This is a genomic window from Mycobacterium sp. NGS17 (assembly GCF_059813205.1).
Genome location: NZ_JCALED010000007.1, coordinates 1 through 115,343, shown reverse-complemented (window position 1 = coordinate 115,343; position 115,343 = coordinate 1). Strand labels below are relative to the sequence as shown.

The 115,343-nt window shown below is 68.2% G+C and carries 107 protein-coding genes, 1 tRNA gene and 3 pseudogenes (1 of these 111 running past the window's edge); 38 read left to right on the top strand and 73 right to left on the bottom strand.

Annotation, left to right across the window (positions count from 1 at the left end; all coding sequences use genetic code 11):
- The 5 genes in view from cobN to AC5Y7E_RS16725 are tightly spaced (at most 47 nt apart) and all read right to left on the bottom strand, a layout consistent with a single transcriptional unit that may run on beyond the window.
- Positions 1-877: the beginning of a cobaltochelatase subunit CobN gene (gene cobN / locus AC5Y7E_RS16745; protein ID WP_499949878.1), read on the bottom strand. 2,699 nt of this gene lie to the left of the window's left edge; the window shows 877 of its 3,576 coding nt (coding positions 1-877); its start codon is at positions 875-877; the stop codon falls past the left edge of the window.
- A 3-nt stretch (positions 878-880) separates the two neighbouring features.
- Positions 881-1,558 carry an alpha/beta hydrolase family protein gene (locus tag AC5Y7E_RS16740; RefSeq protein ID WP_499949877.1) on the bottom strand — a complete coding sequence of 226 codons (678 nt, stop codon included), beginning with the start codon at positions 1,556-1,558 and terminating at the stop codon, positions 881-883.
- A gap of 47 nt (positions 1,559-1,605) precedes the next feature.
- On the bottom strand, positions 1,606-2,616 hold the full coding sequence (locus tag AC5Y7E_RS16735; RefSeq protein WP_499949875.1) for an ABC transporter substrate-binding protein: 1,011 nt from the start codon (positions 2,614-2,616) through the stop codon (positions 1,606-1,608).
- Positions 2,613-3,368, bottom strand: a complete 756-nt coding sequence (locus AC5Y7E_RS16730; RefSeq protein ID WP_499949874.1) for an ABC transporter ATP-binding protein — start codon at positions 3,366-3,368, stop codon at positions 2,613-2,615. The genes AC5Y7E_RS16735 and AC5Y7E_RS16730 overlap by 4 nt, the downstream gene beginning before the upstream one ends.
- Before the next feature lie 12 nt (positions 3,369-3,380).
- Entirely contained in the window at positions 3,381-4,214 is an 834-nt protein-coding gene (locus tag AC5Y7E_RS16725; protein ID WP_499949873.1) for an ABC transporter permease, read from the bottom strand.
- Between the two features lie 101 nt (positions 4,215-4,315).
- On the opposite strand from AC5Y7E_RS16725, the gene cobG reads away from it, so the two are divergent.
- Genes cobG through AC5Y7E_RS16710 form a run of 3 tightly spaced genes read left to right on the top strand, consistent with a single transcriptional unit; the run spans position 4,316 to position 7,572 of the window.
- The gene (gene cobG / locus AC5Y7E_RS16720) at positions 4,316-5,458 is read left to right on the top strand and encodes a precorrin-3B synthase (RefSeq protein ID WP_499949871.1); all 1,143 of its coding nucleotides are present in this window, start codon (positions 4,316-4,318) and stop codon (positions 5,456-5,458) included.
- A gap of 9 nt (positions 5,459-5,467) precedes the next feature.
- The gene (locus AC5Y7E_RS16715) at positions 5,468-6,094 is read left to right on the top strand and encodes a precorrin-8X methylmutase (RefSeq protein ID WP_499949869.1); all 627 of its coding nucleotides are present in this window, start codon (positions 5,468-5,470) and stop codon (positions 6,092-6,094) included.
- A complete protein-coding gene (locus AC5Y7E_RS16710) occupies positions 6,091-7,572 on the top strand; it encodes a precorrin-2 C(20)-methyltransferase (protein WP_499949867.1) in 1,482 nt (493 codons plus the stop codon). Before AC5Y7E_RS16715 ends, AC5Y7E_RS16710 begins: the two co-directional genes overlap by 4 nt.
- A 1-nt stretch (position 7,573) precedes the next feature.
- On the opposite strand, the gene AC5Y7E_RS16705 is transcribed toward AC5Y7E_RS16710, so the two are convergent.
- Positions 7,574-9,121 (bottom strand): PPE family protein, encoded by a 1,548-nt coding sequence (locus tag AC5Y7E_RS16705; RefSeq protein WP_499949866.1) that lies wholly within the window; start codon positions 9,119-9,121, stop codon positions 7,574-7,576.
- A 158-nt stretch (positions 9,122-9,279) separates the two neighbouring features.
- Between AC5Y7E_RS16705 and AC5Y7E_RS16700 the strand changes: the two are divergent.
- Both AC5Y7E_RS16700 and sigC read left to right on the top strand, forming a co-directional pair.
- Positions 9,280-9,990: pseudogene (locus AC5Y7E_RS16700) on the top strand (DUF2275 domain-containing protein); the annotation flags it as partial.
- A gap of 114 nt (positions 9,991-10,104) precedes the next feature.
- Positions 10,105-10,659 (top strand): RNA polymerase sigma factor SigC, encoded by a 555-nt coding sequence (gene sigC / locus AC5Y7E_RS16695; protein ID WP_499916757.1) that lies wholly within the window; start codon positions 10,105-10,107, stop codon positions 10,657-10,659.
- Here the strand turns inward: sigC and AC5Y7E_RS16690 are convergent.
- The 4 genes from AC5Y7E_RS16690 to dprE2 all read right to left on the bottom strand — a co-directional run bounded on the left by AC5Y7E_RS16690 (position 10,648) and on the right by dprE2 (position 14,117).
- On the bottom strand, positions 10,648-11,376 hold the full coding sequence (locus tag AC5Y7E_RS16690; RefSeq protein ID WP_499949865.1) for a cobalt-precorrin-6A reductase: 729 nt from the start codon (positions 11,374-11,376) through the stop codon (positions 10,648-10,650). The two genes, sigC and AC5Y7E_RS16690, sit on opposite strands and share 12 nt — an antisense overlap.
- On the bottom strand, positions 11,376-12,131 hold the full coding sequence (cobM, locus tag AC5Y7E_RS16685; protein ID WP_499950074.1) for a precorrin-4 C(11)-methyltransferase: 756 nt from the start codon (positions 12,129-12,131) through the stop codon (positions 11,376-11,378). Before cobM ends, AC5Y7E_RS16690 begins: the two co-directional genes overlap by 1 nt.
- Complete coding sequence (gene cbiE / locus AC5Y7E_RS16680) at positions 12,128-13,294, bottom strand: precorrin-6y C5,15-methyltransferase (decarboxylating) subunit CbiE (RefSeq protein WP_499949864.1); 1,167 nt, start codon at positions 13,292-13,294, stop codon at positions 12,128-12,130. The genes cobM and cbiE overlap by 4 nt, the downstream gene beginning before the upstream one ends.
- 73 nt (positions 13,295-13,367) lie before the next feature.
- Positions 13,368-14,117, bottom strand: coding sequence for a decaprenylphospho-beta-D-erythro-pentofuranosid-2-ulose 2-reductase (dprE2, locus tag AC5Y7E_RS16675; RefSeq protein WP_499949862.1), 750 nt, complete (start codon positions 14,115-14,117; stop codon positions 13,368-13,370).
- 35 nt (positions 14,118-14,152) lie between these two features.
- On the opposite strand from dprE2, the gene AC5Y7E_RS16670 reads away from it, so the two are divergent.
- Positions 14,153-14,563 carry a F420-dependent biliverdin reductase gene (locus tag AC5Y7E_RS16670; protein WP_064954310.1) on the top strand — a complete coding sequence of 137 codons (411 nt, stop codon included), beginning with the start codon at positions 14,153-14,155 and terminating at the stop codon, positions 14,561-14,563.
- Between the two features lie 41 nt (positions 14,564-14,604).
- Here the strand turns inward: AC5Y7E_RS16670 and AC5Y7E_RS16665 are convergent, their stop codons facing one another.
- A complete protein-coding gene (locus tag AC5Y7E_RS16665; RefSeq protein WP_499949861.1) occupies positions 14,605-16,908 on the bottom strand; it encodes an alpha/beta hydrolase-fold protein in 2,304 nt (767 codons plus the stop codon).
- Positions 16,909-16,944: 36 nt separating this feature from the next.
- On the bottom strand, positions 16,945-18,072 hold the full coding sequence (locus AC5Y7E_RS16660) for a M24 family metallopeptidase (RefSeq protein WP_499949859.1): 1,128 nt from the start codon (positions 18,070-18,072) through the stop codon (positions 16,945-16,947).
- A gap of 60 nt (positions 18,073-18,132) precedes the next feature.
- Here AC5Y7E_RS16660 and AC5Y7E_RS16655 point away from each other — a divergent pair, with 60 nt between their 5' ends.
- On the top strand, positions 18,133-19,086 hold the full coding sequence (locus AC5Y7E_RS16655) for a 5'-3' exonuclease (protein ID WP_499949858.1): 954 nt from the start codon (positions 18,133-18,135) through the stop codon (positions 19,084-19,086).
- A gap of 12 nt (positions 19,087-19,098) precedes the next feature.
- On the opposite strand, the gene AC5Y7E_RS16650 is transcribed toward AC5Y7E_RS16655, so the two are convergent.
- The 11 genes from AC5Y7E_RS16650 to dop form a co-directional block, all read right to left on the bottom strand.
- Complete coding sequence (locus tag AC5Y7E_RS16650) at positions 19,099-19,842, bottom strand: DUF4333 domain-containing protein (protein WP_499949857.1); 744 nt, start codon at positions 19,840-19,842, stop codon at positions 19,099-19,101.
- A gap of 64 nt (positions 19,843-19,906) precedes the next feature.
- Positions 19,907-22,705, bottom strand: coding sequence for a DEAD/DEAH box helicase (locus AC5Y7E_RS16645; protein ID WP_499949856.1), 2,799 nt, complete (start codon positions 22,703-22,705; stop codon positions 19,907-19,909).
- Positions 22,695-23,651 carry a twin-arginine translocase subunit TatC gene (gene tatC, locus AC5Y7E_RS16640; RefSeq protein WP_499949855.1) on the bottom strand — a complete coding sequence of 319 codons (957 nt, stop codon included), beginning with the start codon at positions 23,649-23,651 and terminating at the stop codon, positions 22,695-22,697. Before tatC ends, AC5Y7E_RS16645 begins: the two co-directional genes overlap by 11 nt.
- 44 nt (positions 23,652-23,695) lie before the next feature.
- Positions 23,696-23,986: a Sec-independent protein translocase subunit TatA gene (gene tatA / locus AC5Y7E_RS16635; protein WP_499949854.1), complete on the bottom strand. Its 291-nt coding sequence runs from the start codon at positions 23,984-23,986 to the stop codon at positions 23,696-23,698.
- A 96-nt stretch (positions 23,987-24,082) separates the two neighbouring features.
- Complete coding sequence (locus AC5Y7E_RS16630; protein ID WP_499949852.1) at positions 24,083-25,051, bottom strand: helix-turn-helix transcriptional regulator; 969 nt, start codon at positions 25,049-25,051, stop codon at positions 24,083-24,085.
- Positions 25,052-25,124: 73 nt separating this feature from the next.
- A complete protein-coding gene (locus tag AC5Y7E_RS16625) occupies positions 25,125-26,165 on the bottom strand; it encodes a helix-turn-helix transcriptional regulator (protein ID WP_499949851.1) in 1,041 nt (346 codons plus the stop codon).
- 112 nt (positions 26,166-26,277) lie between these two features.
- Complete coding sequence (gene pafA, locus AC5Y7E_RS16620; RefSeq protein WP_156656176.1) at positions 26,278-27,636, bottom strand: Pup--protein ligase; 1,359 nt, start codon at positions 27,634-27,636, stop codon at positions 26,278-26,280.
- 204 nt (positions 27,637-27,840) lie between these two features.
- Complete coding sequence (gene prcA, locus AC5Y7E_RS16615; protein ID WP_499916096.1) at positions 27,841-28,611, bottom strand: proteasome subunit alpha; 771 nt, start codon at positions 28,609-28,611, stop codon at positions 27,841-27,843.
- Positions 28,608-29,498: a proteasome subunit beta gene (prcB, locus tag AC5Y7E_RS16610; RefSeq protein ID WP_499916094.1), complete on the bottom strand. Its 891-nt coding sequence runs from the start codon at positions 29,496-29,498 to the stop codon at positions 28,608-28,610. The genes prcA and prcB overlap by 4 nt, the downstream gene beginning before the upstream one ends.
- Positions 29,495-29,689, bottom strand: coding sequence for a ubiquitin-like protein Pup (locus tag AC5Y7E_RS16605; protein WP_067352126.1), 195 nt, complete (start codon positions 29,687-29,689; stop codon positions 29,495-29,497). The genes prcB and AC5Y7E_RS16605 overlap by 4 nt, the downstream gene beginning before the upstream one ends.
- A gap of 118 nt (positions 29,690-29,807) precedes the next feature.
- Positions 29,808-31,316 (bottom strand): pup deamidase/depupylase, encoded by a 1,509-nt coding sequence (gene dop / locus AC5Y7E_RS16600; RefSeq protein ID WP_499916093.1) that lies wholly within the window; start codon positions 31,314-31,316, stop codon positions 29,808-29,810.
- A gap of 215 nt (positions 31,317-31,531) precedes the next feature.
- On the opposite strand from dop, the gene AC5Y7E_RS16595 reads away from it, so the two are divergent.
- Positions 31,532-32,176: a hypothetical protein gene (locus AC5Y7E_RS16595; protein WP_499949850.1), complete on the top strand. Its 645-nt coding sequence runs from the start codon at positions 31,532-31,534 to the stop codon at positions 32,174-32,176.
- Between the two features lie 164 nt (positions 32,177-32,340).
- Here the strand turns inward: AC5Y7E_RS16595 and arc are convergent, their stop codons facing one another.
- A complete protein-coding gene (arc, locus tag AC5Y7E_RS16590) occupies positions 32,341-34,170 on the bottom strand; it encodes a proteasome ATPase (protein ID WP_499916089.1) in 1,830 nt (609 codons plus the stop codon).
- Between the two features lie 306 nt (positions 34,171-34,476).
- Here arc and lppK point away from each other — a divergent pair.
- A pseudogene (lppK, locus tag AC5Y7E_RS16585) lies at positions 34,477-35,082 on the top strand (lipoprotein LppK); the annotation flags it as partial.
- A gap of 149 nt (positions 35,083-35,231) precedes the next feature.
- Entirely contained in the window at positions 35,232-35,531 is a 300-nt protein-coding gene (locus AC5Y7E_RS16580; protein ID WP_007770839.1) for a DUF503 domain-containing protein, read from the top strand.
- Positions 35,532-35,637: 106 nt separating this feature from the next.
- On the opposite strand, the gene trmI is transcribed toward AC5Y7E_RS16580, so the two are convergent.
- Entirely contained in the window at positions 35,638-36,483 is an 846-nt protein-coding gene (trmI, locus tag AC5Y7E_RS16575; RefSeq protein ID WP_499949849.1) for a tRNA (adenine(58)-N(1))-methyltransferase TrmI, read from the bottom strand.
- A gap of 74 nt (positions 36,484-36,557) precedes the next feature.
- Here trmI and AC5Y7E_RS16570 point away from each other — a divergent pair, with 74 nt between their 5' ends.
- Positions 36,558-37,454, top strand: coding sequence for a RecB family exonuclease (locus AC5Y7E_RS16570; RefSeq protein WP_499949847.1), 897 nt, complete (start codon positions 36,558-36,560; stop codon positions 37,452-37,454).
- A gap of 31 nt (positions 37,455-37,485) precedes the next feature.
- On the opposite strand, the gene AC5Y7E_RS16565 is transcribed toward AC5Y7E_RS16570, so the two are convergent.
- The 5 genes from AC5Y7E_RS16565 to AC5Y7E_RS16545 form a co-directional block, all read right to left on the bottom strand.
- A complete protein-coding gene (locus tag AC5Y7E_RS16565; RefSeq protein WP_499949846.1) occupies positions 37,486-38,856 on the bottom strand; it encodes an FAD-containing oxidoreductase in 1,371 nt (456 codons plus the stop codon).
- Positions 38,853-39,365 (bottom strand): DUF4126 domain-containing protein, encoded by a 513-nt coding sequence (locus AC5Y7E_RS16560; protein WP_499949845.1) that lies wholly within the window; start codon positions 39,363-39,365, stop codon positions 38,853-38,855. The genes AC5Y7E_RS16565 and AC5Y7E_RS16560 overlap by 4 nt, the downstream gene beginning before the upstream one ends.
- Positions 39,366-39,484: 119 nt before the next feature.
- A complete protein-coding gene (gene hisG, locus AC5Y7E_RS16555) occupies positions 39,485-40,339 on the bottom strand; it encodes an ATP phosphoribosyltransferase (protein ID WP_499916079.1) in 855 nt (284 codons plus the stop codon).
- Between the two features lie 2 nt (positions 40,340-40,341).
- Positions 40,342-40,623, bottom strand: a complete 282-nt coding sequence (locus AC5Y7E_RS16550) for a phosphoribosyl-ATP diphosphatase (protein ID WP_499916077.1) — start codon at positions 40,621-40,623, stop codon at positions 40,342-40,344.
- 26 nt (positions 40,624-40,649) lie between these two features.
- Positions 40,650-41,279 (bottom strand): TetR family transcriptional regulator, encoded by a 630-nt coding sequence (locus tag AC5Y7E_RS16545; protein ID WP_499949844.1) that lies wholly within the window; start codon positions 41,277-41,279, stop codon positions 40,650-40,652.
- Positions 41,280-41,584: 305 nt separating this feature from the next.
- On the opposite strand from AC5Y7E_RS16545, the gene AC5Y7E_RS16540 reads away from it, so the two are divergent.
- From AC5Y7E_RS16540 to AC5Y7E_RS16495, 10 genes are read left to right on the top strand one after another with little or no spacing between them, the layout of a single operon-like run.
- Positions 41,585-42,427, top strand: coding sequence for an MlaE family ABC transporter permease (locus tag AC5Y7E_RS16540; protein WP_499916073.1), 843 nt, complete (start codon positions 41,585-41,587; stop codon positions 42,425-42,427).
- Between the two features lies 1 nt (position 42,428).
- Positions 42,429-43,292, top strand: coding sequence for an ABC transporter permease (locus AC5Y7E_RS16535; protein ID WP_499916071.1), 864 nt, complete (start codon positions 42,429-42,431; stop codon positions 43,290-43,292).
- 11 nt (positions 43,293-43,303) lie between these two features.
- Complete coding sequence (locus AC5Y7E_RS16530) at positions 43,304-44,872, top strand: MlaD family protein (RefSeq protein ID WP_499949842.1); 1,569 nt, start codon at positions 43,304-43,306, stop codon at positions 44,870-44,872.
- A complete protein-coding gene (locus AC5Y7E_RS16525; RefSeq protein WP_499949841.1) occupies positions 44,869-45,924 on the top strand; it encodes an MlaD family protein in 1,056 nt (351 codons plus the stop codon). The genes AC5Y7E_RS16530 and AC5Y7E_RS16525 overlap by 4 nt, the downstream gene beginning before the upstream one ends.
- Positions 45,917-46,972 carry an MCE family protein gene (locus tag AC5Y7E_RS16520; RefSeq protein WP_499916066.1) on the top strand — a complete coding sequence of 352 codons (1,056 nt, stop codon included), beginning with the start codon at positions 45,917-45,919 and terminating at the stop codon, positions 46,970-46,972. The genes AC5Y7E_RS16525 and AC5Y7E_RS16520 overlap by 8 nt, the downstream gene beginning before the upstream one ends.
- Positions 46,969-48,084 carry an MCE family protein gene (locus tag AC5Y7E_RS16515; protein ID WP_499949840.1) on the top strand — a complete coding sequence of 372 codons (1,116 nt, stop codon included), beginning with the start codon at positions 46,969-46,971 and terminating at the stop codon, positions 48,082-48,084. Before AC5Y7E_RS16520 ends, AC5Y7E_RS16515 begins: the two co-directional genes overlap by 4 nt.
- Positions 48,081-49,310, top strand: coding sequence for an MCE family protein (locus tag AC5Y7E_RS16510; protein ID WP_499949839.1), 1,230 nt, complete (start codon positions 48,081-48,083; stop codon positions 49,308-49,310). The genes AC5Y7E_RS16515 and AC5Y7E_RS16510 overlap by 4 nt, the downstream gene beginning before the upstream one ends.
- Positions 49,307-50,566, top strand: a complete 1,260-nt coding sequence (locus AC5Y7E_RS16505) for an MlaD family protein (RefSeq protein WP_499949837.1) — start codon at positions 49,307-49,309, stop codon at positions 50,564-50,566. The genes AC5Y7E_RS16510 and AC5Y7E_RS16505 overlap by 4 nt, the downstream gene beginning before the upstream one ends.
- A gap of 26 nt (positions 50,567-50,592) precedes the next feature.
- On the top strand, positions 50,593-51,336 hold the full coding sequence (locus AC5Y7E_RS16500; protein WP_499949836.1) for an Rv1363c family protein: 744 nt from the start codon (positions 50,593-50,595) through the stop codon (positions 51,334-51,336).
- A gap of 18 nt (positions 51,337-51,354) precedes the next feature.
- On the top strand, positions 51,355-52,122 hold the full coding sequence (locus tag AC5Y7E_RS16495; protein ID WP_499949835.1) for a mannan-binding family protein: 768 nt from the start codon (positions 51,355-51,357) through the stop codon (positions 52,120-52,122).
- A 39-nt stretch (positions 52,123-52,161) separates the two neighbouring features.
- On the opposite strand, the gene metH is transcribed toward AC5Y7E_RS16495, so the two are convergent.
- Complete coding sequence (gene metH / locus AC5Y7E_RS16490; RefSeq protein ID WP_499949833.1) at positions 52,162-55,935, bottom strand: methionine synthase; 3,774 nt, start codon at positions 55,933-55,935, stop codon at positions 52,162-52,164.
- Positions 55,936-56,403: 468 nt separating this feature from the next.
- On the opposite strand from metH, the gene AC5Y7E_RS16485 reads away from it, so the two are divergent.
- Positions 56,404-57,306 (top strand): PAC2 family protein, encoded by a 903-nt coding sequence (locus tag AC5Y7E_RS16485; RefSeq protein ID WP_499916053.1) that lies wholly within the window; start codon positions 56,404-56,406, stop codon positions 57,304-57,306.
- Positions 57,307-57,386: 80 nt separating this feature from the next.
- Positions 57,387-58,850 (top strand): amino acid permease, encoded by a 1,464-nt coding sequence (locus AC5Y7E_RS16480; protein WP_499916051.1) that lies wholly within the window; start codon positions 57,387-57,389, stop codon positions 58,848-58,850.
- Here AC5Y7E_RS16480 and AC5Y7E_RS16475 read toward each other — a convergent pair.
- The 7 genes from AC5Y7E_RS16475 to AC5Y7E_RS16445 all read right to left on the bottom strand — a co-directional run bounded on the left by AC5Y7E_RS16475 (position 58,847) and on the right by AC5Y7E_RS16445 (position 64,461).
- Entirely contained in the window at positions 58,847-59,725 is an 879-nt protein-coding gene (locus AC5Y7E_RS16475; protein ID WP_499949832.1) for an SDR family oxidoreductase, read from the bottom strand. The genes AC5Y7E_RS16480 and AC5Y7E_RS16475 overlap by 4 nt on opposite strands.
- 33 nt (positions 59,726-59,758) lie before the next feature.
- Entirely contained in the window at positions 59,759-60,994 is a 1,236-nt protein-coding gene (gene mshC / locus AC5Y7E_RS16470) for a cysteine--1-D-myo-inosityl 2-amino-2-deoxy-alpha-D-glucopyranoside ligase (protein WP_499949831.1), read from the bottom strand.
- 38 nt (positions 60,995-61,032) lie between these two features.
- Entirely contained in the window at positions 61,033-61,830 is a 798-nt protein-coding gene (locus tag AC5Y7E_RS16465; protein WP_499949829.1) for a 3'(2'),5'-bisphosphate nucleotidase CysQ, read from the bottom strand.
- Between the two features lie 66 nt (positions 61,831-61,896).
- Positions 61,897-62,712: an SCO1664 family protein gene (locus tag AC5Y7E_RS16460; protein ID WP_499949828.1), complete on the bottom strand. Its 816-nt coding sequence runs from the start codon at positions 62,710-62,712 to the stop codon at positions 61,897-61,899.
- Positions 62,696-63,283: a DUF3090 domain-containing protein gene (locus AC5Y7E_RS16455; RefSeq protein WP_499916043.1), complete on the bottom strand. Its 588-nt coding sequence runs from the start codon at positions 63,281-63,283 to the stop codon at positions 62,696-62,698. The genes AC5Y7E_RS16460 and AC5Y7E_RS16455 overlap by 17 nt, the downstream gene beginning before the upstream one ends.
- A gap of 62 nt (positions 63,284-63,345) precedes the next feature.
- Positions 63,346-64,119, bottom strand: coding sequence for a histidine phosphatase family protein (locus AC5Y7E_RS16450; RefSeq protein ID WP_499949827.1), 774 nt, complete (start codon positions 64,117-64,119; stop codon positions 63,346-63,348).
- 39 nt (positions 64,120-64,158) lie between these two features.
- The gene (locus AC5Y7E_RS16445; protein ID WP_499916040.1) at positions 64,159-64,461 is read right to left on the bottom strand and encodes a hypothetical protein; all 303 of its coding nucleotides are present in this window, start codon (positions 64,459-64,461) and stop codon (positions 64,159-64,161) included.
- Positions 64,462-64,595: 134 nt separating this feature from the next.
- Here AC5Y7E_RS16445 and AC5Y7E_RS16440 point away from each other — a divergent pair, with 134 nt between their 5' ends.
- From AC5Y7E_RS16440 to AC5Y7E_RS16415, 6 genes are all read left to right on the top strand, one after another.
- Positions 64,596-65,651 carry a YncE family protein gene (locus AC5Y7E_RS16440; protein WP_499950073.1) on the top strand — a complete coding sequence of 352 codons (1,056 nt, stop codon included), beginning with the start codon at positions 64,596-64,598 and terminating at the stop codon, positions 65,649-65,651.
- Complete coding sequence (locus AC5Y7E_RS16435; protein WP_112632392.1) at positions 65,648-65,917, top strand: DUF5703 family protein; 270 nt, start codon at positions 65,648-65,650, stop codon at positions 65,915-65,917. Before AC5Y7E_RS16440 ends, AC5Y7E_RS16435 begins: the two co-directional genes overlap by 4 nt.
- 32 nt (positions 65,918-65,949) lie before the next feature.
- Entirely contained in the window at positions 65,950-67,020 is a 1,071-nt protein-coding gene (locus tag AC5Y7E_RS16430) for a quinone-dependent dihydroorotate dehydrogenase (protein ID WP_499950071.1), read from the top strand.
- A 58-nt stretch (positions 67,021-67,078) separates the two neighbouring features.
- Entirely contained in the window at positions 67,079-68,605 is a 1,527-nt protein-coding gene (locus tag AC5Y7E_RS16425) for a PucR family transcriptional regulator (protein ID WP_499949826.1), read from the top strand.
- A gap of 233 nt (positions 68,606-68,838) precedes the next feature.
- Complete coding sequence (locus AC5Y7E_RS16420) at positions 68,839-69,393, top strand: Rv1733c family protein (protein ID WP_499949825.1); 555 nt, start codon at positions 68,839-68,841, stop codon at positions 69,391-69,393.
- A gap of 298 nt (positions 69,394-69,691) precedes the next feature.
- Positions 69,692-70,201 (top strand): GreA/GreB family elongation factor, encoded by a 510-nt coding sequence (locus tag AC5Y7E_RS16415; protein WP_499949823.1) that lies wholly within the window; start codon positions 69,692-69,694, stop codon positions 70,199-70,201.
- 276 nt (positions 70,202-70,477) lie between these two features.
- Here the strand turns inward: AC5Y7E_RS16415 and AC5Y7E_RS16410 are convergent, their stop codons facing one another.
- From AC5Y7E_RS16410 to AC5Y7E_RS16395, 4 genes are all read right to left on the bottom strand, one after another.
- Positions 70,478-71,860 (bottom strand): HNH endonuclease signature motif containing protein, encoded by a 1,383-nt coding sequence (locus tag AC5Y7E_RS16410; protein WP_499949821.1) that lies wholly within the window; start codon positions 71,858-71,860, stop codon positions 70,478-70,480.
- Positions 71,851-72,066, bottom strand: coding sequence for a hypothetical protein (locus AC5Y7E_RS16405; RefSeq protein WP_499949820.1), 216 nt, complete (start codon positions 72,064-72,066; stop codon positions 71,851-71,853). Before AC5Y7E_RS16405 ends, AC5Y7E_RS16410 begins: the two co-directional genes overlap by 10 nt.
- Positions 72,067-72,248: 182 nt before the next feature.
- On the bottom strand, positions 72,249-72,779 hold the full coding sequence (locus AC5Y7E_RS16400) for a YbhB/YbcL family Raf kinase inhibitor-like protein (protein WP_499916027.1): 531 nt from the start codon (positions 72,777-72,779) through the stop codon (positions 72,249-72,251).
- Between the two features lie 31 nt (positions 72,780-72,810).
- Entirely contained in the window at positions 72,811-74,184 is a 1,374-nt protein-coding gene (locus AC5Y7E_RS16395; RefSeq protein WP_499949818.1) for a M20/M25/M40 family metallo-hydrolase, read from the bottom strand.
- 113 nt (positions 74,185-74,297) lie between these two features.
- Here AC5Y7E_RS16395 and AC5Y7E_RS16390 point away from each other — a divergent pair.
- Positions 74,298-74,383 (top strand) — tRNA-Leu (locus AC5Y7E_RS16390).
- Between the two features lie 252 nt (positions 74,384-74,635).
- Here AC5Y7E_RS16390 and AC5Y7E_RS16385 read toward each other — a convergent pair.
- Positions 74,636-74,842, bottom strand: a complete 207-nt coding sequence (locus tag AC5Y7E_RS16385) for a hypothetical protein (protein ID WP_499949817.1) — start codon at positions 74,840-74,842, stop codon at positions 74,636-74,638.
- Positions 74,843-74,943: 101 nt separating this feature from the next.
- On the opposite strand from AC5Y7E_RS16385, the pseudogene AC5Y7E_RS16380 reads away from it, so the two are divergent.
- Positions 74,944-75,633 (top strand): annotated as a pseudogene (locus AC5Y7E_RS16380) (phosphoribosyltransferase); the annotation flags it as partial.
- Positions 75,634-75,658: 25 nt separating this feature from the next.
- Here AC5Y7E_RS16380 and AC5Y7E_RS16375 read toward each other — a convergent pair.
- The 20 genes from AC5Y7E_RS16375 to AC5Y7E_RS16280 form a co-directional block, all read right to left on the bottom strand.
- On the bottom strand, positions 75,659-75,988 hold the full coding sequence (locus tag AC5Y7E_RS16375; protein ID WP_499916019.1) for a hypothetical protein: 330 nt from the start codon (positions 75,986-75,988) through the stop codon (positions 75,659-75,661).
- A gap of 91 nt (positions 75,989-76,079) precedes the next feature.
- Positions 76,080-76,880, bottom strand: coding sequence for a DivIVA-like cell division protein Wag31 (wag31, locus tag AC5Y7E_RS16370; RefSeq protein WP_499949816.1), 801 nt, complete (start codon positions 76,878-76,880; stop codon positions 76,080-76,082).
- Between the two features lie 262 nt (positions 76,881-77,142).
- A complete protein-coding gene (locus AC5Y7E_RS16365) occupies positions 77,143-77,433 on the bottom strand; it encodes a YggT family protein (RefSeq protein ID WP_007770770.1) in 291 nt (96 codons plus the stop codon).
- A 156-nt stretch (positions 77,434-77,589) separates the two neighbouring features.
- Positions 77,590-78,234, bottom strand: a complete 645-nt coding sequence (locus tag AC5Y7E_RS16360; protein WP_007770769.1) for a cell division protein SepF — start codon at positions 78,232-78,234, stop codon at positions 77,590-77,592.
- Between the two features lie 66 nt (positions 78,235-78,300).
- Complete coding sequence (locus AC5Y7E_RS16355; protein ID WP_499949814.1) at positions 78,301-79,086, bottom strand: YggS family pyridoxal phosphate-dependent enzyme; 786 nt, start codon at positions 79,084-79,086, stop codon at positions 78,301-78,303.
- A gap of 5 nt (positions 79,087-79,091) precedes the next feature.
- A complete protein-coding gene (pgeF, locus tag AC5Y7E_RS16350) occupies positions 79,092-79,799 on the bottom strand; it encodes a peptidoglycan editing factor PgeF (protein ID WP_499949813.1) in 708 nt (235 codons plus the stop codon).
- 101 nt (positions 79,800-79,900) lie between these two features.
- On the bottom strand, positions 79,901-81,058 hold the full coding sequence (gene ftsZ, locus AC5Y7E_RS16345; protein WP_499916747.1) for a cell division protein FtsZ: 1,158 nt from the start codon (positions 81,056-81,058) through the stop codon (positions 79,901-79,903).
- Between the two features lie 272 nt (positions 81,059-81,330).
- On the bottom strand, positions 81,331-82,317 hold the full coding sequence (locus tag AC5Y7E_RS16340) for a cell division protein FtsQ/DivIB (RefSeq protein WP_499949811.1): 987 nt from the start codon (positions 82,315-82,317) through the stop codon (positions 81,331-81,333).
- The gene (gene murC, locus AC5Y7E_RS16335; protein WP_499949810.1) at positions 82,314-83,783 is read right to left on the bottom strand and encodes a UDP-N-acetylmuramate--L-alanine ligase; all 1,470 of its coding nucleotides are present in this window, start codon (positions 83,781-83,783) and stop codon (positions 82,314-82,316) included. The genes AC5Y7E_RS16340 and murC overlap by 4 nt, the downstream gene beginning before the upstream one ends.
- A complete protein-coding gene (gene murG, locus AC5Y7E_RS16330) occupies positions 83,780-85,015 on the bottom strand; it encodes an undecaprenyldiphospho-muramoylpentapeptide beta-N-acetylglucosaminyltransferase (protein WP_499916009.1) in 1,236 nt (411 codons plus the stop codon). Before murG ends, murC begins: the two co-directional genes overlap by 4 nt.
- Complete coding sequence (ftsW, locus tag AC5Y7E_RS16325; RefSeq protein WP_499949808.1) at positions 85,012-86,685, bottom strand: putative lipid II flippase FtsW; 1,674 nt, start codon at positions 86,683-86,685, stop codon at positions 85,012-85,014. The genes murG and ftsW overlap by 4 nt, the downstream gene beginning before the upstream one ends.
- Before the next feature lie 7 nt (positions 86,686-86,692).
- Positions 86,693-88,162 (bottom strand): UDP-N-acetylmuramoyl-L-alanine--D-glutamate ligase, encoded by a 1,470-nt coding sequence (gene murD, locus AC5Y7E_RS16320; RefSeq protein ID WP_499949807.1) that lies wholly within the window; start codon positions 88,160-88,162, stop codon positions 86,693-86,695.
- On the bottom strand, positions 88,162-89,241 hold the full coding sequence (gene mraY / locus AC5Y7E_RS16315; protein WP_499949805.1) for a phospho-N-acetylmuramoyl-pentapeptide-transferase: 1,080 nt from the start codon (positions 89,239-89,241) through the stop codon (positions 88,162-88,164). Before mraY ends, murD begins: the two co-directional genes overlap by 1 nt.
- A complete protein-coding gene (locus AC5Y7E_RS16310; RefSeq protein ID WP_499949804.1) occupies positions 89,238-90,857 on the bottom strand; it encodes a UDP-N-acetylmuramoyl-tripeptide--D-alanyl-D-alanine ligase in 1,620 nt (539 codons plus the stop codon). The genes mraY and AC5Y7E_RS16310 overlap by 4 nt, the downstream gene beginning before the upstream one ends.
- Positions 90,854-92,398 carry a UDP-N-acetylmuramoyl-L-alanyl-D-glutamate--2,6-diaminopimelate ligase gene (locus tag AC5Y7E_RS16305; RefSeq protein WP_499949803.1) on the bottom strand — a complete coding sequence of 515 codons (1,545 nt, stop codon included), beginning with the start codon at positions 92,396-92,398 and terminating at the stop codon, positions 90,854-90,856. The genes AC5Y7E_RS16310 and AC5Y7E_RS16305 overlap by 4 nt, the downstream gene beginning before the upstream one ends.
- A 165-nt stretch (positions 92,399-92,563) precedes the next feature.
- Positions 92,564-94,624, bottom strand: a complete 2,061-nt coding sequence (locus tag AC5Y7E_RS16300; protein WP_499949801.1) for a peptidoglycan D,D-transpeptidase FtsI family protein — start codon at positions 94,622-94,624, stop codon at positions 92,564-92,566.
- Complete coding sequence (gene ftsL / locus AC5Y7E_RS16295) at positions 94,621-95,898, bottom strand: cell division protein FtsL (protein ID WP_499949800.1); 1,278 nt, start codon at positions 95,896-95,898, stop codon at positions 94,621-94,623. The genes AC5Y7E_RS16300 and ftsL overlap by 4 nt, the downstream gene beginning before the upstream one ends.
- Positions 95,895-97,085, bottom strand: coding sequence for a 16S rRNA (cytosine(1402)-N(4))-methyltransferase RsmH (gene rsmH, locus AC5Y7E_RS16290; RefSeq protein ID WP_499949798.1), 1,191 nt, complete (start codon positions 97,083-97,085; stop codon positions 95,895-95,897). Before rsmH ends, ftsL begins: the two co-directional genes overlap by 4 nt.
- Positions 97,060-97,491: a division/cell wall cluster transcriptional repressor MraZ gene (gene mraZ, locus AC5Y7E_RS16285; protein ID WP_067352892.1), complete on the bottom strand. Its 432-nt coding sequence runs from the start codon at positions 97,489-97,491 to the stop codon at positions 97,060-97,062. Before mraZ ends, rsmH begins: the two co-directional genes overlap by 26 nt.
- A gap of 401 nt (positions 97,492-97,892) precedes the next feature.
- A complete protein-coding gene (locus AC5Y7E_RS16280) occupies positions 97,893-98,294 on the bottom strand; it encodes an SCO2097 family morphological protein (protein ID WP_499949796.1) in 402 nt (133 codons plus the stop codon).
- A 338-nt stretch (positions 98,295-98,632) separates the two neighbouring features.
- On the opposite strand from AC5Y7E_RS16280, the gene AC5Y7E_RS16275 reads away from it, so the two are divergent.
- Complete coding sequence (locus AC5Y7E_RS16275) at positions 98,633-99,241, top strand: GNAT family N-acetyltransferase (protein ID WP_499949794.1); 609 nt, start codon at positions 98,633-98,635, stop codon at positions 99,239-99,241.
- A gap of 147 nt (positions 99,242-99,388) precedes the next feature.
- A complete protein-coding gene (gene lppM, locus AC5Y7E_RS16270; protein ID WP_499915989.1) occupies positions 99,389-100,039 on the top strand; it encodes a lipoprotein LppM in 651 nt (216 codons plus the stop codon).
- Here the strand turns inward: lppM and AC5Y7E_RS16265 are convergent.
- Positions 100,036-100,935: a mycobacterial-type methylenetetrahydrofolate reductase gene (locus AC5Y7E_RS16265; RefSeq protein WP_499950070.1), complete on the bottom strand. Its 900-nt coding sequence runs from the start codon at positions 100,933-100,935 to the stop codon at positions 100,036-100,038. The two genes, lppM and AC5Y7E_RS16265, sit on opposite strands and share 4 nt — an antisense overlap.
- Positions 100,936-101,194: 259 nt before the next feature.
- Between AC5Y7E_RS16265 and idsA2 the strand changes: the two genes are divergently transcribed.
- Positions 101,195-102,244, top strand: coding sequence for a bifunctional (2E,6E)-farnesyl/geranyl diphosphate synthase (idsA2, locus tag AC5Y7E_RS16260; RefSeq protein WP_499915987.1), 1,050 nt, complete (start codon positions 101,195-101,197; stop codon positions 102,242-102,244).
- Between the two features lie 4 nt (positions 102,245-102,248).
- A complete protein-coding gene (locus tag AC5Y7E_RS16255; RefSeq protein WP_499949792.1) occupies positions 102,249-103,790 on the top strand; it encodes an alpha-(1->6)-mannopyranosyltransferase A in 1,542 nt (513 codons plus the stop codon).
- 10 nt (positions 103,791-103,800) lie between these two features.
- On the opposite strand, the gene AC5Y7E_RS16250 is transcribed toward AC5Y7E_RS16255, so the two are convergent.
- Positions 103,801-104,205: an Rv2175c family DNA-binding protein gene (locus AC5Y7E_RS16250; RefSeq protein ID WP_499915983.1), complete on the bottom strand. Its 405-nt coding sequence runs from the start codon at positions 104,203-104,205 to the stop codon at positions 103,801-103,803.
- A 188-nt stretch (positions 104,206-104,393) separates the two neighbouring features.
- Here AC5Y7E_RS16250 and AC5Y7E_RS16245 point away from each other — a divergent pair, with 188 nt between their 5' ends.
- Entirely contained in the window at positions 104,394-105,602 is a 1,209-nt protein-coding gene (locus tag AC5Y7E_RS16245; RefSeq protein WP_499950069.1) for a protein kinase domain-containing protein, read from the top strand.
- A 26-nt stretch (positions 105,603-105,628) separates the two neighbouring features.
- Here the strand turns inward: AC5Y7E_RS16245 and AC5Y7E_RS16240 are convergent, their stop codons facing one another.
- From AC5Y7E_RS16240 to AC5Y7E_RS16230, 3 genes are all read right to left on the bottom strand, one after another.
- Positions 105,629-107,017, bottom strand: coding sequence for a class II 3-deoxy-7-phosphoheptulonate synthase (locus AC5Y7E_RS16240; protein WP_499915981.1), 1,389 nt, complete (start codon positions 107,015-107,017; stop codon positions 105,629-105,631).
- 73 nt (positions 107,018-107,090) lie between these two features.
- Positions 107,091-107,585, bottom strand: a complete 495-nt coding sequence (locus AC5Y7E_RS16235) for a polyadenylate-specific 3'-exoribonuclease AS (protein WP_499949791.1) — start codon at positions 107,583-107,585, stop codon at positions 107,091-107,093.
- Positions 107,586-107,668: 83 nt separating this feature from the next.
- The gene (locus tag AC5Y7E_RS16230) at positions 107,669-108,538 is read right to left on the bottom strand and encodes a hypothetical protein (protein WP_499916739.1); all 870 of its coding nucleotides are present in this window, start codon (positions 108,536-108,538) and stop codon (positions 107,669-107,671) included.
- 108 nt (positions 108,539-108,646) lie between these two features.
- Between AC5Y7E_RS16230 and AC5Y7E_RS16225 the strand changes: the two genes are divergently transcribed.
- Entirely contained in the window at positions 108,647-109,924 is a 1,278-nt protein-coding gene (locus AC5Y7E_RS16225) for a glycosyltransferase 87 family protein (RefSeq protein WP_499949790.1), read from the top strand.
- Here the strand turns inward: AC5Y7E_RS16225 and AC5Y7E_RS16220 are convergent.
- The 5 genes from AC5Y7E_RS16220 to AC5Y7E_RS16200 all read right to left on the bottom strand — a co-directional run bounded on the left by AC5Y7E_RS16220 (position 109,921) and on the right by AC5Y7E_RS16200 (position 113,316).
- Positions 109,921-110,649 carry a lysophospholipid acyltransferase family protein gene (locus tag AC5Y7E_RS16220; RefSeq protein ID WP_499949789.1) on the bottom strand — a complete coding sequence of 243 codons (729 nt, stop codon included), beginning with the start codon at positions 110,647-110,649 and terminating at the stop codon, positions 109,921-109,923. The genes AC5Y7E_RS16225 and AC5Y7E_RS16220 overlap by 4 nt on opposite strands.
- Before the next feature lie 86 nt (positions 110,650-110,735).
- On the bottom strand, positions 110,736-111,128 hold the full coding sequence (locus AC5Y7E_RS16215; protein ID WP_499949788.1) for a hypothetical protein: 393 nt from the start codon (positions 111,126-111,128) through the stop codon (positions 110,736-110,738).
- A complete protein-coding gene (locus tag AC5Y7E_RS16210) occupies positions 111,125-112,393 on the bottom strand; it encodes an ArsA family ATPase (RefSeq protein WP_499950067.1) in 1,269 nt (422 codons plus the stop codon). The genes AC5Y7E_RS16215 and AC5Y7E_RS16210 overlap by 4 nt, the downstream gene beginning before the upstream one ends.
- Complete coding sequence (locus tag AC5Y7E_RS16205) at positions 112,386-112,823, bottom strand: SRPBCC family protein (RefSeq protein ID WP_499949787.1); 438 nt, start codon at positions 112,821-112,823, stop codon at positions 112,386-112,388. The genes AC5Y7E_RS16210 and AC5Y7E_RS16205 overlap by 8 nt, the downstream gene beginning before the upstream one ends.
- 103 nt (positions 112,824-112,926) lie before the next feature.
- Positions 112,927-113,316 (bottom strand): polyketide cyclase / dehydrase and lipid transport, encoded by a 390-nt coding sequence (locus AC5Y7E_RS16200; RefSeq protein ID WP_499949786.1) that lies wholly within the window; start codon positions 113,314-113,316, stop codon positions 112,927-112,929.
- Positions 113,317-113,470: 154 nt separating this feature from the next.
- Between AC5Y7E_RS16200 and AC5Y7E_RS16195 the strand changes: the two genes are divergently transcribed.
- On the top strand, positions 113,471-115,273 hold the full coding sequence (locus AC5Y7E_RS16195; protein ID WP_499949785.1) for an AMP-dependent synthetase/ligase: 1,803 nt from the start codon (positions 113,471-113,473) through the stop codon (positions 115,271-115,273).
- Positions 115,274-115,343: the final 70 nt, after the last annotated feature.

Here is a 115,343-nt window from a genome sequence, read left to right as displayed (position 1 = left end):
AGGAGAACGGGACCGTGATGATGCGGCCGTCGAACTCGGGCACCGCCACCTGGCTGGCCACGTCGAGCGGACTCAGGCCGTCGTCGTTCGCGCGCCATTGGGCCCGCGGGCTGGTCAGGCACAGCCCTTGCAGGATCGGGATATCCAGGGCGGCAAGATGTTCGACGTTCCAGCTGTCGTCGTCGCCGCCGGCGGAGACCCTGGCCGGCTTCAGTCCCCCGGCCGCCAGCACGGTCACCACCATGGCGTCGGCATCGCCCAGTCGTCGCAGCAGCTCGGGTTCGGCGGTGCGCAGCGACGCGCAGTAGACCGGCATCGGCCGCGCGCCGGCGTCCTCGATGGCCCGGCACAACGCCTCGACGTAGCCGGTGTTGCCGGCCAGGTGCTGCGCGCGGTAGTACAGCACCGCAATCGTCGGGCCGTCCTCATCGGCGACGTTCGGCGTCGGCAGCTCTCCCCACGTCGGCGTCACGACCGGCGGGGTGAACCCGAACCCGGTCATCAGCACGGTGTCCGAGAGGAAGGCGTGCAGCTGACGCAGGTTGTCCACGCCGCCGTGGGCCAGATAGATGTGCGCCTGCACCGCGATCCCGGCGGCCAGCGTGGACAGACCGGTCAGTTCGGCGTCGGCGGCCTGCTCGCCGCTGACCAAGACCGCCGGCACCCCGCTGGCAATCACCGTGTCGATGCCGCTTTGCCAGGCCCGATAGCCGCCGAGGATCCGCACCACCACGATGGCGGCGCCGGCCAGCAGGTCGGGCAATTCGTCTTCCGAGAGCCGCGACGGGTTGGCCCACCGAAAGTTCTTCCCGCTGGATCGGGCGCTGATCAGGTCCGTGTCGGATGTCGACAGCAGCAGGATGGTCGGCTCAGCCACCCATCATTCGTACCGCAGTGTCGCCGCGATCCGAGCGGCGACCTCCTCGGCGACCCGCAGCGCCTCCTTGCTCGTGCCCGGTTCGTAGCAGTCGGCGAGGGCGTCGTAGTCGGCGCCGGCGATCGAGCCGTGATCGGCGGCCAGTTCGACCACCTCCACCGGCCAGCCGACGCGTTCCAGGCGGGCGGCGAAGTCTCTGCTCGCGTGCACGGGGACGACGTCGTCGTCGAGGCCGTGCAGCAACGTGAACGGCGAACCGATATCGGCACCGCTGAGCCCGTCGGTCAGCGCCGCACCGAAGATGGGATCGGGCACCATGAAAGCTCCGGCCAGGCAGACCGTGTGTGCGGGAGCGAAGTCGAGCCGCCCCGTATGCAACGTCACGCCCGCCGCCGCGGCACCGCCCATCGACCATCCGACCAGCAGGATGCGCTCGGCGTCGGTGGCGAGGTTGCGGGCGAACGTCAGCGACGCCAGCAGATCCGCCCGCCCGCCGTCTTGGGCATGGGAGTTCCAGTCCGGGGCGACCACCGCGGCGCCACGCTCGGCCAGCATCCCGGCCAGTGGGCCGACGGCGGCGCGGGCATCGGTTTGCGCGCCATGCCACAGCAAGATCGTGAACGGCGCAGGCTCGCCGAAGACGTCGGCCATGCGGCCCGGGGCATATTCGACCGTTCTCACGGCCACGAGAATGCCCGCACCGGGGCCTTTTCAACCCCACCCGTTGATCAGCTGGCGAGGCCGGGCCGCAGCGCCTCATTGAATCGGCGGTCGACCCAGTTGGCGAACCTGGGTGACGATGCGAGCTGGCCGGCGGCCGCGAACAAGTCGGCCAGTTTCTGCTCGGACGCGACCACGTCTTCACCGAGTTCGGTCGGCAGCCGCAGGCTGCGCGTCGCCGCGACCGTCGCCACCTTTGGATCCAAACCCACTGCCGCGGAATAGCTTTGAGCCCATTCCTGCGGATGAGCCCTGGCCCACTGCACGGCCTTCTCGAAACGTACCAGCAGGTCGGACAGCGCGGTGTTGCGTCTGGGGTCGTCCAGCGCCTGGTCGGACGCGACACCGACCCAGTCGCCATTGGTGACGCCCTGCGCCTCGGCGATGCTGCGCACCGGGATCTGCTGCTCGGCCTGGGCCGTGTACGGATCCCAGATGGCCCACGCGTCGGCCTGGTGCTGACTGAACGCGGACAGCGCATCGGCGGGCTGCAGGAATACGAATTTCACCTCGGCGGGTGTGAGCCCGGCCTTGTCCAGCTGGGCCAGCAGGTTGGCGTGCGACGAGCTGCCCTTGGCGACGGCGACTGCCTTACCGCGCAACTCGGAGACCGACGTGATCGACGAATCCGCGTGCACCAGAACACGATTGCCCGCACCACCGCCACCGTATGCGGAGACCGCCTTGATCTTCGCGTTGCTGGCGGCCCCGAAGATCGGCGGCGTGTTACCGGTGATCGCGAAGTCGATCTTGCCCGCGGTGGCGGCCTCGACTTGTGGCGGCCCGGAGGTGAACGTCGAGAACGCGACCCGATAGGGCAGGTTTTCCAACTGCCCGGCGGCGCGCAGCAGCGCTTCGGTACCGCCCTTCTGATCCCCCACCTGCAGCGTGAGACCCGACAACTCCGAGGCGGGCACCGCGGCCGGCGGCGGCTTGGGCCCCAGACTGGCGCTGCGCGAAACGCATCCGGTCAACAGCAGTGCGAGCGCAAGCACCAGCGCGATGAATCCGCGCATCAAAGCCGCACGCCAAGACGATCCAGCAGCTCGACGCGATGCTGGTCGGTGTGGGCACCCGGGTCGCCGGGTGCGCGGCGAGGCTCGTCGATGGACAGCGTGTGGATGACGCGGCCTTCCTCGAGCACCAGCACGCGGTCGGCCAGCGCCACGGCTTCGTCGACATCATGGGTGATCAGCAACACCCCGAAGCGATGCCGGCGCCACAGATCCAGCAGCAGCGTGTGCATGGTCAGCCGGGTCAGCGCGTCCAGCGCGCCGAACGGCTCGTCGAGCAACAGCAGTTGCGGTTCGGCGACCAGCGCCCGGGCCAGCGAAACCCGTTGCGCCTGACCGCCGGACAGGGTCAGCGGCCACGCGCCGGCGTGGTCGGACAGCCCGACGTCGGCCAGCGCCCGGTCGGCGCGAGCCCGGACTTGCGCCCGCGGCAGGCGGCTGCGGGCCAGGCCGTATCCGACGTTCGTCCGCACGTCGCGCCATGGAAACAGGCGCGGCTCCTGGAATGCGAGGGCCGGGGCGCCGGTCACCACGCGATGCCCGCTGTGGTCATCGGACAGACCGGCGAGCACCCGCAGCACAGTCGATTTGCCCGAGCCGCTGCGCCCGATCAGCGCGACGATCTCACCGCGACGTACCCGCACCGAAACGTCGTTCAGCACTTGCCGATTGCCGTACCACTTGCCGACGTGGCACAGTTCCCCGGCGATGCCGGTCGCCCCGCGGGTGGCGGCGTCCGATTCCGCGATGAGTGTCAAAGCCCGGACCTTTCAGTGTCGGTAGCGCAGGGTGCGACGCTCGATGAGCCGGACGACCGCATCGGTGACGATGCCCAGCAGCGCATAGATGGTCAGCCCGAAGATGATGATGTCGATGCGCAAGAAATCTCGGGCGTTGTTGATCAGGAAGCCGATTCCCTTGTCGGCGTTGATCTGCTCGGCGACGATCAGCGTCAGCCACGCGATGGCCAGCGACTGCCGGAAACCCACCAGCACCTGCGGCGCCGTGCTGGGCACGATGATCCGGGTGAACCGCTGAAAAAACGAAAAACCCAGCACCTGAGCGGTTTCCAGCATCTTCGGGTCGACCTGCCGGATCGCCGAAAACGTGTTCAGGTACAGCGGGAAGACCACACCAAGGGCAACGAGCAACACCTTGGGCAGCTCGCCGATGCCGAACCAGAGGATGAACAGCGGGATCAGCCCGAGGTGGGGCAGCGCCCGGATCATCTGCATCGGTGGGTCCAAGGTCGATTCGACCCAGCGCGACAACCCGACCGCCGCGCCCGCCACAAGCCCGATGATCCCGCCCAGCAGGAGCCCCTCGACAACCCGGACGGTGGAGATGTGCAGCGCGGCGGCGAGCTGACCATTACGGGTCAACTCCACGCCGGCCTCGACGATCAAGGACGGGGCCGGAAGGACATCTGCGGGAATCACACCGAGCGCGCTGCCCAGCTGCCACAGCGCCAACAGCATCAGCGGCGACACGACGCGCACGACTTCCCATTTGCGACGCGCCCATACTCCGCTCGGCCCACCGGCTGGTGCGCTGCCCGGGTTGCTCGACCTCGACGCAGCGTCGAGTGCGGTGGCAATGCTCACCGTGCGGACGCTATGGCGCGACCAGGGGCTTGAGTAAGGGTTTACGTCTGGCTGAAGGCAATCCCGGCCGTCGCCCTCGGCGCGGGCCGTACCGTGGACGGGTGGCCAGGACGCGCGACACGGACGCATGCCCGGGTGCGCTGCAGGTGCACCAGGCGGCCGACGGCGCCCTGGCCCGGATCCGGCTGCCCGGCGGCATGATCACGGCCGCCCAGCTGGCCGCGTTGGCAACCGTAAGCAGCCAGTTGGGTTCGGGCACGCTCGAGCTGACCGCCCGGGGCAACGTGCAGTTGCGCGGGCTGACCGACGTGACCGCGGTCGCCGAGGCGCTGGCGGCCGCGGGCCTGTTGCCGTCGATGACGCATGAACGGGTCCGCAACATCGTGGCGTCACCGTTGTCGGGGCGCTGCGGCGGCGACCTCGACGTGCGGCCGTGGGTCAAAGAGCTGGACGCCGCGATCTGCGGCGAGCCCAGGCTCGCCGGGCTGGGTGGCCGGTTCTGGTTCGGCCTGGACGACGGGCGTGCCGACGTATCGGGGCTGCGCGCCGACATCGGCATCCACGCATTCGCCGACGAGTGTGCGTTGTTGCTTGCCGGACGCGACACCGGCGTCCGGCTGGCGGCCGGCGAAGTGGTCGAAACGTTGGCGACCCTGGCCCTACGGTTCGTCGACATCCGCGGAACGGCTTGGCGCGTCCAGGAATTGGATGACGTTCGGCAACTGCTACCCGACGCCGACCCGCGCGCCACGTCCTTTCTGGCCGTCACCACGGCGCCGGTGGGCTGGATCGGCCAGGACTGCCCCGGTCAGCAAGGTCGGGTGACGCTGGGCGCCGCGGTGCCGCTGGGGGTGCTGCCGGCACGCGTTGCGGAGTACCTGGCCGCGATCGAGGCGCCGTTGGTGATCACGCCGTGGCGCTCGGTGCTGGTGTGTGATCTGAGCGAAGAGGTGGCCGATACCGCCCTGCGGGTGCTGGCGCCCCTGGGCTTGGTGTTCGACGAGAACTCGCCCTGGTTGACCGTCAGCGCCTGCACCGGCAGCCCCGGCTGCGCGCGCTCGGCCGCCGACGTGCGGGCCGACGCCGCGCAATCCCTGGATGCCGCCTCGACGGTGCACCGGCACTTCGTCGGCTGCGACCGGGCCTGCGGCAGTCCGCTCGCCGGTGAGGTGCTGATGGCCACGCCAGACGGATACCGCAGGCTGTCACCGGGCGCAGCGGGTCGTCACTCCACCAAGCTTTAGGGTGGGCGAGTGCTCGACTACATTCGCGACGCGGCGGAGATCTATCGCCAGTCGTTCGCGACGATCCGCGCCGAAGCCGACCTGGCCCGCTTCCCCGCCGACGTGGCACAAGTGGTGGTCCGGTTGATCCACACCTGCGGCCAGGTCGACGTCGCCGAGCACGTCGCCTTCACGGACGACGTCGTCGAACGGGTCCGCACAGCCCTGCTCAGCGGCGCTCCGGTGCTGTGCGATTCGTCGATGGTGGCCGCCGGGATCACCGCCGCGCGACTGCCGGCCGGCAACCAGGTGGTGTCCCTGGTGGCCGATCCGCGGGCTGCCGAGCTGGCCGCACGCCGGCAGACCACTCGCTCGGCGGCCGGCGTGGAGCTGTGGGCGGACCGGCTGCCCGGAGCGGTGCTGGCGATCGGCAACGCCCCGACCGCGCTGTTTCGGCTGCTCGAGTTGATCGACGACGGAATCGCCCCGCCGGCCGGGGTGCTCGGCGGGCCGGTGGGTTTCGTGGGATCGGCGCAGTCCAAACAGGAGCTCATCGACAACCCGCGCGGAACGTCGTATCTGGTGGTGCGGGGACGTCGCGGGGGCAGCGCGATGGCCGCCGCCGCCGTCAACGCGATTGCCAGCGAGCGCGAATGAGCACCCACAGGGGCACGTTGTGGGGCGTCGGGCTGGGGCCCGGGGACCCGGAATTGGTGACGGTCAAGGCCGCGCGGGTGATCGGCGAGGCCGACGTGGTGGCTTATCACAGCGCCCGGCACGGCCGCAGCATCGCCCGCGGGATCGCCGAACCGTATCTGCGGCCGGGGCAGATCGAAGAGCACCTGGTGTACCCCGTCACTACCGAGACCACCGACCATCCCGGCGGCTATGCCGGTGCCATCGAGGACTTCTACATCGAGGCCACCGAGCGCATCGCGGCGCACCTCGACGCCGGTCGCAATGTGGCCCTGCTGGCCGAGGGCGATCCGCTGTTCTACAGCTCCTACATGCATCTGCACACCCGGCTGACCGCACGGTTCGACGCGGTCATCGTGCCCGGCGTGACCTCGGTGAGCGCGGCCTCGGCGGCCATCGCGACACCGTTGGTGGCCGGCGACGAGGTGCTGTCGGTGCTGCCGGGCACGCTGCCGGTCGAGGAGCTGACCCGTCGCCTCGCCGACGCCGACGCCGCCGTCGTGCTCAAACTCGGACGCTCGTATCACGCTGTGCGCGAAGCGCTTTCGGCATCCGGACAGCTCGAGGAGGCGTTCTACGTGGAGCGGGCCAGCACCGCCACGCAACGCATACTGCCCGCCGCCGAGGTCGACGAGGCCGGCGTTCCGTATTTTTCGCTGGCGATATTGCCGGGCGGGCAGCGTGGACGGCGCACGCCCGCCGCCGGCAGCGTCACGGTGGTGGGGCTGGGCCCCGGCGACATGGACTGGATGACGCCGCAGACCCGGCGAGAGCTTGCCGCGGCGACGGATTTGATCGGCTACGGCGGCTACTTGAACCGCGTGCCGGTCCGCGACGGCCAGCGGCGCCACCCCAGCGACAACCGCGACGAGCCCGAACGGGCCCGGTTGGCGTGCGCGCTGGCCGAGCGGGGCCGTGCCGTGGCGGTGGTGTCGTCGGGCGACCCGGGGGTGTTCGCCATGGCGACCGCGGTGCTCGAAGAGGCCAAAGAATGGCCGGGTGTGCAGGTCCGCGTCATCCCGGCGATGACCGCCGCCCAGGCGGTGGCCAGCCGGGTCGGCGCCCCGCTGGGGCACGATTACGCGGTGATCTCGCTGTCCGATCGCCTCAAGCCGTGGGAAGTGATCTGCGCGCGACTGCAGGCCGCCGCGGCCGCCGACCTGGTGCTGGCGATCTACAACCCGGCCTCCAAGACCCGAACGTGGCAGGTCGGCGCGATGCGTGACATCTTGCTGGCCCACCGCGAACCCGGCACTCCCGTGGTGATCGGCCGCAACGTGTCCGGCCCCGACGAGGACGTCCGCGTGGTCAGGCTGGCTGACCTGGACGCCGCCGAGATCGACATGCGCTGCCTGCTGATCGTCGGGTCGTCGCAAACCCAGTGGTACTCACACGATTCCACCGACCGCGTCTTCACCCCGCGGCGGTACCGGGCATGAGTCAGTCGCGGTCCCAGGTGCTCGGCATCATCGGCACGGTGGGTCCATCACTCAATCCGTCCCGCGTCAGCGTCGCCAAGCCGGCGGCTTGCGCGGCACCGAATTTGGTTGCGGCACCGGCGAATCCGAGCGGCCCGGCACCCGCCTCGGACGCCAGAAGGGATTCGTCAGAGTCGAGGTCCATGTACTCGTAGCGGTAGGCGTGATCTTTGGCTTCGGCCCCGCGACGTCGACGACTGCGCAACCGGGCCGGGGCCGACGCCGCGGCGGCGGCCGGTTCGTCGGCCTCGTCGAACCCGGGCTCCTGGGACTTCCTGCGCGCGCGACTGCTGGCGCTGCTGCTCGACGACAACCCCGCGAGGCCGACCGCGTACTGGATGTCGGTCATGCCGGTGCCGATGCCATCCGTGAGGCCCGGACCGAAGCCGACGCCCGGACCGCCGCCGACCGGTCCGCCGCCGGACGCCGTGGCCACACTCGGCGCCGGGCTGGAAGCCGTTGCGCTGCCGGCGTGTGCCGGGGTGCCGGCGGTCATGGTCGGCGCGGGAGCCGGCGTGGTAGCCATCGGCGCCGGCGGTGCCGTTGCCACCGGCACGCTCACCGCCGGGGCGGCAGCGGCGGCGGTGGCACCCACAGCGCCGGCGACTGCCGCGGCCACGCCTGCGGCGGCGGCGGCGGAAACAGCCGCGATCATGAATGGGGCAACCATGACCCCCAGCTGAGCCGCTTGCACCAGGGGCCAGACGAGCATCAACGAGTGAAAGATGAACCAACCCAATGCTGTGGCCAGCGCGGGGCTCATGCCGGGAATTTGCATGAAGAAGGAGGACACCGCGTTGGCGAACGGAACCGCGTCAATGGGCCAACCGTCGGGGTATATCTCCTTCCCGAGCGGCCAGAGGACGTTTTGGGTGAAGTCCGAGAGCGCCTTCGCTAGCTGGTCCTGCCATGAGGTGGCGGTAGGAGTCTCGGAAGCGGTATTCGTTGCCGCCGCCTGGACTTCGCCGCCCGGCGCGACTATCTGCGGAGCGGGCGTCGTCGCCGGAACCGCCGCCAGCGCTGATCCGCTGACCGCCTGGTAGGTGGTCATCGTCGTGGCCGCCTGCACCCACATGCGGGCGTAATCGGCCTCATTGACGGCGATGGGGATGGTGTTGATTCCGAAGAAGTTCGTCGCGACCAGCACCGCGTGTGTCGCGTGATTGGCGACGAGCTCGGGGATCGTCGGCATCGCGGCCAGCGCCGCCGTGTACGCGCCCGCTGCCGTCTCATGCAGCGCCGCGGCGGCCGTGCTCTTGGTGGAGCTCTCCAGTAACCAGCTCAGATAGGGGGCATGCGCCGCCACGTACTGCTCGGCGCTCGGCCCGTCCCACGCGCCACCCTGCGTGGCGCCCAACAGAGCGCTGAGCTCCTCCGCCGCCTCGGCGTACTGGGTGCCCAGCGAAGACCACGTCGCGGCGGCGGCGAGCAGCGGCCCAGGCCCCGGACCGCTGCTGAGCAACGCCGAGTGCACTTCGGGGGGAAACGCGATCCAGATCGGCGCGGTCATCGTCGGGGGCCTTCAGGCAAGGACACGAATACCTCTTCGGTGAATCATGCGGATGGGCTGGCGATGCTTACGAGCAGAGGTCGGTTGCCGGCGCCGGTTAGTTCCCCACGATTTCGTACTGACGCTAAATCTGTTGAGTCTTTGCGCGCGGCCGTGCCATGCGCAACGATGCAGGGATGCGGTGTGAGATTGCGCGCGAAGCGCTGTCGGCTCGATTGGACGGCGAGCGTCCCCAGGTGCTCGCGCAGCAAATCGACGCCCACCTCGAATCCTGCCGCGGCTGCCGCTCCTGGCTGATCGGTGCGGCGGTGCAGACGCGCCGGCTGGCCAAGGTGACCCCCGGCGACGGGCCGGACCTGGTCGACAAAATCATGGCCAGCATCGGCGACCAACCGACCGGCCACCAGGCGCGGATGCGGTGGCTTCGAACGCACTACCGGCGGTGGGGCCTGATCGCCGTCGGCCTTTTCCAGGTGGCGATCGCCGCCGCCCAGATCAGCGGCATCGATTTCGGCATGGTGTCCGGTCACATGCACGGCGCGATGTCCGGCGAGCACCTGATGCACGAGTCGACGGCATGGTTGCTGGCGTTGGGTCTGGCCATGGTCGCCGCCGGCGTCTGGCCCGCCTCCGCGTCGGGCGTCGCGGCGATCACCGGTGTCTATTCCCTTGCGCTGCTGAGTTACGTGATCGTCGACGCGTTCGACGGCGAGGTCACCGCCACTCGCATCGCCAGCCACATGCCCCTGCTGCTGGGCCTGGCGTTCGCATTGCTGGTGGCGCGGGAACGGGTGGGCTCGCACCGACGGCACGGCAACGACGCTTCAGACGACGCCGACGTCCCGGCGTGGGCGGCGGACGCACCCGGCGCTCGGCGGCGCGGGCACCTGAGGCCCATCAATCGCGCGGCCATGGCCCCGACGGCATCCTCTACGACAAGCCGTCGTAGAATCGGACAACCCGCACAACGAAGGTGGTTGGGCATGACCGCGCCGAGTGACGACGAGGCCGTAACCGAACTTGCGTTGTCAGCCGCACGCGGAAACTCGCGAGCGCTCGAGTCCTTCATCAAAGCCACCCAGCAAGACGTGTGGCGGTTCGTCGCCTATCTGTCAGATACCGGCAACGCCGACGATCTGACTCAAGAGACTTTTCTGCGCGCGATCGGCGCCATCGAGCGGTTCTCCGGACGATCCAGTGCGCGCACCTGGCTGCTCTCGATCGCACGCCGGGTGGTGGCCGACCACATTCGCCACCTTCAGTCGCGGCCGCGCGCCGCCCTGGGTGCCGATCCTGAACACGTGGCGCGCGCAAACCATCACGCCCGCGGATTCGAGGATCTGGTCGAGGTGACCGCGATGATCGCCACCCTCAACGCCGAACAGCGCGAAGCGCTTCTACTCACCCAGCTGCTCGGCCTGCCCTACGCTGACGCGGCCGCCGTCTGCGGCTGCCCGGTGGGCACCATCCGCTCCCGCGTCGCCCGCGCCCGCGATGCGCTGCTGGCCGACAGTGAGAGCAGCCACCTAACCGGCTAGCGCCCCAACCCATTCGGCGGCCTCATGCACGGTGCCGGCGGTCAACACCGCGGCGGGCAGCGGTGGCCGCGCCACCATCACCACCGGAACATTCAGCGCCGCAGCGGCATCCAGCTTGGCGCGGGTCATGTCACCGCCGCTGTTCTTGGTGACCAGTGCGTCGATGCGGTGGGCGCGCAACAGCGCCAACTCTTCGTCGTAGCGATACGGTCCGCGGGAGAGCACCACCCGGTGATGACGGGGCAGTGTAGTCGCGTCCGGGTCGGTGACCGCTCGGATGAGAAACCATGCGTCGCTGCCGACGAAGGCCTGCACGGCCGAGCGCCCGGTGGTGAGGAAGATCCGCGAATAGCCTTGCCGGGCAACGGTTTGCGCGGCGGCAGTGTCCGACTCGACGACGATGGCGCCGCCGGGATCCCAGGCCGGGCGGGCCAGGATCAGATGCGGGATCCGCAGTTCGCGGCATGCGGCGGCGGCATGCGCCGTCATGGTCGCCGCGAACGGGTGGGTGGCGTCCACGACGGCGCCGATGTGTTCGTCGCGCAGCCAGCGTCGTAACCCGTCGACGCCACCGAAGCCGCCGATGCGCACGGGGCCGACCGGCAGCGCGGGATCCAGAACGCGTCCGGCCAGGGAGCTGATGATCTCGATGTGCGGGTGCAAAGCCTTCGCCAGGGCGCGCGCTTCGCCGGTGCCGCCGAGCAGCAGGATGCGCATCAATGCCTGCTCCCCCGGGCGCGTCCGGTCGAGTACAGGTAGCTGTCGGTGAATCCGCCGGCGGTCAACGCGTCGCCGACGATGATGACGGCGGTCTTGGTGATGTCGGCCCGATGCATCTGCCCGGCGATGTCGGCGAGCGTGCCGCGCAACACCGCTTCTTGCGGCCAGCTCGCGAAAGCCACGACGGCGGCCGGTGTTTCGGGTCGATAGCCGCCGTCGAGAAGCTGCGGGACGATGGCGTCGATCTGGGCGGCGGCCAGGTGCAGGACCAGGGTCGCGCCGGACTGGGCCAGGGTCGTCAGGTCTTCCCCGGGCGGCATGGCCGTCGACAGGGTCGCCACCCGGGTCAGCGTCACCGTCTGCGCCACCCCCGGGACGGTGAGCTCGCGCTTCAGCGCGGCCGCCGCGGCGGCGAATGCCGGCACCCCGGGCACGATTTCGTAGTCGATGCCCAGGGCGTCGAGCCGCCGACACTGCTCGGCCAGCGCGCTGTACAGCGACGGATCACCGGAATGCAGCCGCGCCACATCCAGGCCGGCGGCGTGCGCCTCGCTGATCTCGGTGACGATCTGCTCCAACGTCAGGGGGCCGGTGTCAACGACTTTCGCGCCCGGCGGGCACAACGCCAACAGATCGTCGGGCATGATCGATCCGGCATACAGGCAAACCCGGCACGCTTGCAGGAGTCGCTGGCCGCGCACCGTGATGAGGTCGGCGGCGCCCGGGCCGGCCCCGATGAAATACACCGTCACTTGGTCACCGCCCATTGGGTGACCGGATACTGCGGGCGCCAGCCGGTGAATGCGCCCAGCGGTTCGCCGTGGTAGTGCTGGAAGCGGTGCAGCTGGCCACCCAGGCGCTGATGAGCTTGCGTCAGAACGGCTTCCGACTCGGTCGTGACCACGTTGACGACCAGTCGGCCGCCGGAGGGCAGGTTATCCCAGCAGGCGTCGAGCAGGCCGGGCTGGGTCAGTCCGCCGCCGATGAAGATCGCCGACGGTGGCTCGGCGCCGTCGAACGCCTCGGGGGCGTCGCCACGCACCTCGATGCCGACGCCGAAAGCCGCGGCGTTGGCTTCCAGGTTGCCCCGCCGCTCTTGGTTGCGTTCGAATACCACTGCGCTGCAACCGGGCCCGCTGAGGCACCATTGGACACTGATGCTGCCCGAGCCGGCGCCGACGTCCCACAACCGCTCCCCCGGCCGTGGCGCCAGGGCCGCCAGTGTCACCGCGCGGATGCCCTGCTTGGTGATCTGCCCGTCGTGGGTGAACGCGTCGTCGGGCAGGGGTGACACGCGGTCGTCGGGCAGGTAGCGCACGGCGATCACGTTGAGGTCGTCGAGGTCTCGGTCGCCGGCCCAGTCGCGGGCGGTGCCGTCGCTGCGGCGCTCGTCTGGGGCGCCGAGTCGTTCGAGAACGGTGAACTCGGAATCACCGCGGCCGTGCGTGGTGAGAAGCGTGGCGAGTTCGTGTGGGGTCGAACTGTTCTGCGACAGTACGATCGCTTGGCCGCCGCGGCGGACCGCCGCGTGCGGCCGCGCGGTGACCAGACTGATCACCTCGGTGTCGTGGACGTTCCAGCCCATCCGCGCGCACGCCAGCGTCACCGACGAGACGTGCGGGAGAACTCTGACGTTGTCACGGCCGTGCAGGCGGATCAGCGTGCCACCGATGCCGTGCAGCAGAGGATCGCCGCTGGCCACGACGTGCACGTCGCCCGTGTTCTCGTCGAGCAACGTCTCCAGCGCCGGCAACATCGGTGACGGCCACTGCCGCCGGGGCGCGCGCACCGTGTCGTCGAGCAGGTCGAGTTGTCGCTTGGAACCGTAAATGACGGCGGCCCTTCGGAGTTCGGCGCACGATACCTCACCGAGCCCGGCCATGCCGTCGGCGCCGATGCCGATCACGATGATCATGAGCGCCGCTCCTCCGCATCGCTTCGTCCCCCGCAAGCGGGAGGTGCCCCCACTGCAACGCTCGCGGTGCGGATCATCGCGGCATCCTGCGCCAGACGAACTGCGGCAGCAATCGCATCACCGCCGCCGCCGGGCCCAGCGCCCACGGAATCCACACGGTGCGGCGGCCCTTCGCGAGCGCCCGCGCGGTCGCGGCGGCCACCTGCTCGGGCGTGCTCGGCAGCGGCGCGGCCGTCATGCCCTCGGTCATACGACCGATGACGAATCCCGGCCGGGCGATCAGCAGCCGGATCCCGGTGCCGTGCAGCGCGTCGGCCAGGCCGCTGGCGAAGCCGTCCAGGCCGGCCTTGGCCGAGCCGTAGACGTAGTTCGCGCGGCGCACGCGTGCTCCGGCGATCGAGGAGAACACCACCAGCCGGCCTCGACCTGCCTCGCGCATGGCGGTGGCCAGATGGGTGAGCAGGCTGACCTGGGCGACGTAATCGGTGTGCACGACGGCGACCGCATGCGCAGCGTCGGTTTCGGCGCGGGCCTGGTCGCCCAGGATGCCGAATGCCAGTACCGCGGTGCCGATGGAACCGTGGTCGGCGACGATCGAGGCGACCAGCGGCCCGTGCGAGGTTAGGTCGTCGGCATCGAATTCCCGAGTGTCGACCGCCGCGGCACCCGCGGCTTTGAGCGCGTTGACCTGCTCGGCGAGTTGATCGGCCTGGCGGGCGGCCAGCACGACCGTCGCACCCGGCGCGAGGAGTCGCGCCAGCTCGATCCCGATCTCGCTGCGGCCGCCCAGGATCAGTACTGGACCAGCGCCCGTGTCATCCACGGCTGCGATTATCACCTGCGCTAGCGTGGGCGGTGATGGCGAATACCACTACCCGGCTCACCGACGACGCGCTGGCGTTTCTGTCGGAGCGCCACCTGGCCATGCTGACCACGCTGCGAGCCGACAATTCACCGCACGTGGTGGCGGTCGGTTTCACCTTCGACCCGAAGACGCATATTGCGCGGGTCATCACCACCGGGGGTTCGCAGAAGGCGGTCAATGCCGATCGCGGCGGGCTGGCCGTGCTCAGCCAGGTCGACGGCGCGCGATGGTTGTCACTGGAGGGCCGGTCCAAGGTCAACAACGACGTCGACGCGGTGCGCGACGCCGAGCTGCGGTACGCCCAGCGCTACCGCACGCCACGCCCCAATCCGCGACGCGTCGTGATCGAGGTTCAGATCGAGCGGGTGCTGGGGTCGTCTGATCTTCTGGACCGCGGCGAGTAAATACCGCCCCGTGATCGCTTCGCCAACCTAGGCCCGATCACCTAGCGCGACAACTCATTCACCGCCCCGCCCGCGGTCAACGTGATCCGGTGTCGCCCGGGCGACACCGTGACCGCCGGCCCGGCCGGTTCCCCATCGAGCCGCACGTCAACCGCGGCGGGCAAGCCACCGAGCGTGATCTGGGCGGGGCCATCGGTGGCTACCGTGATGGTCGACGCCGGCAATGCGGCCAGCCCCGCACGTTCGACATCGACCCGCAGACTGGCAACGCCGTTGAGGCGCAACGTCAGATACGGCAGTGGGCCGACGGGCCGTCCCGCTTGCCAGTCCAGCTCGCTGTACAGCCCGGGCGTCGGCTCGAAATGTGGGATGAATCCGCGGTGGTGCCGGACGGTATGGGTGGGGTCCGGCCGCGCGTAGGAGCGCGCGTCGACCTCCGCCACGGCCCCGCGCCGCGCGGTCACCTCGGGAGCCGCGGCCAGCTCCGACAGCCACCACGCCTGGTGCGGCCCGATGCCCAGATCGGCGCGCACCAATTGCGGATACCAGGCGAACGTGATGTGTCCCGGATCCGCTTGGCGCAGCGCGGTTCCCATGTGGGAAATCGGATCCTCGAACTTGTCCTGCAACACCCAGGCGAGGTGATCTTCGAGCGGGTAGACATCGAACCGGTGGCGGTAACCCAGCCGGTCGAGCTCCAGCACCTGCTCGGCGGCCGAGGCGAACGGCACCAGTTCGTCGAGCAGCCCATGGGCGATGACGTACGGCAGCCATCGGGCGTTCACCAGCAGCTTCCAGGTGTCGCCCTCACGGGCACAGGGCGAGTCCAGGTCGAGGTCCGCGGGAATGTCGACGTGGGGCAGCAGCCGCACCCCGCACGTCGGCGGCCCCGCCAGCACCACCGCTTGCGAGAACACCTGCGGATAACTCAGCCCCAGCTTGTAGGTCGCATACCCACCCATCGAATAGCCCGAGATCACAGTGCGATTGGGATCGGTGCCCAATTGTTCGGCAACTCGCGCCCACACCTCCCAGACATCGAGTTCGCCGCTGTCGAAGTACCAGGTGGACGGGCCCCGGGCCAGCGGCGTGACCACCACGGAGTCGCGGCCCTCGCACACGTGGTGCAGCAGTCGCGGGTCGATCGCGGCGAACTGGCTCTGTCCGAGTGAAAGGGAGTGCAGCAGCAGGGTCAGCGGCAACGCGCGACCTGGTGCGTAGCTCGATGGCAAACAGATCGAATACGGCTGCACCCGGCCGAGGAATTGCGGCTTGGTGCTCAAGATGTCGTTGGCGGCCCAACCTTGTTCCAGGCCTTGGCCGAGTTCGATCGACGACACGTACCAGCGGGTGGACGGGCCGGTGATCACCGGCTCGGGAGCGGTTTCGCGGGCCGCAAGCTGAGCCCACGGCACAGTCAGCGCGAACTCGGAGACGTCGCCATGCGTCAAGGCGGCGGCCTGCGCGGCATCCGACCAGAAATTCAGGTGCGGCGGCTCCTGCTCGTTGGTGCGGAATGCCACGTTGTAGACGTTGGCCTGGCCGGGCAGCGCACCGTGCAGGGCGGGCACGTCGGCGAACCCGTCCCCGGCCGCGTTGGCCAACCCGGCGGCCAGGCGGACCGTCCAGCTCCGCGTGGGTTCGGCCAGCGACCGCGGGATCTTTGCCACGAACGACCGCGACTGCATGTCGACGCTGTGCTCGACCGGCATCCTGCCCTGGGTCGTCAGGTCGATCAGCGCGGCGCCGCTCTTCGAGATCAGCAGCGCCGTGTCGATGCCCTTCGAACGGACGCCGGCTCCGGCGGGCCACTGCTCGTCGGCCGTTCGGGCGGGGTCGGTGTCGAAGGTGAACAGCGCGATGGGCACCGAGGCGTCCAGCAGGGTATTCCAGTCGACCCGCCACCAGGTGTGGGTGTCGGTGAGCCCGATGGCGACGCGGAAGATGTCGGCGCCGTTGCCGGCCGCCGGGCCGTCGGGATAGACGTAGGTTCCGCGCGGCGGTGCCTGAATCTTCAGGTCACCGATCGGGATGCCCGTCGCGCCATGGTCGTCGTAGAGAAAGTCGGTCCAGAACAGGGCACCGTCGGCCACTCGACCGGCGCCGCATGTGCGTGGAAACTGTTCGCCGAACGGCCATCCCGCAGGCGCGGGTAGCTGGGGCTCGGCTCGCCGCGCCGCCGGCGGCACCCCCTCGGGCATGCCGTCGACCACGATGAGCTCAGCAGGCGGCGCCGGTGCCGATGCCGGTGCTGACGCCGGTGCCGGTGCGTCGGAGCGCAACACCGCGTCGAGGACGTGGCGGGCGATGCGAATCGGAAGCAGCGGGAGATCCAGGATTGACATCACGCCCCAACCTACGCGGACCCGGTGACACGTCGGTCAGGCCACCGGAACCACGATCAGTTCGTGCGGCCGGTTGTTGACGGCCAGGGCCCCATCGGGCGTGACGACGACGATGTCCTCGATGCGCGCACCCCACCGGCCTGGGAAGTAGATGCCCGGCTCGATCGAAAAGGCCATGCCCTCGGCCAGCGGCAGATCGTTTCCGGCGACGATGTAGGGCTCTTCGTGCACCGACAGCCCGATGCCGTGTCCTGTGCGGTGCACAAAATTCTCGGCGAGCCCTTCGGCGGCCAGCACGTCGCGGGCGGCGGCGTCGACCTGTTCGGCCGTCACCCCCGGGCGTACCGCGTCATACGCCGCGCGCTGGGCGCGTTGTAGCACCGAATACTGTTCAGCCACTTCCGGATTCGGATCACCGATGCTGTAGGTGCGGGTGGAGTCGGAATTGTAGCCGGGTTCATAACAGCCGCCGATGTCGACGACGACGATGTCTCCGACCTGCAGTTCGCGATCCGAATATCCGTGATGCGGGTCGGCGCCATGTGGCCCGGATCCGACGATGATGAACGCCACCTCCGAATGCCCTTCGGCCACAATGGCATCCGCGATGTCGGCGGCGACGTCGGCCTCGGTGCGGCCCGGGACCAGGAACTGCGGCACCCGGGCGTGCACCCGATCGATGGCCGCCCCTGCTTTGCGCAGCGCGTCAACCTCGCATTCCTCCTTGACCATCCGCAGCGTGCGCAACACCTCGGTGGCCAGCACCGGCAACACCCCGAGCACTTCGGCCAGCGGCAGCAGGTGCAACGCCGGCATGGCATCGGTGACGGCGGTCGCGGCGGGGACGCCGCCCAGCGCGGAACCCACCAGATCGTAGGGATGGTCGCCGTCGACCCAATCCCGTACCGCCAGGCCCAGTTCGGCGATGGCCGACCCCTTCAGCGAGGCCAGCTCGAGGCGCGGCACCACCACCGTCGGCTCGCCCGAGGCGGGCAACACCAGCGCGGTGAACCGCTCCAGGGTCTGTGCGCGCGACCCGACGAGGTAGCGCAGGTCATATCCCGGGGTGATGACCAGCCCGGCCAGGCCTGCGTCACCGGCCGCCGCGGCGGCGGCTGCCAGCCGGCGTTCGTACACGGCTGCGTCGAAGCGGTGAGACTGCATGGCAGCCAGGCTAGTGCTCGATTGCGCATCGCCTCGCGGCGGCGTGAGACGATAACCGGCATGCGACCACTGGTCCTGCTCGACGGCGCCAGCATGTGGTTCCGCTCGTATTTCGGGGTGCCGTCCTCGATCACCGCTCCCGACGGCCGGCCCGTCAACGCCGTTCGGGGATTCATCGACGCCATGGCAGTGGTGATCACCCGGCAGCGGCCCAGCCGGCTGGCCGTCTGCCTGGACCTCGACTGGCGTCCCCAGTTCCGGGTGGACCTCGTCCCGTCCTACAAGGCCCACCGGGTGGCCGTGCTGGATCCGCAGGACGAGCCGGACGTCGAGGAAGTCCCGGACGACCTGACACCCCAGATCGACATGATCGCCGAACTCCTTGACGCATACGGGATTCCGACGGCCGGCGCCGTGGGCTACGAGGCCGACGACGTGCTGGGCACCCTGGCGGCCCGGGAACGCAAGGATCCGGTGGTGGTGGTCAGCGGCGACCGCGACCTGTTGCAGGTGGTGTCGGACGACCCCGTGCCGGTTCGGGTGCTCTACCTGGGCCGCGGGCTGAGCAAGGCCACGTTGTTCGGGCCCGCCGAGGTGGCCGAGCACTATGGCGTGCCGGTGGATAGGGCCGGCCCCGCCTATGCCGAACTCGCGCTGCTGCGTGGCGATCCGTCCGACGGCCTGCCCGGCGTCCCAGGCGTCGGCGAGAAGACCGCGGCGACGCTGCTGGCCCAGCACGGCTCGCTGCAGCGGATCCTGGCCGCCGCCCACGACCCGAAGTCCAAAATGGCCAAGGGTATCCGCACGAAGCTGCTGGGAGCGCTGGACTACATCGAGGCGGCCGGCAAGGTGGTACGGGTGGCCACCGACGCGCCCGTCACCTTGTCGACGGCCACCGACGAAATACCGTTGGTCGCCGCCCATCCGCGCCGCACCGCCGAACTGGCGACCGAGCTGGGTGTGGGCTCGTCGGTCGCCCGCCTGCAAAAGGCGCTGGACGGCCTGCCGAACTGACCGGGCCGCTGGCTACTGCGGCCGGCCGACCTCGTAGGTGCCCTTGTTGTCCTGGAACGTCACGGTCACGTGCTTGGGCGCGCCGTCGATGCTGACGTCGCAGTCGAATGTGGCGCCCTTCTTGACCGTTGGGTTCTGGCCGTGGTTGCACTTGACGTTCTGGACGTTCTTGGCGCCGTAGCCGTTGGTTTCGTCGCTGAGGACCTGCTGGACCCCGGCCTGCGCCTTATTGACGTCCAGCTTGGTGGTGACGAAGAATCCGGGCTGCCAGAAGCCCAGCACCAGCACGACCGCGATGAGCAGAAACGCGATCGCGCCGCCCACGCCTGCGATGAGCCCGACCGGCCGCTTCTTGCCCGGTTGCTCGTAACCCGGGTATTGCGGGTACTGGCCCGGCTGGCCGTACTGGCCGGGCTGGGGGTATTGCCCGGGCTGCGGGTACTGCCCCGGCTGGCCGTACTGCCCCGGCTGGGCGTACTGCCCCGGCTGGCCGTATTGGCCTGGCTGGCCGTACTGGCCGGGCTGCGCGTAGCCCGGCTGCTGCTGGGGGTACTGCTGCGGGTAGGCCTGCTCGGTCGGCTGTTGGTACTGCGGGTAGTCGGCGGGCGGCGTGTACGCCGGGGCCTGCCACGACGTCTCCTGATTCGATTGCTCCTGCCAGGTCGGTCCCACCTGGGTCGGGTCTGACGAGTGGTCGCTGCCTTGACCTTGGCCGGGCGGCTGCCACTGCTGGTCCGATCCCTGCGGTCCGCTCATCTCTCTCCCTCAGCCTGTGTTTTCTTGGCATGCTATCGGCGCTTAACGGTAGCTCCGGCCTAGCCTACCCGGCGTCAACTGCGACGACGCCGCGCCGAATGTCATTGATGGCGCGCTTGGCGGTGGCCCGTAATTCGGAATCAGGAGCGGCGTTGCGGACCTGGTCCAGCAGGTCGAGAACTTGGCGGCACCAGCGCACGAAATCTCCCGCGAGCAGGGGTGATCCGGTGCCGGCCGGGTCGGCGGCCGCCAGGGCCGCGGCCAAGTCTCCGTTCCTGGCCCAGCGGTAGATGACGTTGACGAAGCCGTCGTCGGGCTCGCGGCTCGGGGCGATCCGGTGCGTTTGCTCGTCGGCGCGCAACGCCGTCGACAGCCGCGACGTCTGCTGCAGCGCCTGCCGCACTTGCTGGGTGGGCGCGTCGGCCGCAAAGGCCGCGCCCGGCCCGTCGCCACCCCGGGTTTCGTACAGCACCGCCGAGACCACCGCGGCCAGCTCGGCCGGCTTCAACCCCGACCACGCGCCGGTGCGAAGACATTCAGCGACCAGCAGATCGCTTTCGCTGTAGATGCGCGCCAGCAACCGGCCGTCGTCGGTCACGCGGGGATCGCCGTCGCGTCCTTCGATGAAGCCGCGCTCGGTGAGCAGGCCGACGATTCGGTCGAAGGTCCGTGCCAGCGAATTGGTGGCGGCCGCAACCTTTTTCTCCAACTGCGCGTTGTCGCGCTCGATCCGCAAGTACCGCTCGGCCTGCCGGACCTGCTCTTCCAGGCCGGGCGTGTGGTGCGACGGGTGCCGGCGCAGCTGTTCGCGCAGCGACGCCAGCTCCGGGTCATGGAAAGCTTCGTAGGCGCCGTCGGAGTCACCGCGGCCGCCGCGATGCCGGGCCGGGACGGTCAGCCCGGCGGCAGCCGATCGCAGCGCCGACGCCAGATCGCGCCGGACCCGCGGCTGACGGTGTTCGACCCGTTTGGGCAGTGACATCGAACCGACGCGTGCGGAGGAACCCGAATAGTCGGCCGACGAAATCCTGCCCGCCCAACGGTTTTCGGTGAGCACCAGCGGTCGCGGGTCGGAGCTATCGCGCGCGGATTCCAGCACCACGGCCAGACCACCGCGCCGGCCGTGGGTGATGTTGATGATGTCGCCCCGGCGCAGCGCGGCCAGCGCGTCGCTGGCGGCCTGGCGTCGCTGCAGTCGGGACGCGCGGGACTGCGCGCGCTCCATCTCGGTGATGCGGGCGCGCATCCGGGCGTATTCGAGGATCCGGGCCTTGCGTCCGCCTATCTCGCCGGCGATCTCGTCGAGCAACCCGGCGCCCCGCTCGATGCCGCGGACCAGCCCGACCACGGAACGGTCGGCCTGATATTGCGCGAATGACTGCTCGAGCAACCGATGCGCCTGCTCGGGCCCCATCTGCTGGACCAGGTTGATCGTCATGTTGTACGACGGGGCGAACGAGCTGCGCAGCGGGAAGGTGCGGGTGGAGGCCAGCCCGGCCACCGCCGACGGCTCGGTGGTTTCCTCGGTGGGATTCCACAGCACCACCGCGTGGCCCTCGACGTCGATGCCGCGCCGCCCGGCGCGCCCGGTGAGCTGCGTGTACTCCCCCGGCGTCAGCGCGACGTGCTGCTCGCCGTTGAACTTGACCAGCCGCTCGAGAACCACCGTGCGTGCGGGCATGTTGATCCCGAGCGCCAGGGTCTCGGTGGCGAACACCGCTCGGACGAGTCCGGCGGTGAACAGCTCTTCGACCGTGTGGCGGAAGACGGGCAGCATGCCGGCGTGGTGGGCCGCCAAGCCGCGCAGCAATCCCTCGCGCCATTCGTAGTAGCCGAGCACGCTCAGGTCGGCGTCGGCGAGATCGCCGCACCGGTGCTCGATCACCTCGGCAATCTGTGCGCGCTCCTCCTGGGTGGTCAACTGCAGGGATGAGCGCAGGCATTGCTGGACGGCGGCGTCGCAGCCGGCCCGGGAGAACACGAACGTGATCGCGGGCAGCAGTCCCTCGGCGTCCAAACTGGCGATCACGTCCGGCCGCGACGGCGTCCGGTAGAAGCGGGGACGCGACGACCGCCCCGCGTTGCCCCGGCGCCGGGGCTGCCAGTCGGTCATGCGGTCCGCCTCGCGGCGGTGCGCGATGTGGCGCAGCAGTTCGGGATTGACGCGCGGCTGACGATCGGCGGCCGGCTGGTGGTTGTCGTAATCGAACAGGTCCAGCAGGCGCTTGCCCACCAACACGTGTTGCCACAGCGGAACCGGCCGGTGCTCGTCGACGACTACCGTCGTATCGCCGCGCACGGTCTGGATCCAGCCGCCGAATTCCTCGGCGTTGCTCACCGTCGCCGAGAGGCTGACCACCCGGACCTCGTCGGGCAGGTGCAGGATCACCTCCTCCCACACCGGACCCCGCATCCGGTCGGCGAGGAAATGCACCTCATCCATCACCACATACGAAAGTCCATGCAGCGCAGGTGAATCCGCGTAGAGCATGTTGCGCAGCACCTCGGTGGTCATGACCACCACGGGCGCGTCGGCGTTGACGGACATGTCGCCCGTGAGCAGGCCGATGCGGTCGCGGCCGTAACGCGCCGTGAGGTCGGTGTGCTTCTGGTTGCTCAGCGCTTTGAGCGGCGTGGTGTAGAAACACTTGCCGCCCGACGCCAGCGCCAGGTGCACCGCGAATTCGCCGACCACCGTCTTGCCCGCGCCGGTCGGCGCACACACCAGCACGCCGTGGCCCCGTTCGAGCGCCGCGCATGCCCGACGCTGGAAGCCGTCGAGCGCGAAGGGGAGTTCGGTGGTGAACCTGGTGAGCTCAACAAGCTCGGCGACGTCCTGAGGCGGCGACGGATCAGGTGACATCGTCGTGTTGCCCGGCGGTGAACGACGGCTCCGGTATCGCGGTAGGCGGTTCGATGACGGACGCTTCGTCGTCGGGAATCACGGCCTGGGCTTCATGCTTGGCCTTCCGTCGGTCGTGCAGCCGGGAGATCTGGATGGCGAACTCCAAGAGGACCGACAACGCCAACCCGAGCGCGGTCATCGAAAACGGGTCGGATCCGGGGGTGAAGATCGCCGCGAACGCGAACATCGCGAAGATCAGTCCGCGCCGCCACGCCTTGAGCCGCTCGTAGGGCAAGATGCCGATGGCGTTCAACATGACGATGAGCAGCGGAAATTCGAAGCTGACGCCGAAAACTATGAGCAGGTTGATCAGGAAGCCGAAATACCGGTCGCCGGACAGCGCAGTCACCTGTACGTCGCTGCCGACGGTCAGCAGGAAGCCCAGCGCCTTGGCCAGCACGAAGTAGGCCAGCACCGCGCCGACGACGAACAGCACCACGGCGGGGATCACGAACGCGACCGCGAAGCGGCGTTCCTTCCGATACAACCCGGGGGTGATGAACGCCCACAGCTGGTAGAACCACACCGGGCAGGCGAGCACCACTCCCGCCGTCAGCCCGACCTTGAGTCGCAGCATGAACTGGTCGAACGGCGCGGTGGCCAGCAGCCGGCACTGGCCGTTAGGGCTGATCTCGGCGCGCGCCGACCGGGGCAGCGAACAGTAGGGATGGCGCAGCCACTCGCCGAGGCTTTCCAGCCCGAAGATCGAATGCGAGTACCAGACGAACCCGAAGATCGTGGTCAGCAGGATGGCGGCCAGGGAGATCAGCAGCCGCGTGCGCAGCTCGGTCAGATGGTCGACCAGCGACATGGTCGCATCCGGGTTGGTTCGGCTGCGCCGGTTACGAGGGTTGAGGCGCCTCAGCAGGCCGGAAGTGCGCGCTGAAACCTTGAAGACTTTCACGATGCTCGGTCAGTGGCGCTCGGGCAGCGCGACGGTGATGGCGGCTACGCCGGACGTGCTTCGCTGTGCCCCTGCTCGCTGGGCGCCGGTGCGTCGACCCGCTGCGACTGCACGGGCGTGGGGTTCGCCGCGGGGGCCTCGCTTTGGGTTGCGGTGTTCGTTCCCAGGGCCGACGTTTCCGCTTTGTTCTCCGTCTGCATTTCGCGGATCTCGGACTTGAAGATCCGCATCGACTTGCCCAACGAACGCGCCGCATCGGGGAGCTTCTTGGCACCGAACAGCAAGATCACCACGACCGCGAGGATCGCCCAGTGCCACGGACTAAGACTGCCCACTTTGATTACCTCCAGACGTTCCCCCGATGCTACCGCAGTGGCGCCGTGCAGTGCCGGGCGCGCGCCGCCCCACGGCCCATTTCGCCTGGACTTTTATCAGCTCAGGGCTTCATACGCCGTCACGGCGGCCGTCGCGGCATCCCGTATCCGCTGCGCCAGGGACGCAGGTTGTAGCACCTGAACATCGAGCCCGAAGCCCAGCACCAGGCGCGTCATCCAATCTTCGGAGGCGTACGTCATCACCGCCTCGCAGGATCCGTCGGGCAATTCGCGCACGTCGCGCATCGGGTAGTACTCGAACATCCAGGACGCCGCGGGCGCCACCCGCAGCCTGGCCGACGGCAGCGACGGATCGCCGTCGAACAGCGACGTGTCCGGCGGCGCATGCAGCGCGGGCTCCGGCGGGGCGGCCGGCTCGTCGAGCTCGGTGGCGTCCACGATCCGGTCGAAGCGGAACAACCGCACGCCCTCGGCCTCGCGCGACCAGCCCTCCAGGTAGCTGTGGCCGCCGATCAGCAGGACCCGGATGGGGTCGACGACCCGGCTGGTCAGGATGTCGTGCGAGGCGGAGTAGTAGTCGATGGCCAGCGCGTGCCTGGACTGGACGGCCGCGCGCACCGCGGCAGCGGCCCGGTTCTCCACCGGTGCGGGCTCGTCGACGGCCGACGCCGCCGTTGAGGCGTCCTGCCCGACGGCCCCCGCGGCATCCTCGACCTTGGCGATGGCGCTGCGCGCGGCTTCCGGGTCGACGACCCCGGGGATGTCGGCCAGCGCCCGCAACGCCACCAGCAGGCCGGTGGCCTCGGGCGAGGTGAGCTTGAGCGGGCGGTCGATCCCCGCGGAGAACGTCACCTCGATGGTGTCTCCGGAGAACTCGAAATCGATGAGGTCGCCCGGAAAGTAACCGGGCAGACCGCACATCCACAGCTGGTTGAGGTCTTCTTCCAGCTGCTTGGCCGATACCCCGAGGTCGGCAGCGGCCTTGACTCGGGTCACCCGGGGATTGGCCTGGAAATACGGCACCATGTTCAGCAGCCGGATCAGGCGGGTGGAGATCGGTGTCATTGGCGCCACTCCTCTCCCCCGCAAGCGGGAGGTGCCCCCACATCCCTGCGCTCTGCATCGTCGCTGGCGCGCGTCATGCGGACACTCCGCCGCGGCCGGGCGGTTGCGCCGCAGCGACCGCGCCCGCGCCGGCATGCGCGCGCAGCCGGGCGAGCACGTCGTCGCGCAACGACTGTGGCTCGAGCACCAGAGCGTCGGCGCCGTACCCGGCGATGTCACGTGCCAGCTGGTCGGCGAAGGAGATGTCGAGTTCGATCACCTCGCCGTCGCGACCCCCGAGTTGGCGCGCGTCCACGCGCCTGCCGGCGCGCCGCAGTGCCGTGGCCCGACCGTCGGCCACCCATACTCTCGCCTGCCCGACGGTCGGCGTCGCCGAAACCTCGGTGACGGTCTGGGCCACGATCTTGCGCAGGTCAACGGCTTTCGGCACGGCGACGGCGCCCGGCGGGCCGATCGGCATGACCTCCGAACCGATCCGGGAGAGCCGGAAGGTGCGGGTGGCGTCGCGATCGCGGTCGTGGCCCACTAAATACCAGCGGCCCTTCTCGGTGACCACGCCCCAGGGCTCGACGGTGCGGATGGCGTACGGCTCGGCTCGTGACGGCCGGTGCGGAAACTGCACCGCCTGCCGGGAGTCGATGGCGGACAACAGGATTCCGAGGACGTCTTCCGAGCCGCGCAGGCCCGGAACTCCGGCAGGCGACGCGATGGCGACCGGAGCGTCCGGATCGACGTCGACCCCGGCCGCGCGCAGTTTGAGCAACGCGCCCTGGGTCGCGGTGATGAGTTCGGGCGACTCCCACAGCTGTGTCGCCACGGCTACCGCGGCGGCCTCGTCGGCGGTCAGGTCGACCGGTGCGAGCGAGTAGGCGTCGCGGTTGATCCGGTAGCCCTCGGTAGGGTCCCAGGCCGACGCGCGGCCGACCTCGAGCGGGATGCCGAGGTCGCGCAGCTCGTTCTTGTCCCGCTCGAACATGCGGGAGAACGCCTCGGCGCTGGGGCTGTCCGAATAACCCGCCACGCTCGACCTGATCTTCTCCGCCGAGATGTAGCCGCGGGTGGACAGCAGGGCGATGACCAGATTTACCAGCCGCTCGACTTTTGACGTCGCCATCGGCTCCAGATTATTCGATGCACCTCGCCTGGCGCTTCCACCGGCCCTCCGCGTCGCGCTAGTTGCTGCCGGCGCTTGGGCGTCGAGTCGAAGAAGACGAGCCGACGTGCGGCTACATGCTCGCGATCAGGCGTTTGACCCGCTCGTCGACGGCCCGGAAGGGGTCCTTGCACAACACGGTGCGCTGAGCCTGGTCGTTGAGCTTGAGGTGCACCCAGTCGACGGTGAAGTCGCGGCCCGCGGCCTGGGCCGCGCTGATGAACTCCCCACGCAGCCGCGCCCGGGTGGTCTGCGGCGGGTTGTCGACCGCCTCGGCGATGTCCTCGTCGGTGGTGACCCGCGCGGCCAGGCCTTTGCGCTGCAGCAGGTCGAAGACACCGCGCCCGCGCTTGATGTCGTGGTAGGCCAGGTCCAGCTGGGCGATCTTCGGGTCGGACAGCTCCATGCTGTAGCGGTCCTGGTAGCGCTGGAAGAGCTTGCGCTTGATCACCCAGTCGATCTCGGTGTCGACTTTGGCGAAGTCCTGGCTCTCGACCGCGTCGAGCTGGCGGCCCCACAGGTCGACGATCTGCTCGATCTGGGCGTTGGGTTCCCGGGTCTGCAGGTGCTCGACGGCGCGGCTGTAGTACTCGCGCTGGATGTCGAGCGCGCTGGCCTGACGTCCGCCCGCCAGCCGCACCGGCCGGCGCCCGGTGGTGTCGTGGCTGACCTCGCGAATGGCGCGAATGGGGTTGTCCAGCGAGAAGTCCCGGAACGGAACGCCGGCCTCGATCATCTCCAACACCAGCGCGGCGGTGCCGACCTTGAGCATGGTGGTGGTCTCGCACATGTTGGAGTCACCGACGATCACGTGCAGGCGCCGGTACTTCTCGGCGTCGGCGTGCGGCTCGTCGCGGGTGTTGATGATCGGCCGGCTGCGAGTCGTGGCCGAAGAAACGCCCTCCCAAATGTGCTCGGCGCGTTGGGAAAGGCAGAACGTCGCGGCCTTCGGGGTCTGCAGCACCTTGCCTGCGCCGCAGATCAACTGGCGGGTGACCAGGAAGGGGAGCAAAACGTCCGAGATCCGGGAGAACTCGCCGGCGCGCACGATCAGGTAGTTCTCGTGGCAGCCGTAGGAGTTGCCCGCCGAGTCGGTGTTGTTCTTGAACAGGTAGATGTCGCCGCCGATGCCCTCGTCGGCCAGGCGCTGTTCGGCGTCGACCAACAGGTCTTCCAGCACCCATTCCCCGGCGCGGTCGTGGGTGACCAGCTGCACCAGGCTGTCGCATTCGGCGGTGGCGTACTCCGGGTGGCTTCCGACGTCGAGGTACAGCCGGGCGCCGTTGCGCAGGAAGACGTTGGAGCTTCGGCCCCAAGACACGACGCGGCGGAACAGGTAGCGGGCCACCTCGTCCGGGCTGAGCCGACGATGGCCGTGGAATGTGCAGGTGACCCCGAACTCGGTCTCGATACCCATGATTCGCCTCTGCACGTAATCGAGGGTACTGGTTGTCCGACCTGGACGGTGAGCATGCCGCGCGGATCGCTTCGACGAACTGTTTCCTCGACCTGCCGGGTGGCCACGCGGGGCGGCCGTACCACTGGATCGACCCGTCCCGGCGCGGCGCGTCCTCGCTGGCTCACCAGCACCTTTCGGACCATAAGCCCTTAGGGAAAGCCGCGCCGCCGTCCGGGCTTAGTCGGAGGGCGCGCCGTTGGAATCGGACGGCTCACCGTCGCCGCCCGAGCCGTTGGAGTCGAGCTCGCGCAGCAAATTCTCCAACGTGGCGCGATTGATCCGCCGGAAGGCCCGTCGCGGCCGGTTGACATCCAAGATGGCAACCTCCAGGCTGCCCACCTCGAGCGTGGACTGGTCGCCATTCGAGGCCTCGCTACCGGCCCGCAGCGCTTTCACGGCGATGCGCGTGGCCTCACGCAGATCGGCGTTCTCGGCGTAGGACTCCTTGAGCGCCGTGGTGATCGGTTCGGTGGTCCCACCCATCACGACGAAATGCGGCTCGTCGGCGATCGATCCGTCATAGGTGATCCGGTACAGCTCAGGCGGTTTGGTCTCGCCGTAGTGCGCGACCTCGGCAACACACAATTCCACCTCGTAGGGCTTGGCCTGCTCGGTGAAGATGGTGCCCAGGGTCTGGGCATAAACGTTGGCCAGCTGGCGGCCCGTGACGTCGCGACGGTCATAGGCGTAGCCCCGGGTGTCGGCGAATTGAATTCCGCCCCGGCGCAGGTTGTCGAATTCGTTGAACTTACCGGCAGCCGCGAAGCCGACACGATCGTAGAGTTCGCTGATCTTCTGCAACGACCGTGACGGATTCTCCGCGACGAAGAGCACACCACCGGCGTAGACCAGGGCGACCACACTCTTGCCACGCGCGATGCCCTTACGCGCGAGCTCGCTGCGTTCGCGCATCGCCTGCTCGGGCGAGATGAAATACGGGAAGCTCACTTCTCACCACCGTCGGGGCCGAAAGTGTCAGCGCGCGAACGGCTTTGGATTACCTCGCGGGCCAATTCGGCGATGCGGCTCTCCGGCACTTCGAGCGCTCCGTCGGCACCGATGGTCACCGCGGTGGGGTAAATGCCTCGCACCAGATCCGGTCCGCCGGTGGCGGAGTCGTCATCGGCCGCGTCGTAGAGCGCCTCGATCGCGACACGCACCGCTGAATCGGCGTCGGTGACCTGCGAGTACAACTTCTTCATCGACGACTTGGCGAAGATCGAGCCCGACCCCACCGACTGGTAGCCCTCCTCTTCCAGGTTCCAGCCGCCGGCGGCATCGAACGACACGATGCGGCCGGCGCCCTCGGGGTCGGGCGCATCGATGTCGTAGCCCACCAACAGCGGCAAGGCGATCAGACCCTGCATCGCGGCCGCCAGATTGCCGCGGACCATGATCGCCAGCCGGTTCACCTTGCCGGCGAACGTGAGCGGCACGCCTTCGAGTTTCTCGTAGTGCTCGAGTTCCACCGCGTACAGACGGGCGAACTCCACGGCGATGGCGGCGGTACCGGCGATGCCGGTGGCGGTGTAGTCGTCGGTGATGTACACCTTCTTGACATCGCGCCCGGCGATCATGTTGCCCTGCGTTGAGCGCCGATCGCCGGCCAGCACCACGCCGCCGGGGTACTTCAGCGCGACGATCGTGGTGCCGTGCGGCAACTGGCCCGTGGCGGCATCCGATTGCGAGCCGGACAGGCTTGCCGGCAGCAATTCCGGCGCGTGTCGTCGCAACAGGTCAGCAAACGACGAGAGATCGATAGCGGTATTGCCCGGCAGTGCGGGGCCCGGAAGTGCGGAGTTGGTGGACAGGCGATTTGAGAAAGGCCAGGTCACTGTCCGCCCTTTTGGACATACGCGCGAACGAAGTCCTCGGCGTTTTCCTCGAGGACGTCATCGATCTCGTCGAGCAGATCGTCGGTGTCCTCGGCTAGCTTCTCCCGGCGTTCTTGGCCCGCGGCCGTGCTGCTGGCGATGTCGTCTTCGTCGCCGCCACCACCGCCACGCTTGGTCTGCTCCTGAGCCATCGCCGCCTCCTGCGTTGTGTGGGCCCTTTGAATGGCTTACTCACCGATCAAGCCACACTGCCCGTTCGTCCTGCCTAGCCTACCGGTCGACCCCGACGATCCTGCGGTTAACCGGCATCTAGCTGGTGAGTTGTTCGACCAGCTCGGCGGCGCTGTCCACGGAGTCCAGCAGCGCCCCGACGTGCGCCTTGCTACCGCGCAGCGGCTCCAGCGTCGGGATGCGGACCAGAGAATCGCCGCCCAGGTCGAAAATCACCGAGTCCCAGCTGGCCGCGGCGATGTCGGCGCCGAACCTGCGCAGGCATTCGCCGCGGAAGTACGCCCGGGTGTCCGTCGGAGGTTTGTCCACCGCCTCGAGCACCTGGTGCTCGGTCACCAAACGCTTCATCGAACCGCGCGCGACGAGCCGGTTGTACAGGCCCTTGTCCAGCCGGACGTCGGAATATTGCAGGTCCACCAGATGCAGCCGCGGCGCCGACCAGCTCAGGTTTTCGCGCTGCCGAAATCCTTCGAGCAGGCGCAGTTTGGCCGGCCAGTCGAGTATTTCGGCGCATTCCATTGGGTCGCGCTCGAGTTGGTCGAGCACGTGCGCCCAGGTCTCGACGACATCGGACGCGCGCGGGTCGGGGTCGCGGCTGTCGACCAGCTTGGCCACCCGATCGAGGTAAACCCGTTGCAGCGCAAGCCCGGTCAGCTCGCGGCCGTCGGCCAGCGCCACCGCGGCGCGCAGCGAAGGGTCGCGGCTGATCGCGTGGACCGCGTGCACCGGCCGCGCCAGCGCCAGGTCGCTCAGATCGATCCCGTGCGCCGGGCCATCTTCGATCAGGTCCAGCACCAGCGCCGTGGTGCCCAGCTTCAGATACGTCGACGTCTCGGCCAGGTTGGCGTCGCCGATGATCACGTGCAGCCGCCGGTACCGGTCGGCGTCGGCGTGTGGTTCGTCGCGCGTATTGATGATGCCGCGTTTGAGCGTGGTCTCCAGCCCGACCTCGACCTCGATGTAGTCCGAGCGCTGAGACAACTGAAAGCCGGGCTCGTCGCCGGAGGGCCCGATGCCGACCCGGCCGGAGCCGGTGACCACCTGCCGGGAGACCAGGAACGGGGTCAGCCCGGCGATGATCGCCGAGAACGGCGTCTGCCGCGACATCAGGTAGTTCTCGTGCGAGCCGTAGGACGCGCCCTTGCCGTCGACGTTGTTCTTGTAGAGCTGCAACTTTGCGGCGCCGGGCACGCTGGCGACGTGGCGTGCGGCGGCCTCCATCACCCGCTCACCGGCCTTGTCCCAGATCACCGCGTCGAGCGGGTCGGTGCACTCGGGCGCGGAGTATTCGGGGTGCGCGTGGTCGACGTAGAGCCGTGCGCCGTTGGTCAAAATCATGTTGGCGGCGCCGACCTCGTCGGCGTCGACCACCGGGGGCGGGCCGGCCGAGCGGCTCAGGTCGAAGCCGCGGGCATCCCGCAACGGCGATTCCACCTCGTAGTCCCATCGGGTGCGCTTGGCGCGCTGAATGCCCGCTGCGGCCGCGTACGCCAGAACCGCCTGCGTCGATGTGAGGATCGGATTGGCTGTCGGGTCCGATGGCGATGAGATGCCGTATTCGACCTCCGTCCCGATAATCCGTTGCATGGACTAAGCGTAGGCCGCGCGACGAAGCGGCCCGCGCGGCGGGGCGCGGGCGGGCCGGCCCAGCGCGTTCGCGGCCACGCGGAATACCGTCCACGTTCCGCGACCCGTTGATCGAGAAGCTGGACACGACTTGCTGGCGTTCATCGCTGTCACTGCGCCGCCGGGTGACCGTCCGCCGTGTTGACGGCACCGATGCCAGTGATTAATTTCACCCTGTGCCCGCCCCCGAATCCGGCCGCGCCGTCGGTAAGCACGCACTCGACCTGTTCGGAAAGCGATACGGCGAGGTGCTGCTCGTAACACCCGGCGAGGCGGGTCCGCAAGCGACGGTGTACAACAGCTTCCCGCTCAACGACTGTCCCCAGGAGCTGTGGTCGGCGCTGGACGCGCACGCCATCGCCACGGAACACGGGGCGGCCGCGGCCCTGCTCAACGGTCCCCGGTATTGGCTGATGAACGCCATCGAAAAAACCGCCCAGGGCCCGCAGATCACCAAATCCTTCGGCGGGATCGAAATGATCCAGCAGGCCACCGTCCTGTTGTCGTCGATGAATCCCGCGCCCTACATCCCCAACACGGTCAACCGCCGCACGGTATTCGTCTTCAACGCCGGCCAAGAGGTGTATGAACTCATCGATCCGCAGGGTCAGCACTGGATCATGCAAACCTGGAGCCAGGTCGCCGATGGCACCTTGTCGCGGGCCGACCTACCGGGCCTTGCCGATCGGCTCGACCTGCCGGCCGGATGGGCCTACCAACCGCGCGTGCTCACCGACGAACTGCGGGTGGATACGACGCAGCGCCCCGCCCAGGTGTTACAAGACAACCTGACCAACAGCTATTCGCTGGTGGCCGACTGACTTTCGGGCCAACTCTTGGGCCAACTTGCCCGCCAAGCCGCCACGAGACTTAAACCGTTGCGCCGCCACCCGGCGTGTCGTGTGCGTGGTTTAAGTGTCGCGGCGGCGCCTCAAAGCACCACGGCGCCTTCAGGCACCAAAGCACCAGGGCGCGGCGCCGGTACCTACAGGTACTGACCCAAATTGGATTCGGTGTCGATGGCCCGCGAGGCGCTCGAGCTCTTCCCGGTGACCAGGGTGCGGATGTAAACGATCCGCTCACCCTTCTTGCCCGAAATCCGTGCCCAGTCGTCGGGGTTGGTGGTGTTGGGCAGGTCCTCGTTCTCGGCGAACTCGTCGACGATCGAATCCAGCAGGTGCTGGATACGCAGACCGGGCTGCCCGGTCTCCAGCACGGACTTGATCGCGTTCTTCTTCGCGCGGTCGACGACGTTCTGAATCATCGCCCCGGAGTTGAAGTCTTTGAAGTACATGACTTCCTTGTCACCGTTGGCGTAGGTGACCTCCAAGAACCGGTTGTCGTCGATCTCGGCGTACATCCGCTCGACGACCTTTTCGATCATCGCCTTGATGCATGCCGAGCGGTCGCCGTCGAACTCGGCGAGGTCGTCCGCATGCAGCGGCAGCGACTCGATCAGGTACTTCGAGAAGATGTCTTGCGCCGCTTCGGCATCCGGCCGCTCGATCTTGATCTTCACGTCGAGACGTCCCGGCCGGAGGATGGCGGGATCGATCATGTCCTCGCGGTTGGAGGCGCCGATCACGATGACGTTCTCGAGCCCCTCCACACCGTCGATCTCGCTGAGCAGCTGCGGAACCACGGTCGTCTCGACGTCCGAGGACACCCCGGTGCCACGGGTGCGGAAGATCGAGTCCATTTCGTCGAAGAACACGATCACCGGCGTGCCTTCCGACGCCTTCTCACGGGCGCGCTGGAAGATCAGCCGGATGTGCCGCTCGGTCTCGCCGACGAACTTGTTGAGCAGCTCCGGCCCCTTGATGTTCAAGAAGTAGGACTTGGCCTCGCGGGCGTCGTCGCCTCGCACCTCGGCCATCTTCTTGGCCAGCGAGTTGGCAACGGCCTTGGCGATCAGCGTCTTACCGCAGCCGGGCGGACCGTAGAGCAGCACACCTTTGGGTGGGCGCAGCGCGTACTCGCGGTACAGCTCCTTGTGCAGGAACGGCAGCTCCACCGCGTCGCGAATCTGCTCGATCTGGCGAGTGAGTCCACCGATGTCCAGGTAGCTGACATCGGGCACCTCTTCCAGCACCAGGTCCTCGACCTCGGCCTTGGGAATGCGCTCGAAGGCGTACCCGGCCTTGGTGTCCACCAGCAACGAGTCGCCGGGGCGCAGCTTGCGCGGCCGGGTGTCGTCGTTGAGGGCGTCGGGGTGGCCGTCCGGCAGGTTCTCGGCGACCAGCGGCTCGGCGAGCCACACGATGCGTTCCTCGTCGGCGTGCCCGACGACCAGGGCCCGGTGCCCGTCGCCCAAGAGCTCACGCAGCGTGGAGATCTCGCCGACGGATTCGAACGTGCCGGCTTCCACGACCGTCAGGGCCTCGTTGAGGCGCACCGTCTGACCCTTGCGCAGCAACGGGACTTCAATGTTCGGCGAGCAGGTCAGCCGCATCTTGCGGCCGGAGGTGAACACGTCGACGGTGTCGTCCTCGTGGGTGGCGAGCAAAACGCCGTAGCCGCTGGGCGGCTGCCCCAGCCGATCGACTTCCTCACGCAGCGCCAGCAGTTGCTGGCGGGCCTCTTTGAGGGTCTCCATCAACTTCGAGTTCCGCGACGCAAGGGAGTCAATGCGCGCTTCCAGCTGATGGACATCGCGCGCGGAGCGGGCGCCGCCGTGCGAGCCGACCGTCTGCTCGAGCTGCTCGCGCAACATCGCGGCCTCGCGACGTAGCTGCTCCAACTCGGCCTCGTCGCCGCTGGACCCGTCTGATCCGTGGGGGGATCCAAAAGCTTCAGAACGCTCTGAGCTACCCATCTTGCGCTCCTTTCCCACACCGAAATGGCGCGGCGGATACTTCAAAGCTACCGGCCATTGCCGACTCATGTACGTAGTCAAATACCCACGAAAAGTTAAGATTTTCGTCACGCTGGTAATCTCGGCCACTAATCGTGATGATCGAAAGGGCCCGCGTGACCGGAAAAAGCCTCGCCACCGGCTCGGCCCGCATCGCCGCCGTAGCCCCCGCCGCCGGTGTGACTTCAGTTTTGCCCATCGGACCGACCTTAGCGATCTTCGTCCTCCACGAAGCGGCCAGAGCCGCCTAGCCGGCCGACCGAGTGGATGAACCGGCAACTGTGCGTAGCGCTGAGCGCCGCCACCGCCCTGGCGGCGGCCGGCATCGCGGCATGTTCGTCGCCTCACCCGAAGACTGAATCGCCGGCCACCTCGTCGTTGCCACCTGCCTCGTCGAGCCAGGTGGCCGCGCCGGTCACGGCTCCCCTGCCGCCGCCCGAAGCCCTGACCGACGTGCTCACCCGGCTCGCCGACCCGAACGTTCCGGGCGCGAGCAAGGTGAACCTGGTGGAAGGTGCGACGCCCGAAAGCGCGGCCACCCTGGACAAGTTCACCGGCGCGCTGCGCGACAACGGATATCTACCAATGACCTTCAACGCAAACGACATCGCGTGGTCGGACAAGAATCCGTCGAACGTGAAGGCCACCGTCGCCGTTCACACCGCTCAGGCCAACAACCCGAACTTCACCTTCCCAATGGAGTTCGCTCCGTTCCAGGGCGGTTGGCAGCTATCGCGGCACACCGCCGAAATGCTGTTGGCCTTGGGGAAGTCGGCGACGGCTCCGACTACGGCCACTCCCGCGCCCGCGCCTCCCCCCGGCCCGCCCCCCGCGCCGCCACCACCCGAGCCCGCGCCGGCACCAGCCCCGCCGGCACCACCGCCACCGCCACCCGCTCCGCCGCCGCCCGCTCCGCCGGCGCCGGCTCCCGCTCCGCCCCCCGCGCCGGCCCCGGCTCCCGAGCCCGCCCCCGCTCCGGAGCCCGCGCCCGATCAGCAAAACCCGCCGGGTTGACCCGCGGCATGTGGATCGGCTGGCTCGAGTTCGATGTCCTGCTCGGCGACGTTCGATCACTCAAACAAAAGCGGTCGGTCATCCGCCCCGTCGTCGCGGAGTTGCAGCGCAAGTTCAGCGTCTCGGCGGCCGAGACGGGTTCGCACGAGCTGTACCGGCGAGCGGGCATTGGCGTCGCCACGGTCTCCGGCGACCGAGGCCATGCCGTCGACGTCCTGGACGCGGCCGAACGATTGGTGGCCGCGCATCCCGAGTTCGAGCTGCTGTCGGTGCGACGCTCCCTGGTGCGCAGCGAGGATCTCGCCTAGCCGATGGCGACGACCCGCTGCGCCCGGCTACGCCGCGCTTGCGATCGCCGCTAGCTCCGATGGCGACGACCCGCTGCGCCCGGCCACGCCGCGCTTGCGATCGCCGCTAGCCGTCGCGGCCCTCCCGCTTGCGGCCCAACGGCACGGGAGCGACGACGCCGGGCGCGAGCCGTCGCGTGAAGATCAGGAAGGCCGTGTGTCCCCGCATCGAATGCTGGGGCCGGACCGCGAGACCCACGACGTTCCAACCGCGTTGCAGCGTCTCCCAGGACCGGGGCTCCGTCCAGCACTGCTGCGCCCGCAGCGCCTCGACCGCGCGCGACAGCTGGGTGACGGTGGCTACGTAGATGATCAGTACGCCGCCGGAGATCAACAGGCGGGCGACCGACTCCAGCACCTCCCACGGCGCGAGCATGTCGAGCACGGCCCGGTCGAAGGAGCCGTCCGGCAGTTCGGAGTCGGAGACGTCGCTGATGATCAATTCCCAGTTGTCGGGTGCCTGGCCGCCATGAAACACCGCCACGTTGCGCTCGGCGTGCTCGGCGTGATCGGCGCGCTGTTCATAGGAGGTCACCCGGCCTTCCGGCCCGACCGCGCGCAGCAGCGAACAAGTCAGCGCGCCGGAGCCGGCGCCGGCCTCCAACACCCGCGCGCCCGGGAAGATGTCGCCCTCGTGCACGATCTGTGCGGCGTCCTTGGGGTAGATCACCTGGGGTCCGCGCGGCATCGACATGACGTAGTCGATCAGCAGGGGCCGCATCACCAGGTACACGGCGTTGTTGCTGGACTTGATCACGCTGCCCTGCTCCAGCCCGATCAGCGCGTCGTGCGAAATCGACCCGCGATGCGTATGAAACTCCGCGCCCGCGGTGAGCACCACCGTGTAATGCCGACCCTTGGCGTCGGTGAGCTGGACACGCTCGCCCTCGGTGAACGGGCCGGTTACGGACACGCGGTCCAGCGTGCCAGCCGACTCGCCGCCGCAGGTGCTTGGGGGTTGTCGGCGCCCGGTCCTAGGCTTCCGACATGATGGTCAAGCCGGAGGCGCCCCAGCCGGAGATGCGCCCGGCGGGGCAGGTGTACCGCCCGGCCCTGTCGCCGTCGCGTGCGGCCGACTTCAAGCAGTGCCCGCTGCTGTACCGGTTCCGGGCCATCGACCGGTTGCCCGAGGCGCCGTCGACCGCGCAGCTGCGCGGGTCCCTGGTCCACGCCGCCCTGCAGCAGCTTTACGGCCTGCCGGCCGAGCACCGTGGCCCCGGCACCGCGATGTCACTGGTGGAGCCGGCGTGGGAGCAGATCGTCGCCGCTACACCCGGGGTGACCGCCGAGCTGGATCCGGCGCAGCGCTCCCAGCTGTTGGTCGAGGCGCAAGCGCTGCTCGCCGGGTATTACCGGCTCGAGGACCCCACCCGCTTCAACCCGCAGTGCTGCGAACAGCGAGTGGAGGTAGAGCTCGCGGACGGCACGCTGTTGCGTGGCTTCATCGACCGGATCGACGTCGCCGCCACCGGCGAGCTTCGTGTGGTCGACTACAAGACCGGCAAGGCGCCGCCGGAAGCACGAGCCCTGGCCGAGTTCAAGGCGATGTTCCAGATGAAGTTCTATGCGGTGGCGCTGTTGCGGTCGCGAGGTGTGCAGCCCACCCGGTTGCGGCTCATCTATCTGGCCGACGGCCAGGTGCTGGACTACACGCCGGACCACGACGAGCTGCTGCGGTTCGAGAAGACGCTGATGGCGATCTGGCGGGCGATCCAATCGGCCGGACAGACGGGCGATTTCCGTCCCACCCAGTCGCGGTTGTGCGACTGGTGTCCCCATCAGCAGCACTGCCCGCTGTTCGGCGGAACCCCACCGCCGTACCCGGGTTGGCCCGAATCTCTTGCCGCGCAGACGAATTCGCACGCTAGCGAGCCGGCGGCCTAAACGACCGGCTAGGCCGCAGTCCCGATCGCCCCTAATCGAGCGGCGAGAGGTCTTGCAGCATCGTGGGAATCAGCTCGCTGACCGTCGGGTGGATGTGCATCGTGCGCGACAGCGTGGTGTAGGGCGCTTTGGCCGACATCACGTCCAAAATGCCGTGGATGGCCTCGTCCCCGCCGACCCCGAGGATCGCGGCCCCCAGAATCTCGTGGGTGTCTGCGTCCACCACGACTTTCATGAAGCCTTGTGTCTCACCCTTTTCCACCGCCCGGCCGACTTTGGTCATCGGCCGCTTGCCGACCAACGCCTTGCGCCCCGATGAACGCACCTGATCGGCGGTCATGCCGGCGCGCCCCAGCGGCGGATCGATGTAGAGCGCGTAGGTGGTGATGCGGTCGCTAACCAGGCGGGGGTCGTCGTCCAGCAGATTGGCGGCGACGATCTCGAAGTCGTTGTAGGAGGTGTGGGTGAACGCGCCCTTCCCATTGCAGTCACCCATCGCCCAGATGTGATCGACGCTCGTCTTGAGGCGGTCGTCGACCACGATGAAGCCGCGGGCGTCGGTCTGCACGCCGGCGGCTTCCAGGCCCAGGTCATCGGTGTTCGGTCGCCGGCCCACCGCGAGCAGCAGGTGGCTTCCTTCGACGGGGGCGGCACCCGCGCGAGGAGTCAGCTCGAACCCGTTGCCGGTCTTGGTTATTCGCACGTCGTCGGCACCGACGATGATATCGATGCCTTCGGCACGCAGGATGTCTGCCACGGAGGCCGAGACATCCTCGTCCTCGCGCGACGCCAATCGCGGCCCCCGTTCGACGACGGTCACCCGGGCCCCGAACCGCCGGTACATCTGCGCAAACTCCAGCGCGATGTAACTACCGCCGAGTATGACGAGATGTGTTGGCACCGTGTCGAGTTCGAGGACCGATACGTTGGTCAGGAAGTCGACGTCGGACAAGCCCGGGACGTCGGGCACCACGGCACGCCCGCCGACATTGAGAAAGATGCGGTCGGCGCGCAGCACATCGTCACCGACCCGCAGCGTATGCGGATCCTGGAAAACGGCGTGACCGCGAAACACGGTGCAGCCGTTCATTCCCTCGAGCCAATCCTCGACGCCCTTGCGGTCGCCGAGCATGATCTCGTCCTTGCGGGCCTTGACCTTCGCCATGTCGACGCTGACCGGTCCGGTCCCTACGCCGTATTCGGCACCGCGGCGCGCCAGATGCGCGGCATGCGCGGAGGCGACCAGCGTTTTGGTGGGGATGCACCCGGTGTTGACGCAGGTGCCGCCGATCAGCTTGCGCTCCACCACCGCCACGCGCTGCCCGGCTGCGGTCAGCCGGCCTGCCAACGGCGGGCCGGCCTGGCCGGCGCCAACGATGATCGCATCGAAATGTTCCGTCACTTAACCGCCGTCAGCAGGTACTCGGTCAGCAGGTGACCCGTCGCCGCGAGGATGGCGAACCCGCCCACGATCGCGACAGCGTCCTCCAGCAGCGCGATCGGCAGGTCCCTGCCGCCCGTCGCGGCGACCAGCCGTTTGCGCGCGTGGTAGCCGCCGAGGGTGCCCAGCACCGCACCGATGACGCCGGCGCCGAGCGCGGTAAATGTCCAGTGCGGCCAGGCGCCAAGGGCCGCGCCCGCGAGTCCGCCCGTGACGATCCGCGCCGCGAAGATCGGCGGCGCGGTGCGCGCCGGCGTCTTGGGCAGCTTGTCGTTGATCAGTTCGCCCACGGCGAGAACGGTGAAGATGATCACCGCGATGAGGCTGGCCATCCAGCCAGCCCACGTGCCGTGCAAATCGACCCAGCCGATGAAGGCGGCCCAGGCGACGACGGCGGGCGCGGTCAGCGAGCGCAGCCCGGCCACGACGCCAATCAGCAAAGCCAGCAAGACAAGAAGTGCGTGTGTCACGGAAGACCTTCCTGGGAGACGAACACCGGCGACGAATGCGGGGACGGCCCACACGCCAACCCGGGCTGTCCCCCGAGGCGGACGCTAACACAACCGCGGCTTGTGCACCGCGCGCGCGATCAGAACCTGCAAAACCTGATGTCGGACGCCAGGATCGCCTTGGCGCCGATGGCGGCCAACTCGTCCATGATCTCGTTGATGCCCCGACGCGGCACCAGCGCGCGGATGGCGACCCAGTCCGGGTCGGCCAGGGGTGCGATGGTGGGCGACTCCAGCCCCGGCGTGATCGCGGTGGCCTTGTCCTGCACCGAGCGGGGACAGTCGTAGTCGAGCATCAAATATTGCTGACCGAACACCACGCCCTGGATCCGCGCCACCAATTGATCGCGCGCAGCCTGCGTCCCCTGCTTGCTGGCCTGCTCGCTCTCGATCAGCACCGCTTCGGAATCGCAGAGCGGGTCGCCGAAGGCCACGAGGTTGTGCAGGCTCAGCGTGCGCCCGGAACCCACCACGTCGGCGATCGCGTCGGCGACCCCGAGTTGTATCGAAATCTCTACCGCACCGTCGAGCCTGATGACGGTTGCCTCAATACCACGGCCCGCCAAGTCTTTTCGGACCAGATTCGGGTACGCTGTAGCGATCCGCCTGCCGGCCAGATCGGCGATTTTCCAGTCGCGCCCCGCCGGTCCGGCGTAGCGAAAGCTCGATGATCCGAACCCCAGCGCCAAGCGTTCGCGCACCGGTGCGTCGGAATCGCCTACCAGATCCCGGCCGGTGATGCCGAAATCCAGTTCCCCCGAACCCACATAGATGGCAATGTCTTTGGGCCGCAGGAAGAAGAATTCAACCTGGTTGGCCGGATCGATGACGGTGAGGTCTTTGGAGTCGGTGCGGCGCCGGTAGCCCGCCTCCGCGAGGATCTCGCTGGCCGGTTCGCTCAGCGTGCCCTTGTTGGGCACCGCAACCCGCAACATGGTCACAGCTTCCGATACACGTCGTCGAGGGTCAGGCCGCGGGCGACCATCAACACCTGCGTCCAGTAGAGCAACTGGCTGATCTCTCCGGCCAGCGCGTCGTCGGATTCGTGTTCGGCGGCCAGCCACACTTCACCGGCCTCCTCGAGGATTTTCTTGCCCAGCCCGTGGACGCCACCGTCAAGTGCGGCGACCGTCGCGCTGCCGGCCGGCCGACTACGGGCACGCTCACCCAGTTCGGCGAACAGATCCTCGAACGTCTTCACGGCCAGCGATTGTTTCACGCGGTGGCTGGCGAAGTCACGGCGGTTTAGCCCTGGCCGGCTTTCGAGCCGCTTTGTCCGTCGAATCCGGCGAGCGTGATTCGCAGCGCTTCCTCCAACTGCTCGTGAAAAGGCGGGTTCTCGGCGATGTCGGAAGTCAACCATCCGTCGAGGACGAATTGCACGGTGGCCAAACTGGTGTGGACCATCAGCGCGGGCCGAATATCAACCGCCGCATCGACGTTCATCCGCGCAGCGACCTGCTCGATCAGGGTGCCGTGATCGGTTTCGCTGACCAACATGGATTTGGTCAACAAATGGGGCGCCGTCGCGACAGCAAGACGCCAGGTCTCGAGGTTGTCAACGCCGCTGACATCCATCGCGCGCGTGACGAACAGTTGGATCAGCGCTTCAACCGGAGACTCGTGGGGCGGCCGCGCGCTGTAAGCGCCCACGATCTCAGAGGCCGCCTCCCGAACCGGATCGACCAACAAGCCTTCCTTGGTGGGCGCGTACCGGAAATACGTGCTGATCGAGATCCCGGCGGCCGAGGCGATGTCCTCGGTCGTCACCGCCTCGAATCCGCGCTCGGCGAACAGTTGGTGCGCGGTCTGTTGGATGTGGGAAAGCAGCTCAGCGCGGCGCCGGTCTCGCAACGATACGTTTGCTGAGGGCATGTCACCACCTTCCTCAATTCGACAGTCGAACAACAAGGCGTCGTCCAGCGACCAACTGAGGTGAGTGACTCTACACTATTGAAAGTCCCTATCAAGTAGGCTAGTGTGATGCGGCACACACTTATGAGCTGCGGAGTTCCGGCGCTTATTGACATTATTTTAATAAGGATAGCGCCGACGGTGAGCCTCGGCCTCCGTTCGGCACTCACGGCATAGGGGTTGGGGAAGAGCGCCGATGAAGGCGGTAGCCGGTACGCGATGGCCTGCGCAATGGGTTTGCTAGACGCACCGCGGGTCGCGCCGCTATGACGACGACACAACTCGACGGCGTTACCGCCATCCGGGACTGGTCCGTCGGATACGTCAGACGTCACCCGGTCGCCTCGCTGACGACGGTAGGCGAACAGTTCGTTCTCGGTGTGCGAACGGTTCAATATTTCTTCTACGACCTGCTGACCGGGCGATTTCAGTGGCAGGAGTTCGTCCGGCAGGGCGCGTTCATGGCGGGCACCGCCGTGTTGCCGACGATCCTGGTGTCGCTGCCGATCAGCGTCACACTCTCGATCCAGTTCGCGTTGCTGGCCGGCCAGGTCGGTGCCACGTCGCTGGCCGGGGCGGCCAGCGGGCTCGCGGTTATCCGGCAGGGGGCGTCACTGGTGGCCGCGGTCCTCATGGCGTCGGCGGTCGGGTCGGCGATCACCGCCGACCTGGGTTCGCGGACGATGCGCGAAGAGACCGACGCAATGGAGGTGATGGGCGTCTCGGTGATCCGTCGCTTGGTTGTCCCCCGCTTCGCCGCGGCGGTGATGATCGGGGTGGCCCTCACCGGCGTCGTGTGCTTCGCCGGATTCTTCGCGAGCTACATGTTCAACGTGTACTTCCAGAACGGGGCGCCGGGCAGCTTCGTGTCGACGTTCGCGTCGTTCGCCACGACCGGCGACATGATCTTGGCGCTGATCAAAGCCATCGTGTTCGGCGCGATCGTAGCCATCGTGTCGAGCCAGAAAGGCCTGTCCACCAAGGGCGGACCGACCGGTGTCGCGAACTCCGTGAATGCCGCTGTGGTCGAGGCGATCCTGTTGTTGATGATCGTCAACGTCGCCATCAGCCAGCTCTACATCATGTTGTCACCCAGGACGGGACTGTGACGTGACGGCCTCCGCTTATCAGCCCTTCGCACCGATCTCGATGCCGCTCGCCCGGCTCTACCGCCGGGGCAAGGTGCCGATCATCCGGCTCGGCCATCTGCTGGTCTTCTTCGTCCGGGCGCTGGTCGCCGTTCCCCTCGCTTTGCGCCAGTACAGCGCCGAATTCCTGCGGCTGCTGTCGAATATCACCTGGGGCAACGGCTCGATCGTGGTCGGCGGGGGCACCGCCGGTGTGGCCGTCGTGCTGGGCATGACCGTTGGCGCCCTCGTCGGCATCGAGGGCTACAACTTCCTGGACCTGCTCGGGCTCGGGCCCGCCACCGGGTTCGTCTCGTCGTTGGTCAACACCCGCGAGCTGGCTCCCCTGATGGCCTCGCTCGCGTTCGCCATGCAGGGTGGCTGCCGCTTCACCGCGCAGTTGGGATCCATGCGCATCGCCGAGGAGATCGACGCGATGGAATCGATCGCCATCCGCCCGATCCCCTACCTGGTCACCACCCGGCTGATCGCTTCGGTGGTGGCGATCGTCCCGCTGTACGCAGCATGCCTGGCGATCGGATACCTGAGCACACAGATCGTGGTGGAAATCGGCAGCGGCGGCTCGACCGGTTCCTACCTGCACTACTTCACGCTGATGTTGGCGGGCCAGGACATCGTCTATTCGTTGATCAAGGCCGTCGTCTTCGTGTGGATCGCGTCCACGATCCAGTGCTACTACGGGTACTACGCCAGCGGCGGGCCCGAGGGCGTCGGGGTCGCCGCGGGCCACGGTATGCGGGCCAGCATCACCGTGGTGATCATCGTGAACATGCTGCTCACCATGGCGCTGTGGGGCGTCGACTCCGGCGCAAGGTTCGGTGGCTAGGTCGGTGGAACATGCCCAATTCCTTTGAGCTGGACGGTCGCGGCCCCTCGGACCGGCAGCTGTTCGGCATCGGCATTGCGCTGATGGTGGTCAGCGCCCTGGTCACCACCGCGATGTTGGTCAAATCCACTGGCAGACTCAACGATTACGTCCGGGTGGTAGCCGATCTGGTCAACGTGGGCGATGGCCTCCCGCAGAAGTCCGACGTCAAGTACCACGGCGTGCTCGTCGGAATGGTCAACGGCGTCGTCCCAGCGGCGCACGGCAAGCCCAACTACGTCCACATCGACCTCAAAGAGGAGTACGCCAAGTCGATTCCGGCCAGCGTGACCGCACGCGTGGTGCCCAGCAACGTTTTCGCCGTATCGTCGGTCCAGTTGGTGGGCAACGGCCCCGGCGTGAAAATCCGCCCCGGCGACCACATCCCGGAGGACAAGCGGCTGCCGACCGTTCTGTTCCAGACGACCGTCAGCAAGCTGCGTGACCTGCTCGCCGCCGCGGGGCGCGGCCGCGACGACCGGTCGGTCGGGATCCTGGCCGCACTGGGTGCCGCCACCGACCACCGCCGCGTCACCCTGCTGAACGCCGGTGCGCAACTGAATCGCGCTCTCGACCAACTCAATTCGATTGTCAGCACCGACAACGGACCCTCGACGGTGTCGGCGCTGCTCGACGCGACGACCGGGCTCGCGCAGACCGCACCCGATCTCCTCGATGCGTTGCATCAGGCCGTCGAGCCGATGCGAACCTTCGCCGAAACCCGCGGGCAGTTGGCCTCGCTGCTGTCGGGCGCCGACTACACCGTCGGCACGACGCGCCAATCCTTCGACAACCACATCGATCAGCTGATCAAGATCACCGCCGATTTCACACCGGTGCTCGGCATCTTGGCGCAGAAGTCGAACAACTTCGTGCCCGCCGTCACCAAGCTGGACAATTTGGCCAACCAGTTCATGGAACAGGTGTGGAACCCGCGCACGAACCTGGGCAACATGCGCGCGATGCTGACCTTCACGCCCAGTTCCACCTACACGCGCGCCGACTGTCCCCACTACGGGGAGCTCAAGGGACCCAGCTGCTTTACCGCACCGCTGATTCCGGTGCGCCCCGATTTGCCCGAGGTGCTGCTGCCGCAGAACTATCACCCGCCCAAGGATCTGGCCCCGCCGCCCGGCACCGTGATCGGCCCGGACGGAAACCTGGTCGCGGTGGGACCGCCGTTGATCAACCCCACTCCCAACTTGACCGATCCCAATCCGCCGCTGGCCCCAGGGATTACGCCGTCGCCACCGGTGCCCGGCAGCGCGAATCCCGACAATCCCAAGCCCGGGGCGCCGGCGACACCACAAGAGCACCAGCCGTGGGTCGCGCCGGTGGCACCCAAGGCGCCCTGGATTCCGCAATCGTCTTTCAAGGCATCCTTCGGGGGCAACGTGGGACCCGTTGGGAGTCAGTACGAACGAAACATGCTCGGGGTCATCACCGGCGCCCCCGCGACCGAAGCCACCGAGCTGCTGCTGGGTCCGGTCGCCCGCGGAACGACGGTGTCGCTGACGCGTCCGCCTGGGGAGGGCAAATGAAATTTCGGGGCCCACTCATCGCGCTGACTCTGTTCATGATCGTCTCGTTGACGCTGACCTGGCTGGTGTATGTGAGTCTGCGGCGTGACGTGGCCGGAAACACCGCCAGCTATTCGGCGGTGTTCACCGACGTGTACGGGCTTCGCGAAGGCGACGACGTCCGCATGGCCGGCGTTCGGGTGGGCCGCGTCGAAAAGGTCGAGCTCGACGGAAAACTGGCGAAGGTCTCGTTCGTCGTCCAGTCCGAGCAGCGGCTGTTCGGAAACACGCTCGCGTCGGTGACCTATCAAAATATCGTCGGGCAGCGTTACCTCGGACTGTCCATCGGCAGGGAAGGCAGTCCGCTGCTCCTCCCCCCCGGCAGCACGATCCCGCTGGAACGCACCGAACCGTCTTTCGACGTGACCACCCTGCTCAACGGCTACGAACCGTTGTTCAGCCTGCTGAACCCGCATGACGCCGACAACCTCACCAAGGGCATCATTTCCTCGCTGCAGGGCGACACGTCATCGCTCACCACACTGGTCGGCCAGACCTCCACGCTCACAGAGACTTTCGCGGGCCGCGATCAGGCGCTCGGCAGCGTGATCACCAATCTCAATAAGGTGGTGGGCAACCTCGCTGAGCAGAACGACAATCTCGACGGAGTCATCACGCAGACCCGCAGCGTCGTCGGCGATCTCGACCGGCGGCGCCCGGACCTCGTCGCCTCGGTCGGTTCGCTGGCCCGGGTGACCGACCGGCTGTCCGCCTCGGCGACGGACGTCTATCCGGCGCTGCGTGAATTCATCGATCGTCAGCCCGGTGTCACCAAACACATCATGGACGTCGAGCCGCAGGTTGCGTTCTTCGGCGACAACATTCCGCTGCTGTTGAAAGGCCTTACCCGGGTGGGCAATCAGGGCGCCTACGGCAATGCATACGTGTGCGACGTGAACTTCATGGGGTTCTTCCCGGGACTCAACGATGTGGTGCCGATCATCATCAATGCCGCCACGCCGGGAAACCGGGCCTGGCACACCCCGAGGTGCAGGAGCACGGTCGATGGCTGACGCGTCGGTACGGCAACGGCTTTCGGGGATGAAGAAGCGTCCGCTGGAAAGCTACAACAAGACCTGGCTCGGGTTCATCGCCGTCGCGGTGGTCGCGGTGGTGATTGCGGTCATGCTGCTGGTGCATGCGATCGGCGCAGGCTATCGGCATTACACCGCGGAATTCCTGCAGGCGGCCTCGCTGCGGGTCGGTAATCCGATCGTGGTCGCCGGGATTCCGGTGGGCAACGTCACCAGCATGAAACTCGTCGGCGACCACGTCGAGGCGGGTCTGAAGGTCCGGGACGACATCAAGCTGGGCAAGGACTCCAGAGCGCAGATCAGGGTGACCACCATCCTGGGTTCGCGCTACCTCGCGCTGGACCCGAACGGCCCGGCACGCCTGCCCCACGACACCTTCGACCTGGCGCACACCGAGGTGCCCTACGACCTGCAGGCCGCGTTGCAGGACGCCACCACCACCTTCGAGCAGGTGGACTCCGACAGGTTCGCGCAGTCGCTGGCGGTGCTGGGCAAGCAGCTGGAGGGCTTGCCGGCCGTTGTGCCGCAAGCGATCACGAACATCAACACACTGTCATCGATCATCGCGGTACGACGCGACCAGCTGGGACAGCTGCTCCGCAGCACCGAGCAGGTGACCAACACGCTGCGGCGCCAGCAAGCCGGCATCGGCGCTCTGGTGGACCAGGGGCAAGACCTATTGGGCCAATTCGTCGCGCGGCGCGCCGTTTTCCACGCGATGATGCAGTCCTTGTCCAACCTGGTCGACACCATGAACGAGGTCGTGGTCAACGATCGCTCGGGGCTGGACGCGCTGATCAAGGACATGCGCGACTTCACCAACCTGATGTCCCAACACGACGACCTGCTGCACAGCATGCTGCAGACCAGCCCGATCTTCTTCCGCGAGGCGGCGAACCTCACCGGCGACGGCAACGCGATCAACTTCAACGCCCCCAACGTCCCGCTGATCGACTCCTGGATGTGCGCAATCAGCGGCCGCGCCAAGCAGTTCGGCATGATCCAATACTTCAAGGACTGCAAGTGAGGGGGCTTGGCGCCAGGGCGCTGGCAATCGTCGCCGCGGTCGCTGTCATCGCCGCAGCGGTCGGCATCGGCTGGTGGGCCCTGAGTTCCGACGCGGACACGATCACCCTGACCGCCCAATTCGACAGCGCCTCGGGCCTTTACGAGGGCAACGAGGTCGCGGTGTTGGGGATGCCGGTGGGGAAGATCACCAAGATCAACGCCAAGGGCGGCTACGTCGAAGTCGAGTTCACCGTCGACCGGCACGTCAAAGTGCCCGCCACCGCGCAGGCCGTCACGGTGTCGACCTCCATCCTCACCGACCGGCAGATCGAGCTCACGCCGCCCTATCACGGCGGACCGGCGCTGGAGAACCACGACACCATCGGCCTGCCCCGGACCAAGACGCCGGTCGAATTCAGCAGTGTCCTCAACGTTTTGGACAAGGTGACCAAGTCGCTCGAGGGTGACGGCCACGGTGGCGGACCGATCGCCGACGTGCTGGGCGGCGGCGCCCAGGTGGTCAACGGCAACGGCGAGAAGATCAAGGCGGCCCTCGGTGAGCTGTCCAAGGCGCTGCGGCTGTCCAGCGACGGTGGCGCGGCGACCCGCGAACAGATCACCACGATCGTCAAAAACATCAGCACGCTGTTCGACGCCGTCGCGGCCAATGACACGAAGTTGCGCGAATTCGCCTCCACCATCCACCAAGTCAGTCAGATCATGGCCGACGAGGACCTTGGCAGCGGCAGTACCGGACACAAACTCGACCAGCTGATCCAGCGGGCCGGCGACCTGCTCGACGAAAACCGGGACAGCGTCAAGCAGACCGTGCTGCACGGCAATGACGCGCTGAAGACGGTGACCGACCAGCGGCGCGGCCTGGCCGAGCTGCTGGATCTTGCTCCCCTGGTGGCGGACAACGCCTACAACATGATCGACCGGGCCAACGGCAGCGTGCGGGCCCGATTCCTCACGGATCGGTTGCTCTTCGACAGCCAGTACACCAAAGAGATCTGCAACCTGATGGGCCTTCGTCAACTGGGCTGCAGCACCGGGACCATCCAGGACTTCGGCCCCGATTTCGGGCTGACCTATGTGCTCGACGGCATGGCCGCCATGGGGCAGAAATGACGACGGGCGCGCGCGGCATATCGACTGCGGTGGCCGCGGCGATCGTCACAGCGGGTTGCGCCACGAACGGCCTTGCCAGCCTGCCCCTTCCGGCCCCGGGGCTGGGCTCGGGAGGCTATTCGCTGAACGCGGTCTTCTCCAACGCGCTGAACCTGCCGATGAACGCCAAGGTCAAGCTCGCCGGCGCAGACGTCGGGCAGCTCGAATCGATGGTCGCACGCAACTACACCGCGGTCACCCGGCTGCGCATCCGCGACGGCGTGCAACTGCCGCGGGGAAGCACCGCCGAATTACGCACCGCGACACCGCTTGGCGACGTGTTCGTCGCTCTCAAGCCACCGGCCGACGATCCCGCGGACACGCCGCCGCTGCGCGACGGCGACACCATCGGCCTGGATTCGACCGCGGCCGCCGCGACCGTCGAGTCGGTGCTGAGCTCGGCCGCGATTCTGGTGAACGGCGGGGCGGTTCGCAATTTCACCAACATCATCAACGGTTTCGGCAAGGCGACCGGCGACCAGGGCCAGGCGTTCGGAGACATGATCCGCAAGTCCAACGAGCTACTCGGAACGTTGGATGCCCGGTCCGACCAGCTCTCGCACGCACTGACCCAATTGTCAACGCTGGCAGACCAACTCGACAACAAGAATCGGGCCATCAGCGACCTGATGACGGCCGCTCAACCGGCCACTTCGGCCCTGGCCGACAACACCAGTCAGCTCTCGAATCTGGCCGTACAGGTCGGTGACACCTCCCGGTTGCTGGCCAGGTTCCCGTCGATCGGCGGTACCGATACCAGCGGCCGCAGCGTCATCCGCGACCTGAACACCATCGCCGGGGCCGCCAACGACGTCGCCATGAGCCCGGATACCAGCTGGCTGTCGATCAACCGGCTGATCCCCGCCTTGGTCAAATCGACTGCGGGGAACTCGATTTCGGTGAACGTCGGCGTGGACAAGATCATGCTCGGGTCGCTGCCCGATATCGGATTCCCCGGTGACATCGGGCTGCACGGACCGCACCACTACAACGTGAACCTGCTCGTCGGCACCCTCAAGTACACCCTGTGGCGCCTGCAGGAACGCGTGGTCGGCCGGGGGCCCAATTCGCCGCAGGTTCCGGTCATCCCCGACCCGAACATCCCGGGCCAGATCGACGTCGCCCCCGGGCCACCGCCGGCTCCGCCCTCAGCGCCGGCCGGACCGCAGCCAGGACCGCAGCCGTGATGCGCGCCGCCGCCAACTCCGCCAATGTCGTTGTCCGCGCGGTGCGCACGGGCCACCGGCAACAGGTTTGGCTCTCGGTGGCCGGCTTGGTGCTCATCCTGGTCGTGGCGACCGCCTATCTGCTGATCGGCGCGCTGCGCGTGAAGCCCTTCGCCTCTTCCTACCGGGTCACCGTGCAATTGACGGAGTCGGGCGGCCTGTTGCCCAATCAGGACGTCGCGCTGCGCGGCGTGCGCATCGGCCGCATCGAGTCGCTGCAGATCACCGACGACGGGGTGAACGCGGTCGCCAGTATCACGTCGAACGTGCGGATACCGGCGAACAGCGTCGCACGCGTGTCGGCGCTCTCGCCGGCAGGTGAGCAGTTCATCAACTTCGAAGCCGCAAACGATGCCGGGCCGTATCTGCACGACGGCAGCCGCATCGCCCTGGACCACACGACGGTGCCGGTCAGCCTGGCGCAGTTGCTCGGTGACGCCGACGGGATGCTGGCCCAGGTCGACCCGCACAAGATCGAGCTGATCAAGAAGGAATTGAGCCTGAGCAAGGAGGGCCCGGCGAAGCTGACCGCCATCGTCGACGGCGGAACGTTCCTGCTTTCGACGCTGGATTCGGTGCTGCCCCAGACCACCAGCATCATCAAGACCAGCCGCGTCGTTCTCACCCTGGCCAGCGACAAGAACACCGGATTGGGCGCCACCGCAACCGAACTCAACCAAACGCTGACCGGTGTGGCCCGGATGCAGGCCGGCTACCGCCGGTTGACTCAGCAGACGCCGCGCGCCCTTTCGGCGGTCGACAATCTGTTCTCGGACAACTCCGACACCATGGTGCAGTTGCTGGGCAGCATGGCGACCATGTCGCACCTGTTCTATCTGCGGGTGCCGGCGCTCAACGCGCTGTTCCCCGACTACCGCGGGTCGGTATTGGACGCGGTGACAAGCGCCTTTCACGACGGCGGCGTCTGGGCGACGGCCGACCTCTATCCCCGCTATGTCTGCGACTACGGGACGCCGTCGCACGCGCCGTCCGCCGCCGACTACTACGAGCCGTTCATGTACACCTACTGCCGCGATGATGACCCGGCGGTCTCGATCCGCGGCGCCAAAAACGCGCCACGCCCCGGGGGCGACGACACCGCCGGTCCCCCGCCGGGGGCGAACCTGGGCCAGCGAACCGATCCGACGCCGCGGGGCCGCTACACCATTCCCACCCCCTACGGCGGCCCACAGCTGCCGATCGAACCGCCGCACTGAGCATTGAACCCATCGACCTTTAGGAGATGATCATGGTCGTGACCACCAAGAGGAATCCGAAAGCCGAAACCGAATCGGGCGCCGATGCGCCCGAAGTCGCAGAAGTCGAGCAGGCGCGCGCCGACGAATCCGCCGGAACGCCCGAGGATTCGGCCGACGAGGCAACCACGGACGAGGCAACCACGGACGAGGCAACCACGGACGAGGGTGACGAGGAGGCCGAGGACGAGGAGGACGAAGAAGGCGGGCTCCTCAAGCGCAAGAGCCGCACGGCGGTGCGCGCCAAGCGACCCTGGCGCCGGTATCTGCGCCGCAGCGTGCTGCCGGTGTTACTCGTTGCCTCCCTTGCTGTTTCGGGCTATCTCGGGTGGCAGCAATGGCAGGACCACCAGGTGAAGGCGGCGGGTGAACAGGCCCGACAGGCGGCCATCGCCTACGCGCAGGTGCTGACGAGCATCGACTCGAACAAGGTCGACGAGAACTTCAAGCAGGTGCTCGACGGCGCGACCGGCGAATTCAAGGACATGTACACCCAGTCCAGCGTCAAACTCCGGCAGCTGTTGATCGACAACAAGGCGACCGCCCACGGAGTGGTGGTGGACTCGGCGATTCAGTCCGAATCCACCGACAGGGTCGTCGTGCTGCTCTTCATCGACCAGACCGTCACCAACACGGCCGCACCAGACCCGCGCATCGACCGCAGCAGGATCAAGATGACCATGGAGAAGGTCGACGGTCGTTGGCGGGCAAGCAAAGTCCAACTTCTCTGAGCCGAGCGGAGCCCTCTCATGCTCAAGCGACTGTCAGCGGCCGTCGTATTGGCCGCGGCCGCAACCATTCCCGGCACTGCCACCACGCACGCGTCCGCGCCGTCCTTCTGCGGCGAGCTCGGCGGCACTTGGGACGGCCAGTACTGCCACACCGCGGTGACCTCGGAACGCAACGCCGTGCGCGACATCAAGGTCGCCGTGCCCGACGATCTGGTCGACAATCCGACCACCGGCCCGGTGATCCGGGACTATCTGCGCACGCTGGTCAACAACTGGAAGACCGCCAACGGCAGCATGGCCGCCGACAGCTACGGCGAGGAGAACTTCGAAGTCTTCCGGCACGGCAACCTGCTCAGCGCGGTGTTCCACGAGGACTACCACGCCGACGGACCCAAACCCAACAACGCCTATCGGACCTTCACCTTCGACATGGCGGCGGGCAGACGGGTGCAGCTCGCCGATCTGACGACGTCGAATCCGCTGACTGCCATCCCGCCGCTGGCTGCGCCATTCATCGACACCGCGCTCAATCAGGCTCCGCCACCGCACGATCCGGGCACCTACCCGTTCATCCTCGACCGTTGGACCCCCGACAAGGTGTACTCGGGCGCGTACAAGGCGTGGGCCCTGACGCCCGACGAGTTGATCATCTACATGCCCGACTATCCGGTCGGCCACGACGAGCCGATCAACTTCTCCCCCGGCCTGCCGCAGTGGTTCATGGACGGCGGCACCGTGCAGGCCCACATCCCGCTGTCGGCGCTGGGTTCGGTGATGCGCGTTTAGCACCGGGAAGGGGCCGGCGGACCTCGTAGCGCCCGAAACTCAGTCCTCCGGGTTGTAACCGAGGTTGGGGGCGAGCCAGCGCTCGGCTTCGGCCAGAGTCCAGCCCTTGCGCTTGGCGTAGTCCGCGACCTGGTCCTGGGCCATCCGGCCGACCACGAAGTATTGCGACTGCGGGTGGGAGAAGTACCAGCCGCTGACGGCGGCGCCGGGCCACATCGCCATCGACTCGGTCAGCTCTATGCCGGTCCGCTCCGTGACGTCCAGCAACTTCCAAAGCGTCACCTTCTCGGTGTGCTCCGGGCAGGCCGGGTAGCCGGGGGCAGGGCGGATTCCCCGGTACTTCTCGTCGATGAGCGCCTCGTTGTCCAGCTGCTCGTCCGGCTGGAATCCCCAGAACTCCTTGCGAACCCGTTGGTGCAGCCGTTCCGCGAACGCCTCCGCCAGCCGGTCGGCGACCGACTCCAACAGGATCGCGCTGTAGTCGTCGAGGGCGGCCTTGAACTCCGCGATCTTCTCCTGGCTGCCGAGCCCGGCGGTGACGGCGAAGGCGCCCACGTAGTCGGCCAGACCGGTGTCCTTGGGCGCGATGTAGTCGCCAAGCGACCGGTTCGGGATGCCCTCCCGGTGCTCGCCCTGCTGGCGCAGGTTGTGCAGTGTGGTCAGCACTTCGGTGCGGGTGTCGTCGGTGTACACCTCGATGTCTTCGACACCGGAGCCGACCGCGTTCGCCGGGAAGAATCCGATTACCCCGTTGGCGGTCAGCCACTTCTCCTTGATCAGGGTGTCGAGCATCTGCTGGGCGTCGTCGTACAGCTTGCGGGCGGCCTCACCCGAGGACGGGTTGTTGAGGATGTCCGGGAACCGGCCCTTCATCTCCCAGGCGTTGAAGAACGGCTGCCAGTCGATGTACTCGCGCAACTCGGCGAGGTCGTAGTCCTGGAATTCCCGTACTCCCGCGCCGATAACGGGCACCGGCGGCGTGTACCCGTCCCACTCGATCGGCGTCCGGTTCGCGCGCGCCTTCTCCAGTGTCAGCATCGGCCGCTCGTTCTTTTGCGAGTGCCTCATCCGCAGGGATGCGTAGTCCTTCTCGGTGGCCTCCAGCAGGGCCGGCCGCTGCTTGTCGTCCAGCAGCGCGGCGGCGACCGGCACCGAGCGGGACGCGTCCTTGACCCAGACCACCGGACCGCTGCGCCGCGGCGAGATCTTCACGGCCGTGTGGGCGCGCGAGGTGGTCGCGCCACCGATCAGCAGCGGGATCTCCAGGCCCTCGCGTTCCATCTCGACGGCGAAGTTGGCCATCTCGTCCAGGGACGGAGTGATCAGGCCCGACAGCCCGATGATGTCGGCGTCGTGCTCCTTCGCCGCGTCGAGGATCTTCTGGGCGGGCACCATCACGCCGAGGTCGATCACTTCGAAGTTGTTGCACTGCAACACGACTCCGACAATGTTCTTGCCGATGTCGTGGACGTCGCCCTTGACGGTCGCCATCACGATGGTGCCGTTGGTGTCCTTGGCGGCAGCGGTGCCGTTCTGCTCTTTCTCCGCCTCGATGAACGGCAGCAGGTACGCGACGGCTTTCTTCATCACCCGCGCCGACTTCACCACCTGGGGCAAGAACATCTTGCCGGAGCCGAACAGGTCGCCGACGACGTTCATGCCGTCCATCAGCGGGCCCTCGATCACCTCGATCGGGCGGCCACCCGCGGCGTCGATCTCGGCCCGCAACTCCTCGGTGTCGTCGTCGACGTGCGCGTCGATGCCCTTGACCAACGCGTGTGTGATCCGCTCCCGGACGGGCAGGCCGCGCCACTCGGCCGCCTTCGGGTCCTCACCCTTGTCCTTGCTGTTGAACCGCTCGGCGATCTCGAGCAGCCGCTCGGCCGCATCCTCGCGACGGTTCAGCACGACGTCCTCGATGCGGTCCCGCAATTCCGGATCGATCGAGTCGTAGGGCACCAGCGCGCCGGCGTTGACGATGCCCATGTCCAGGCCGGCCTTGATCGCATGGAACAGGAACACCGCGTGGATCGCCTCACGGACCGGGTTGTTGCCCCGGAACGAGAACGACACGTTCGAGATGCCGCCGGAGATGTGCACCCCCGGCAGGTTCTCCTTGATCCAGGCGCAGGCCTCGATGAAGTCGATCCCGTAGGTCGCGTGCTCCTCGATGCCGGTGGCCAGCGCGAAGCAGTTCGGGTCGAAGATGATGTCCTCGGGCGGGAAGCCCACCTCTTCGGTCAGGATCCGGTAGGCGCGCCCGCAGATCTGTTTGCGGCGCTCTAAGTTGTCGGCCTGCCCCTGCTCGTCGAAGGCCATCACGACGACGGCCGCGCCGTACTTGCGGCACAGCCGTGCCTCGCGGATGAACTTCTCCTCGCCCTCCTTCATGGAGATCGAGTTGACGATCGGCTTGCCCTGCACGTTCTTCAGGCCCGCCTCGATGACCTCCCACTTGGAGGAGTCGATCATCACCGGGACACGGCTGATGTCCGGCTCGGCCGCGATCAGCTTGGTGAACCGGTCCATCGCGGCGACGCCGTCGATCATGCCCTCGTCCATGTTGATGTCGATGACCTGCGCGCCGACCTCGACCTGCTGCAGGGCGACCGACAGCGCGGTGTCGTAGTCCTCGGCCTTGATCAGGTTGCGGAACCGGGCGGAGCCGGTGATGTTGGTGCGCTCACCGATGTTCACGAACAGCGACTCGTCGTTGATGTTGAGCGGCTCCAAACCCGACAGCCGGGTGGCCACCTCGATCTCCGGCACCTCGCGCGGGGGTGTGCCCTCGACGACCTTGGCGATCTCGGCGATGTGTGGCGGCGCCGTTCCGCAGCAGCCACCGACCAGGTTGACCAGGCCGGCCTCGGCGAAGTCGGCGATGTAGGAGGCCTGACGCTCCGGGGACTCGTCGTACTCGCCGAAGGCGTTGGGCAGGCCGGCGTTCGGGTAACAGGAGACAAAGGTGTCCGCGATCCGCGACACCTCGGCGATGTAGGGCCGCATCTCCGGCGCACCCAGGGCGCAGTTGAGGCCCACCGCGATCGGCTTGGCGTGCCTGATGGAGTTCCAGAACGCCTCGGTGACCTGACCGGACAACGTCCGCCCGGAGGCATCGGTGATGGTCCCCGAGATGATCAACGGCCAGCGGCGGCCGCGGTCCTCGAACAGCGTCTCGACGGCGAACACCGCCGCCTTGGCGTTCAGCGAGTCGAAGATCGTCTCGATGATGAGCAGGTCGGCGCCGCCGTCGACCAGGCCGTTGGCGGCTTCGAGGTAGGCGGCCACCAGCTGGTCATAGGAGACGTTGCGGGCCCCGGGGTCGTTGACGTCCGGCGAGATCGACGCGGTGCGCGTCGTCGGCCCGATGGCGCCCGCGACGTAGCGGGGCTTGTCCGGGGTGCTGAACTCGTCGGCGGCCTTGCGGGCCAGGGCGGCGCCGGCGTAGTTCAACTCGTAGGCCAGGTCGGCCATGTCGTAGTCGGAGAGCGAGATCGCGTTCGCGTTGAACGTGTTGGTCTCGAGGATGTCGGCGCCCGCGTCCAGGTACTCGCGGTGGATGCCCTCGATGATCTGCGGCTGCGTCAAGGTGAGCAGGTCGTTGTTGCCCTGCAGCGCCGTCGGCCACTCGGTGAACCGGTCGCCGCGGTAGCCGGCCTCGTCCGGCCGGTCCCGCTGGATCGCCGTGCCCATCGCGCCGTCGATCACCAGGATCCGCTGGCGCAGAGCTGCCGTCAGCTCGTTTGTGCAGTCGGGGCGGATTTGTGGCTCGAATGTCTTCGACGCCGAGCTGATCGACTCAGAGGCGTTCACGTACGTTCCTTCCGTAGCGGAAGGCGTCCTTCTCGTCAACGACGTCGACTCTGCCGAGCGTGGCGGCTACCGGCGGGAACCGGAACCGTTGCAACGCCTCTCGACCAGAGAAGTGTACGTCGTCACCCGATCGACGTCTGGACGCCCAACTCATCGCCGCGATCCACAGTTCGCGAATACCAGCGGCGAAGTACTTACCAAGGTTAACCAGTTCGCAGCCGAGCGTATTTCGCCCTGACCGCGCCGGCGCCGGTGGCGCAAGTCGTCGCGAGGCACGCCGGCAGTCACGCCATAAGAATAGTCGTCCTATGTAAAGTCCCCGGTTGACCGCGAATCGGCCGACAGTCCCACGGCCACCCCGCCCCGAACATCTGGCCGATTGCCCGACTGGCTTCCGCGACCGGGGGGGACCCACCCAACCGCGCGCGGTCCGCATCGTCACCGCCCGGAAGGCCGTACGCTAATTCTGTGACCCCGCCCGACGGCCCCCCCTTTGGCCTGCCTAGTGGCAAGGCCGCGTTGCCCGAACTGCACCAGACCGTCGTCGTGGCTGCGTTCGAGGGCTGGAATGACGCCGGCGACGCGGCCAGCGACGCCCTGGAACACCTCGAGGCCATCTGGGAAGCCGACCCGATCTTGGAGATCGACGACGAGGCGTACTACGACTACCAGGTGAATCGCCCGGTGATCCGGCAGGTGGACGGGGTGACCCGCGAGCTGGTGTGGCCGGCCATGCGGATCTCGCACTGCCGGCCGCCTGGCAGCGACCGCGATGTCGTGCTGATGCACGGGGTGGAACCCAACATGCGCTGGCGAACCTTCTGCTCGGAGCTGGTGGCCATCGCCGACAAGCTCAACGTGGACACCGTGGTGATCCTGGGCGCCCTGCTGGCCGACACCCCACACACCCGGCCGGTCCCGGTGTCGGGCGCCGCCTACTCCCCCGAGTCGGCGAAACGCTTCGGCCTCGAGGAAAGCCGTTACGAGGGCCCGACCGGCATCGCCGGGGTGTTTCAGGACTCCTGCGTGGCCGCCGGGATCCCTGCGGTGACGTTCTGGGCGGCGGTGCCGCACTACGTCTCGCAGCCGCCGAACCCCAAGGCGACCGTGGCCCTGCTGCGGCGCGTCGAGGACGTGCTCGACATCGAGGTGCCGCTCGCCGACCTGCCGACGGACGCCGAGGACTGGGAGCAGGCGGTCACGGAGATGACCGCCGAGGACGAGGACCTCGCCGAGTATGTGCTGTCGCTCGAGCAACGCGGCGACGCCGAGGTTGACATGAACGACGCCCTGGGCAAGATCGACGGCGACGCGCTGGCGGCCGAGTTCGAGCGCTACCTGCGCCGCCGTCGTCCCGGCTTCGGGCGCTAACCCGCCCACTCGTCGGCGAACTTGCCGTCGACCGATCGATTGCGGAAGCATCGCTTCGCGACCTACCGATTGGATGTCTCATGGCCGCGTTGCCTGGCGACGGCAACCCAAATCCTGTAGCCGGCGCAGATCCTGTGGCTGGCACGGGCGGCGAAGACGCCGGTTACCGCAAGGGACTCAAGGCCCGGCAAGTGCAGATGATCGGCATCGGCGGCGCGATCGGCTCCGGGCTGTTCCTGGGCGCGGGCGGTCGGCTGGCCAAGGGCGGACCCGGCATGTTTTTGGTCTACGCCGTGTGCGGCGTTTTCGTCTTCCTGATCCTGCGGGCGCTGGGCGAACTGGTCCTGCACCGCCCGTCGTCCGGCTCATTCGTGTCCTACTCCCGCGAATTCTTCGGCGAGAAGGCCGCCTACGCCATCGGCTGGATGTATTTCCTGGGCTGGTCGATGACGGCCATCGTCGACACCACCGCGATCGCCACCTATCTGCGTCGATGGACGACCTTCGAATCGATCCCCCAGTGGGTGCTGGCGCTGCTCGCCCTCGTCGTCGTGCTGTCGATGAACCTGATCTCGGTGGAGTGGTTCGGTGAGCTGGAATTCTGGGCGGCGCTGGTCAAGGTTCTCGCGCTCGTCGCCTTCCTGGTCGTCGGGATCGTCTTCCTCGCGGGGCGCTACCGGATCGACGGCCACAGCACCGGCCTGAGTCTGTGGACGGATCATGGCGGACTGTTCCCCTCCGGCGTGCTGGCGGTGCTGCTGACCACATCCGGCGTGGTGTTCGCTTATGCCGCAATCGAATTGGTGGGGACGGCCGCCGGGGAGACCGCCGAGCCGGAGAGGGTGATGCCGCGCGCCATCAATTCGGTGATCGCGCGCATCGCGATCTTCTATGTCGGGTCGGTGGGGCTGCTGGCGTTGCTGTTGCCGTACACGTCCTATAAGGCCACCGAAAGTCCTTTCGTCACCTTCTTTTCCAAGATCGGCTTCCACGGCGCCGGGGACTTGATGAACGTGGTGGTGCTCACCGCAGCCCTGTCCAGTCTGAATGCGGGACTGTATTCCACCGGACGGATCATGCATTCGATGGCGTTCAGCGGCAGCGGGCCCAGGTTCGCGGCCCGGATGTCCAAGAACGGGGTGCCCTACGTCGGCATCGCGATGGCAGCCGCCATCTGCCTGCTCGGCATCGCCCTGAACGCCGCCAACCCCGGCCAAGCATTCGAGATCGTCCTGAACATCGTCGCGCCAGGCATCATCGCGTGCTGGGCGACCATCGTGCTGTGTCAGCTGCGGTTCTACCGGCTGGCCAAGGCCGGGCTCATCCAACGGCCCCGATTCCGGATGCCGTGGGCCCCGTATTCGGGCTATCTCACCCTGGCGTTCCTGGCCGGCGTCCTGGTCATGATGGCCTTCGACAAGGAGACCGGCACGTGGACCATCGCGACGGTGGTCGTCGTGATCCCGGCGCTGAGCGCCGGATGGTTCCTGGTGCGCAACCGGGTGGCGGCCGTCGCGTCCGAGCGCGCGGCCCAGGCCCGCTAGGACGTGCCGAGGTCTCGGTTGTAGGCGCTGGTGGAGCGGCCCAGCGCGGCGACCTGGGCGTCCAATTGAGGCAGTAACTCGGCGGTGGATTTGTGCAGGGGCGCCTCTCCGACCGGACTGGACAGCACCGGCTTGAACCAACGGAACACTGCCACCCAGCGCGGGCAGTACACGCGGGTGCGACGGCGCGCGATGCCCTTGACGAAAGCGGCCGCGCACTTGTCGACCGTCGTGGTTTTGTTCAGCGGCCACGGGAAGCTGGCCAGCAACTGGTTGAACGCGGGAAGGTCGGACTGGGTGTCACGGACCAGGGCGGTGTCGATCCAGGACATGTGCGCCGAGCCGACCGTGACGCCCCGGTGGGCCACCTCCAGCCGCAGGGCGTTGGCCAGCAACTCGACGCCCGCCTTGGAGGCGTTGTACGGCGCCAGACCGGGGCAGGCGGTGTAGGCGGCCAGCGAAGACACGATGAGCACGTAGCCGCGGCGCTCGATCAGCGCCGGCAAGGTGGCGCGCACGGTGTGGAAGACGCCGAGCACGTTGATGTCGAGCACCCGTCTGAATGCGTCGGAGTCGACCTGCAGCACTGACCCATAGCTGGCGATGCCGGCGTTGGCCACCACCACGTCGATGCCGCCGAAACGCTCGACGGCGCGGGCGGCGGCGGCTTCCATCGCGGACAGGTCACGCACATCGGCGGCCGCCGTCAGGACCCGTTCTTCGCCGAGCTCGGCGGCGAGCGACTTCAGGTCCGTTTCGTTGAGATCGGTCAGCACGAGCTTGGCGCCCTTGGCGTGCAGCCGGCGAGCGGTCTCGGCCCCGATGCCCCGCGCGCCACCGGTGATGAAAACGACTTTGTCCTGCAGCGATTGCATGGTTGCCAACGTAGGCGTTGCGGGCGACTTCGGCTAGACGACCACTCCCAGTAGCGCATCGATGGCCGCTCTCACCAGGTTGGGCGCCTCGGCGTCGTGGCCGCCGTATTCCAGCGCGTCCGTGCTCCAACCATCAAGTGCGGCAAGCGCTTTGGGAGTGTTCAGGTCATCGGCCAGGTATCGGCGCACCCGCGCGATCACATCGCCGGCGTCCGGGCCGGCCGGCAGCGCGGTCGCGTCGCGCCAGCGCCTCAACCGGGCGATGGCCTCGTCGAGCACCTGATCGCTCCAGTACCGGTCCCCGCGGTAGTGGCCGGCCAGCAGCCCCAGCCGAATCGCCGCCGGCTCGACACCCCGGGCCCGCAGCTGTGACACCAGCACCAGGTTGCCGCGGCTCTTGGACATCTTGTGCCCGTCCCAACCGATCATTCCGGCGTGCACGTAGTGGCGCGCGAATCTCCGCTCGCCGCGGACACATTCGGCGTGGGCTGCGGTGAATTCGTGATGCGGGAAGATCAGGTCGCTGCCCCCGCCCTGGATGTCCAGACCGCTGCCGATGCGGCTGAGCGCGATCGCCGCGCATTCGACATGCCAGCCCGGGCGACCAAGACCGAACGGCGAGGGCCAGCTGGGCTCGCCGGGCCGGGCGGCCCGCCACAGCAGGGCGTCGAGCTCATCTGTCTTGCCGGGCCGTTGCGGGTCGCCGCCGCGCTCGGCGAACAGTCGCAGCATGGTGTCGCGGTCATAGCCGGATTCGTACCCGAACTGCGGCGTGGCGTCCGCGCGGTAGTAGACGTCCGGGTATTCGCCGTCGACGACGTAGGCAGCTCCCGACGCCAGCATCTTCTCGACGAGCTCGACGACCTCGGCGATCGCCTCGGTCGCGCCGACGTACTCGCGTGGCGCCAGGATGCGCAGCGCCGCCATGTCCTCGCGGTACAGCGACACCTCACGCTCGGCCAGGTCGCGCCAGTCGATGCCGTCGCGCTCGGCGCGCTCTAACAGCGGATCGTCGACGTCGGTCACGTTCTGGACATAGTGGACGTCGTGGCCGAGATCGAGCCATTGCCGGTGGATCAGGTCGAACGCCAAGTAGGTCGCGGCATGCCCCAGGTGGGTCGCGTCATACGGGGTGATGCCGCAGACATACATCGTGGCGGTCGAGCCGGCCGCCACGGGACGCACCTGCCGGTCAGACGTGTCATACAGTCGAAGCTCCGGACCGCGCCCCGTTAACACGGGAACCTGTGGGGAAGACCACGACTGCATGGCAATCAGCCTATGCGCGACGACGAGGCACGTCCGAGTCACCCGCCGCGGATGGCCCCCAGCAGGATCGGCGCCAGCTCGGCGCGACACATCACGAAGTCGGGCAGGTAAGGGTCGAGTTGGTTGTAGCGCATCGGCGATCCGTCGAGCCGCGACGCGTGCATGCCGGCGGCCATCACCACCCCGGCCGGGGCCGCCGAATCCCACTCCCACTGACCGCCCGCGTGCACATAGGCGTCGACATCCCCGTCGATGATGGCCATCGCCTTCGCGCCGGCCGAGCCGATCGCGACGGGCTGGATGGGCAGCGTCTGCCGCATCCGGTGCAGCACCGCGGGCGGACGGGTTGCGCTGACGGCGATGCGGATGGTGTCGGTGAAGCCGGCACGCGCGGCGTCGGCGGTCACGGTGTCGCTGCGGTAGACGATGTTTCCGCGGGCCGGCAACGACACCGCCGCGTCGGTGATTTCGCGCTGGCCGTTGCTGGAGCGCTGCCACAACGCGATGTGCACCGCCCAGTCGTCGCGGCCCGGGGTCGAGAACTCCCGGGTGCCGTCCAGCGGGTCGATGATCCACACGCGGTCGTGATTCAGCCGGGACAGGTCGTCGTACGCCTCTTCGCTGAGCACGGCATCGTCGGGTCGCTCCTCGCGCAGGCGCCGCAGGATCAGGGCGTTCGCCAGGCTGTCGCCCGCATCACCGAGTGCCCAGGGATATCCGAAGCCGACTTCGCCGCGGACTTTCAGCAGCAACTCCCCCGCGTCTGCGGCGAGATCGGCGGCCAACGCGGCATCGGTTATCCCGTCGGCGGTCGTCTCGTCGTCGGCGGGGCTCACCGCTTCAGTATCGCCGACGCCGAACGGCGGCCTGCACCGATAGCCGCGACCCAACTGCGATCACCGCTAGAAAGCCGGCCACGGGATGGGGCGATGCCGATTCGGTCCGGGCATCACCGGATTGTCCAGCAGCGCGTGCGCGCGACCGCGCAGCGCGGCAATCTCGGCCCGGTTGATCTGCTCGGCCAGTTCGTCGCCGAACTGGCCGTCGATCGCGTCGATGAGGCCGGCGACGGCCTTGCACGTGTGATCGTCGATCGGCTTTCCGGCCCATCCCCACAGCACCGTGCGCAGCTTGTCCTCGACATGCAGGCACACCCCGTGGTCGACCCCGAAGATGTGCCCGTCGAGGTCACGCAGCACGTGGCCGCCCTTGCGGTCGGCGTTGTTGATCAGCACGTCGAATACCGCCATCCGCCACAGGCGAATGTCGTCGGCGTGCATCAGGACGACCTCGTCGCCGGCGTAGTCGAGGGCGCGCAACACCGGCAGGTAGCCCGGCTGCCTGGTGCCGGCGGGAAACAGGTCGACCAGATCCGGCCCCGGCCGCGGCTCGGTGTCCACCGCGTCGCCGGGTTGCTGCACCCACCGCTGCAACATGCCCGGCCCCGCCGGCCCGTGCCGAATGATCGTGTAGGGCACGATATTCCAGCCCAGCTTCGCGGAGACCAGATAGGCGGCCCGTTCGCGGCCGGCCAACGTCCCGTCCGGGAAATCCCACAGCGGCGCCTCCCCGGCCACCGGCTTGTAGACGCAGTGCACGCTGGACTCGCCAAGCGTCGATTCGCACAGGAAGGTGCCGTTGCTAGCGGAGCGGATCCGTCCGATGACCGTCAGCTCGCCGTCGCGTAACACCTCACGGTCGTCAGACCTCGGGGTCATCGTCAGGCCCGAGCAGCGCACTGCGCCGATATCCGTTGGCGCGCGCGCAGATATGGCCCTCCGGGTCCAACGGTTCGTCGCACAGGGGACACGGCGGACGTCCCGCGGAGATGACGCGATTGGAGCGGGTGGCGAATTGGCGCGCCGACTCCGGCGTCAAGAACACCCGCACCGCGTCGGGCCCCTCGTCCGTGTCGTCGAGCACCACCGACGCGTCGAACTCGGCGTCGGTGACCGCCAGCAACTCGACCACCACCGTCTGGGCCTCCGAATCCCAACCCAGGCCCATGGTTCCGACCCGGAACTCGGCGTCCACCGGGGTGACCAACGGATCGAGGTCCTCGATCTCGGCGGGCTCCGGCGGAACGGGCGTGCCGAACCGGCGATTCACCTCGAGCAGCAGCGCACCGATCCGTTCGGAGAGCACCGCCACCTGCTGCTTCTCCAATATCACCGACACCACCCGGGCGTCGTGCACAGCCTGGATGTAGAACGTTCGATTCCCGGGCTGGCCGACGGTCCCGGCCACGAAGCGGTCGGGTGTGCGGAAGACATGAATTGCGCGGGCCATGGCACTTCCCAAAATACCGGCTGTTGCCACCGCCGTGCGATCCGATGGAGGTAGCCGCCGAATTAATCCGTGGAACCACCGACCACCGCGTCGCTCGACGGTACCGCGGCGGCCGATTCCTGCGCCTCTCCGTTGGAGGTGGGGTCGGCCTCGCCCTTGGCCTCGTCTTTCGCCTCTTCTTTCGCCTCTTCTTTCGCGGGGGGGCCGGCCCGCAGGGCGGCCGACAGGCGTGCACCGGTGTGGTTGACGTGCAACACAAACGGGCGCAGCTCGGTGTACCGGATCACACTCACCGACGCCGGGTCCGCGGTGACGCGCTGGAAGCCGTCCAAGTGAATGCCGTACGCATCCGCGATGACCGCCTTGATGACATCACCGTGAGTGCAAGCGACCCACAGCACATCGCCGCCGTGCTCGGTGGCCAGTCGGCGATCGTGCTCGCGCACGGCGAACACCGCGCGCGCCTGGACCTGAGCCAGGCCCTCACCGCCGGGGAATATCGCCGCGCTGGGGTGAGCCTGAACGACCTTCCACAACGGCTCGCTGACCAAGTCGCCGATCTTGCGACCCGTCCATTCCCCGTAGTCCACCTCGGCGAGCTGATCGTCGACGAGCGGTGTCAGGCAGAGCGCGTCGGCCAACGGCTCGAGCGTGCGGCGGCAGCGCAGCAGCGGCGAACTGACCAACGCCCGAATCGGCAGATCACCGATCCGATCGATCAGGCCGTCGGCTTGTTCGCGGCCCTTGTCGTCGAGGTCGACGCCCTCGGAGCGACCGGCGAGAACGCCCGCCGTGTTCGAACTCGAGCGGCCGTGCCGTAACAGGATGACGGTCATATCGACCACGACGGTACCCGGTGGACGGGTCCGTGATGACTAGTGCGAAACCGGTACCGCGTGCGCCACGGAGTCCCGCACCGCGGCGCTGAGACTGCGCTCGTCGGTGAGGTCGAGCTCGATCACGCTGCGGACCGCCCTCGCAACGACCTCGTCGGCCTGTGGAACGGGCCCGGACAGGCGCGGTCGGTAAATCTCGACGACTAGGGAGCGGTTCTCGATGTGGAACGAAAAACTCCGCCCATCACCGACTTGTCCATATCCGCTTGCGGCAATCCCTGTCGACATGTCCTCGACAGCAAACTCACTATGCGTCATATGACGGTCAGCGGTGACGGCCATGAGCTGACCATACCTCGCCGGTAGGGTCGGATGAAGGCGGCAGGCCCGGCGGACGCGAGAGGGTCTCCTAAAATTTGGGTTCCGCCGCCACACCCCGAGGGAAAAAGTTGCCGTCACGACAATCACGTCACAAGCTGGCAGCTCGCGGCGGTGCGTTGGGTCTGGCGGCTTTGCTGGGAGCTGCCGTCGGATGTTCATCGAATCCGCTCGACACCGCGCCGCGCACCATCGAACCGGCGCGCGCGGCGGTGTCGCCGCCCGCGTCGCAGCGGCCGGCCGGGGCGGTGCGGCCGCTGTCCGGTCACGCCGCGGCGGCGGCCTTCGATGGCGGCACTCATCAGCTGGTGGCCCTGACGCCGGGCGCCGACCCGGCCGCCCCCGCCAGCGTCACGGTCTTCGGTAACCCGCAGGTCACGCCCCGCGTCGTCGAGCTCCCGGGACCGGCGACCGCCTTGGCCGATGACGGCCACGGAACCGCCTACCTGTCCGCCCGCGGCGGCTACTACACGGTCGACCTGGCCACCGGTCGCGCGGCGCAGGTGGCCGTCGCCGACGCTCCCCAGACCGAATTCACCGCGGTGGCCCAGCGGGCCGACGGCAGGCTGGTGCTGGGCAGCGCCGACGGCGCGGTCTACACCCTTGCTTCTCCGGCGCCGGCCCCCTCGGCGCCCGACGCCGTGACCAGCGCGGCCGTCGCCAACAAGACCAAGATCTTCGCGCGCGTCGATTGGCTTGCCACACAAGGGAATACGACGGTGGTGCTGGACCGTGGGCAGACTTCGGTGACGACGATCGACGCCGACGGCCACGCCCAGCAGGCGCTGCGCGCGGGCCGGGGGGCCACCACCATGGCCGCCGATCAGGCGGGTCGGGTGCTGGTCGCCGATACCCGCGGTGGCCAGCTGCTGGTGTACGGCGTCGATCCCCTGATCCTGCGTCAGGCCTACCCGGTACCGCAGGCGCCATACGGCCTGGCCGGCTCGCGCGCGTTAGCCTGGGTTTCGCAGACCGTTTCCAATATCGTCATTGGTTACGATCTATCCACCGGAATTCCCGTCGAAAAGGTGCGTTACCCGACCGTGCAGCAACCGAACTCGCTGGCCTTCGACGAGGCGTCAGACACCCTGTACGTGGTGTCGGGTTCGGGTGCGGGCGTTCAGGTCATCGAGCACGCGGCGGGCAAGCGTTGACCGCGGCGCGGCGCAGCCGCTTGCCCGCGGGTTGGGACACCGAGATGTCCGATGAATACGAATGGGCGCCGCTGCGCCTGCCGCCGGACGTGACCCGGGTCAGCGCGTCCACCCGGTTGTCCATCGAGGCCGAATACCGCGGCTGGGAGTTGACCAGGGTGCGGCTCTACACCGACGGCAGCAGACGAGTTCTGTTGCGCCGCAAGAAGTCCCGTTTAGACGGCGCGGGCTCCGAGGGGCGACGGCCCGACCAGCCGGAACTGTGACACCCGCCCGGCCGCGCGAGGGCGAACACCGGATGTACGGCCTGCTGCGACGGCTGCTTTTCGTCATCCCGCCCGAACGAATTCACACGCTGGTGTTCGCCCTGCTGCGCGCCGTCACCGCGGTCGGGTGGACGCGGCGGGTGCTGCACCGGCTACTAGCCCCGACCGATCCGGCGCTGGACAGCACGGTGTTCGGAGTGCGCTTCCCCGCGCCGCTGGGGCTGGCGGCCGGCTTCGACAAGGACGGTTTGGGGTTGCTCACCTGGGGTGCGCTGGGTTTCGGACATGCCGAGGTCGGGACGGTCACCGCGAACCCGCAACCCGGGAATCCCGCCCCGCGGATGTTCCGGCTGCCGGCCGACCGGGCCCTGCTGAACCGGATGGGCTTCAACAATCTCGGTGCGGGCGCGCTGGCGATGCGGCTTTCGCGGCAGCGGCCCGAGGTGCCGATCGGGGTCAACATCGGCAAGACGAAGGCGACGCCGGCCGAGCAGGCCGTCGACGATTACCGGGCGAGCGCCCGGCTGGTCGGCCCGTTGGCGTCCTATCTCGTGGTCAATGTCAGCTCGCCGAACACGCCCGGGCTGCGTGATCTGCAGGCGGTCGAGTCGCTGCGGCCCATCCTGTCGGCCGTGCTGGCCGAGACGTCCACGCCGGTGCTGGTGAAGATCGCGCCGGACCTTTCCGATTCCGACGTGGACGACATCGCGGACCTGGCAGTCGAACTCGGCCTGGCCGGCATCGTCGCCACCAACACCACGGTGTCGCGGCGCGGGTTGACCACACCGGGCGTCGACGAGCTGGGCCCGGGCGGCATCTCCGGGCCGCCGGTGGCACGCCGCGCCGTCGAGGTGCTGCGCCGGCTGTACAGCCGTGTCGGCGACCGCCTGGTGCTGATCAGCGTCGGGGGCATCGAGACCGCGGACGATGCCTGGGAGCGGATCACCGCGGGAGCATCGCTGCTGCAGGGTTATACGGGCTTCATCTACGGAGGAGGCTTGTGGGCCAAGCGGATTCACGAGGGCATTGCGCTGCGACTGCACGACGGCGGCTTCGCCTCGCTCGGCGATGCCGTCGGCTCGGCGGCACGCACACCGGATTGAGTCAAGCCGAGCTTGACTCCTGGTTAGGCTGACAACAGTTCGGCATGAGGAGCGGCTGGTGATCACGTTGGACCGCCTGGTGAATGTGCTGGGTGGTTATGGAGTCCGGTTGCGTTGGTCGTCGGTGCCCAGGTCGGCTGAGCTGCGCAGCGTGGTGATCCACGAAGCCGCGCCGGATCGTGTGGTGGTGGGCGATGTACTGCTGGCCGTCGGTGCCGGCTCGTTTCGCGAAGCGGTGCAGTGGGCAGCTTCAGCGCGTGCTGTCGTGGTGTTGGTACGCGACGGTGAAGAGCCGATCGCGATCGACGGTGATGCCGACGCCGAGGTCGGCGCGGTGATGGTGGTCGACGAGACCGTCACCTGGAGCGAGGTGGCTACGGTCGTCTACGGACTGGTGCTGGAGGGTCGCGAGACTGAATCCGGTCGTGGCCCAACGGATCTCTTCGCACTGGCCGACAGCCTGGCGGACGCTATCGGCAGTTCAGTCGTCATTCACGATCGGCTGTTGCGCGTGCTGGCGTATTCGAAACTGCAGCAACATGCCGACCCGGCGCGGGTGCAGACGATCCTGGAGCGGCAGACACCGGAGCAGCTGCGCGCATTGTTCGATGCGCGGGGCGTATTCGGACACCTGCGGGTCTCCGACGAGCCGCTGTTTGTCCCCGAGGACGCCGAGCACGGCTTGATCGGGCGCATGGTGGTGGCCGTGCGCTCCGGGGGCGAGTTGATCGGATCGGTTTGGGTGGCGTGTTCGGCGCCGCTGGACGGGGCGGCACGCACCGCCTTGGCCGATGGGGCGCACACGGTGGCACTGCATCTTCTACGCTCGCGAGCCAGCGCGGATTTGGAGCGTCAAGTCGAATCGGAACTGGTGATTCGGTTGCTCGAGGGAACGGCCGATGCCGCCATGGTGGCGAGCAGGCTGGGTCTGCCGCACGAAGGGTTGAGGGTTATTGCGCTGCAGGCGTTTATCGGCGATGAACGCGATGCCGCTCTGTTGTTGGCGTTCGAGCGTGCCACGACGGGGTTTGGCTGGTCACGGCCGGGGCGCAGCGCCTTGGCGGGCAATATCGTCTACACGCTGCTTCCCGGCGCGCACGCGGCGACGGCGCGGCGCTGGGTAACCGGCCTACGGGCGGCCCTCCCCGAACAGGTGACGGTGCTGGCCGGCATCAGTGGCGCCGCTGAGGTGACCGAGCTCGCCGCCGCACGCCGGGAAGCCGAGGAATGTCTTGCGCTGCAAGAGAATTCCCCAGGGGTCATGCCTCCGGTCTATGACGAGTCATGGGCCGACATCCTGTTGCAGCGGTTGCGCACGGCGGCGCGCTCAGCCCGGTCACCGTCGCGTGGGCCGGTGGCCGAGCTAGGCCGTCATGACCGCGCCAACGGGACCGATTACGTGGCCACGCTGCGCGCATGGCTGGAGGCCCAGGGCGATCCGGCCGAAGCCGGTGACCGGCTGGGAGTGCACGAGAACACCGTGCGTTACCGGCTGCGCAAGATGGCCGAGATCACCAATCTGCCGTTGGACGATGCCAGAAAGCGGCTGGCGATGATGATAGAACTCGCGGCCACTGACATCTGACCGCTGTCGCAATTCGACAAAGCGGAGCAGCGTCGTTGTCTGGCTGTGGCAAAGCCTGCGGCGGCTATCCGCACCATCATGAAGGTTGCCGGCAGATTCCAGTGACGGCTGGTATCCCCCCGGCCGCGCGACACCTGTGAGCCATGCCGACTTCCGATAGGAATTGTTCGTTGTCGACCTCAGACCCGGATCATCAGCCGATCGCCGACCGGCGACCTGATGATGACGCCGCGATGGAGACCTTCACCGTGCCGCTGCCGCGGAGGCTGTTCGGCCGTAACCCGCTGATACGCACCACCGACCGGGTGGAGGCGCTGATTGTGGTGTTAGCCGTCGCGGTGTCGCTGATCGCCGTGCCCTTCAGTGCCGCGGTGGGCACTGCGGTCCATGATTCTCGTAGCCGTCTCTACGCCGAGCAGGCCCGAACTCGCCACCCGGTGACCGCGACTGTCACCGGGGACAGCCACCCTCGCCGCAGCCTCGAGAGCCCAACAGTGACGGTCACTGCCCGATGGTTTGCCGCCGGGGCCGAACGCACCGGTGACGTCACCGCGCCGCTGAAGGCCAAGATCGGCGACACTATTGAAATTTGGGTCGATGACGAGGGCCTGCCGGTGGCCCGACCGCTGAACACCGCCCGCGACGAGGCGGTCGCCTTTGCAGTGGCGACCTGGTGGGCGGTGAGCCTCTTGGCAGTGGCCCTAGTCGCGCGTGCACGCATCACCCTTGACCGCCTCCGCTACGACCGATGGCAGCGAAGCTTCGACCGCCTCGTCGAGCGGCGATAAGCGGCGCCAGCCCGTTGATTCCGGCAGCCTCGACAGCAGCGTTGTCGAGGTGTGACAACGCATCGAACCGCCTTTGTCGGTTTCCGGCAAACACGGTCGAGTCGCCGCAGGCCACCATGGAATTAACCACCTGGAATTAACGACTCCAGCGGAAAAACACTCAACCGCAACGGATTTTCGCCCGCCGTGGGCGTCCGAGTCGTCAGCGGCGGCTGCCTCCTTTGGCCCGCCTCTGACGACGCTCCCCCGAGAAAAGGAAGGACACGACTCAAAATTGACCGGTATCAAATCCATGGGCATGACCCGACACCAGTACACGCGCCTGCGGAACACACTCAACGCGTTGCGATCGGAGCTGATCGTTGAAGTCCCTGACGACATGATGGATCTCGACGCGAAACGCTCAGCGCTACAACGACGTATCCGCGAGATCGAGAACCTGTTGGCGCGGGCGGTCGTTAGCGATCCCACCGCGGGCCCCGTCGCCGAACCGGGCATGGTTTTGACCATCCGCTACGACGTCGCCGGTGAGACCGAAAGGTTCCTGCTGGGCAGACGCGGCAGCGAGGGCGCCGGCATCAAGGTGTACTCGATGGCGTCGCCGTTGGGCCGCGCAATAGCCGGCGCGCGGCCGGGCGACCAACGCATCTACTCGATTCCCGGTGAGTCGGGGCGACCGGTGACGCTGCTCGAGGCCGTGCCGTATGAAATGCATCTGGCGAAAGTCCCGCGGTCGCGGAAGGCCCACTGCGTCACAGCGGCGCAAGTACCTCAGCGAGTGTCCCGGAGACCAGCCACGATGGCTTGAGGAGAGCAATGAACATGCCCAGCACGCAACCGGTCTGGATTTCGCCGCGCGGCTACGAACGGCTACAGAGCGAATTGGCCATCGCCGTCCAACACGCGTGGCAGGCCCGTAGCTCGCATACGCCGGTGGCCACTCGGCCATTGTCGACGGCCCCGCTCGGTCACGGGTGATTACATGATCTTCGAAGTAATCGACCCGGTGACCATCATGTTTTTGTTGCTGGCGGGTTTGGGCCTAGTCATGGCCGTCGCGTATGGACGCATGTGAGTCGGCGCCTTAAGCTGCACCCATTGCATCGTCGGCTTCGCCGTCTTCCTTTTCGCGCAACAGATCCTCGGGATGATGGAAGGTGTTGGTTCGCGGTTGCCCGCGATCGAGATGCGGCGGCGGTATCCATTCGGTATCGCCATCAGCGCGTCTTCGGGTGGTCCAGCCCTTCTCGAGCAGCCGGTGGTGGGGCCCGCAGGCCATGGCGAGTTGGTCGATGTCGGTGCGGTACGTCCTGGCCCAATCTTCGACATGGTGAATCTCGCAGTTATAGCCGGAGACGTCGCAGCCGGGATGCGTACAGCCACGGTCCTTGGCGTACAGAACAATTCGTTGCCCCGGCGACGCGAGGCGCTTGGTGTGATACAGCGCTAACGCCTTGCCCTTGTCGAAGATCGCGAGGTAATGGTGCGCATGGCGAGCCAGGCGGATGACGTCGGACATCGGCAGGATGGTGCCACCACCCGTCAAACCCTTTCCGGCCGCGGCTTCGAGCTCGGCGAGGGTGGTGGTCACGATGATGCTGGCCGGTAAGCCGTTGTGCTGACCGAGGTTTCCGCTGGCGAGGACGGCGCGTAGGGCGGCGTTGAGGCCGTCGTGGTTGCGCTGCCCGGTGCTGCGGGTGTCGCCCTGCACCGCCGCCTCCGGCGGGGCCCCGTCCACTATCGGCGTCTCGTCGTCGGGGTTGCCCATGCCGGGCGCGGCCAGCTTGGCCAGCACCGCCTCCCAGCTGGCGCGTGCCTCCGGCGTCAGCCATCCACTCAGGCGCGACATACCGTCGGCCTGCTGATTGCCGAGCACCACACCCCGCATCCGGGCCCGGTCTTCGTCGGTGTAGCTGCCGTCGGGGTTGAGGCAATCCATCAGGCGCCGGGCGAGTTTGGCGAGCTGATCGGGGCGGAATTCGGTGGCCTTGGCCGCCAGCTGCTTTTCGGCGTGCACACAAGTCTCGAGGTCGACGGACTCGGGCAACTGGTGGAAGAACCGCCGGATCACCGACACGTGGTCGGCACCGATTGCCCCGTCGCGCTGGGCCGCCGCGGTCGCGGGCAACACCGGCGCCAACGGCTCGCCGGTCAACGCCCGGCGCGGACCCAGATCCGCCGCCTCGGCGATGCGCCGTCCGGCCTCGGCGCGAGTGATGTGCAGCCGGTCGGCCAGCGCCCAGGACAGCTTGCCGCCGAGCTCCGCTGAATCGCCTTGCTCACCAAGCTGATTGATGAGTTGATGGGTAGGCGCTTGAAGTTTGCGTGCCTCGCACTCGAGGGTCTCCAGCAGCTGCAACCGCTCCGGGTTGGTCAGCGCCTCATACGAATGCTCACGGAAGCGAGAGACGATGGCGCGCAAAGCGTCTACGTCGTCCTGGATGTCGTCACGGTCGGTCAAAGCCATGTGCGCCGCCCACTCGGCTGCGCGAACGGGCTCCACAGCTCATAGGTGAGTGCATCCAGCCGGCCGACCAGAAACACGTACTTTTCCAGCGCGTCAACGAACTCGGCGGGACTCAGCGACTCCCAGGAAAGCGCCTGGAAGCGGGAGAGGGCAGCGCTTAAGGCGTCAACGTCAGCTCGAATCGCTGTCCAATTTCTCGAACGCATGTTCGAATGATACGTTCGCCCGCCGACAGAATCCGCTCAGATGAGAACACCGGGACGAAAGTGGCGCAAGTGATTTCAGCGGAAGGCGGCCGGGGCGCCTCTTCGAGCGGGCACCCCCGCTTCGAGCGGGAGCGCCGGGCGGGAGCGCCGGGAACCCCGGGCCGCGGACCGAAGCCCCTGCCCTACTTCTGTTCGTAGGTGCCGTGGATGACCGCACGAGCGATCGCGTGCTGGAACAAGTTGAAGCCGAGAAAGGCGGGGCTCGCGTCCTCTGGCAGATCCAGCTTGTCGGTGTCCACGGCGTGCACGGCGATGTAGTACCGGTGCGGGCCGTGGCCCGCCGGCGGCGCGGCCCCGATGTAGCGGCGCTGCCCGGCGTCGTTCACCAGCGTCAGCGCATCGCCGGGCAGGTTGCTGCCATCGCCGGCGCCCGCGGGCAACTCGGTGACGTCGGCCGGCAGGTTGGCCACCGCCCAGTGCCAGAACCCAGAGGCCGTCGGGGCGTCGGGGTCATAGACGGTGACGGCGAAACTGCGGGTCTCGTCCGGGAATCCCGACCAGCTCAGCTGGGGGCTGACGTCTTCGCCGCCCGCACCCATGATTCCGCTGACTTGCGCTTTAGCCAGCGGCTGGCCGTCGCCAACGGATTGCGAGGTCAACGTGAAGGTCGGCAGCTCCGGCAACGATGCGTACGGGTCGGGAGCAGTGCTCATGGTGGTCCTCTCGTGTGATCGGCTTGGTGATCTAGCAGTGGGTCAGGAAGTGGGCCAGCACGTCGGTGCCGAACCGCAGCGCATCGATGGGTACCCGCTCATCGACACCGTGGAACAGCGCGGTGAAATCGAGATCCGGCGGCAACCGCAGCGGGCTGAACCCGAAACAGCGAATACCTAAGCGCGCGAACGATTTCGCATCGGTACCGCCGGAAAGCATATACGGCACGGTACGGGCGCCCGGGTCATGCGCCAGCACAGCCTCGTTCATGGCGTCGACCAGGTCGCCGTCGAAGCTGGTCTCATACGACGAGAAATCCTTGATCCACTCGCGCGTCACGTCGGGGCCCAGCAGCTCGTCGATCTCGGCCTCGAACGCCTCCTTGCGGCCCGGCAGGATGCGGCAGTCCACCACCGCCTCAGCGATCGCCGGAACGACGTTGGCCTTGTATCCGGCCTTGAGCATGGTCGGGTTCGCGGTGTCGTGCAGCACCGCCTTGAGCATGCGGGCCATCGGGCCCAGCTTTTCGATCATTCCGCGCAGGTCGCCCGATTCGGTGTCGAAGGTCAGCCCGGTCTCCTCGCTGACGGCGGCGAGGAACTGCGCAACGGTGTCGGTCACCACGAGCGGAAACTGGTGGCGGCCCAATCGGGCGACGGCCTCGGCGACGGCGGTCACCGCGTTCTGGTCGTGGACCATCGAGCCGTGTCCGGCCGGACCCCGGGCGGTGAGCTTCATCCAGGACAGCCCCTTCTCTGCTGTCTCGATCAGGTAGAGCCGGCGTTCTCCCCCGTCGCGGCGGGGCACGGTCAGCGAGAACCCGCCCACCTCGCCGATCGCCTCGGTGACGCCGGTGAACAGATCCGGCCGGTGATCGACGAGCCACTGTGCCCCGTAGGTGCCGCCGTGCTCTTCGTCGGCGATGAACGCGAAGACCAGGTCGCGGGGCGGCACGATGCCCGCCCGCTTCAAGTGGCGGGCCACCACGATCATCATGCCGACCATGTCCTTCATGTCGACCGCGCCGCGACCCCAGACGAAGCCGTCTTTGATCGCGCCGGAGAACGGGTGCACGCTCCATTCGGTGGGCTCGGCCGGGACCACGTCGAGATGCCCGTGGATCAGCAACGCGCCGCGCGAGCTGTCGGCGCCGGGCAGGCGGACGAATACATTGCCGCGGCCCGGCGCGCCGGACTCGGCATACTGCGGCGCGTAACCGACCTCGGCGAGCTGCTCGGCGATCCATTGCGCGCAATCGGCCTCGCCCTTGGTCGTTGCCGGTTCGCCGGTGTTGGTGGTGTCGAACCGGATCAACTTGCTGACAACCTCGACCACGTCGTCGCTCGGCTTGGTTGGCGCCTCGGTCGCCCCGCTCTGGATGGTCACAACCACCTTTCCTACCATTGCCGCGACTCGGCGGCGTGCTGCCCGATCATCGCGCCGTCTCGGGGAGCTGGGTTGGGCTCGCGGCGCGCGATCCGATAGCCTTAGCTGCCAACCCATGCTGGTTTGGCCTTGTCCGAGTGGCGGAATGGCAGACGCGCTAGCTTGAGGTGCTAGTGCCCTACTAATGGGCGTGGGGGTTCAAGTCCCCCCTCGGACACACGACTGAGCCGAATGGAATGAATGCTCGCATTCATTCCTAAGGCGATGGAGTGTGTTGAGCGGCGAAGCCGCGAGCACACACGACTGAGGCGAGGGAAATGAACGCTCGCATTCATTCCTAAGGCGATGGAGCGTGTTGAGCGGCGAAGCCGCGATCACACACGACTGAGGCGAGGGAAATGAACGCTCGCGTTCATTTCCGAGCCGATGGAGCGTGTTGAGCGGCGAAGCCGCGATTACACCCGGTAACTCACTGCCGAAGACGCCGCTTCGGTGGCGGGTAGACGCCCCTGGCGATGGTCGCGGACAGCCATCCGATGGCCCAGCCGCCGCACACCAGCAGGAACGTATGCCGGCTGGCGGCGTCGCCCGCCGTGGAAACCACCGCCAAAATGACCGCCCAGACGATCGCGCACGCGATGCTGTAGGCCGTGTAGGTGCCGTAACGCCGTCTCATCTCGCGGATCCTCTCGGTCGTGCCTGAGCCTGCGGCCAACCCGAACTCTGCCACCGCGCTCGGCCCGACGCACGTAGCCTGGAAAGAGGCTTAGCAGCCGGGAGCGTAAACGAATGAACCCATCGAGTCGTTTTGTCCGGCGGACATCACCGAAGACGTTCGTCGACCGACGCGAGGCCGGCCGCGAACTGGCGCGGTGGTTGGCCGCGTATCGCGGCCGGGGCGATGTGCAGGTATTCGGGCTGGCCCGTGGCGGTGTGCCGGTTGCATGGGAGATCGCGACCGCTCTGAAGGCGCCGCTCGACGTTTTCCTGGTCCGCAAGCTCGGGGTGCCGCAGTGGTCGGAACTGGCGATGGGCGCTTTGGCCAGCGGTGGTGGCGTGGTGATGAACCGGGACGTGGTGGCCAGCCTGCACGTCACCGACGAGCAGGTGCGCGAGGTGATCGACAGTGAGACGGCGGAGCTGCTCCGGCGCGAGCACGCCTACCGGGGTGGTCGCCCGATCGCCGACTTGCGCGACCGGATTGTCATCCTGGTCGACGACGGAATCGCAACGGGCGCAAGCATGCTCGCCGCCGTACGCGCCGTCCGAGCCGCCGGTCCGAAATCCATCGTGGTCGCCGTCCCGGTGGGACCGGAGTCGACCTGCCGCGAGCTCCTACGAGAGGCCGACGACGTGGTGTGCGCGACCACACCGCCGGGATTCGAAGCCGTCGGGCAGGTCTACGACGACTTTCATCAGATCAGCGACGTCGAGGTCCGCCAACTGCTCGCCACGCCGACTTGCTGAGCGCCGAACCGCGAAAGGACAGGAGCTACTTGGCGGGCTCGTCGCCGCGGCCCTCGGCCGCGACAGTGGACTCCTCGGTCTGCGCGGTTTCCGCGGTGGTCGCCGGTTCGCCCGCGGCCGGGGCTTCCTCGGGGTAGTCGACGTAGTCGTCCTCGTGGGCTTCGTCGGCAGCTGGGGTTTCGTCGCCTGCCACATCAGGCCGCTGGCGCTCGCGCAGGGCGTCGAGGATCAACAACACCACACCCACCACGCTCGCGGCGATGCACACCCACGCCACCAGCTCGTTGCTGGTGACGACCGCGAACACCAACGCGACGAGCCCGATAAGCGCCAATACCAGCGCAATGATGAGCATCAGTCATCCTCCAAGCGACGAGTGGGACCGCGGTTTCATGACCAAGTGTGCCAACCCCGAAGCTCGGCGAGTGACCGGCACGTCCGAAAGGCTAGTTGCTGCCCCGGTTGAACTGGTCGAAGCTGCCCGCATCCGCGCTGGAGTCCACGGGCGCGGCGGACCCACGCTGACCGAGCTCCTCCAGCTGAGACTCCAGGTAGGTCTTGAGCCGGGTGCGGTATTCGCGCTCGAAGGTACGGAGCTGCTCGAGGCGGCCTTCCAGCACGGTGCGCTGCTGGTTGATGGTGCCCATGATCTCGGAGTGCTTGCGTTCGGCGTCGGCCTGCAGGGCGTCGGCCTTCTCCTGGGCCTGGCGCAACTGGGTCTCGGAGCGGGTCTGCGCGTCGGCGAGCATGGCGTCGGCGCGCTGCCGGGCCTCGGCGACCGTGGTCTCGGCGGTGCTGCGCGCCTCGCTGAGGATCTGGTCGGCGTTGGCGCGGGCGTCGGACAGCATCTTCTCCGACTCGGTCCTGGCCGTGGTGGTCAAGCGGTCGGCGGTGTCCTGCGCCAGCGTCAACACCCGAGCGGCCTTCATGGCCTGCTCCTCGTTGTTGGCCGCGGCGGCCCCCGCGGCCGGCGTCGGCTTGACCGGCTCGGGCTCGGGCTCGCGGACGGGAATCGCCTGGGTGGGCGCGGCCGCGGCGGCCGGGGTGGCCGAGCCACCACCAGAGGACAGCTCGTGGTCCAGTTCTTCGATCCGCTGACGCAGATCGCTGTTCTCTTCGATGAGCCGCGTCAGCTCGGCTTCCACCAGATCGAGGAAGGCGTCTACCTCGTCTTCGTTATAGCCCCGCTTGCCGATCGGTGGCTTACTGAACGCCACATTGTGGACGTCGGCTGGTGTAAGCGGCATTGTTTCGTCCCCTCAAGTTCCTTCTCGAACGTTCTGGAAAGTGTAGAACGCAGTGGTAGCCGTAGTGCAACTGCCGTCCATCCTGTCACACCAGGCGCGACCGTTGCCGATTAGCCCAATAAATAAGGACCAATTTCAAACTTTGAAGGCAATAAAATCCGAAACCTTAGAATTTTTAAATCGCGGGTACCAAACCGACGCTAAAGCGTGGCCGAACCGTCTCCGGGACGGAATGGGTCACACCATCGGGCCCCATGGGGAGCTAAGCCGCCGCGCCGAACGCCAGCTGCATCCCGATGAACGCGACGAGTAACAGCACCATGATCGAGAGGTCGAAGCGGACCGCTCCGATGGTGAGTTGCGGGATCAGCCTGCGGAGCAGTTTCACCGGCGGATCCGTGATCGACAAGATGATCTCCAGCACCACGACGGTGATCCCCGTCGGATGCCAGTCCCGGCTGAACGAGCGGATGAACTCAACCACGACCCGAGCGATGAGCAGCAGCCAGAAAATGAATAGCGCAAACCCAAGGATCTGAAAGAACAACACCAACTGAAGTGCCCCGACCTTACCCGTGAGAAGCTAAGCGCCGCCGACCAGCGCGGCGCCTGCCAGCGTACCGACTCCGGGCGAGAGGCCTCATCTCACGTGGGCACTTCCGGCCGTCGAGGATCCGAGCTCCCGCTGTGCAGCGGGCGGCCGATGTGGCTATTGGTAAGCGTAGAAACCGGTTTCGGCGATTCGGCGGCGCTCCTCCGGGGACACGTCGACGTCGGCGGGCGACAACAGGAACACCTTCGTCGCGACCTTGTCGAAGGATCCGCGCAGCGCGAAGGCCAGGCCGGCCGCGAAGTCGACGAGGCGCTTTGCGTCGGCGTTGTCCATCGACACCAGGTCCATGATGACCGGGGTGCCGTCGCGGAAGCGCTCACCGATGGTGCGCGCCTCGCTGTAGTCCTTGGGCCGCAGCGTGGTGATCTTCGAGAGCGGATGGCCCTCTTCGAACATCATCGCCATCCGGCGGGGGTCCATCGCCAACGCGCCTCGGGTGGAGTTGCGCAACCACGACCCGAAGCGCGGGCCGCCCCGCTCGCCCCGGTCGAACTCGCGGGGGTGGACGGCGCCGTAGCGGGGCTCGTCCCCGTAGCCGCCGCGGTAACCGGCGGGCGGCGGGTAGTCGGCGGGCTCGCGGCGCGGATCGTCGTAGTCGTCTTGCTCGTAGCGACCGTATCCGTCGTCAAATCGCGGCCGGGGAAAACCACGGGACGGAGCGTGGTCGTCGTAATACTCGTCCTCGTAGTCGTCCATTGGGGCCATACCGAAATAGGCCTTGACTTTGTGCAGTGTGCTCATTGCGTTGACCCTTCTAGCCCCTGGGAGTACTGGTGTCAGTGATAAAGCTGTTACTACAGTGACTACTTACGGTGACGGTAACCGCCGCGGGCCCAATAGCGCGGTACCGACACGCACACACGTCGAACCGTGTTTCACGGCAATTTCGAAGTCGTTGGACATGCCCGCGGACAACCCGACCGCGTCGCGATGCGACTCGAGAACCCGGCGATGCTCCGATTGCAGCCGGTCAAAGGCCTCGTCGGGGTCCGAGTCCAGCGGCGGGATCCCCATCAGCCCGACCAGGTCCAGGTTCTTGGAGTCCTCGACCTGATCGCACACCTGATCGACGGCGCCCGGCCGCGATATGTCGACGCCGCCACGGGACTCGTCGCCGTCGAGGCTGACCTGGACGTAGATCCGCATCGGGGCGGTGCGGCGGCCCTCGGCCAGCGCCGCCGCCACGCCCTTGTCGAGCGCGGACACCAGGTGCGCGTTGTCGACCGAGTGCGCGGTGTGTGCCCAGCCCGCCACCGATTTGGCCTTGTTCCGCTGGATATGACCGACCATGTGCCAGCGCGGATTTCCCACGTCCCCGTGCGCCGATGCCGCCAGCAATCGGGTGACTTCGGCCACTTTTGCCCTCGCTTCCTGGTCGCGAGATTCGCCGACGACTCGGCAACCCAAGCGCGACAAAGTCACAACATCGGTTGCTGGGAAGTATTTGGTAACCGGTAGAACTTCGATTTCACCGACATTGCGACCCGCCGCCTCGGCCGCCGCCGCCAGGCGCGAGCGCACCGATGCCAAAGCGTGGGTCAATTCCGAGTCGCGGTCGCTGCGACTGTCACCGGCGTGCATTCCTACCGCCATCGCAGTCACTCCATCCAGACCAGTGAGGCCAGCCGGCCGGTCGGGGCATCCCGCCGATGACTGAACAACGCCGGGTCGTCCACCGTGCACCGAGGATCGATATCGATCGCCGTCACGCCCAGATCCCTTAGCTGGCAGGCGATTCCGGCCCGCAGATCGAGGCCGGGAGTTCCCGCGGCGGTGGTGGTACGACTGCCCGGCAACGCCGCCTCGACCTCGTCGGCCATGACCGCGGGCACTTCGTAATTGCGGCCGCTGACCGCCGGGCCCAGCAGCGCCGAGATGTCTTGCGGTTGCGCGCCGAGCTTCTGCATCGCCTCCACCGTTCGGGTCACCACCCCGCGCTGGGCGCCGACCCGGCCGGCGTGCACTGCCGCGGCAACGCCGGCGCGCGCATCGGCCATCAAAACCGGAACGCAGTCGGCGGTGACCACCGCCAGGGCGAGTCGCGCGGTGCGAGTCACCAACGCGTCGGTGTCGTCGACCGCGGTGTCACGCGCTCCGTCGACCACCTCGACCCGGTCACCGTGGACCTGGTTCATCCACACCACGCGCCCCGCACGCAGGCCGACGGTGGCGGCCAGCCGGGCCCGGTTCTCGGCCACCGCCGCCGGGTCGTCGCCGACGTGGTCGCCGAGGTTGAAGGTGTCGAAGGGCGGCTTCGAGACCCCACCGGCCCTGGTGGTGGTGACCCGCCTGATGCGAACGCTCACGTGACCAGTATCCGGAGCGGTGTGCTTGCCAGGGGGCAGCGCCGTCCGGCCCGTATATTTCGAGGCCGGTTTGTCGCGCGCTGGCAAGCAAATTGAGACCCTCAGCGGCGCATGAACGGCGGCACGTCGACGTCATCGTCATCGCCGCCGATATTCAAAGTCGATCCGTTGGTGTGAACCGGCACGCTGACGGCGTCGACCGGTTCGAACAGCGTCGAGGTGAGCTTGCCCGCCTTCGCCGACTCGATCCGGTGCGCACCGCCCTTTTCTTCCTTGTCGGCACCGCCGCCGAGCACGGATTTGCGGCCGGTGCCGGCGGCGTCGAAGCCCGCGGCGATGACGGTGACGCGCACCTCGTCGCCCAGCGAATCGTCGATCACGGTGCCGAAGATGATGTTGGCGTCCTGATGCGCGGCGTCCTGCACCAGCGAGGCCGCCTCGTTGATCTCGAAAAGGCCCAGGTCGCTGCCGCCGGCGATCGACATCAGCACGCCGTGGGCGCCCTCCATCGAGGCTTCCAGCAGCGGGGAGTTGATGGCGATCTCGGCGGCCTTGAGCGAACGTCCCTCGCCGCGGGCGGAACCGATGCCCATCAGGGCGGTGCCCGCGCCGGACATGATGCCCTTGACGTCGGCGAAGTCCACGTTGATCAGGCCCGGGGTGGTGATCAGGTCCGTGATGCCCTGGACGCCGTTGAGCAACACCTCGTCGGCGCTGCGGAAGGCGTCCATCAGCGACACCGCGGCGTCGCCCATCTGCAGCAGCCGGTCGTTGGGGATCACGATCAGGGTGTCGCAGCTCTCGCGCAGCGCCGAGATGCCACTCTCGGCCTGGTTGCCGCGTCGCTTGCCCTCGAAGGAGAAGGGCCGGGTGACCACGCCGACGGTCAGCGCGCCCAGCTTGCGCGCGATGCTGGCGACGACGGGAGCGCCGCCGGTCCCGGTCCCGCCGCCCTCGCCGGCGGTGACGAACACCATGTCCGCGCCGCGGAGCAGCTCTTCGATCTCGTCCTTGGCGTCCTCGGCGGCCTTGCGGCCGACTTCCGGGTCCGCCCCGGCGCCCAGGCCACGGGTGGACTCGCGGCCGACGTCGAGTTTGACGTCGGCATCACTCATCAGCAGCGCCTGCGCGTCGGTGTTGATCGCGATGAACTCCACGCCTTTGAGGCCTTGTTCGATCATCCGGTTGACGGCGTTGACGCCGCCGCCACCGATACCCACGACCTTGATGACGGCCAGGTAGTTGTGCGGGGGGGTCATCATTCGTCTTCCTCCCTGATGGGCTTGGCTCAGCTCTCTCCCGGCGGCGGGCTCCTCCGGACGTTTCGCGGCTCTCGTGGCAAACCCTCAACCTCAACCATAGAGTTAGAGTTATGTCAAGTAGTTCCGCGCAACCAGAACGGTATGGGTATGGCGCGCCCTAACCACGCAGGCGCGCCGACACGCGCCCCGCAAATTTTGGGCAATTTCCGCCGCGCCCGGCGCGTGCGCTGGTCCCCACGGCGTCGAGCGCGCCGACGTGACGAAGATCGCTACTTGACCGTCGGCAGGTCGGGGCTGGACACGTCGTAGACCTTGCCGGGCTGGGTCAGCAGCGCGGCCAGTTTCTCGGCCTTCTCGTCGGTGCGGTCGGTGGTCCCCCAGATCACCACCCGGCCGTCGCCCAGCGTCAGCGTGATCGAGGCCACCGACTGCGCGGCGACATGGCCGACCTGGCTCTCGATTTCGGGCCGCAACGCGGTCAACACCTGCAGCGCCGCCTTGGTGGCCGGGTCGTTCGGCCCCGGGTCGGCGACGTCGAGGTACGGCAGCGCCGGCGGCGGCGGCCCGGTCGCGAAGTCCACCCCGTCCCGGTCGAAGAGATGCGGTCCGTCGGGAAAGTCCTTGACGGCCACCGGAACTCGCTCGACGATGGTGATCCGCAGCGCCGACGGATACTGGCGCTGCACCCGCGCGCTGGCCACTCGCCGGATCGCGGCCACCCGGTCGGCGACCTGGCTGGTGTTGATCTGCAGCAGCGGCGTTCCGATCCGCACCCGCGCCGCATCCAGGACCTCTTCCCGAGTCACCACCCCGGTGCCGACGACGACGATGTTGCGGGCCGCCATCGCGGGCGTGAAATACAGGATCAGCGCCAGCCCGACGCCGACGATCACCAGCGCAACGGTGGCCAGCAGCATCTTCAGGCCCCGAACAACGCCCCGCGCAACGGGTTTGGGCTCGTTGATCAGCCGCCCGCTGGCCCGGCGCTTCGCCTCGCGGCGCGCCTCTTCGATCGCGGTGGCGCGGGCCTGGGCGGCGCGGCGTTCGGCCCGCTCCCGGCGGGCGCGCCGGCGGGGCCCCTCGACCTCGTCGGCCTCGGGATCGTCACCGGCGTCGCTGTCGGGCCGGTCCGCGCCGGCGTTCGTGCCGAGCGGTTCGGTGAGCGCGCCGTCGCCGGCGGCCTGGGCTTCGGCCTGTTCGCCGACCGCGTTGGCGGGGACGGGGTTGGCAGGGACGGGGTCGTCCGGCCCCGTCATCGCAACGCCCCGGGGGCGCTGCGGTTGGCCCGCACCCGCAGCGCCGTGACGATCTCGGGTCCCAGCAGGGTCACATCGCCGGCCCCCATCGTGACGATGACGTCGCCCGGGCCGGCGGCGGCCGCCACCTGCTCGGCGGCGGCGGAGAAGTGCTGCAGATAGCGCACCGGCGCGCTGACGTGCTCGGCGACGCTGGCCCCGCTGACGCCGGTCAGCGGCTGTTCGCGGGCGCCGTACACGTCGAGGACGAAGACCTCGTCCGCCGCGTCCAGGGCTCGCCCGAACTCCTCGGCGAAAGCCTTTGTCCGCGAATACAAATGGGGCTGGAACACGGCGATGCTGCGGCCGTCGCCACTCTGCTCGAGCAGGGTGCGGACCGCCGCCAGCGTGGCGACGATCTCCGTGGGGTGGTGGGCGTAGTCGTCGAACACCCGCACCGAGGCCGCGCTACCGACCAGTTCGAATCGGCGGCGCACGCCCTCGAAGCCGGCCAGGCCGTCCAGCACGGCGTCGATCGGGGCGCCGATCTCGAGCGCCGCCAGCAGCGCGCCCATCGCGTTGAGCGCCATGTGGCGGCCGGGCACCGACAACCGCATCACCCGCGGGTGCTGCTCCGGGTCCAGTTCCGGGGCTAGCCGGATCTGCGCGACGGCTTCGGTGCCCTGTTGCTGCCACGACATCAACGTCGCGGCCAGTTCATCGTCGCCGGAGCCCGCGGATCCGTATCGCAACACCCGGATCCCCAGCTCGGCCGTGCGCCGTGCCAGCTCGGCCGCCCCGGGGTCATCGACGCACACCACCAGCGCCCCGCCGGGCGCCAGCCGCTCCACGAAGGCGTCGAACACCGCGACATAGGCGTCGGCGCTGCCGTAGAAGTCCAGGTGATCGGTCTCGATGTTGGTGACCACGGCGACGTTCGGCGTGTACTCCAGCAGCGAGCCGTCGCTCTCGTCGGCCTCTGCCACGAAGCAACCGCCGCTGCCGTGGTGGGCGTTGGTACCGGCCTCCCCCATCTCGCCCCCGACGGCGAAGGACGGGTCGCGCCCGCAGTGCTGCAGCGCCACGATCAGCATCGAGGTCGTCGTGGTCTTGCCATGGGTGCCGGTGACCATCAGCGTGGTGCGCCCGTTCATCAGCTTGGCCAGCACGGCGGGCCGCAGGATCACCGGGATGCCGCGCCGGCGGGCCTCGACCAGCTCGGGGTTGGTCTTCGGGATGGCGGCGTGCGTCGTGATGACCGCGGTGGCGCCACCGGGCAACAGGTCGAGCGAGGCCGCGTCGTGCCCGATGTTGATCAGCGCGCCCCGGGCGCGTAGCGCGTGAATGCCGCGCGACTCCTTGGCATCCGAGCCGGACACCAGGCCGCCACGGTCGAGCAGGATGCGGGCGATGCCCGACATGCCGGCTCCCCCGATGCCGACCATGTGCACCCGCTGCAGCTCGGGCGGCAGCTGGTCGGTGCTCACGGGGTTCCCCCGGTCCACCGGCCGCTCGAGCGGCCCAGCTGGGCCTTTCGGGCGATGTCGAGTGCCGCCTGGGCGACCCGGCGCGCCGCGTCGGGATGCCCCACTCGCGCGGCGGCGGCCGTCATGGCCGCCAACCGCGGCGGGTCGCCAACCAGCCCCGCCACCTCGCGGGCCACCAGCTCGGGCGTCAGGTCGGCGTCGGCGACGATCATGCCGCCGCCCGCGTTGACCACCGGCAGGGCGTTGAGCCGCTGCTCGCCGTTGCCGATCGGCAGCGGCACGTAGATGGCCGGCAATCCCACCGCCGAGACCTCGGCGACCGTCATCGCACCGGACCGGCAGATCACCAGGTCGGCGGCCGAATAGGCGAGGTCCATCCGGTCGAGGTAGGGAACCGCCACGTACGGCGGGTCGTCCGGCTGGGGCTCGCGCAGGTCGAGCGTGTTCTTGGGGCCGTGCGCGTGCAAGACGGCCACGCCGGCGGCGGCCAGCTCGGCGGCCGCTCCGGAGACCGCCCGGTTCAGCGAGGCCGCGCCCTGCGAGCCACCGAACACCAGCAACACCCGGGCGTCGTCGGCGAAACCGAAGTGGCGGCGCGCCTCGTCGCGCAGCGCCGCGCGGTCCAGTGCGGTGATGGCCTCGCGCACCGGCACCCCGACCACCTCGGCACGCGGCAACCCGCAATCGGCCACCGCGGACAGCACCCGCGCGGCGGTGCGGGCGCCGACCCGGTTGGCCAGCCCGGCGCTGGCGTTGGCCTCGTGGATCACCACCGGCACCCGCGGCTTGCGCGACGAGACTCCGCGCGCGGCGAGATAGGCCGGCAGCGCCACGTACCCACCGAAGCCGATCACCACGTCGGCGTCGACCGCGCGCAGCACGGCACGGGTTTCGCGGACGGCCCGCCACACCCGCGAGGGCAGCCGGGCCAGGTCGCCGCTGGGTTTGCGCGGCAGCGGCACCGGCGTGATCAGCTCGAGGGCATAGCCGCGCTCGGGCACCAGCCGGGTCTCCAGACCCCGGGCGGTGCCCAACGCGGTGATCCTGACCTGCGGGTCGAGGGCGCTCAGCGCATCGGCGACGGCCATCGCCGGCTCGACATGGCCGGCGGTTCCACCACCGGCGAGCACGACCGACAGTGGCTTGAGAGGCCTAAAAGAGGACAACGCGGCACCGGCGGGCAAAGGGTTTCCCCCCAGCCCGCCGGTCGGCTTGTTGACCGTGTCGTTCACCCGTAACGCTGACCTTCCAGTGCGCGAGCGCGTCGTGGCTGACGCTGGCCGGCCGCCTGACTGACGCGGCGTTGGCCAGATCCATGATGCCTCGCCCGTGATCGAGAGTTGCCCCCAGTCTGTCGAGCCGGCCGGCCGGCCGTCCGCGATGACGCCGGTCGCAGCGGCTCGTCGGCCGTGCGGGAGGCCTTGCGTGGAGCTTTGCGCCCGGGGGCGCCCGCGGCCTTGCGCGACGGCTCGGCCGACTTCGGGCGACCGCGCTTGCGATCGCGGACCGACTCCAGGCGCGTCGGCGAGTAGGGCTCGGGCAGCGGCAGCCGCAGTATCCGGGTCATCTTGTCGTCGCGCCCGGCGCGCAGCGCGGCCACCGCCTCGGGTTCGTGACGCGCCGCGTTGGCCATGATGCCGATCATGAAAAGCGTTGCGGCGGTGGAGGTTCCACCTGCGGAGATGAGTGGCAGCTGAATACCGGTGACCGGGAGGATGCCGATCACGTAGCCGATGTTGATGAACGCCTGGCCCAGCACCCACATGGTCGTGGTGGCGGTCAGCAGGCGCAGGAACGGGTCGGCCGAGCGACGGGCGATCCGCATTCCCGTGTACGCGAACAGCCCGAACAGCACCAGCAGCGCGAACGCGCCGATGAAACCGAGCTCCTCGCCGATGATCGCGAAGATGAAGTCGTTGTGGGCGTTGGGCAGGTAGTTCCATTTGGCCACGCCCTGACCCAGGCCATCGCCGAAGATGCCGCCGTGCGCCAGCGCGAATTTGGCCTGTCGGGCCTGGTAGCCGGTGTCCTGCGGGTCGTTCTCGGGGTTGATCCAGGACCGCACCCGTTCCGACCGGTACCCGGCCGACATGGCCAGCACCGCGCCGGCCACGAAAACGGCCATCAGCGAGGTGACGAAGACGCGCAGCGGCAGGCCCGCGTACCACAGCAGGGCCAGCAGGATGATGCCCAGCGACACCGTCTGCCCGAGGTCGGGCTGCGCCACGATCAGGGCCAGCGCGATCACGGCGGCCGGCACCAGCGGGATCAGCAGTTCGCGCAGGCTGGCCCGATCCAGGCGACGGGCGGCCAGCATGTGGGCACCCCAGATCGCGAAGGCGATCTTGGCCAGCTCGGATGGCTGCATCGAAAAGCCCGCGACCACGAACCACTTACGGGATCCGTTGGCCAGGTTGCCGATTCCGGGAACGAGCACCAGCACCAGCAGGATGACCGTGACGACGTAGCCGGTGAACGCGACCCGGCGGATGAACCGCACCGACATCCGCAACGAGGCGTAGCAGGCGATGAGGCCGATCACGGTCCACAGCACCTGCTTGCCGAAGATCACCCAGGCGGACCCGTCGGCGTCGTAGGACCGCACGCCCGACGCCGACAGCACCATGATCAGCCCCAGCGTCGTCAGCAACGCTGCCACCGCGATGATCAGGTGAAACGACGTCATGGGCCGGCCCAGCCAGGCGCCGAACCGGCTGTGCGAGCCGCCCTCCTTGGCCGCGGCCTTGTCGGGCTTCTGCTCGGCCTTCTGCGGCTTGTCGGCCTTCGTCTCGGCCTTGGCTTCCGTGGCGCCGTCCGTGGCGTCGTCGTCGGCTGGCTCGAGCGCGGCCGTGCCGGTGGTGTTTTTACCCCGGCGCCGTAGCCGGGTCAGTGCGTTGCTCACGCCCGTCCTACCGCAGCGCCGCGCGCACGGCGGACGCGAATGCGTCGCCACGGTGGGCGTAACCCGAGAATTGGTCGAACGACGCGCCCGCCGGTGCGAGCAGGACGGTGTCGCCGGGCTTCGCCAGGGTGCGCGCCGCGGCCACTGCCGCGTTCATCACCGCTGAGGCCCGATCGCCGCCTGATAGTTGCACTTCTGTCACATCTGCCCCAAGAACCACAGCAGTCGCATCCATACCAGCATCCTCGCCTGTCACAACCTGCAGGACGGGGACATCCGGCGCGTGTCGCGATAACGCCTCGGCAACCTCGCGCCGATCTCGGCCGATCAGCACCGCCCCGACCAGCCGGGACGCCATCCTGGCGACCTCGGCGTCGACCGTTGCGCCCTTGAGCAGGCCGCCGGCGATCCAGACGACCCGGGGGTAGGCCAGCACGGACGCCTCGGCGGCATGAGGGTTGGTGGCCTTGGAGTCGTCGACGTAGGTGATGCCGTCCGCGGCGGCCACGACTTCGGCCCGGTGCCGGCCCACCCGGAAGGAGGCGATCGCGTCCGCGATCGCCTCGGGCGGCACGCCGACGCAGCGCGCCAGCGCCGCGGCGGCCAGCGCGTCGAGCACCCCGACCGGGCCCGGAACCGGGATGGACTCGACCGGCAGCAGGGCCAGGTCGTCGGCGAAGGCGCGGTCAACCAGGCGGCCGTCGCGCACGCCGAGCTCCCCCGCCGCCGGTTCGCCCAGCCGGAAGCCGACCCGCACCGGCGCCCGGGCGGTGTCCAGCAGCGCCGCCGCCCGGGCATCGTCCAGGCCCACCACCGCCACCCGGCCATCGAGCACCCGCGCCTTCGCCGCGGCATAGGCGGCCATGCCGCCGTGCCAGTCCAGGTGGTCTTCGGCGATGTTGAGCACCACACCGGCCTCGGGCTTCAGCGAAGGCGCCCAATGCAATTGGAAGCTGGATAGCTCGACGGCCAGCAGCTCGGCGGGTTGCTCCAGGACGTCGAGGACCGGGTCGCCGATGTTGCCGCACAGCAGGCTGCGCCGGCCGCCGGCGATCAGCATGGCGTGCAGCATCGACGTGGTGGTCGTCTTGCCGTTCGTCCCGGTGACCACCAGCCAGCGCCGCGGCGGTCCGTACTGGCCCGCGGCATCGAGCCGCCAGGCCAGCTCCACGTCACCCCAGATCGGCACCCCGGCCGCCGCCGCGGCGACCAGCAGCGGCGTGGTCGGCGCGAAGCCGGGACTGGTGACCACCAGGGCGTAGCGGGAGATCTGCTCGATGGCCGTCGACGTGGACGCGGTCGCCGCTCCCGCGTCGGCGTAGTCCCGCAACCTGGCCGGGTCGTCGTCGCACAGCGTCGGTGCCGCCCCGAATCGGCTCAGCGCCGCCAGCACCGCCTTGCCCGTTACGCCGCCGCCGGCCACCAGCACCGGCACGCCGGGCGCCAGGGGTTCCAGCGGGGCCTCAAGACCGCTCATCAGGCACCGATCGCGCCCAGCCACTCACCGTAGAAAAGGGCGACGCCCAGGCCGCACGCGATCGCGGTGAGCAGCCAGAAGCGGATGATGACCGTGGTCTCGGCCCAGCCGGCCAACTCGAAATGATGGTGAAAGGGGGCCATCCGGAACACCCGGCGCCCGGTGGTGCGAAACGTCAGGATCTGCAACACAACCGAGCTGACCTCGGCCACGAACAGCGAGCCCAGCACCACGGCGAGGATCTCGGTGCGGCTGGTCACGGAGAGGCCCGCGATGATGCCGCCCAGCGCCAGGGATCCGGTGTCACCCATGAAGATCTTGGCGGGCGCCGCGTTCCACCACAGGAAGCCGATGCAGGCGCCGGCGGTGGCGGCGGCGACCAGCGCCAGGTCCAGCGGATCGCGCACGTTGTAGCAGCCCAGCCCGGGGGCGGTCACGCACGCGTTGCGGTACTGCCAGAACGTGATCAGCACGTAGGCGGCGGTGACCATCGCCATGCTCCCGGCGGCCAGGCCGTCCAGGCCGTCGGTGAAGTTGACCGCGTTGGACCAGGCGCTCACGACGATCACGCAGAACAACACGAACAGGCCCGGGGCCAGTGTGACGGTGGCGATCTCGCGCACGTAGGACAGATCCGCGCTGGCCGGTGTCAGGCCGGTGCTGTTGTGGAACTGCAGCGCCAGCACCCCGAACAGGACCGCGGCGGCGACCTGTCCGATGGTCTTGGTCGTCTTGTTCAAGCCGAGGTTGCGCGACCTGCGGATCTTGATCAGGTCGTCGAGGAATCCGACGCCGCCGAGCACGGTGGCCAGGCCCAGCACCAACAGGCCCGACACGGTGACGCCTTCCCCGTCGAAGGCCATCCCAGCCAGGTGCGTGCCCAGGTAGCCCGCCCAGATGCCGGCCAGGATGGCCACGCCGCCCATCGACGGCGTGCCCCGTTTGGCGTGGTGGGTCGGCGGGCCGTCCTCGCGAGTGTGGTGGCCGAATCCCTGCCGGGTGAACAGCCGGATCAGCGCCGGGGTCAGCAGGATCGACACCGTCAGCGCGACGGCGACGGCGATGAGGATCTGCCTCATGCGCGCGTCCCGCCCTCTTCTGATGGTGACGGCCCGCTTCGCCCGGCTTCGCCGCCGCCCTCGCGATCGTCACCGGCTGCCAGGGCGTCGGCCAGCGCACCGAGCCCCGCCGAGTTCGACGCCTTGACCAGGACGACGTCACCGGGTTGCACCTCGGCCCGCAGTAACGCCAGGGCGGCGTCGCTGTCAGCGACGTTGACGGCCCCTTGGTCACCCGCGCCCCAGGAACCCTCCATGACCGCTCCGTGGTGCATGGCGCTCATCGACCTCCCACTTCCCACGACAACGAGTCGAGACACATCTAAGCGCACGGCGAGCCGGCCGATGCGATCGTGCTCGACTATGGCGTCCTCACCGAGCTCGGCCATCTCGCCGAGCACCGCCCAGCTCCTGCGCTTTTCGGCGGGGTTCTGCCCGCCGCCTTCGCCGCCGCCGTGGGCGATCCAGGCCAGCGCCTGCAGCCCGGCCCGCATGGAGTCGGGGTTCGCGTTGTAGGCATCGTCGATCACGGTGACCCCGTCGGCGCGGGTGGTGACCTGCATGCGGTGCCGCGACACCGGACCAGTGCCGGCGAGTGCGGCGGCCACCTGCTGCAGGTCGGCGCCGCATTCCAGCGCCACCGCGGCCGCGCACAGCGCGTTGCCCACCTGGTGATCGCCGTAGACGCCGAGTTGCACCGGCACCTGAGTCACCCCGGACGCATCGCGCCGGTGCAGCGTGAACCGCGGCCGGGCCAGCTCGTCCAGGGAAACCGCACCGGCCCACAGGTCGCTGGGGCCCGCGCCGGTGCGCTCGTCGCGGCTGACCCGGACCACCCGGGCCGCGGTCACGTTCGCCATGGCCGCCACGGCCGGATCGTCGGCGTTCAGGATCACCACCCCGGAGGCCGGAACAGACTGCGGCAGTTCAGATTTCGTCCGGGCGATGGCTTCGCGCGAGCCGAACTCGCCGAGGTGCGCGGTGCCGACGTTGAGGACCACCCCGATGGACGGTGTGGCGATTTCGGCGAGCGCGGCGATGTTTCCGGGATGGCGGGCCGACATCTCCAGGACCAGGTAGTCGGTGTCGGCCGTCGCGCGCAGCACCGTCCACGGGTGCCCCAGCTCGTTGTTGAACGACCCGGGCGGGGCCACCACCTCACCGAGCGGCGCCAGGACGGCGGCGACCAGGTCCTTGGTCGAGGTCTTTCCCGATGATCCGGTGATGCCGACGATCGTTAGCCCGCCGGCCACTAGTTCGGCGGCGACCACCCGGGCCAGCCTGGCCAGCGCGCCCAGCACCGCCGCGCCGGACCCGTCGGCGTCGTGCTCGAGCACCCCGGCCGGCCCGCGATCCGGGTGCGCCTCCGGCGGTTGCGGGGGCACCACGATGGCCGGAACCCCGACCGGCCGCGCCGCCAGGACGGCCACCGCGCCGGCGGCGACAGCCGCGTCGGCGAAGTCATGCCCGTCGGACCGCGCTCCCGGCAGCGCCAGGAACAGCCCGCCCGGCTTGACAGCGCGCGAGTCGAATTCCACCGTCGCGGTGACGTGCCGCTGCGCGGCATCCTGCGGCGAGATGCCGGACAAAGTGCCCCCGACGATGTCGGCGATCTGGGCGACGGTCAGGTCGATCACCGCTGTACCCCGTCGAGGTCACGCAACGCCTCGGCCAGTTCCACCCGGTCGTCGAAGGGGCGGGTGTGTCCGCCGGCGCTTTGCCCGGTCTCGTGACCCTTGCCGGCGATCAGCACCACGTCGCCGGGACCCGCCCAGGCGACCGCGTGCCTGATCGCGTCGCGGCGGTCGGCGACCTCGACAACCTCTGCCGCACAACCACTTTCGCTCGCACCGGCCAGGATCTCGCGGCGGATCGAGGCCGGGTCTTCATTGCGCGGATTGTCATCGGTGACGACGACCAGGTCGGCCAGCTCGGCCGCCGTGGCGCCCATCGGCGCCCGTTTGCCCGGATCGCGTTCGCCGCCGGCGCCGAACACCACCGCCAGGCGGCGGCCCGGCCGCTTCAGCGTGGTCAGCACCGCACGCAGGGCGCCCGGCTTGTGGGCGTAGTCCACCAGCGCCAAGAAGTCCTGGCCGGCGTTGATCTGTTCCATCCGCCCCGGCACGCGGGTCTGCCGCAGCCCCGCGGCAGCCTCCTCCGGCGACACGCCAACCACGTCCAGAAGGGCCAGCGCCACAAGGCAATTGGCGACGTTGTAGTGGCCGGGTAGCGGGACTGCGACCCGATGCCGGGCGCCGGCGGGATCGACCACGGTGAACTGTTGTCCCCCGGCGCCCATCGGGGCCACGTCGAGGGCCCGCCAGTGCGCGGCTTGCCCCTCGGCGCTGACGGTGATCGCGTCGCCGGCCCGGGCCGCCATGACCCGCCCGGCCTCGTCGTCGACGCACACCACGACGCGACGCGCCCGTAGCGGCGAATCCGGTTCGAACAGCAGGGCTTTGGTGTTGAAGTAGTCCTCCATGGTCGGATGGAAGTCGAGGTGATCGCGGGACAGGTTGGTGAAACCGCCCGCCGCGAAACCTGTTCCGTCCACGCGGCCCAACGCCAGCGCATGGCTGGAGACCTCCATGACGACGGTGTCCACACCCCGTTCGGCCATGGCGGCCAGCATGGCCTGCAGCGCGGGGGCCTCCGGAGTGGTCAGCGCGCTGGGGACGTCGGCGCCGTCGATGCGGATCCCGATGGTCCCGATCAGCCCGACCGTGCGGCCGGCGGCACGCAGACCGGACTCGACCAGATAAGTGGTGGTGGTCTTGCCCGACGTGCCGGTGATGCCGATGACGGCCACCCGATCGGACGGATTCCCGTACACCGTGGAAGCCAGGCCGCCGAGCACGCCGCGGGGATCGGGGTGCACCAGCGTCGGGACGGCCGGCGCGGTCATCTCGGCGACTCCGGCGGGATCGGTGAGCACGGCGACGGCGCCGCGTTCGACCGCGTCGGCGGCATAGCGGGCCCCGTGGGTCGCCCGACCGGGCAGCGCGGCGAACAGGTCGCCGGGCAGCACGTCCTGGGCGCGCAGCGTCACCCCGGTGATGGTCACGTCGGGCATGGCGGCGCCCTGACCTGGGTGATCGGCCAGCACGGCGCCGACCTGGCCGGCGAGCGCGGGCAGCCGCACGCCTGCGGCGGCGCTGGGGCGTAACCCAGTGGGCATCGGCACCACTTGTGCTCACACCTCCCTCCGACGCCGCGTCGTCCTCATGATCGGCCATGACACCCTACCTAGCCGCAACCGGCCATGAGCCGATCCGCGCGCCGACGGAGCAGTCGGGGCGGCTGCGCGCGGGCGATCGCCGCGCGGCTGTCCGGCGCCGACCCGCTAGGTGGCCTGCAACGTCAACGGCGGGCCTGGATCGGGCGACAGCGGCACGTTCTCGCGCTGCATGAGCCAGCCGGCGATGTTGTGGAACAGCGGGGCCGCCGAGTGGCCCGGCGTGCCGTCGGCGTTGCGCTCCGGGTTGTCCATCATGATGCCGATGACATACCTGGGGTTGTCGACGGTGGCCATTCCGGCGAACGTGATCCAGTAGACGTTGTCGAAGTAGCAGCCGCAGGCCGGGTTGATCTGTTGCGCGGTGCCCGTCTTGCCGGCCATCTGATAGCCCGTCACCGCTCCCGCGGCCCCGGTGCCCTGCTGGTAACCCATCGGGTCCTTTTGCACGACGGCACGCAGCATGTTGCGCACGGTCTGCGCCGTCTGCGGCGACACCACTCGCACGCCTTCCGGGCGCGGCTCTTCGGTGCGCGTGCCGTCGGGGGCGATGGTGGCCTTGATGATCCGCGGTGGTATCCGCAGGCCGTCGTTCGCGATCGTCTGGTACATCCCGGTCATCTGCAACAGCGTCATCGAAAGACCTTGCCCGATGGGCAGGTTCGAGAAGGTGCTACCCGACCACTGGTCGATCGGGGGCACCAGTCCGGCGCTTTCACCCGGCAGGCCGACGTTGGTGCGTTGCCCCAGACCGAATTTGCGGACCATGTCGTAGAAGCGCTCCGGCCCGACGCGCTGCGCGAGCATCAAAGTGCCGACGTTGGAGGACTTTCCGAACACGCCGGTGGTGGTGTACGGCATCACTCCGTGCTCCCACGCGTCGTGGATGGACACCCCGCCCATCTGGATGGTGCCGGGAACCTGCAACACCTCGTCGGGATTGGTCAGCCCGTACTCGATGACCGACGACGCGGTGATCACCTTGTTCACCGAGCCGGGCTCGAACGGCGAGGACACCGCCAGGTTGCCCAGCTGTCTATCGCCCTGACGCCCGATGTCCTGGGAGGGGTCAAAGGTGTTGTCGTTGGCCATGGCCAGCACTTCACCGGTCTTGGCGTCGAGCACGACGGCCGAAACATTATGCGCGCCAGACACATTCTTGGCCTGCTGCACCTGCTGCTGCACGTAGAACTGGATGTCGTCGTCGAGGGTCAGCTGGACCATCGAGCCGTTGACCGCCCGGTGCCGATTGCGGTAGCTGCCCGGGATGACCACACCGTCGGAGCCGCGGTCGTAGGTGACCGAGCCGTCGGTGCCGGACAACACCGAATCCATCGCCTCTTCCAGACCCAGCAGGCCGTGACCGTCCCAGTCGATGCCGCCGACGATGTTGGCCGCCAGCGATCCGCCCGGATACTGGCGCAGATCCTGGCGTTCGGAACCGACCTCGGGATACTTGTCCGAGATCGCGCTGGCGACAGCGGGATCGACGGCGCGCGCCAGATAAACGAAGTTGTCGTCGGTTTGCAGCTTCTTCAAAACGGTCGCCGAGTCCGGTTTGTTGCCCAGCCGGCTGGACACCTCTTTGGCGATATCGCGCAACCGCTGCTGCGGATCCGGGGCCGTCGAGTTCTTGGCCCTGGCTTCCTCTAGTTGCTTGCGGATCCGTTTCGGCTGAAACGTCAGCGCCCGCGACTCGATGGTGAAAGCAAGCTGGTCCTTTTGGCGGTCGATGATGCTGCCGCGCACCGCTTTTTCCACGTCGGTGACCTTGAGCTGACCGGCGGCCTGGGCGCGCAGCGACGACGCGTTGGTCACCTGCAGGACGAACAATTGGGCGGCGGCCATCAGCATCAACACCAGGATGACCACGTTGCCCGCGCGATGCCGGAAGACGAACGACCCGCCGCGGCTGGTCAATTCCACGATCTGGCGGGTGCGGCGCTGCCGCGCCGAGTGCCCGGCCGCCGCCTCGGACCGTTGTGCCGCCCCGGCGGCTTTGGCTTGCTTGGCCTTCCGGAACCGCTTCGGCTCGCGAACGTCCGTTTTCTGCGGCTTCACGCGCCGCTTCGGTTGCCGTACGCCCTTGGCCTGCACGTCCTTACGGGGACCACGTGTCGGCCGTGCGGACTGCGACCGTCGTGCCCGCGGGGAGTCACCGCGGCTCACCTGGGCCCACCTGGCGGCGCGACGACCGCGGCACCGGGCAGGCCGTTAGCCGGCCCGGTCGGGGCCACCGGTTGGGCCGGCGCCGCCGGACGGCCCAGCTGCAACGGGACCGGGATCTCAGCGGGCAACGGCGCGGGCACCTGGCCCGGAGCCGGAATCGGCAGCCCGCCCAAGGGAATCGGTACCTCGGCCGGGGCTGGCGGAGTCGCGGGTCCGCCCGGCGTGGGCAACCCCGGAGTCGGCAATCCCGGAGTCGGCAACCCCGGCAGCGCGCCGGGAGCGCGTCCGGTGACCGGGCCGGTCGCCGGTGCAGCGGGCAGGCCGGGCAGTGCACCCGTCGCCGGTCCGCCTGGCATGCCGGGCAGCGTACCCGGCACCGGCAGCCCGGGGGCGGCAGGCGCGCCGGGCACTGGGGGCGCCACAGGCGGCAGGTGCTGCCCGCCCACCGTCGACGCGCCGTCGGGGGCGCGCAGCAGCGCTTCGGGCCCGGACCTGGCCGGGGCGGGGCCACCGGGGGCCGGCCCGACCAGAGTCGAGACCTCCGGGGGCGCGGCCGCCGGCTTGGGGGGTTGCGGCATTTCGTCGGGAAGCTTGCTGTTCAGCGGCGGCGGCGGAACGCCGTCGGCCGGCTTGGGTGTGCCGACCACCACCCAGTTCCCGGACGGGTCCTGGACCAGGTGTGCGGTGTCCCTGCTCGGGATCATGCCCTGCTTGCGGGCCGCCTCCGCCAGCGCCGGGGCGGCCTCCGCCTCGCGCACGTCGCGCTCGAGCGCTTCCTTCTGCTGCTGCAGCAACCGGGTCCGCTCCCGGGCGTGGCTCAACTTGTAGGAACGCTCGGCGGAGTCGGTGGACAGCCACAGCGTGAGCCCGAGGCCGATGCCCAGCGCACCGATGATCAGGACGACGAACGGAACCTTGCTGGCCAACGTCCGCGGCCGCAGGTCGATCGACGCCAGCCGGGCGGCCAACCGTTCGGTCAGGCGGGGACGAACCACCTTGGGCGCCTTGGCTTTCCGCGCCTTTGCCCGCGCCTTGGCCTGGCTGGTGCTCTTGGGGCGGGCCTGGCGGTCGACGGGCCTTGCCATCGGGCTGGTCTGCGGTCCGGACTTGGGCGCGCGCGTTTCGCGGGCGGGCGCCGAGCTCCGGCCGCTGCGGGTGCGCCGCGCCGATCCCGATTCGGCCGCGGGACGAGTGCTGCGCCGGGCAGAACCGTCGCGTGCGCCCCGACGGTCGCTGCCACCGCGCCGTTTCGACGTCTCGCGTTCCGCTCTCATGCCTCGCCTTTCCCGCTAACCTGCCCTGACTTCGTTCGGTGCAGAGCCCGCAACCGCACTGCGGCACTGCGTGGATTGCGTTCGACCTCGGCGGCGTCGGCGCGTTCGGCGCCGTGCGTCAAAGACCGGAAGCGCGGCTCATGGCCGGGAAGCTCGACCGGCAGGTCCACCGGGGTGCGCGACGCGACCGCCTGGGCGAAGAGCCGCTTGACGATCCGGTCCTCCAGCGATTGGTAGGCCAGCACCACGATGCGACCGCCGACGTCCAGCGCGTCCAGGGCGGCAGGGAGGGCGCGGCGCAGGGTGTCCAGTTCGTCGTTGACCGCGACCCGCAGCGCCTGGAAGGTGCGCTTGGCCGGATGTCCGCCGGTGCGCCGGGCGGCGGCCGGAATCGCTTCGTACAGCAGGGCCACCAGGTCCGACGTCGACGTGAACGGCTGACGGGAACGCCGGCGCACGATGTGCGCGGCGATGCGGCGTGCGAACCGCTCTTCGCCGTAGCGGTGCAGAATGTTCGCCAGCTCCGCCTCGTCGTAGGTGTTGACGATGTCGGCCGCGGTCAGCGGCGACGAGGGGTCCATCCGCATGTCCAGCGGCGCGTCCTGGGCGTAGGCGAAGCCCCGCTCCGCGCGATCCAGCTGCATGGACGACACCCCGAGGTCGAACAGCATTCCATCCACCGATTCGGTTGCCGCATAACCGGATTCGTCCAGCGCCGTGGCGATCCCGTCGTAGCGCGCGTGCACCGGCGTGACTCGGTCGGCGAAGCGCGCCAGCCGGGCCCGGGCGATGCCCAGCGCGCTGGGGTCGCGGTCGAGTCCGATCAGCCGCAGCCCCGGCAGGTCGGTGAGGAATCGTTCCGCATGCCCGCCGGCGCCGAGGGTGGCGTCGAGCAGCGTCGCCCCCGACCCGTCGGGGCGGTGACGGGTCAGCGCGGGGGTGAGCAGTTCGACGCAGCGATCCAGCAGGACGGGGACATGCCCGTGGTCGTCGGAACTCGAATTCTCTGCCACCGCAACGCCTCCACGGATCTGCCGGCACGGGTGCTCGGGAAGGCGGGCGGCCCCTGCATCGAGGTCTCTGACCGAAGACGCGAACCTGGCGTTGGGGAAGTACGCCAGGGTCGGTTCGGGCAGAGGCCACGTTGCACGGGCATGCGCCTCAGATGATGTCGCCGAGTGCTTCATCGCTGGCCGCGGAGAAGTTCTCTTCGTGGGTCTGCTGGTAGTCCTGCCAGGCCTGGGCATCCCAGATCTCGAGGTTGTCGATCGCGCCGATGACCACGCAGTCCTTCGAAAGGTTCGCGTAGCGCCGGTGATCGGCCGATAACGTGATCCGGCCCTGCGCGTCGGGATGCTGCTCGTCGGTGCCTGCCGCGAGGTTGCGGAGGAACGCCCGGGCCTCGGGGTTGCTCCGCGAGGCCTTGCTCGCGCGGCGGGCCAATTGCTCGAATTCCGCCCGCGGATAGACGGCGAGGCTGTGGTCCTGACTCTTGGTGACCATCAACCCCCCTGCCAGCGCGTCGCGAAACTTGGCGGGCAGCGTCAGCCGCCCCTTGTCGTCGAGTTTGGGCGTGTAGGTGCCGAGAAACACCAGCTCACCTCCCCTTTGGGGTCACCCAAACACTGCAGCCACCATACCCCACAATCCCCCACTCTGCCCCATTCTTGAGGCGTCGTCGTGGCGTTTCCGGGGTTATTCGACGTCAGGACGCCGTCAATGCGCCGCATGAGGTGTGTCGAGGGCATGCACGGGCTTGCTCGAGGGCATCGAATGAAGCGCGCTTACCAGGCCAAACACGCCAAGTGGGGCGTCATGGGGGACTCTAGTGGGGCGCGGTGGGGCACGACTGCCACGACGCGCCTCGGTTAGGGCTCGATTGGGCTGCGAAACGGCATCGACGGTTGATGGTCAAGCGGGGAAGGGTCGACGCCACCGAATACTGGAGAAACAAAACGGGGCAGCCGATGGCTACCCCGAGTGCGTGGCTGCGCCTAGTTGTCGAAGCGGCGGCGGAACCGGTCCTCCATGCGGCTGGTGAACGAACCGCCGCCCTTGTTGCGGCGCTGACGCAGTGCGGTGGGCGCCGGCCCGGAATGATCGGTCCTGCCGGACAACCGTGGACCGGTGATCGCGAAGATCACTCCGCCGAACATGACGATGAACCCGAAGACGCTGAGAATCGGGAAGTTTCCGATCATCGTTGCCTTGAACGCCACCCCGGAGACCAGCATCGCCAAACCGATGACGAACAGTGCCACGCCCTGCAGCCGCCGACGGGCGGTAGGTGCACGAAACCCTCCACCGCGAACACTTGACGCGAATTTGGGGTCCTCGGCGTAGAGCGCGCTCTCGATCTGATCGAGCATCCGCTGCTCATGATCGGAGAGTGGCATTCGTCCCTCCTTGCCGACGGTGTGGGCGTGGCTATCGGTGTAACACGCGGATGCCCGTTGGGAGGGCATTAATTCAATGATACGAGGTCGATCTGCCCCATACCACTGGTTCGCCGCCGATTCTATCCCGCCCGCCTGCCGGCGCTCGGCCGGACCGCAACGGCCGTGCGCTACAACCGGCTTCCCGAACCGGGACGGCGCACCGGTCCGGTGCCGCGACCGCCCGCCCGGCCGTCGCAGCCGGGTCCGATAATGGGCAAAGAGACACCGGCCACAGCGACCACATGATGCCGCCACCGCTTCCTAGGCCCGACGACCGATGAGGAGGACACCGCGAGTTGGCGATATTCCTCATCGATCTGCTTCCCAACGACATGGAGCGTCGCCTGGGTGATGCCCTGGCGGTGTACGTCGACGCGATGCGCTACCCGCGGGGCACCGAGAATCAGCGCGCCGCGATGTGGCTCGAGCACATCCGGCGGCGGGGCTGGCAGGGCGCCGGCGTCGTCGAAACCCGGGACGCCGAAGACGCAGGCGCACAACCGCCCTCGGCGGAGGACTTGGCCAGCGCCCCGCTGCTCGGCGTGGCCTACGGCTACCCCGGTGCGCCCGGGCAATGGTGGCAGCAGCAGGTCGTGCTGGGCATGCAGCGTGGCGGCTCGCCGCCCCAGGAGATCTCCCGGCTGATGGACAGCTACTTCGAGTTGACCGAGCTGCACATCCATCCCCGCGCTCAGGGCCGCGGCCTGGGCGAGGCGTTGGCCCGACGGCTGCTGGCAGGTCGCGCCGAACAGAATGTGCTGCTTTCCACGCCGGAAACCAATGGTGAGCCCAACCGCGCCTGGCGGCTGTACCGGCGCCTGGGCTTCACCGATGTCATCCGCGGCTACCACTTCGCCGGCGACCCGCGGGCGTTCGCGATCCTGGGCCGCAAGCTCCCTCTGTAACACCCCAACTCGGCACACATCGGAAGACTCCACTAACTGGCACATCGGATCTGGCACGATGACCTGGTGCGAGCCAGCTCTCCCCCGTCCAGCAGCCGAGGATCCCGAGCGTTTCGAGCTCGGCGGCGCCGCCTGACGGCCATCGCGATGTTGCTGCTGCTGGTGCCGCTGGCCACCGGGTGCCTGCGGGTCAGGGCCTCGCTCACCATCTCCCCCGACGACCTGGTGTCCGGCGAGATCGTCGCCGCCGCCAAGCCCAAGACCTCCAAGGACACCGGTCCACAACTCGACAGCAACAACCTGCCGTTCAGCCAGAAGGTGGCGGTGTCGAACTACGACAGCGACGGCTACGTCGGCTCGCAGGCGGTGTTCTCCGATCTGACGTTCGCGGAGTTGCCGCAGCTGGCCAACATGAACTCCGACGCCTCCGGGGTAAACCTGACGCTGCGCCGCAACGGCAACCTGGTGCTCCTGGAGGGCCGGGCGGACCTGACCTCGCTGACCGACCCCGAGGCCGACGTGGAGCTGACCGTGGCCTTCCCCGGCGTGGTGACCTCCACCAACGGCGATCGAGTCGAACCCGACGTGGTGGCGTGGAAGCTCAAACCGGGCGTGGTGAGCACCATGACCGCCCAGGCCCGCTACACCGACCCCAACACCCGGTCCTTCACCGGAGCGGTGGTGTGGCTGTGCATCGCGTCGTTCGCGGCCGCGGGCGTGGTGGGGCTGTTGGCCTGGGTCAGCCGGGATCGCTCACCGCGGTTGACCGCGCCGCGCGACCAACCGCCGCCGAGCTAGCTGTACTGCCCGGCCGGTGACCAGTAGGCGAGCATCTCAGCGAACGTCTGGAAGGCCGGCCCGGAATTCCCATAGGTCGCCTCGAGATGGATGCTCAGCGGGAAGCCGAGCCCGGCGACCCCGTCGATGACGCGTTTATAGAGGTCGACCATCTGCTGGCGCTTCTGCGCGGGTTCGCCCGCGGCCAGCTTCTTGACGAACTCCTGCTCGGCCGCCACCGCCGGATTGCCCGGGTCCTGAATGAGCCAATTGATCAGTCCGACCCGGCTCTCCATCTTCGGCACGAAGCCGAACGACAGCAGGATCTCCGGCCGGTGGTCGGTCGTTTTCGCGAACTCGGTCAAAAAGCCCACGATCGCGTCGGAGTACAGCAGCTGGGTCATGCCGTAGGTGGCGCCCTGGTCGCACTTGAAGTTGAACCTGCCCTGTTCGCCGTCCCGGGTGGGGATGAGGATGACACCGCGGTTGGTCACCAGCTCGCGGTAGATCGACAGGGCGTCCGTGGGGGCCACGCCGGAGCCCTCGCCGTCGTTCATGGTGCGCGGAACGCCGACGAAGACAACGCCTTCCATGCCGGCAGACGTCAGCTCGGACAGCCGCGCCCGCAGCGACGGCTCGTCCATGAAGGCGGTGACCTGCGTGCACAGGCCCTTGATGCCGGGCAGTTCCGGTTTGACGACCGACCAGAAGTCGAGCACGTCCAACTTGGGTTTGATCTGAATGGGCCGGTCGTCGTCCTCGGCGATGATCCCCGGAATCATCACGTGCCGGATCCGGCCGTCGAGGCCGGACCCGGCGGAATTCCGCACCACTTTCTGCGCCTCTTCGAGTGCCCGCTCCCGACCTTCGTCGGCGTTCGGCGGCACCAGCTCGAGCGCAATGGTGTTGAGGGTCACGCGGCTTCTCTCCATCTGACGACTCCCGGGGGGCGCCCTGCGGGACGCGCGGATTCCGCGCGAGCCCCAGCGCACCCGCCAGCATAGGGGCGGGTTAGTGAGGCAGGCGAAGCAACTGGGTCCGGTGGCCCGGGTCATGTGCGGGGTGACACGGGTGGGGCGGCGAATACACTGGTCGGGCCTGGAACACCCAGTCAGCCGAGCAGAAAGGGGTGCCGCGCTGAGCCTAGGAGCTTCAGAAGCAGCGGCAACCGTCGAGTTGACCGGGGCCATCACCGACCAATTGCGGCGGTACATGCATGACCGGCGCACCGAGACCGCGTACATCGGTGAGGATTACAGCGGTCTGATTGCCGCGCTGGAAGATTTCGTGCTCAACGGGGGCAAGCGGCTACGGCCCTTGTTCGCCTATTGGGGGTGGCGCGCCGTGACCACCGAAGCCCCCGATGAGCAAGTGCTGCTGCTGTTTTCCGCTCTCGAGCTGCTGCACGCCTGCGCGCTGGTGCACGACGACGTGATCGACGACTCCTCTACCCGCCGCGGCCGGCCGACCACGCACGTGCAGTTCGCGAAGCTCCACCGCGACCGGCACTGGCAGGGCTCCCCGGAGCAGTTCGGCATATCGGCCGCCATCCTGCTCGGCGATCTCGCGCTAGCGTGGGCCGATGACATCGTCTTCGGTGTCGACTTGACGCCCCAGGCCCAAAAGCGGGTGCGGCGGGTCTGGGCCAACATTCGCACCGAGGTGCTCGGCGGGCAGTACCTCGACATCGTCGCCGAGGCCAGCGCGGCCGCCTCGATCGCCTCGGCAATGAACGTCGACACCTTCAAAACGGCCTGCTACACGGTGTCTCGGCCGCTTCAGCTCGGGGCGGCCGCCGCGGCCGACCGGCCCGACGTCCACGACGCCTTCAGCCAATTCGGGACGGACCTGGGGGTGGCGTTTCAGCTGCGCGACGACGTCCTGGGGGTTTTCGGCGACCCCGCCGTCACCGGCAAACCGTCCGGGGACGATCTGAGATCGGGCAAGCGCACCGTGCTGCTGGCCGAGGCGGTGGAGCTGGCGGAGAAGTCAGACCCGTTGGCCGCCAACCTGTTACGGACCTCGGTTGGGGCCCGCTTGACCGACGCGCAGGTGGATCAGCTGCGCGACGTCATCGAGGCGGTGGGCGCTCTGGCCGCGGCCGAACAACGAATCGCCGCGCTGACCCAGCGGGCGCTGGCCACCCTGGCGGCCGCGCCCATCAACACCGCGGCCAAAGCGGGGCTGTCCGAATTGGCCAAGCTGGCCACGAACCGGTCGGCCTGAACCGGTGACGACGCCCACGGACACCCCTGCAGCGGATTCGCCGGCCGCCAAACCCGCTCGGGGAGAATGGTTTTCACAGCTGAAGGCATTCGTCGCCGCCGCCGACTCCGGACCGGCGAAGCTGGGCTTGCTGGGATCGGTGCTGATCACCCTGGGCGGATTGGGCGCCGGCAGCACCCGGCAGCACGATCCGCTGCTCGAGTCGATGCACATGTCCTGGTTGCGTTTTGGCCACGGCCTGGTGCTGTCGTCGATCGTGTTATGGACCGGCGTCGGCCTGATGCTGATCGCGTGGCTGAGCCTGGGCCGTCGGGTGCTGGGCGGCGAGGCGAGCGAGTTCGTCATGAAAGCCACGACCGGCTTCTGGCTGGCGCCGCTGCTGGTGTCGGTGCCCGTCTTCAGCCGGGACACCTACTCGTATCTGGCGCAGGGCGCACTGCTGCGCGACGGCCTGGATCCGTACGCGGTCGGTCCCGTCGCCAACCCGAACAGCTTGCTGGACAACGTCAGTCCCATCTGGTCGATCACGACCGCGCCCTATGGCCCGGTGTTCATCCTGGTGGCGAAGATCATCACCATCATCGTGGGCAACAACGTGGTGGCGGGCACCGCGTTGCTGCGGCTGTGCATGCTGCCCGGGCTGCTGTTGCTGGTCTGGGCGACGCCCCGCGTGGCGCGCCATCTGGGCGCCGACGGTCCGACGGCGCTGTGGATCTGTGTGCTCAACCCGCTGGTGCTCATCCATCTGATGGGCGGGGTGCACAACGAGATGTTGATGGTGGGCTTGATGGCCGCCGGTGTCGCGCTGACGTTCGGTGGCCGCCACGTTGCCGGCATCACGCTCATCACGGTCGCCATCGCGGTCAAAGCCACCGCGGGCATCGCGCTGCCGTTTTTGGTGTGGGTGTGGATGCGGCATCTGCGCGATCGGCGCGGATATCGGCCAATGCCAGCGTTTTTCGCCGCGACGGCGTTATCGCTGTTGATCTTCGCCGTCGTCTTCGCGATCGTGTCGGCAGTCGCCGCCGTCGGTCTGGGATGGCTGACCGCGCTGGCCGGATCGGTGAAGATCATCAACTGGCTGACGGTGCCGACCGCGGCCGCCAACCTGATCCACGCGATCGGCAGCGGGTTCTTCCCGGTGAGCTTCTATCCGATCCTTCGGGTCACCCGGCTGGTCGGCATCGCGGTCATAGCGGTTTCGCTGCCGCTGCTGTGGTGGCGCTTCCGCCGCGACGACCGGGCCGCGCTGACCGGCATCGCGTGGTCGATGCTGATCGTGGTGCTGTTCGTGCCGGCCGCCCTGCCCTGGTACTACTCGTGGCCGCTGGCGATCGTGGCCCCGCTCGCGCAGTCGCGACGGGCGGTGGCGATCATCGGCGGCTTGTCGACCTGGGTGATGGTGATCTTCAAACCCGATGGCTCGCACGGCATGTACTCGTGGCTGCACTTCTCGCTGGCCACCGCCTGCGCGGTGATCGCGTGGTACAGCCTGTACCGGGCTCCCGCACAACAGGACGAAGGAGCCGACGTCACGGTCGGATGAGCGATCGGGCTCAGTAGGCCATCGCCTGCGCCCGGCGCACGACCTCCCGCGCTTGGTGGGCGTGCAGGGCGTCGACGGGACGGGCGTTGTTGAGGGCATCCCGGCTGCCGTCGCGGGTGACCGTCAGCGAGGGGTCCCTGGTGAACAACCAGCGCACGATCTCCGTGTCGTGATAGCCGCCGTCGTGCAGGATCGTCAACAAACCCGGCAGGCTCTTGACCACCTCACCGGATTTGGTGAAGAACAGCTGCGGGACCACGAGGCCCTCGTCGCGCCGGACCGCAACCAGGTGCCCATCCCGAAGTTGCTGATGCACCTTGGTGACCGGCACCCCCATCAATTCGGCGACCCGCTTCAAATCGTAAATCGGCTCGTCGGGCTCCAGCACATCGTCGCCGGCAGGAATACTGCTCATCCGGGCAAGTGTATGCCTAGATGCCGGCCTTGAGCCCGTGTTCTGCCGGGCAATCCCGGGGGCGCACATACGATGGCCCCGTGGCCAAAGCTGAACCGCCCGGCCCGTCCCCGCGAGCGGGTCAGACCCCCGCCTCCGGCCGGGCGGGCCCGCACCGTCACCCGCGCGAAGGCGGGCCGGCCGACCCGTTGGACAGCGCTTTGCTGGACGGCCGCTACCGGGTTCAGTCCCGGATCGCCAGCGGCGGCACGTCCACGGTGTATCGCGGCCTGGACACCCGGCTCGACCGGCCCGTCGCGGTGAAGGTGATGGATTCCCGCTACGCCGGCGACGCGCAATTCCTGACCCGGTTTCAGCGCGAGGCCCAAACCGTGGCCAGGCTCAAGGATCCCGGGCTGGTGGCGGTCTACGACCAGGGCCTGGACGGCCGACACCCGTTTCTGGTGATGGAGCTCATCGAGGGTGGCACGCTGCGCGAGTTGCTGGGCGAACGCGGGCCCATGCCGCCGTACGCCGTGGCGGCGGTGCTTCGTCCGGTGCTCGGCGGGCTGGCCGCCGCGCACCGGGCCGGCCTGGTGCATCGCGACGTCAAGCCCGAGAACGTGCTGATCTCCGACGACGGCGAGGTCAAGATCGCCGACTTCGGGTTGGTCCGGGCCGTCGCGGCGGCCGGAATCACCTCTAGCAGCGTGATTTTGGGCACCGCGGCCTACCTGTCGCCCGAGCAGGTGCGCGACGGCGACGCCAGTCCGCGCAGCGACGTCTACTCCGCGGGGATCATGACCTATGAGCTGCTGACCGGACGCACGCCGTTCACCGGCGATTCGGCCTTGTCGCTTGCCTACCAGCGGCTGGACAGCGACGTGCCGGCGCCCAGCGCGGCCATCGACGGTGTGCCCGCGCAGTTCGACGAGTTCGTGGGGCGTGCGACGGCCCGCGAACCAGCCGAGCGCTATGCCGACGCGATCGAGATGCGGGCCGACCTCGAGGCGATCGCCGAAGAGCTTGCGCTGCCCGACTTCTCCGTGCCGGCGCCCCAAAACTCCGCACAACACCGGTCGGCGGCGCTGCAGCGCAGCCGGGCCGCCCAGCGCCCGGCCACTGCGCCGCAGCCCGGGCCGGCACCGGTGCGTCAACCCACTCGCCAGATGACGCGGGGTCCCGAGGATTGGTCGGAGCCGGAACTGCAGACCGGCGATGAGCCCGACGAAGACTACGAATACGAGCCTGTCACAGGCGAATTCGCGGGAATACCGATCAGCGAATTCGTGTGGGCGCGCCAGCACGGCCGGCGCATGGTGCTGGTCTGGGTGGCGCTGGTGCTGGCGATCACCGGGCTGGCCGCCGCCGCGGCGTGGACCATCGGGAGCAACCTCAACGGACTGGTGGCCGGGTAGGGCCCGGCCAACACCTCTGCAGGAAGTCAGTCGCGCAGCATCTCGGCGACGAGGAAGGCCAACTCCAGCGATTGCTGGGTGTTCAGCCTTGGGTCGCAAGCGGTTTCGTAACGTCCGACCAAGTCGTTGTCCGAAATGTCTTGCGCCCCACCAAGACACTCGGTGACGTTCTCGCCGGTGATCTCGACGTGGATGCCGCCCGGGTGGGTGCCCAGCGCGCGGTGCACCTCGAAGAAGCCCTGCACCTCGTCGACGATGCGGTCGAAGTGGCGGGTCTTGTAGCCGTTGGACGACTCGTGGGTGTTGCCGTGCATCGGGTCGCACTGCCAGATCACCTGGTGACCGGTGGCCTGGACCTTCTCCACGATCGGGGGCAGCAGGTCGCGAACCTTGTTGTTGCCCATCCGGCTCACCAAGGTCAGCCGGCCGGGCTTGTTGTGCGGGTCGAGCCGCTCGACGTATTCGACGGCCAGTTCCGGGGTGATCGTCGGGCCGATCTTGACGCCGATCGGGTTGGCGATCACTTCAGCGAAGGCGACGTGGGCTCCGTCGAGCTGGCGGGTGCGCTCGCCGATCCACACGGTGTGCGCCGACAGGTCGTACAGCTGCGCTTCGCCGCCGTCGCTCTCGGAAAGGCGCAGCATGGATCGCTCGTAGTCGAGCACCAAAGCCTCGTGGCTGGCGTAGATCTCGGCAGTCTGCAGGTTGCGGTCGGCCACCCCGCAGGCGCTCATGAAGCGCAGGCCGCGGTCGATCTCGGTGGCCAGCGCCTCGTACCGGGCGCCGGCCGGCGACGTCCGCACGAATTCCCGGTTCCAGTCGTGCACCGAATGCAGCGAGGCCAATCCCGAGGACGTCAGCGCCCGAACCAGGTTCATCGCCGCACTGGCGTTGGCGTAGGCGCGCACGAGTCGCGACGGGTCGTGCTCGCGCACGGCGGCGTCCGGGGCGAAGCCGTTGATCATGTCGCCCCGGTAAGACTTCAGACCCAGCGCGTCGATGTCGGCCGATCGCGGCTTGGCGTACTGCCCCGCGATGCGGGCCACCTTGACCACCGGCATGCTCGAGCCGTAGGTCAGGACCACCGCCATCTGCAGCAGGGTGCGCACGTTGGCGCGAATGTGGGGTTCGGTGTTCTCGGTGAACGTCTCCGCGCAGTCGCCGCCCTGCAGCAGGAACGCCTCGCCCCGCGCAACCTGGGCGAGCTGCTCCTGCAACCGGACGATCTCCGACGGCACCGTCACCGGCGGCACGCTTTCCAGGACAGTGCGCATCGCCGTCGCCTGCTCGGCAGGCCAGCTGGGCTGCTGGGCGGCCGGTTTGGCCAGCGCGGCGTCCAACCGGGCCCGCAGATCGGTCGGCAGCGGCGGCAAGGGCGGCAGCTGATCGATCGGTATGTCGACGGTCCAGTTCATCGGTCCATCTTAGCGGGGGTGCGGGCGCCCCCGGTCGGGGCTGATCTGCGCGAACGCGACTCGGCCCGCGGTCTTAGTCGCCGGCTGTGATGAGCCGGTACCTGCGCAGCTGGTCCCGCGCGTCGACCAGCGCGTCGTGCGCATCGGATGACCGTGGCGGCATCCGCGGGCTGCCCCGGTCTTCCCATAGCTGCCGCAGTTCGCGGGTGAAGCGGGGAATGGGCCGCGGCAACTCCGGCATGGTCCCCCACAACTGGCACAGGGCCACATGGTCGTAGGCCGCCACCCACGCCCACAGCTCGATCGGCTCGCGGGCCGCCCCCCCAGAATCGACGCCGAAGAAGGCCTCCAGGTCTTCCCGGATCTGCCGGCGGGAGCGCCACTGCTGCGAGGCCGGCGGCGGCAACTTGGGCAGCACGTTGGCACGCACCCACGGCCCGGCGCGCTCGGGGTCGAATTCCGTGGACACCGCGTAGTACTCCCGGCCGTCTTCGGCGGCCACGCCGATCGAGATCAGCTCGATGGTGCGGCCGTCCTCGATGAACTCGGTGTCGTAGAAATACCGCACCCGGGGAAGCCTAGCTGGACGTTGCCGACGGCGAGCGCCGCAACGGCGCGTGCAAGAGCCGGTCCGTCGGCTCAGGCCGCGAGCTACCGACTGATCAGGATGGGCCCGGTGGGCGCCGGCGCGGGGTGGACCTCGTGGTCGAGCCTCGCGTCGACGGTGCGTTCGTCGGGCAACCGCGGTGTGCCGGCGATCGCGCACTGCAAGTACAGCTTGGCCCGCACTACGGGGCGGCGCAGCGTCCGCTCGCGTTGCAGCGCGCGGCGCATCTTGTCCGGCCGCGTGGAGTACCGCCAGCGAGCCCACGGGGCGTGCGGGCGCGACAGCCGGATGGCGCCGATGACCAGCAGGACGACCAGGAACATGCCCAGCAGACCGGTCCACACCTTGCCCTTGAGCACCACCACGACCGCCATCGGCAGCGTCAACGCCATCGCGCTGCCCACCACGGCCCGCAGCACGGTCGAGTCGGCGCCGTGCCAGATCGGCAGGAAGAACATCAGCGGGTGCAGTCCCATGATCAACAGCCCGGCGACCGCCACCGCGGCGAACACCGCGTCCACCGAGGTCCGGCCGTCCTCGGACCAGTAGACGTCGGACAGATGCAGGATCAGCGCGTACTCGTCCAGGACCAGAGCGGCCCCGATCCCGAAAAGCGTTGCGGCAAGGATGAACTCGGGCTCATGCCCATCGATGGACAAGGTGACCAGCATCAAGCCGGAGAGCAGGGTCAGCACGACCCCGAAGGTCACGTGGTGGATGTGCACTCCCCCGACGTGGACGTTGCGCGGGTGCCACCACCGGGTGGGGCGTCCGGTAGCGGCGCGGTGGCGGATGAAACGCACGAAGGTGCGCGTGACGAAAAAGGTCAGGATGAAGGCGACCAGGCAGCACAGCAGGGGCAGGTGGCCACTGTCGTGAACATCATGGGCGAACCATCGGGTCACCTCGGTCACGAACGAATGGAGCACTATTGAAACCTACGCCTGTCTGCGTCCGAGTGGTGGGACCCGCCCTGCACCAGGCGGGTCGGGCCCCGCGCACCCATTACGCTGTTGTGCGACATGAGTACACGGCAGGCGCCCGGCGTGGGCAATCGACCCGGGTGGGTGCTGTGGCCCCTGGCGTGGCTGGCGGCCGCCGCGGGGCTGGGTTACGCCGCGTGGCAGCTGTTCGGGCACACGCCCTATCGCATCGACATCGACGTCTATCAGATGGGCGCCCGGGCCTGGATGGACGGCCACCCGTTGTACCGCGGCGAGGTGCTGTTCCACACGCCGATCGTGGATCTGCCGTTCACCTATCCGCCGCTGGCGGCCATCGCGTTCTGCCCGTTCGCCTGGATGCACATGCCCACCGCCAGCGTCGCGATCACCGCTTTGACGCTGGTGCTGCTCATCGTGTCGACCGTGCTGGTGCTGGCCCGCCTGGGCGTGTGGAGCGCGTCGACGGCGCTGCCCGGCCCGCCCTGGCTGCGCAGATTGTGGCTGGGCATCGTTGCCGCGGCGGCGGCGTCTATCTGGCTGGAACCGATCAGCTCGAACTTCGCCTACGGCCAGATCAACGTCGTGTTGATGACGCTGGTGATCGCCGATTGTTTCCCGCGGCGCACGCCGTGGCCGCGCGGTCTGCTGCTGGGCCTGGGCATGGCGTTGAAGCTGACCCCGGCCGTGTTCCTGCTGTATTTCCTGCTGCGGCGGGACAACCGCGCGGCGCTGACCGCGCTGGCGTCGTTTGTGGGGGCGACGCTGCTCGGCTTCGTCCTGGCCTGGAACGACTCCTGGGAGTACTGGACGCATACCGTGCATCACACCGACCGGATCGGTTCCGCGTCGCTGAACACCGACCAGAACATCGCCGGTGCCCTGGCCCGGCTGGGGCTGGGAGACCAGGAACGGTCCCTGCTCTGGATGGCCGCGTCGCTGCTGGTGCTCGCGATGACGGTCTGGGCGATGCGGCGGGCGCTGCGCGCCGATGAGCCCGCGCTTGCGGTGGTATGCGTCGCGCTGTTCGGGTTGGTGGTGTCGCCGGTGTCCTGGTCGCACCACTGGGTCTGGGTGCTGCCGGCGGTGCTGGTGACCGGCGTCGTGGGCTGGCGGCGCCGCAACGCGGCGCTGGTGGTGGTCAGCGCTGTCGGAGTGGCGCTGATGCGCTGGTCGCCGATCGACCTGATGCCCAAGCATCACGAGGCCAGCGCGGCGTGGTGGCGTCAGCTGGCCGGAATGTCGTACGTGTGGTGGGCGCTGGCCGTCATCGTCACGGTCGGAGTCACCGTCGCCGCCCGCGGGGGCGCGCGGGATGCGGCCCCGCAGGAGTTGACGCCGGTTACCGCGGCCGGCTAACCGGCGGCGGTCTCGGGAATCCGCACGGCCTCCCCGTCGGCCGCCTCGCCGCTACCGCCCTTTTTCAGGCTCGCCGCGTAGATGTCGACGTATTCCTGGCCGGACAAGCCCATCAGCTCGTAGATCACCTCGTCGGTCACGGCCCGCTCGATGAAGCGGTTGCCGGCCAGCCCGTCGAACCGGGAGAAGTCCATCGGCTTGCCGAAGCGGACGGTGACCCGGCCGAACCGCAGCATGTTCGTCCCCGGCGGGTTGACGACGTTGGTGCCGATCATCGCGACCGGGATCACCGGAACGCCGGTCTCCAGGGCCAGCCGCGCCAGCCCCGTCTTGCCCTTGTACAGCCGCCCGTCCGGCGAGCGCGTGCCCTCGGGATACATGCCCAGCAACTTGCCCTGGCTCAGCACCTGCTTGGCGGTGTTCAGCGCGGCCTGGGCGCTGTCGGCATCGGTGCGATCGATCGGCACCTGACCGACGGCGGTGAAGAACCAACGCTGGAACAAGCCCTTCAGACCGGTGCCGGTGAAATACTCCGACTTGGCCAGGAAGGTGATTCGGCGCCGCACCACCAGCGGAAGGTAGAAGCTGTCCATCACCGCCAAGTGGTTGCTGGCCAGTATCACCGGCCCCGAACTCGGAACGTGTTCTAACCCTTCAACTTTCGGCCGCCCCAGGAGTGACAGCAGCGGGCCGAGGAGCACGTACTTGAATAGCCAGTACCACATGGCGCTCCCTCTCGGCTGCAGGCGCTGATGTTCTGCGCCAACTGTACCCATCCCCATCGGCAGGGACCACCTGCGACGCAGCCCGCTCACTCCTCGAGCGTGACCGGGATGGGCTGATAACGGGTTCTCGGCATGGCGTCGTTGGCGTCCCCCGGCGGGGCGGGGCCGCCGCCGGGCGGACCGTTCGGCGGTTGCGGCGTCGGTTTGGCGGTCCGGTCGATGTCGTTGACGATGTCGCGGACCACCTCGAGCAGGGCGACGCTGTGGTCGGCGATCGCGGTGAGCAGCGGGTGCTGGTCGCCGGTCGCCAACGCGGCCAGCGCGCACACCGGGCACCAGATCTGCTGACACTTGCCGGTGCCGACGCCCGCGCCGGCCGTCAGCGCCGCCGCCGCGCGCACCGCGGGGTCGATGCCGTCCAGGATTGTCTGGGCGAGCCTGCGCAGTTCCGGACCGATGTCGGAATGAGCCCCACTCACTTAGGCCACACCTCCGGATCTGGTCGAAAACGCACCGTCAACTCGCTACCCCGCAGATGTGCGTCCAAGACGGTGCATCGCCGAAGTACTGATGCCAACTTAACCCTGCGCCGCAATCCCCCGGCGCTGATGATCAGATCATCGTCGACGCGGCCTAACGTCAGGGCTGACGGATCGAGTTGCGGCAACGCCAGCCGCATTCGGTAGACGGACCCTAGCCCCGTGCCGGACTCGAGGTCGACAGTGGGCCGCAGCGGACCCGGCGGCGCCGTGCCGCCCCGGCGCCGCGCGGCATCGAGCAGCCCACTCAGCGCCTTGGCACCGATCGGTTCACCGGACAGGTGCGGGGTCATCACCAGCGCCACCTCACCGATGGTGGCGTCGAGCTCGTCGAGCACGCCCTGCTGCTCGACGATGCGCTCGGTATACCAGTAGAAGGCCGGGTGTTCGGGCAGGTTGCGGTACTCGTACGAGTCGTCTTGCAACAGAACCTGGTTGACGATCAGCTCTTCGACGCGCACCCCCATCAGGGCCAGTGAGCCCAGGGTTCGGGCCGCTTCGGCCGCGACCACCCGCTCGGGGGTCAGCACCAGGTGCGCGCTGACCAGATCGCCATCGGTGAGCAACGTGCTGAGCGATTCCACATGAGAGCTGATCCGCTCCAGCAGTTCGACCACCGCGGCGGACCGGGTGTCGTCGGCGCCGACGGACAGCCGGCGATGTCGCGGCCACGCCCGCTCGACATACAGCCCGAAGGTGGCGGGCAGGGTCAACATTCGCAGGGCATCGGCGGTCGACGCGCAGTCGACCACCACGCGGTCCCATTCTCCCGAGCGGGCCAGCTCGCCGACGGCATGCAGACCGAGCACTTCCTGAACACCCGGTAACGCCGAAAGCTCCTCGGGCGCAATGGTATTGAGCTCCGAATCGGGAAGGCGCCGGTCCAGCGCGGCGACCACCTCGTGCCACCGGGCCTCGAGCAGCGCCAGCGTGTCCAACGCCAGTGCGTCGAGGAACCCGCCGCCGGCCTCCGCGTCATCGGCGAGCACCCGAACCGCTTCGCCCTGGCTCGGCGGGACGGGGATGCCCAGGACGTCACCCAGCGAGTGCGCCTGGTCGGTGGAGACCACAAGCACCCGCTGCCCGGTGCTCGCCGCACCGACGGCGGTGGCGCAAGCCAGGGTGGATTTCCCTACCCCGCCTTTGCCGACGAAAAGGCTGATCCGGGCCGGGGCGGGCGCTCCGAATTCAGTGGACTCACTCAGCCTCGACTCGTTTCTTCAGATCCTTCAGCGCGGTGTCGGTCAACCGGCGCTCGGCCTTGCGCTTGAGCAGGCCGATCATCGGCATGGCCAGGTCAACGGACAGTTCATAGGTGACTTCGGTACCAGATCCTTTGGCCGCCAACCGATATGAGCCTTCAAGGGAACGCAGCAGCGAGCTCGACACCAGCGTCCAGCTCACGGACTGGCGGTCTTTGGGCCACTTGTAGGACATCACCATCGTGTCCTTGATCACCGTGGCGTCCATGACGATCCGCGCGACTTTGGGGTAGCCGTCGGCGTCCTTCTCCTGAACCTCGGCTTCCTTGTACTCTGAGATCCACTGCGGATAGGAATCGATATCCGCGATCACCTGCATGACGGTGCCCGGGTCGGCTTCGATATAGATGGTTTGCGTCGTCTTCTCCGCCACCTGGTTGCTGCCCTCTCTCCCGCGAACGGATCGACCCCTCCGATGGTGGGGGACCCCTCGGGTCTCGGTCCGACACGGTACTCTCTGCGCGGACCCGACCCGGCTAAACTACCGGAGAAACTCCGACCGGACGTGACCGTTCCAGTGTCGCCTTGACCTCGAAGGCCATTTTCTTGCCCGCCACCCGACGGCGGTGCGTCATCTTCGCCAAGTTCATCTTGGCGAGCTGCCAGGCCGCCACCCCGGTGGGTTCGGCGTGCAAGAAGTAGTGCAGCACGACGCCGTCCAGCGACGGCTCCAGCCAGATCTCCATGGTCCCGGTCAGCGCGCCGGTGACCGCCCACCGGATGCCCTTTTCCCCGCGCTCCTCGACGACCTGCAGCCGCAGGTCCGGCCACCAGCGGCGCCAGTTCGACCGATGGGCGACCGCGGCCCCGACGCGCGCGCCGTCGGCGGCGACAAACGTCTCATCCGCGATCTGGATGCTGTTCATGACCACAGCTTCACACACCGGCCCGCCGTGCCCCGCCGAGGGCGCTCGGGACGTCATAGCGGGCAATGGCCGTGCTGGGTCAACGCGCGGATTAGGCTGGTCGGCAGCAACCCGGCTCCCGGGAATCTTCACGAGGTCAATCGAGGTCATAAGAGTGCGTGAGTACAGCGTCCCCGCCCGCTTTTCCGTCGGCGAACAGGACAACATCGCCGCGATGGTCTTCGAACACGGGCGCGACGACCCCAACTTCGTCATCTACCAGCGTCAAGTCGAGGGTGAGTGGACCGACGTCACCTGCGCCGAGGCGGCTGACCAGATCCGCTCCGCCGCACTTGGTTTGATCTCCCTGGGCGTGCAGGCCGGCGACCGGGTCTCCATCTTCTCGGCCACCCGCTACGAATGGGCGATCCTCGACCTGGCGATCCTGGCGGTGGGCGCGGTCACCGTGCCCATCTACGAGACGTCGTCGGCCGAGCAGGTCCGCTGGGTGCTGCAGGACTCCGAGGCGGTGCTGGCGTTCGCCGAGACCGACGAGCACGCCGCGATGGTCACGGAGCTGACCGCCGAACTGCCCGCGCTACGCCGGGTGCTGCACATCGACGGTTCGGGCCCCAGGGCGCTCGACCAGCTGGTGGAGGCCGGCGCATCGGTAAAACCGGCCGAGCTGACCGCGCGCCTCGAGGCACTGCGGGCCAAGGACCCGGCGACCCTCATCTACACGTCGGGCACCACCGGGCGGCCCAAGGGCTGCCAGCTGACGCACTCGAATCTGCTGTACGAAACCCGCGGCGCCAAGGAGAGCCTGCCGACCTTGCTCGACGAGGGACAGCGGCTGCTGGTCTTTTTGCCTCTCGCGCACGTGCTGGCGCGCTCGCTGACGTTGTCCGCGTTCGCCAACAAGGTCACCGTCGGCTTCACCAGCGACATCAAGAACCTGGTGCCGCTGTTCGCGGTATTCAAGCCGACGGTGGTGGTGTCGGTGCCGCGGGTGTTCGAGAAGGTCTACAACACCGCCGAGCAGAACGCCTCCAACGACGGCAAGGGCCGCATCTTCGCGACGGCCGTGCAGACCGCCGTCGACTGGAGCGAGGCGCAGGACCGCGGCCGCCGCGGACTCGCGCTGCGCGCGAAGCACGCCGTGTTCGACCGGCTGGTGTACAACAAATTGCGCGCCGCGCTGGGCGGCGACTGCCACGCGGCCGTCTCCGGCGGCGCGCCGCTGGGCTCGCGGCTGGGGCACTTCTATCGCGGCGTGGGCCTGACCATCCACGAGGGTTACGGCCTGACCGAGACCAGCTCGGCGATCACCGTCAACCAGGTCGGCAATGTCAAGATCGGCACCGTCGGAACGTTGGTGCCCGGCAACAGCATGCGCATCGCCGACGACGGCGAGCTCTTGGTGCGCGGCGGTGTGGTGTTCAGCGGCTACTGGCGCAACGAGCAGGCCACCGAAGACGCGTTCAGCGACGGCTGGTTCCGGACCGGCGATTTGGGCGTGCTCGACGAAGACGGCTTCTTGAAGATCACCGGGCGCAAGAAGGAGATCATCGTGACCGCCGGGGGCAAGAACGTCGCGCCGGCCGTTCTGGAGGACCGGCTGCGGGCGCATCCGTTGATCAGCCAGGCGATGGTCGTCGGGGACAACAAGCCGTTCGTCGGCGCGTTGATCACCATCGACCCGGAAGCGTTCGACGGCTGGAAGCAGCGCAACCAGAAGGGGGCCGGCGCGTCGGTGAGCGATCTGACCACCGATCCCGACCTGGTCGCCGAGGTGGACGCGGCGATCAAGGACGCCAATCAGGCGGTGTCGCACGCCGAGTCGATTCGCAAGTTCCGCATCCTGCCGGTCGACTTCACCGAGGACACCGGCGAACTCACGCCGACGATGAAGGTCAAGCGCAATGTGGTGGCCGAGAAGTTCGCCTCCGACATCGAGGCCATCTACGAGAAGGACTGAGGCCCTTTAGCGCTCGAGCTGGGGGCGCCTCCCGCTAGCCGCGAGCGTCACGCTGGCGTGCCGCCGTCGT

Bases quoted from the DNA above. Each gene is read 5' to 3' on its own strand.
- AC5Y7E_RS16605 (WP_067352126.1), bottom strand. From the start codon at position 29,689: ATGGCTCAGGAGCAGACCAAGCGTGGCGGTGGTGGCGGCGACGAAGAC.
- AC5Y7E_RS16495 (WP_499949835.1), top strand. From the start codon at position 51,355: ATGCTCAAGCGACTGTCAGCGGCCGTCGTATTGGCCGCGGCCGCAACC.
- AC5Y7E_RS16400 (WP_499916027.1), bottom strand. From the start codon at position 72,779: ATGAGCACTGCTCCCGACCCGTACGCATCGTTGCCGGAGCTGCCGACC.
- AC5Y7E_RS16430 (WP_499950071.1), top strand. From the start codon at position 65,950: ATGTACGGCCTGCTGCGACGGCTGCTTTTCGTCATCCCGCCCGAACGA.
- AC5Y7E_RS16305 (WP_499949803.1), bottom strand. From the start codon at position 92,398: ATGCCCACTGGGTTACGCCCCAGCGCCGCCGCAGGCGTGCGGCTGCCC.
- AC5Y7E_RS16455 (WP_499916043.1), bottom strand. From the start codon at position 63,283: ATGGCCCGCGCAATTCATGTCTTCCGCACACCCGACCGCTTCGTGGCC.
- hisG (WP_499916079.1), bottom strand. From the start codon at position 40,339: ATGTTGCGGGTTGCGGTGCCCAACAAGGGCACGCTGAGCGAACCGGCC.
- AC5Y7E_RS16200 (WP_499949786.1), bottom strand. From the start codon at position 113,316: ATGAACAGCATCCAGATCGCGGATGAGACGTTTGTCGCCGCCGACGGC.
- AC5Y7E_RS16510 (WP_499949839.1), top strand. From the start codon at position 48,081: ATGACGACGGGCGCGCGCGGCATATCGACTGCGGTGGCCGCGGCGATC.
- AC5Y7E_RS16475 (WP_499949832.1), bottom strand. From the start codon at position 59,725: ATGCAATCGCTGCAGGACAAAGTCGTTTTCATCACCGGTGGCGCGCGG.
- AC5Y7E_RS16540 (WP_499916073.1), top strand. From the start codon at position 41,585: ATGACGACGACACAACTCGACGGCGTTACCGCCATCCGGGACTGGTCC.
- AC5Y7E_RS16580 (WP_007770839.1), top strand. From the start codon at position 35,232: ATGTGGATCGGCTGGCTCGAGTTCGATGTCCTGCTCGGCGACGTTCGA.
- mraY (WP_499949805.1), bottom strand. From the start codon at position 89,241: ATGAGGCAGATCCTCATCGCCGTCGCCGTCGCGCTGACGGTGTCGATC.
- AC5Y7E_RS16570 (WP_499949847.1), top strand. From the start codon at position 36,558: ATGATGGTCAAGCCGGAGGCGCCCCAGCCGGAGATGCGCCCGGCGGGG.
- murD (WP_499949807.1), bottom strand. From the start codon at position 88,162: ATGAGCGGTCTTGAGGCCCCGCTGGAACCCCTGGCGCCCGGCGTGCCG.
- AC5Y7E_RS16360 (WP_007770769.1), bottom strand. From the start codon at position 78,234: ATGAGCACACTGCACAAAGTCAAGGCCTATTTCGGTATGGCCCCAATG.
- AC5Y7E_RS16225 (WP_499949790.1), top strand. From the start codon at position 108,647: ATGAGTACACGGCAGGCGCCCGGCGTGGGCAATCGACCCGGGTGGGTG.
- AC5Y7E_RS16545 (WP_499949844.1), bottom strand. From the start codon at position 41,279: ATGCCCTCAGCAAACGTATCGTTGCGAGACCGGCGCCGCGCTGAGCTG.
- AC5Y7E_RS16240 (WP_499915981.1), bottom strand. From the start codon at position 107,017: ATGAACTGGACCGTCGACATACCGATCGATCAGCTGCCGCCCTTGCCG.
- AC5Y7E_RS16460 (WP_499949828.1), bottom strand. From the start codon at position 62,712: ATGACCCCGAGGTCTGACGACCGTGAGGTGTTACGCGACGGCGAGCTG.
- AC5Y7E_RS16355 (WP_499949814.1), bottom strand. From the start codon at position 79,086: ATGGCGGTAGGAATGCACGCCGGTGACAGTCGCAGCGACCGCGACTCG.
- AC5Y7E_RS16630 (WP_499949852.1), bottom strand. From the start codon at position 25,051: ATGACACCGATCTCCACCCGCCTGATCCGGCTGCTGAACATGGTGCCG.
- AC5Y7E_RS16480 (WP_499916051.1), top strand. From the start codon at position 57,387: ATGGCCGCGTTGCCTGGCGACGGCAACCCAAATCCTGTAGCCGGCGCA.
- AC5Y7E_RS16660 (WP_499949859.1), bottom strand. From the start codon at position 18,072: ATGCAGTCTCACCGCTTCGACGCAGCCGTGTACGAACGCCGGCTGGCA.
- AC5Y7E_RS16655 (WP_499949858.1), top strand. From the start codon at position 18,133: ATGCGACCACTGGTCCTGCTCGACGGCGCCAGCATGTGGTTCCGCTCG.
- AC5Y7E_RS16520 (WP_499916066.1), top strand. From the start codon at position 45,917: ATGGCTGACGCGTCGGTACGGCAACGGCTTTCGGGGATGAAGAAGCGT.
- arc (WP_499916089.1), bottom strand. From the start codon at position 34,170: ATGGGTAGCTCAGAGCGTTCTGAAGCTTTTGGATCCCCCCACGGATCA.
- AC5Y7E_RS16450 (WP_499949827.1), bottom strand. From the start codon at position 64,119: ATGACCGTCATCCTGTTACGGCACGGCCGCTCGAGTTCGAACACGGCG.
- wag31 (WP_499949816.1), bottom strand. From the start codon at position 76,880: ATGCCGCTTACACCAGCCGACGTCCACAATGTGGCGTTCAGTAAGCCA.
- AC5Y7E_RS16650 (WP_499949857.1), bottom strand. From the start codon at position 19,842: ATGAGCGGACCGCAGGGATCGGACCAGCAGTGGCAGCCGCCCGGCCAA.
- AC5Y7E_RS16415 (WP_499949823.1), top strand. From the start codon at position 69,692: ATGACCCGACACCAGTACACGCGCCTGCGGAACACACTCAACGCGTTG.
- AC5Y7E_RS16385 (WP_499949817.1), bottom strand. From the start codon at position 74,842: ATGAGACGGCGTTACGGCACCTACACGGCCTACAGCATCGCGTGCGCG.
- AC5Y7E_RS16670 (WP_064954310.1), top strand. From the start codon at position 14,153: ATGGCGAATACCACTACCCGGCTCACCGACGACGCGCTGGCGTTTCTG.
- AC5Y7E_RS16280 (WP_499949796.1), bottom strand. From the start codon at position 98,294: ATGCCACTCTCCGATCATGAGCAGCGGATGCTCGATCAGATCGAGAGC.
- AC5Y7E_RS16410 (WP_499949821.1), bottom strand. From the start codon at position 71,860: ATGGCTTTGACCGACCGTGACGACATCCAGGACGACGTAGACGCTTTG.
- AC5Y7E_RS16420 (WP_499949825.1), top strand. From the start codon at position 68,839: ATGGAGACCTTCACCGTGCCGCTGCCGCGGAGGCTGTTCGGCCGTAAC.
- dop (WP_499916093.1), bottom strand. From the start codon at position 31,316: ATGCAACGGATTATCGGGACGGAGGTCGAATACGGCATCTCATCGCCA.
- lppM (WP_499915989.1), top strand. From the start codon at position 99,389: ATGTTGCTGCTGCTGGTGCCGCTGGCCACCGGGTGCCTGCGGGTCAGG.
- AC5Y7E_RS16395 (WP_499949818.1), bottom strand. From the start codon at position 74,184: ATGGTAGGAAAGGTGGTTGTGACCATCCAGAGCGGGGCGACCGAGGCG.
- AC5Y7E_RS16625 (WP_499949851.1), bottom strand. From the start codon at position 26,165: ATGGCGACGTCAAAAGTCGAGCGGCTGGTAAATCTGGTCATCGCCCTG.
- sigC (WP_499916757.1), top strand. From the start codon at position 10,105: ATGACCGCGCCGAGTGACGACGAGGCCGTAACCGAACTTGCGTTGTCA.
- AC5Y7E_RS16665 (WP_499949861.1), bottom strand. From the start codon at position 16,908: ATGTCAATCCTGGATCTCCCGCTGCTTCCGATTCGCATCGCCCGCCAC.
- AC5Y7E_RS16705 (WP_499949866.1), bottom strand. From the start codon at position 9,121: ATGACCGCGCCGATCTGGATCGCGTTTCCCCCCGAAGTGCACTCGGCG.
- AC5Y7E_RS16445 (WP_499916040.1), bottom strand. From the start codon at position 64,461: ATGGCCGTCACCGCTGACCGTCATATGACGCATAGTGAGTTTGCTGTC.
- AC5Y7E_RS16220 (WP_499949789.1), bottom strand. From the start codon at position 110,649: ATGTGGTACTGGCTATTCAAGTACGTGCTCCTCGGCCCGCTGCTGTCA.
- AC5Y7E_RS16340 (WP_499949811.1), bottom strand. From the start codon at position 82,317: ATGACGGGGCCGGACGACCCCGTCCCTGCCAACCCCGTCCCCGCCAAC.
- mshC (WP_499949831.1), bottom strand. From the start codon at position 60,994: ATGCAGTCGTGGTCTTCCCCACAGGTTCCCGTGTTAACGGGGCGCGGT.
- AC5Y7E_RS16405 (WP_499949820.1), bottom strand. From the start codon at position 72,066: ATGCGTTCGAGAAATTGGACAGCGATTCGAGCTGACGTTGACGCCTTA.
- AC5Y7E_RS16690 (WP_499949865.1), bottom strand. From the start codon at position 11,376: ATGCGCATCCTGCTGCTCGGCGGCACCGGCGAAGCGCGCGCCCTGGCG.
- AC5Y7E_RS16375 (WP_499916019.1), bottom strand. From the start codon at position 75,988: ATGCTCATCATTGCGCTGGTATTGGCGCTTATCGGGCTCGTCGCGTTG.
- AC5Y7E_RS16500 (WP_499949836.1), top strand. From the start codon at position 50,593: ATGATCATGGTCGTGACCACCAAGAGGAATCCGAAAGCCGAAACCGAA.
- AC5Y7E_RS16645 (WP_499949856.1), bottom strand. From the start codon at position 22,705: ATGTCACCTGATCCGTCGCCGCCTCAGGACGTCGCCGAGCTTGTTGAG.
- AC5Y7E_RS16525 (WP_499949841.1), top strand. From the start codon at position 44,869: ATGAAATTTCGGGGCCCACTCATCGCGCTGACTCTGTTCATGATCGTC.
- ftsZ (WP_499916747.1), bottom strand. From the start codon at position 81,058: ATGACCCCCCCGCACAACTACCTGGCCGTCATCAAGGTCGTGGGTATC.
- rsmH (WP_499949798.1), bottom strand. From the start codon at position 97,085: ATGAAGCACTCGGCGACATCATCTGAGGCGCATGCCCGTGCAACGTGG.
- ftsL (WP_499949800.1), bottom strand. From the start codon at position 95,898: ATGAGAGCGGAACGCGAGACGTCGAAACGGCGCGGTGGCAGCGACCGT.
- AC5Y7E_RS16710 (WP_499949867.1), top strand. From the start codon at position 6,091: ATGAGCACCCACAGGGGCACGTTGTGGGGCGTCGGGCTGGGGCCCGGG.
- cbiE (WP_499949864.1), bottom strand. From the start codon at position 13,294: ATGATCATCGTGATCGGCATCGGCGCCGACGGCATGGCCGGGCTCGGT.
- AC5Y7E_RS16250 (WP_499915983.1), bottom strand. From the start codon at position 104,205: ATGAGCAGTATTCCTGCCGGCGACGATGTGCTGGAGCCCGACGAGCCG.
- AC5Y7E_RS16530 (WP_499949842.1), top strand. From the start codon at position 43,304: ATGCCCAATTCCTTTGAGCTGGACGGTCGCGGCCCCTCGGACCGGCAG.